Annotated in this window: 101 protein-coding genes and 4 pseudogenes (1 of these 105 running past the window's edge); 39 read left to right on the top strand and 66 right to left on the bottom strand. The window is 69.9% G+C overall.

Translation table 11 applies throughout. The features are described 5' to 3' along the window. A protein-coding gene (locus DMB42_RS42110; RefSeq protein WP_125644913.1) for an MFS transporter crosses the window boundary here: on the bottom strand, positions 1-675 show its 5' end (the start). It extends 858 nt beyond the left edge of the window; the window shows 675 of its 1,533 coding nt (coding positions 1-675); its start codon is at positions 673-675; its stop codon lies off the left edge, out of view. A 437-nt stretch (positions 676-1,112) separates the two neighbouring features. On the opposite strand from DMB42_RS42110, the gene DMB42_RS42105 reads away from it, so the two are divergent. Next, complete coding sequence (locus tag DMB42_RS42105) at positions 1,113-1,745, top strand: TetR/AcrR family transcriptional regulator (protein ID WP_260478258.1); 633 nt, start codon at positions 1,113-1,115, stop codon at positions 1,743-1,745. Between the two features lie 36 nt (positions 1,746-1,781). Here the strand turns inward: DMB42_RS42105 and DMB42_RS42100 are convergent, their stop codons facing one another. Further along, entirely contained in the window at positions 1,782-2,240 is a 459-nt protein-coding gene (locus DMB42_RS42100; RefSeq protein ID WP_185845146.1) for a cyclase family protein, read from the bottom strand. 158 nt (positions 2,241-2,398) lie between these two features. Here DMB42_RS42100 and DMB42_RS42095 point away from each other — a divergent pair, with 158 nt between their 5' ends. Next, the gene (locus DMB42_RS42095) at positions 2,399-2,878 is read left to right on the top strand and encodes a TetR/AcrR family transcriptional regulator (RefSeq protein WP_125644907.1); all 480 of its coding nucleotides are present in this window, start codon (positions 2,399-2,401) and stop codon (positions 2,876-2,878) included. Positions 2,879-3,094: 216 nt separating this feature from the next. On the opposite strand, the gene DMB42_RS42090 is transcribed toward DMB42_RS42095, so the two are convergent. The 10 genes from DMB42_RS42090 to DMB42_RS42045 all read right to left on the bottom strand — a co-directional run bounded on the left by DMB42_RS42090 (position 3,095) and on the right by DMB42_RS42045 (position 15,709). Then, positions 3,095-3,808: a GNAT family N-acetyltransferase gene (locus DMB42_RS42090; RefSeq protein ID WP_125645118.1), complete on the bottom strand. Its 714-nt coding sequence runs from the start codon at positions 3,806-3,808 to the stop codon at positions 3,095-3,097. Between the two features lie 478 nt (positions 3,809-4,286). Further along, positions 4,287-5,393 (bottom strand): o-succinylbenzoate synthase, encoded by a 1,107-nt coding sequence (gene menC, locus DMB42_RS42085; RefSeq protein WP_125644905.1) that lies wholly within the window; start codon positions 5,391-5,393, stop codon positions 4,287-4,289. Then, a complete protein-coding gene (locus DMB42_RS42080; protein WP_125644904.1) occupies positions 5,390-6,133 on the bottom strand; it encodes a GNAT family N-acetyltransferase in 744 nt (247 codons plus the stop codon). The genes menC and DMB42_RS42080 overlap by 4 nt, the downstream gene beginning before the upstream one ends. Next, entirely contained in the window at positions 6,117-7,670 is a 1,554-nt protein-coding gene (locus DMB42_RS42075; protein ID WP_125644902.1) for a CdaR family transcriptional regulator, read from the bottom strand. Before DMB42_RS42075 ends, DMB42_RS42080 begins: the two co-directional genes overlap by 17 nt. After that, positions 7,667-9,022: an amidohydrolase family protein gene (locus DMB42_RS42070; protein ID WP_260478257.1), complete on the bottom strand. Its 1,356-nt coding sequence runs from the start codon at positions 9,020-9,022 to the stop codon at positions 7,667-7,669. Before DMB42_RS42070 ends, DMB42_RS42075 begins: the two co-directional genes overlap by 4 nt. 128 nt (positions 9,023-9,150) lie before the next feature. Then, positions 9,151-10,827 (bottom strand): ABC transporter ATP-binding protein, encoded by a 1,677-nt coding sequence (locus tag DMB42_RS42065; RefSeq protein ID WP_260478256.1) that lies wholly within the window; start codon positions 10,825-10,827, stop codon positions 9,151-9,153. After that, on the bottom strand, positions 10,814-11,635 hold the full coding sequence (locus tag DMB42_RS42060) for an ABC transporter permease (protein WP_125644898.1): 822 nt from the start codon (positions 11,633-11,635) through the stop codon (positions 10,814-10,816). The genes DMB42_RS42065 and DMB42_RS42060 overlap by 14 nt, the downstream gene beginning before the upstream one ends. Beyond that, positions 11,632-12,573: an ABC transporter permease gene (locus tag DMB42_RS42055; protein ID WP_125644897.1), complete on the bottom strand. Its 942-nt coding sequence runs from the start codon at positions 12,571-12,573 to the stop codon at positions 11,632-11,634. The genes DMB42_RS42060 and DMB42_RS42055 overlap by 4 nt, the downstream gene beginning before the upstream one ends. A gap of 1 nt (position 12,574) precedes the next feature. Beyond that, on the bottom strand, positions 12,575-14,125 hold the full coding sequence (locus DMB42_RS42050; RefSeq protein WP_125644895.1) for an ABC transporter substrate-binding protein: 1,551 nt from the start codon (positions 14,123-14,125) through the stop codon (positions 12,575-12,577). A gap of 351 nt (positions 14,126-14,476) precedes the next feature. Next, on the bottom strand, positions 14,477-15,709 hold the full coding sequence (locus DMB42_RS42045; RefSeq protein WP_125644893.1) for a serine hydrolase: 1,233 nt from the start codon (positions 15,707-15,709) through the stop codon (positions 14,477-14,479). Positions 15,710-15,937: 228 nt separating this feature from the next. Between DMB42_RS42045 and DMB42_RS55515 the strand changes: the two are divergent. Next, positions 15,938-16,111 (top strand): annotated as a pseudogene (locus DMB42_RS55515) (LuxR C-terminal-related transcriptional regulator); the annotation flags it as partial. Between the two features lie 70 nt (positions 16,112-16,181). On the opposite strand, the gene DMB42_RS42035 reads toward DMB42_RS55515, so the two are convergent. Beyond that, positions 16,182-17,213 carry an Lrp/AsnC family transcriptional regulator gene (locus DMB42_RS42035; protein ID WP_125644891.1) on the bottom strand — a complete coding sequence of 344 codons (1,032 nt, stop codon included), beginning with the start codon at positions 17,211-17,213 and terminating at the stop codon, positions 16,182-16,184. Between the two features lie 111 nt (positions 17,214-17,324). Here DMB42_RS42035 and DMB42_RS42030 point away from each other — a divergent pair, with 111 nt between their 5' ends. From DMB42_RS42030 to DMB42_RS42020, 3 genes are read left to right on the top strand one after another with little or no spacing between them, the layout of a single operon-like run. Then, the gene (locus DMB42_RS42030) at positions 17,325-18,638 is read left to right on the top strand and encodes an MFS transporter (protein ID WP_221762589.1); all 1,314 of its coding nucleotides are present in this window, start codon (positions 17,325-17,327) and stop codon (positions 18,636-18,638) included. Between the two features lie 40 nt (positions 18,639-18,678). Next, positions 18,679-20,148, top strand: a complete 1,470-nt coding sequence (locus tag DMB42_RS42025) for a M81 family metallopeptidase (protein ID WP_221762601.1) — start codon at positions 18,679-18,681, stop codon at positions 20,146-20,148. Beyond that, positions 20,145-21,383, top strand: coding sequence for an amidohydrolase family protein (locus DMB42_RS42020; RefSeq protein ID WP_260478255.1), 1,239 nt, complete (start codon positions 20,145-20,147; stop codon positions 21,381-21,383). Before DMB42_RS42025 ends, DMB42_RS42020 begins: the two co-directional genes overlap by 4 nt. Before the next feature lie 107 nt (positions 21,384-21,490). Here DMB42_RS42020 and DMB42_RS42015 read toward each other — a convergent pair whose 3' ends face one another. From DMB42_RS42015 to DMB42_RS54465, 3 genes are read right to left on the bottom strand one after another with little or no spacing between them, the layout of a single operon-like run. After that, on the bottom strand, positions 21,491-22,849 hold the full coding sequence (locus DMB42_RS42015; protein ID WP_125644885.1) for a M1 family metallopeptidase: 1,359 nt from the start codon (positions 22,847-22,849) through the stop codon (positions 21,491-21,493). A 48-nt stretch (positions 22,850-22,897) separates the two neighbouring features. Continuing rightward, positions 22,898-23,206 (bottom strand): N-acetyltransferase, encoded by a 309-nt coding sequence (locus tag DMB42_RS54470; protein ID WP_260478274.1) that lies wholly within the window; start codon positions 23,204-23,206, stop codon positions 22,898-22,900. 14 nt (positions 23,207-23,220) lie between these two features. Continuing rightward, positions 23,221-24,630, bottom strand: a complete 1,410-nt coding sequence (locus DMB42_RS54465; protein WP_125644881.1) for a serine hydrolase — start codon at positions 24,628-24,630, stop codon at positions 23,221-23,223. A 208-nt stretch (positions 24,631-24,838) separates the two neighbouring features. Here DMB42_RS54465 and DMB42_RS42000 point away from each other — a divergent pair, with 208 nt between their 5' ends. Further along, complete coding sequence (locus DMB42_RS42000; protein WP_125645112.1) at positions 24,839-25,612, top strand: transposase family protein; 774 nt, start codon at positions 24,839-24,841, stop codon at positions 25,610-25,612. Positions 25,613-26,829: 1,217 nt separating this feature from the next. After that, positions 26,830-27,117, top strand: a complete 288-nt coding sequence (locus DMB42_RS41995; protein WP_125644879.1) for a hypothetical protein — start codon at positions 26,830-26,832, stop codon at positions 27,115-27,117. Positions 27,118-27,665: 548 nt separating this feature from the next. On the opposite strand, the gene DMB42_RS41990 is transcribed toward DMB42_RS41995, so the two are convergent. Beyond that, a complete protein-coding gene (locus tag DMB42_RS41990) occupies positions 27,666-28,859 on the bottom strand; it encodes an IS630 family transposase (RefSeq protein ID WP_221762587.1) in 1,194 nt (397 codons plus the stop codon). 100 nt (positions 28,860-28,959) lie between these two features. On the opposite strand from DMB42_RS41990, the gene DMB42_RS41985 reads away from it, so the two are divergent. Both DMB42_RS41985 and DMB42_RS41980 read left to right on the top strand, forming a co-directional pair. Then, complete coding sequence (locus DMB42_RS41985) at positions 28,960-29,277, top strand: hypothetical protein (RefSeq protein ID WP_125644877.1); 318 nt, start codon at positions 28,960-28,962, stop codon at positions 29,275-29,277. Positions 29,278-29,493: 216 nt separating this feature from the next. Beyond that, positions 29,494-29,823 carry a nuclear transport factor 2 family protein gene (locus DMB42_RS41980; RefSeq protein ID WP_125644875.1) on the top strand — a complete coding sequence of 110 codons (330 nt, stop codon included), beginning with the start codon at positions 29,494-29,496 and terminating at the stop codon, positions 29,821-29,823. Between the two features lie 301 nt (positions 29,824-30,124). Here the strand turns inward: DMB42_RS41980 and DMB42_RS41975 are convergent, their stop codons facing one another. Then, positions 30,125-31,582 carry an FAD-binding protein gene (locus tag DMB42_RS41975; RefSeq protein ID WP_125644873.1) on the bottom strand — a complete coding sequence of 486 codons (1,458 nt, stop codon included), beginning with the start codon at positions 31,580-31,582 and terminating at the stop codon, positions 30,125-30,127. 617 nt (positions 31,583-32,199) lie between these two features. Here DMB42_RS41975 and DMB42_RS41970 point away from each other — a divergent pair. The 3 genes from DMB42_RS41970 to DMB42_RS41960 are packed head-to-tail and all read left to right on the top strand — an operon-like array spanning position 32,200 to position 35,062. Further along, positions 32,200-33,093 (top strand): ABC transporter ATP-binding protein, encoded by an 894-nt coding sequence (locus DMB42_RS41970; protein WP_125644871.1) that lies wholly within the window; start codon positions 32,200-32,202, stop codon positions 33,091-33,093. Next, positions 33,090-33,923, top strand: coding sequence for an ABC transporter permease (locus DMB42_RS41965; protein WP_125644869.1), 834 nt, complete (start codon positions 33,090-33,092; stop codon positions 33,921-33,923). The genes DMB42_RS41970 and DMB42_RS41965 overlap by 4 nt, the downstream gene beginning before the upstream one ends. 5 nt (positions 33,924-33,928) lie before the next feature. Beyond that, on the top strand, positions 33,929-35,062 hold the full coding sequence (locus DMB42_RS41960; protein ID WP_260478254.1) for a DUF418 domain-containing protein: 1,134 nt from the start codon (positions 33,929-33,931) through the stop codon (positions 35,060-35,062). On the opposite strand, the pseudogene DMB42_RS55510 reads toward DMB42_RS41960, so the two are convergent. Further along, positions 35,040-35,263: pseudogene (locus DMB42_RS55510) on the bottom strand (IS5/IS1182 family transposase); the annotation flags it as partial. The gene DMB42_RS41960 and the pseudogene DMB42_RS55510 sit on opposite strands and share 23 nt — an antisense overlap. 76 nt (positions 35,264-35,339) lie before the next feature. Between DMB42_RS55510 and DMB42_RS41955 the strand changes: the two are divergent. After that, complete coding sequence (locus tag DMB42_RS41955; protein ID WP_125644867.1) at positions 35,340-37,322, top strand: hypothetical protein; 1,983 nt, start codon at positions 35,340-35,342, stop codon at positions 37,320-37,322. A 211-nt stretch (positions 37,323-37,533) separates the two neighbouring features. Here DMB42_RS41955 and DMB42_RS41950 read toward each other — a convergent pair whose 3' ends face one another. From DMB42_RS41950 to DMB42_RS41930, 5 genes are all read right to left on the bottom strand, one after another. Next, the gene (locus DMB42_RS41950; protein WP_125644865.1) at positions 37,534-38,115 is read right to left on the bottom strand and encodes a dihydrofolate reductase family protein; all 582 of its coding nucleotides are present in this window, start codon (positions 38,113-38,115) and stop codon (positions 37,534-37,536) included. A gap of 65 nt (positions 38,116-38,180) precedes the next feature. Then, on the bottom strand, positions 38,181-39,020 hold the full coding sequence (locus DMB42_RS41945; RefSeq protein WP_221762586.1) for a helix-turn-helix domain-containing protein: 840 nt from the start codon (positions 39,018-39,020) through the stop codon (positions 38,181-38,183). A gap of 363 nt (positions 39,021-39,383) precedes the next feature. After that, on the bottom strand, positions 39,384-40,760 hold the full coding sequence (locus tag DMB42_RS41940) for a nitrilase (RefSeq protein ID WP_125644863.1): 1,377 nt from the start codon (positions 40,758-40,760) through the stop codon (positions 39,384-39,386). A 36-nt stretch (positions 40,761-40,796) separates the two neighbouring features. Beyond that, positions 40,797-41,483, bottom strand: a complete 687-nt coding sequence (locus DMB42_RS41935) for a response regulator transcription factor (protein WP_125644861.1) — start codon at positions 41,481-41,483, stop codon at positions 40,797-40,799. 5 nt (positions 41,484-41,488) lie between these two features. After that, positions 41,489-42,619 carry a sensor histidine kinase gene (locus tag DMB42_RS41930; protein ID WP_185845145.1) on the bottom strand — a complete coding sequence of 377 codons (1,131 nt, stop codon included), beginning with the start codon at positions 42,617-42,619 and terminating at the stop codon, positions 41,489-41,491. A gap of 242 nt (positions 42,620-42,861) precedes the next feature. On the opposite strand from DMB42_RS41930, the gene DMB42_RS41925 reads away from it, so the two are divergent. The 10 genes from DMB42_RS41925 to DMB42_RS41880 all read left to right on the top strand — a co-directional run bounded on the left by DMB42_RS41925 (position 42,862) and on the right by DMB42_RS41880 (position 55,684). Further along, on the top strand, positions 42,862-43,536 hold the full coding sequence (locus tag DMB42_RS41925; RefSeq protein WP_125644857.1) for an alpha/beta fold hydrolase: 675 nt from the start codon (positions 42,862-42,864) through the stop codon (positions 43,534-43,536). Positions 43,537-43,693: 157 nt separating this feature from the next. Then, a complete protein-coding gene (locus tag DMB42_RS41920; RefSeq protein ID WP_125644855.1) occupies positions 43,694-45,541 on the top strand; it encodes a S9 family peptidase in 1,848 nt (615 codons plus the stop codon). Further along, positions 45,505-46,818, top strand: a complete 1,314-nt coding sequence (locus DMB42_RS41915; protein WP_260478253.1) for a serine hydrolase — start codon at positions 45,505-45,507, stop codon at positions 46,816-46,818. Before DMB42_RS41920 ends, DMB42_RS41915 begins: the two co-directional genes overlap by 37 nt. Positions 46,819-46,827: 9 nt before the next feature. Beyond that, positions 46,828-48,147 carry a serine hydrolase gene (locus DMB42_RS41910; RefSeq protein WP_125644853.1) on the top strand — a complete coding sequence of 440 codons (1,320 nt, stop codon included), beginning with the start codon at positions 46,828-46,830 and terminating at the stop codon, positions 48,145-48,147. Then, positions 48,140-48,994 (top strand): serine hydrolase, encoded by an 855-nt coding sequence (locus DMB42_RS41905; RefSeq protein ID WP_125644851.1) that lies wholly within the window; start codon positions 48,140-48,142, stop codon positions 48,992-48,994. Before DMB42_RS41910 ends, DMB42_RS41905 begins: the two co-directional genes overlap by 8 nt. Positions 48,995-49,023: 29 nt before the next feature. Next, positions 49,024-50,607 (top strand): CdaR family transcriptional regulator, encoded by a 1,584-nt coding sequence (locus DMB42_RS41900; protein WP_260478252.1) that lies wholly within the window; start codon positions 49,024-49,026, stop codon positions 50,605-50,607. A 96-nt stretch (positions 50,608-50,703) separates the two neighbouring features. Further along, entirely contained in the window at positions 50,704-52,281 is a 1,578-nt protein-coding gene (locus DMB42_RS41895; protein WP_260478251.1) for an ABC transporter substrate-binding protein, read from the top strand. Beyond that, positions 52,282-53,211 (top strand): ABC transporter permease, encoded by a 930-nt coding sequence (locus DMB42_RS41890; RefSeq protein WP_185845144.1) that lies wholly within the window; start codon positions 52,282-52,284, stop codon positions 53,209-53,211. It abuts the gene before it with no gap. After that, positions 53,211-55,010 carry a dipeptide/oligopeptide/nickel ABC transporter permease/ATP-binding protein gene (locus DMB42_RS41885; RefSeq protein WP_125644846.1) on the top strand — a complete coding sequence of 600 codons (1,800 nt, stop codon included), beginning with the start codon at positions 53,211-53,213 and terminating at the stop codon, positions 55,008-55,010. The genes DMB42_RS41890 and DMB42_RS41885 overlap by 1 nt, the downstream gene beginning before the upstream one ends. Then, positions 55,010-55,684 (top strand): ABC transporter ATP-binding protein, encoded by a 675-nt coding sequence (locus tag DMB42_RS41880; RefSeq protein WP_125644844.1) that lies wholly within the window; start codon positions 55,010-55,012, stop codon positions 55,682-55,684. The genes DMB42_RS41885 and DMB42_RS41880 overlap by 1 nt, the downstream gene beginning before the upstream one ends. On the opposite strand, the gene DMB42_RS41875 is transcribed toward DMB42_RS41880, so the two are convergent. The 3 genes from DMB42_RS41875 to DMB42_RS41865 all read right to left on the bottom strand — a co-directional run bounded on the left by DMB42_RS41875 (position 55,630) and on the right by DMB42_RS41865 (position 57,653). Then, on the bottom strand, positions 55,630-56,430 hold the full coding sequence (locus tag DMB42_RS41875) for a GNAT family N-acetyltransferase (RefSeq protein WP_125644842.1): 801 nt from the start codon (positions 56,428-56,430) through the stop codon (positions 55,630-55,632). The two genes, DMB42_RS41880 and DMB42_RS41875, sit on opposite strands and share 55 nt — an antisense overlap. A gap of 191 nt (positions 56,431-56,621) precedes the next feature. Further along, a complete protein-coding gene (locus DMB42_RS41870; protein WP_125644840.1) occupies positions 56,622-57,110 on the bottom strand; it encodes a GNAT family N-acetyltransferase in 489 nt (162 codons plus the stop codon). A 156-nt stretch (positions 57,111-57,266) separates the two neighbouring features. Then, entirely contained in the window at positions 57,267-57,653 is a 387-nt protein-coding gene (locus DMB42_RS41865; RefSeq protein ID WP_260478273.1) for an RNA-binding S4 domain-containing protein, read from the bottom strand. Positions 57,654-58,033: 380 nt separating this feature from the next. On the opposite strand from DMB42_RS41865, the pseudogene DMB42_RS41860 reads away from it, so the two are divergent. After that, positions 58,034-58,195: pseudogene (locus tag DMB42_RS41860) on the top strand (RICIN domain-containing protein); the annotation flags it as partial. A gap of 130 nt (positions 58,196-58,325) precedes the next feature. Here DMB42_RS41860 and DMB42_RS41855 read toward each other — a convergent pair. After that, the gene (locus DMB42_RS41855) at positions 58,326-59,252 is read right to left on the bottom strand and encodes an SDR family NAD(P)-dependent oxidoreductase (RefSeq protein WP_125644836.1); all 927 of its coding nucleotides are present in this window, start codon (positions 59,250-59,252) and stop codon (positions 58,326-58,328) included. Between the two features lie 148 nt (positions 59,253-59,400). Here DMB42_RS41855 and DMB42_RS41850 point away from each other — a divergent pair, with 148 nt between their 5' ends. Continuing rightward, on the top strand, positions 59,401-60,303 hold the full coding sequence (locus DMB42_RS41850) for a helix-turn-helix transcriptional regulator (RefSeq protein WP_125644834.1): 903 nt from the start codon (positions 59,401-59,403) through the stop codon (positions 60,301-60,303). 12 nt (positions 60,304-60,315) lie between these two features. Here the strand turns inward: DMB42_RS41850 and DMB42_RS41845 are convergent, their stop codons facing one another. After that, positions 60,316-61,644 (bottom strand): PLP-dependent aminotransferase family protein, encoded by a 1,329-nt coding sequence (locus DMB42_RS41845; RefSeq protein ID WP_125644832.1) that lies wholly within the window; start codon positions 61,642-61,644, stop codon positions 60,316-60,318. 106 nt (positions 61,645-61,750) lie between these two features. Here DMB42_RS41845 and DMB42_RS41840 point away from each other — a divergent pair, with 106 nt between their 5' ends. Continuing rightward, entirely contained in the window at positions 61,751-62,566 is an 816-nt protein-coding gene (locus DMB42_RS41840; protein WP_125644830.1) for an alpha/beta fold hydrolase, read from the top strand. A 107-nt stretch (positions 62,567-62,673) separates the two neighbouring features. On the opposite strand, the gene DMB42_RS41835 is transcribed toward DMB42_RS41840, so the two are convergent. After that, positions 62,674-63,816, bottom strand: coding sequence for a phosphatidylinositol-specific phospholipase C1-like protein (locus tag DMB42_RS41835; RefSeq protein WP_125644828.1), 1,143 nt, complete (start codon positions 63,814-63,816; stop codon positions 62,674-62,676). A 216-nt stretch (positions 63,817-64,032) separates the two neighbouring features. On the opposite strand from DMB42_RS41835, the gene DMB42_RS41830 reads away from it, so the two are divergent. After that, positions 64,033-65,436, top strand: coding sequence for a VCBS repeat-containing protein (locus tag DMB42_RS41830; RefSeq protein ID WP_125644826.1), 1,404 nt, complete (start codon positions 64,033-64,035; stop codon positions 65,434-65,436). A gap of 43 nt (positions 65,437-65,479) precedes the next feature. On the opposite strand, the gene DMB42_RS41825 is transcribed toward DMB42_RS41830, so the two are convergent. Further along, on the bottom strand, positions 65,480-65,800 hold the full coding sequence (locus tag DMB42_RS41825) for a helix-turn-helix transcriptional regulator (RefSeq protein ID WP_125644824.1): 321 nt from the start codon (positions 65,798-65,800) through the stop codon (positions 65,480-65,482). Between the two features lie 59 nt (positions 65,801-65,859). Between DMB42_RS41825 and DMB42_RS41820 the strand changes: the two genes are divergently transcribed. Beyond that, positions 65,860-66,186 carry a putative quinol monooxygenase gene (locus tag DMB42_RS41820; protein WP_125644822.1) on the top strand — a complete coding sequence of 109 codons (327 nt, stop codon included), beginning with the start codon at positions 65,860-65,862 and terminating at the stop codon, positions 66,184-66,186. 39 nt (positions 66,187-66,225) lie between these two features. On the opposite strand, the gene DMB42_RS41815 is transcribed toward DMB42_RS41820, so the two are convergent. Both DMB42_RS41815 and DMB42_RS41810 read right to left on the bottom strand, forming a co-directional pair. Beyond that, the gene (locus DMB42_RS41815; RefSeq protein ID WP_260478250.1) at positions 66,226-66,987 is read right to left on the bottom strand and encodes an SDR family NAD(P)-dependent oxidoreductase; all 762 of its coding nucleotides are present in this window, start codon (positions 66,985-66,987) and stop codon (positions 66,226-66,228) included. Beyond that, positions 66,984-68,432 carry an MFS transporter gene (locus tag DMB42_RS41810; RefSeq protein ID WP_125644820.1) on the bottom strand — a complete coding sequence of 483 codons (1,449 nt, stop codon included), beginning with the start codon at positions 68,430-68,432 and terminating at the stop codon, positions 66,984-66,986. The genes DMB42_RS41815 and DMB42_RS41810 overlap by 4 nt, the downstream gene beginning before the upstream one ends. Positions 68,433-68,516: 84 nt before the next feature. On the opposite strand from DMB42_RS41810, the gene DMB42_RS41805 reads away from it, so the two are divergent. Beyond that, positions 68,517-69,347, top strand: a complete 831-nt coding sequence (locus DMB42_RS41805) for a helix-turn-helix transcriptional regulator (RefSeq protein ID WP_125644818.1) — start codon at positions 68,517-68,519, stop codon at positions 69,345-69,347. Between the two features lie 22 nt (positions 69,348-69,369). On the opposite strand, the gene DMB42_RS41800 is transcribed toward DMB42_RS41805, so the two are convergent. Next, positions 69,370-70,242 carry a LysR family transcriptional regulator gene (locus DMB42_RS41800; protein WP_125644816.1) on the bottom strand — a complete coding sequence of 291 codons (873 nt, stop codon included), beginning with the start codon at positions 70,240-70,242 and terminating at the stop codon, positions 69,370-69,372. 168 nt (positions 70,243-70,410) lie between these two features. On the opposite strand from DMB42_RS41800, the gene DMB42_RS41795 reads away from it, so the two are divergent. The 5 genes from DMB42_RS41795 to DMB42_RS41775 are packed head-to-tail and all read left to right on the top strand — an operon-like array spanning position 70,411 to position 74,898. Next, positions 70,411-71,262 carry a sugar phosphate isomerase/epimerase gene (locus DMB42_RS41795; RefSeq protein WP_125644814.1) on the top strand — a complete coding sequence of 284 codons (852 nt, stop codon included), beginning with the start codon at positions 70,411-70,413 and terminating at the stop codon, positions 71,260-71,262. Positions 71,263-71,300: 38 nt separating this feature from the next. After that, positions 71,301-72,053, top strand: coding sequence for an SDR family NAD(P)-dependent oxidoreductase (locus tag DMB42_RS41790; RefSeq protein ID WP_260478249.1), 753 nt, complete (start codon positions 71,301-71,303; stop codon positions 72,051-72,053). A 15-nt stretch (positions 72,054-72,068) separates the two neighbouring features. Next, a complete protein-coding gene (locus DMB42_RS41785) occupies positions 72,069-72,887 on the top strand; it encodes an alpha/beta fold hydrolase (protein WP_125644810.1) in 819 nt (272 codons plus the stop codon). A 27-nt stretch (positions 72,888-72,914) separates the two neighbouring features. Further along, positions 72,915-74,234 (top strand): MFS transporter, encoded by a 1,320-nt coding sequence (locus DMB42_RS41780; protein WP_125644808.1) that lies wholly within the window; start codon positions 72,915-72,917, stop codon positions 74,232-74,234. Further along, a complete protein-coding gene (locus DMB42_RS41775) occupies positions 74,221-74,898 on the top strand; it encodes a nitroreductase family protein (RefSeq protein WP_125644806.1) in 678 nt (225 codons plus the stop codon). Before DMB42_RS41780 ends, DMB42_RS41775 begins: the two co-directional genes overlap by 14 nt. Positions 74,899-74,916: 18 nt before the next feature. On the opposite strand, the gene DMB42_RS41770 is transcribed toward DMB42_RS41775, so the two are convergent. The 22 genes from DMB42_RS41770 to DMB42_RS41665 all read right to left on the bottom strand — a co-directional run bounded on the left by DMB42_RS41770 (position 74,917) and on the right by DMB42_RS41665 (position 101,960). Next, positions 74,917-75,555, bottom strand: a complete 639-nt coding sequence (locus DMB42_RS41770; RefSeq protein ID WP_221762584.1) for a superoxide dismutase family protein — start codon at positions 75,553-75,555, stop codon at positions 74,917-74,919. Between the two features lie 272 nt (positions 75,556-75,827). Then, positions 75,828-76,553, bottom strand: coding sequence for a hypothetical protein (locus DMB42_RS41765; RefSeq protein ID WP_125644804.1), 726 nt, complete (start codon positions 76,551-76,553; stop codon positions 75,828-75,830). A 38-nt stretch (positions 76,554-76,591) separates the two neighbouring features. Beyond that, entirely contained in the window at positions 76,592-76,780 is a 189-nt protein-coding gene (locus tag DMB42_RS41760) for a hypothetical protein (RefSeq protein WP_125644802.1), read from the bottom strand. Continuing rightward, entirely contained in the window at positions 76,777-79,416 is a 2,640-nt protein-coding gene (locus DMB42_RS41755; RefSeq protein WP_125644800.1) for a hypothetical protein, read from the bottom strand. Before DMB42_RS41755 ends, DMB42_RS41760 begins: the two co-directional genes overlap by 4 nt. Positions 79,417-79,485: 69 nt before the next feature. After that, the gene (locus DMB42_RS41750; RefSeq protein WP_125644798.1) at positions 79,486-81,132 is read right to left on the bottom strand and encodes an SMP-30/gluconolactonase/LRE family protein; all 1,647 of its coding nucleotides are present in this window, start codon (positions 81,130-81,132) and stop codon (positions 79,486-79,488) included. A gap of 10 nt (positions 81,133-81,142) precedes the next feature. Next, positions 81,143-82,654 carry an IPT/TIG domain-containing protein gene (locus tag DMB42_RS41745; protein WP_125644796.1) on the bottom strand — a complete coding sequence of 504 codons (1,512 nt, stop codon included), beginning with the start codon at positions 82,652-82,654 and terminating at the stop codon, positions 81,143-81,145. Between the two features lie 179 nt (positions 82,655-82,833). Then, positions 82,834-84,168 (bottom strand): DUF4157 domain-containing protein, encoded by a 1,335-nt coding sequence (locus DMB42_RS54460; RefSeq protein ID WP_221762583.1) that lies wholly within the window; start codon positions 84,166-84,168, stop codon positions 82,834-82,836. Between the two features lie 4 nt (positions 84,169-84,172). Continuing rightward, positions 84,173-86,077 carry a phage tail protein gene (locus DMB42_RS41735; RefSeq protein ID WP_125644794.1) on the bottom strand — a complete coding sequence of 635 codons (1,905 nt, stop codon included), beginning with the start codon at positions 86,075-86,077 and terminating at the stop codon, positions 84,173-84,175. 2 nt (positions 86,078-86,079) lie between these two features. After that, complete coding sequence (locus tag DMB42_RS41730; RefSeq protein WP_125644792.1) at positions 86,080-87,645, bottom strand: baseplate J/gp47 family protein; 1,566 nt, start codon at positions 87,643-87,645, stop codon at positions 86,080-86,082. A gap of 23 nt (positions 87,646-87,668) precedes the next feature. Next, complete coding sequence (locus DMB42_RS41725) at positions 87,669-88,004, bottom strand: GPW/gp25 family protein (RefSeq protein WP_125644790.1); 336 nt, start codon at positions 88,002-88,004, stop codon at positions 87,669-87,671. 19 nt (positions 88,005-88,023) lie between these two features. Then, entirely contained in the window at positions 88,024-88,518 is a 495-nt protein-coding gene (locus tag DMB42_RS41720; RefSeq protein WP_125644788.1) for a hypothetical protein, read from the bottom strand. A 4-nt stretch (positions 88,519-88,522) separates the two neighbouring features. Further along, positions 88,523-89,110, bottom strand: coding sequence for a phage baseplate assembly protein V (locus DMB42_RS41715; RefSeq protein ID WP_125644785.1), 588 nt, complete (start codon positions 89,108-89,110; stop codon positions 88,523-88,525). A gap of 23 nt (positions 89,111-89,133) precedes the next feature. Further along, entirely contained in the window at positions 89,134-90,243 is a 1,110-nt protein-coding gene (locus DMB42_RS41710; RefSeq protein ID WP_125644783.1) for a phage late control D family protein, read from the bottom strand. A 38-nt stretch (positions 90,244-90,281) separates the two neighbouring features. Beyond that, on the bottom strand, positions 90,282-90,830 hold the full coding sequence (locus DMB42_RS41705) for a hypothetical protein (protein ID WP_125644781.1): 549 nt from the start codon (positions 90,828-90,830) through the stop codon (positions 90,282-90,284). A gap of 4 nt (positions 90,831-90,834) precedes the next feature. Then, positions 90,835-91,521: a hypothetical protein gene (locus DMB42_RS41700; protein WP_125644779.1), complete on the bottom strand. Its 687-nt coding sequence runs from the start codon at positions 91,519-91,521 to the stop codon at positions 90,835-90,837. Continuing rightward, complete coding sequence (locus tag DMB42_RS41695) at positions 91,518-93,557, bottom strand: ATP-binding protein (protein ID WP_125644777.1); 2,040 nt, start codon at positions 93,555-93,557, stop codon at positions 91,518-91,520. The genes DMB42_RS41700 and DMB42_RS41695 overlap by 4 nt, the downstream gene beginning before the upstream one ends. Next, a complete protein-coding gene (locus tag DMB42_RS41690; RefSeq protein ID WP_125644775.1) occupies positions 93,554-94,372 on the bottom strand; it encodes a DUF4255 domain-containing protein in 819 nt (272 codons plus the stop codon). The genes DMB42_RS41695 and DMB42_RS41690 overlap by 4 nt, the downstream gene beginning before the upstream one ends. 1,998 nt (positions 94,373-96,370) lie before the next feature. After that, a complete protein-coding gene (locus DMB42_RS41685) occupies positions 96,371-97,219 on the bottom strand; it encodes a hypothetical protein (RefSeq protein WP_125644773.1) in 849 nt (282 codons plus the stop codon). 1 nt (position 97,220) lies between these two features. Next, entirely contained in the window at positions 97,221-97,721 is a 501-nt protein-coding gene (locus DMB42_RS41680) for a phage tail protein (RefSeq protein ID WP_125644771.1), read from the bottom strand. 27 nt (positions 97,722-97,748) lie between these two features. Continuing rightward, positions 97,749-99,923 carry a phage tail sheath C-terminal domain-containing protein gene (locus tag DMB42_RS41675; protein WP_125644769.1) on the bottom strand — a complete coding sequence of 725 codons (2,175 nt, stop codon included), beginning with the start codon at positions 99,921-99,923 and terminating at the stop codon, positions 97,749-97,751. A gap of 230 nt (positions 99,924-100,153) precedes the next feature. Further along, the gene (locus DMB42_RS41670) at positions 100,154-101,056 is read right to left on the bottom strand and encodes a glycoside hydrolase family 16 protein (RefSeq protein ID WP_125644767.1); all 903 of its coding nucleotides are present in this window, start codon (positions 101,054-101,056) and stop codon (positions 100,154-100,156) included. 238 nt (positions 101,057-101,294) lie between these two features. Beyond that, entirely contained in the window at positions 101,295-101,960 is a 666-nt protein-coding gene (locus tag DMB42_RS41665; RefSeq protein WP_125644765.1) for a tyrosine-type recombinase/integrase, read from the bottom strand. A 125-nt stretch (positions 101,961-102,085) separates the two neighbouring features. Here DMB42_RS41665 and DMB42_RS41660 point away from each other — a divergent pair, with 125 nt between their 5' ends. Further along, the gene (locus tag DMB42_RS41660) at positions 102,086-103,024 is read left to right on the top strand and encodes a hypothetical protein (protein WP_125644764.1); all 939 of its coding nucleotides are present in this window, start codon (positions 102,086-102,088) and stop codon (positions 103,022-103,024) included. Positions 103,025-103,508: 484 nt separating this feature from the next. Here the strand turns inward: DMB42_RS41660 and DMB42_RS41655 are convergent, their stop codons facing one another. From DMB42_RS41655 to DMB42_RS41635, 7 genes are all read right to left on the bottom strand, one after another. Continuing rightward, the gene (locus DMB42_RS41655; protein WP_125644762.1) at positions 103,509-104,075 is read right to left on the bottom strand and encodes a DUF4291 domain-containing protein; all 567 of its coding nucleotides are present in this window, start codon (positions 104,073-104,075) and stop codon (positions 103,509-103,511) included. Between the two features lie 425 nt (positions 104,076-104,500). After that, entirely contained in the window at positions 104,501-105,169 is a 669-nt protein-coding gene (locus tag DMB42_RS41650) for an alpha/beta hydrolase-fold protein (RefSeq protein WP_260478248.1), read from the bottom strand. 146 nt (positions 105,170-105,315) lie between these two features. Next, positions 105,316-105,465 carry a hypothetical protein gene (locus DMB42_RS55500; RefSeq protein WP_260478247.1) on the bottom strand — a complete coding sequence of 50 codons (150 nt, stop codon included), beginning with the start codon at positions 105,463-105,465 and terminating at the stop codon, positions 105,316-105,318. A 133-nt stretch (positions 105,466-105,598) separates the two neighbouring features. Continuing rightward, entirely contained in the window at positions 105,599-106,009 is a 411-nt protein-coding gene (locus DMB42_RS41645; RefSeq protein ID WP_125644760.1) for a RidA family protein, read from the bottom strand. A 315-nt stretch (positions 106,010-106,324) separates the two neighbouring features. Continuing rightward, positions 106,325-106,468 carry a hypothetical protein gene (locus tag DMB42_RS56155; protein ID WP_185845143.1) on the bottom strand — a complete coding sequence of 48 codons (144 nt, stop codon included), beginning with the start codon at positions 106,466-106,468 and terminating at the stop codon, positions 106,325-106,327. Next, positions 106,465-107,889, bottom strand: a complete 1,425-nt coding sequence (locus tag DMB42_RS41640; protein WP_221762582.1) for an FAD-binding oxidoreductase — start codon at positions 107,887-107,889, stop codon at positions 106,465-106,467. The genes DMB42_RS56155 and DMB42_RS41640 overlap by 4 nt, the downstream gene beginning before the upstream one ends. 51 nt (positions 107,890-107,940) lie before the next feature. Then, on the bottom strand, positions 107,941-108,846 hold the full coding sequence (locus tag DMB42_RS41635; RefSeq protein ID WP_185845142.1) for an LLM class flavin-dependent oxidoreductase: 906 nt from the start codon (positions 108,844-108,846) through the stop codon (positions 107,941-107,943). A gap of 93 nt (positions 108,847-108,939) precedes the next feature. On the opposite strand from DMB42_RS41635, the gene DMB42_RS53745 reads away from it, so the two are divergent. Then, positions 108,940-109,080 (top strand): hypothetical protein, encoded by a 141-nt coding sequence (locus DMB42_RS53745; protein WP_185845141.1) that lies wholly within the window; start codon positions 108,940-108,942, stop codon positions 109,078-109,080. Between the two features lie 12 nt (positions 109,081-109,092). Here the strand turns inward: DMB42_RS53745 and DMB42_RS41630 are convergent, their stop codons facing one another. Then, the gene (locus tag DMB42_RS41630) at positions 109,093-112,185 is read right to left on the bottom strand and encodes a bifunctional cytochrome P450/NADPH--P450 reductase (RefSeq protein ID WP_125644756.1); all 3,093 of its coding nucleotides are present in this window, start codon (positions 112,183-112,185) and stop codon (positions 109,093-109,095) included. A 166-nt stretch (positions 112,186-112,351) separates the two neighbouring features. Here DMB42_RS41630 and DMB42_RS41625 point away from each other — a divergent pair, with 166 nt between their 5' ends. Next, complete coding sequence (locus tag DMB42_RS41625) at positions 112,352-112,939, top strand: TetR/AcrR family transcriptional regulator (protein WP_185845140.1); 588 nt, start codon at positions 112,352-112,354, stop codon at positions 112,937-112,939. 336 nt (positions 112,940-113,275) lie between these two features. Here the strand turns inward: DMB42_RS41625 and DMB42_RS41620 are convergent, their stop codons facing one another. Continuing rightward, positions 113,276-114,052, bottom strand: coding sequence for a class I SAM-dependent methyltransferase (locus tag DMB42_RS41620; protein ID WP_125644752.1), 777 nt, complete (start codon positions 114,050-114,052; stop codon positions 113,276-113,278). A gap of 103 nt (positions 114,053-114,155) precedes the next feature. On the opposite strand from DMB42_RS41620, the gene DMB42_RS41615 reads away from it, so the two are divergent. After that, on the top strand, positions 114,156-114,476 hold the full coding sequence (locus tag DMB42_RS41615; protein WP_125644750.1) for a GNAT family N-acetyltransferase: 321 nt from the start codon (positions 114,156-114,158) through the stop codon (positions 114,474-114,476). A gap of 758 nt (positions 114,477-115,234) precedes the next feature. On the opposite strand, the pseudogene DMB42_RS41610 reads toward DMB42_RS41615, so the two are convergent. After that, a pseudogene (locus tag DMB42_RS41610) lies at positions 115,235-115,343 on the bottom strand (IS5/IS1182 family transposase); the annotation flags it as partial.

The following is a 115,343-nucleotide window of genomic DNA, read 5'->3' as shown; positions in this document are numbered from 1 at the left end:
GATGCCGTAGATCACGCCCAGGACGGCAAGGAGCGAGAGGACGGCCCCGGCGAGGTCGAAGCGGCCGGGAGAGGGGTCGCGGAACTCGGGCAGCAATAGCGGGCCGAGGACGAGCAGCAGCGCCATCACGGGGGTGTTCACCAGGAATACCGAGCCCCACCAGAAGTGGTTCAGGAGGAGGCCGCCGATGATCGGGCCGAGTATCGCGCCGCCGGCGAAGCCGGCCGTCCACACGCCGACGGCGGTGCTGCGCTGCTTCTCGTCGGAGAACATGGCGCGGATCAGGGAGAGGGTGGACGGGGCCAGCGTGGCACCCGCGACGCCGAGCAGCATCCGGGCGGCGATGAGCGTCTGCGGGGTGGTGGAGAACGCAGCGAGGGCGGAGGCGAGACCGAAGGCCACTGCTCCGCCGAGCAGGACGCGGCGGCGACCGAAGCGGTCGCCGAGGGTGCCCATGGTGATCAGCAGGCCGGCCAGCATGAAGCCGTAGCCGTCCATGATCCAGAGCAGTTCGGAGCTGCTTGGCCGGAGGTCGGCGGTCAGGGTCGGAAGCGTGGTGAACATGATGGACATGTCCATCGACACCAGCACGCAGGGCAGGACGAGGACGGCCAGGCCCGCCCACTGTCTGCGTCCGGCCCGCGCGGGCACGCGGTCCCTCACTGTCCCGTTCATCAGTTCTGCCTCGTTCTCTCTGCTCATGGATCTGTGCGTCGGCCGTGATTCACCACACGCGAAGGGCTCGCTCCGAACCTGTGAGTACAGCATACGCATGAGTGTGGAAAATCAAAAAAGGCTTAAAGCCTCTAGGCAGGAGCTATGAATCCCGTTGCGCTAGAATTTCGTCACGGTCCGACGGCGTGACGAAAAGGGAGGTCGGGATGGCGGCGGAAGGAGGCGGCGGCAGCGGCACCGAGGGCGGTGCGCGGTGCGCTTGCTGCGGCACGTCGTTCGAACACGCGGGGCGGGGACGTCCGCGCAAGTACTGCTCACGTGCCTGCCAGGCCCGCGCGTACCGGGCCCGCCGCGCGGGACACGACGAACCGGACGGGCGCCCCGGCCTTCCAGGGCCGGACACTGGCCCGCCCCCTCATACCGAGTCCCCCCTCTCCGTGGACCGGATCGTGAGCGCCGGGATCGAGATCGCGGACACCGAGGGGCTGGACGCGCTGTCAATGCGCCGGGTGGCAGAGGCTCTGGGGGCAGCGACCATGTCCCTCTACCGGCACGTCCCGTCCAAGGACGAACTGCTCGCACGCATGGTGGAGGCCGCACAGAACGAGGCGCCTCCGCCGCAGACCCCGGCGGACGGCTGGCGGGAAGGGCTGAGGCGGGCAGCCCGGCGCGACTGGGAGCTCTACCTCCGCCACCCCTGGATCCTGCCGCAGGTCATGATCTCCACCCATGGGCGGCTCGGTCGGGCAGTGGCCGCCGAAAGCGAGAGCGCGCTCGCCTCCTTCGACGGACTCGGCCTGGAACCGGCGGAAGCGTTCCGCCACATGTTCACCTTCGCCTCGTACGTACAGGGGGTTGCCCTCACTCTGGTCGCGAGTGAAGCCCCCACCGGGCCCGCCACACCCCTTGGCCCTCCGGACGACTTCTCCGACTTCCCTCGCCTCGCCAGGGCCATGGCCGCGGGTGCCCAGCCCTGGGATCTGGAAGCCCAGTTCACCGCGGGCCTGGAAACCGTCCTGGACGGCATTGCCGCCGCCTTGGCGCGCGGAGGTGGGCACGCCGATTCCTGACCGGCTCCTGCCGTGACCCAAGCAGGCCGGCGCCCGTCACGCCAACGCTGGGGGCGCCTCCTGCTCGTAGAGCTCGGGGAGTGCGTGCCAGATTCCGCGACCCCGGCGAGATCCGGAAGAGAGGGCCTGGGCGAGGTGGCGGCCGATCTCGGTGCCGTCGGTGTCGCGCGCTTCCCACAGCGTCGGCGGCTTGGTCATTTGATCGCCACCGCCCCTTCGGGAGAGCCGACTGCACCGGTGATCGGCAGCGGTGTGGCGGCGAGCAGGAACTCGTGGCGTCCGTCCTCGGCGCAGTCCGGGTGCTGGACCGCCGGCGTAGTCGCCCCACTGGCCCCGGCGGACGGTCAGGTGGCCGGTGCGCACCAGCAGCGCGTCCCCGGGCCGCACGGTGCTGCCCTGGGCGGTCAGCACGCCGTCGAGGTCGGCGGCCGTGATCGCATGGCCGGGCTCCAGGCTGGTGACGCCGTGGTACGCGGGCAGGTTCCACCAGGACACCGCGCAGGACCAGACGGTCGCTCCAATGCTGGATGCCGTCGCGGACCGCGCCGTTGGAACTGTGCTCGGCGGCGCTGTAGCCGTTCCACATCCGGCCCTTGTGGAAGATATGCGAGAGGGCGTCCCACTGAGTGCCGCACTGCGTCCCCATCACGATCATGTCGATCGCACGACGCGCCGGGGTCCACGAAACGTCGATCTACCGCCGCTGGGGCTCCCCCGAGCAACTGTTCGTCGACGCCATGCTCAGCTACAGCAAGCAGGAGCTCCCGGTCCCCGACACCGGGACGCTGCGCGGCGACTTGATCGCCCTCGCCCGCTCGGTAACCGCCTACCTCACCACACCGCTCGGCACAGCGCTGGCGCGCTCGATGGCCGCCTCCGACGACGATCCGGCCCTGACCGCCAGTCGAGCACAGTTCTGGGACTCCCGTTTCGAACTCGCACGCGTCGTCATCGATCGCGCCGTAGTCCGTGGGGAACTACCCACAGGCACCGACGCGGCGCTGGCCCTCGAACTCCTCATCGCCCCCCTGCATTTCCGAACGCTGCTCTCCCGCCGACCGATCGACGACCACCTCGTCGAGCAGACGGTCGACACCCTCTTGCGCGGACTGAGCCAGGACCGGCCGACGTAGCAGCGCTGACGGCGGGTTCCCGGCGGCGGCTAGGCAAACGACGGGAGGCAGCACCCCTCGAACAGGTCCTGAAGGGCCCGACTCACGCGCCGTACGCCGCAAAGACCGCGACAGGTCCGCCCCGTCAGCGGTGTCGGTCCCAGTCAAGCCCGCGTCGTCCCGGCTCACAAGCCGCCCCGCGCCGAGACCGACACTCCTTCCGACGTCATGGAACGTTCAGTCCGGCGAGATGACGTCCCATGTACCGAATCGTGTCAGGCCGGCTGACTCGGCCACTGCCACCGAGGCGTAATTATCGAACTGGCAGCGGTACTGAGGTTCGTGGTTCCGCGCGAGGGCGTGCCGGGAGATCGCCCGTACGAGGCGCCGGGCGTGGCCCTGGCCTCGGTAGGACGGGAGAGTCAGGACGCCGAGGTCGGCCAGCGGAGCGCCGTTCCATGGGTATGTGCTTGCCACGGACACCAGCCGTTCGTCCTCGAACGCGCCGTAAACGGCCCAATGGTCCAGTTCTACGTAGGCGTCGTCGAGGTCCTGTTCCGATGCGGCTTCCTGGAACCGCTGGAATGCCTGGGCATCTGCCTTGGTGAGCGGGCGGATGGAGGGGACATCCGGTTCGCCGAGCAGTGTTTCCCGGTTCTTGTCGGTGAAGTAGAACAGGTTGTCAGCTCCGTGCAGCGCGATGCCGGACTCCTCCAAGCGTCGCCGGAAGCCCGCCTCGTCGACCGGCTGCCCTTCTTCCAGGGCCATGGTCGCGGCGATAGCCGGGATGAGCAGTACGCGCGTCCTTCCGTCGGTCGTGGTGAGAATGGTGAGCTGTTCGTCCTCCTCCAAGGCGGCATCAACGGTGACGCCGAAAACGTCGTCGCCGCAGAGGAGTCGGCTTGTCGGTGACGGGCTCAGCCAGAAGTCGGTGATGGCGGCAGGGAACACGGTCGTGGCTTTCTGTTTCGTCGCGGTCGTTTGGTGTCTGGATGATGCCATGAATGGTCGTACGGCCGGACGTGTCCCGGTTCAGAAGTATTTGATGGGCTGACCGGGCGGGCGGTGACGGTGAAACCACGGCTCTGATACGGACCGAGGGCGCCGGCGGGGTTCTCGGCGGCGCCCTCGGGCACGGCGTGGCTCAGGCCGTCGGCCCGTAAGGCCCGCAGCACGCGGGCCGGGATGGCGCGAGCCGGGTTGTGTTCTCGCGCCTCCCGTGCGTGGCCCTGCGCTACCCGGCCCGCACCGTCGTCGGGGTGCGGGCTAGTGTGATCGCCTTGGGCGGTGGCCACCTCCGCAGGTGACGGGGGGCGGCCATGGTGCAGCTTGGGAGCGGGGCGGCCGAGGAGGGGAGCCACAGGCGGGCGGCGCCTTGACGACTACGCGGGTGGATGCCGCGTCCAAGTCAAGGGGCCCGCGACGTGGCTCAGGGGGTGATCCACTCGGTGGAGGTGGTCAGCCGGGCCAGGGAGGCGGGGTCCGGCGTGATGCCGATGCCGGGAGCTGTCGGCACTTCGAGGTGGCCGTCGGCGAGGGAGAAGGGCTCCGTGATGTCTTGGGTGTAGTAGCGCGCGGTGGCGCTGATGTCGCCGGGCAGCTGGAATCCAGGCAAGGAGGCGAGGGCGAGGTTGGCGGCCCGGCCGAGGCCGGTCTCGAGCATGCCGCCGCACCAGACGGGCACACCGTGGGCCTGCGCGACATCGTGGACGCGCCGGGCTTCCAGGTAGCCGCCGACCCTGCCGGGCTTGATGTTGATGACCGAGCAGGCCCCCTGCCGCAGGGCGGTGGCGGCGTCGCGGGCGGAGGTGATGCTCTCATCCAGGCAGAGCGGCGTCTCCATCGCCGCGGCCAGCCGCGCGTGCGAGTGCAGATCCTCGGGCGGGAAGGGCTGCTCGACCAGCAGCAGCCCGAACTCGTCCAGCCCACGCAGATGCCGGATGTCACCCGGGCGGTAAGCTGTGTTCGCATCCACGGTCAATGGCACGGACGACCCGAACGTCTCCCGGACCGCCCGGACCGGCTCGATGTCCCAACCCGGCTCGATCTTCAGCTTTATCCGCAGATATCCGGCGGTGAGGTACCTGTCCACCAGGCCCAGCAGCTCGTCGATCGTATCGGTGATCCCCACGGACACGCCCACGGGCACCCGGCGCCGCACGCCGCCGAGGTAGGTGCTCAGGCACATCCCCGTGGCCCGCAACGACGCGTCCAGCACGGCCGTCTCCACGGCCGACTTGGCCATCGGATGGCCCCTGAACCCGTCGAGCGCCACCGCGACCCCGGCCGGATCGAGTTCCCCCATCGCGAACAACTTGGGCAGGAAGAGCCGTCTGATCACGTCGGCGGCCCCGGTGAGGTATTCGGGGCTGTAGCTGGGTTCGTCGTCGGCCACGCACTCCGCCCAGCCCTCCCCGAGGCTGGTCTCCAGCCGCAGGACGAGCGCGTTGCGCACCGCTTGGGTGCCCAGCGAGGTCCGGAACGGGGTCACCAGGGGCAGGGACACGAAACGCAGCTCGGCGGCGCTCAGCTTCACGAGATCTCCAGGGGGTCGAGGAGGTACCAGCCGTCACGGGTGAACCCCGTCACCCGGTAGCCGGCCGCAAGGGCCGTGCCGAGGGAGTCCCGCAGGGCCGCCCGCCACGCGCGGGCGAGGCCCGGGTCGGTCTTGCGCAGCCCCTCGATGTCGGCGGGCGTGGCACAGCGTGCCGGCTCACCGGTGGGCGACGACGAGATCAGGTCCTCCGTGAGCAGGTCGACTCGGCGCACCTCCTGCGGCGGCTCCGGCGGGTCCGAGATCCATCGCACGAACAATCTGTCGGACGCGTCGCCTTCGTTGATGCCGTCACTCATCGCCCCGTAGAAGTCGGGCAGGTATGCCTCGGCGACGGCTCCCAGCTTGGTCAGATTGAAGTAGGCGTTGCGCCGGATCAACGGGTCGAACGTCCAGGTGATGTCATCGAGTTCGTGGCAGGCCGCCCAGGTCCGCTGGTGTCGTTTGAGCGCCATGCCGATGCCCTGGCCGTGCCTGCCGGGAGCGACCCCGGTGATGTGGGAGTGCAGGCCGCCGTCGGCGGAGCGGAATCCGACGGCCACGCCGACCAGGGCGTCCCCGTTGTAGGCGCCCGCCACGTAGCCGCCGGTGTAGGCCAGCGCGCGCATCATGTCCAGGGCCATGGGCGGCGCGCCGCAGGGCGTGCCCCACACCTCACGCAGCAGTTCGTCGGCCGCCCGCAGGTCGGGCAGCCGCACGAGGGACTCAATCCGCAGTTCCATGTCGTTCCGCATCTCCATGCGCGCCGTCGGGGCGCGGCGTCGGGTTTCGGTCGGGAGTACGGCGCAGCCTCAGCTGGATCACCAAGGCCAGCCGGGTGTCGGGATCGTCGAGGTCGACCAGTTCGCTGATCCGCCGCAGCCGGTAGCGCAGCGTGTTGGGGTGCAGCGACAACATCTCGGCGGCCCGCGGTACGTCGAAGTAGGAGGCGAACCACGCCCGCAGGCTGAGCAGGTATTCGGTGCCGTGCGTGGCGTCGTGCTCGGCCACCAGCGACAGCGGCTCCCCGGTCAGCACCGGACGACTCCGCAACGCCGTGCCCAGTTCCGCCAGCAGCAGCGCGGGGGCCAGGTCCTCGTACCTGCCGACGGCGCCGCGGCCGAACGGACCGTCGAGCACGCTCAGGACCGCCTCGGCTTGGCGCGCGCTCTCCGGCGCTCCGGCCAGCGCGCGCGCCGTCCGGCCGATGCCCGCCCGCGCGTCCGGACCGAGCCGGGAGAGGACGTCCTCGACGATCCGGCGCAGCAGCGGAGCGCCGGAGCCGGTGGCGACGACCGCGTACGCACGTCCCTCCACGACCCCGGCGACCGCTCTGATCCGGTAGGCGGAGAAGGCCGTCCGCAGCAGGCCGCCGGCGTGGATGGCATCTACAGGCCCGTCGTGGCGGCTGATCACGATGACTGTGACCGGCTGGTCCAGCTCCAAGCCCAGCGCGGCCGCGAGGTCCTCCAGCGGTCCCTGCCCGTTCAGCAGCGCGCCTAGTTGCTCGGCGCTGCGGCGCCGCACCTGGTCGGCGGCCAGGTTGTAGCGGGCCAGGTGAGGAGCCGCGGCGACGGCGGCCTCGGCCAGGATCTCCGCCGCGTCCGGGGCGAGCGGCTGGTCTCCCTCCACCGCCCAGATGGTCCCTATCGCATCCCCCCTGGCCCGTACGGCGATCGCCAGCCGGGGAAGGTATTCGGCGGGCACGTAGCTCCAGATCGCGGAGTCGGTGCGCAGGACCGCCGCGTACTCCTCGGCGTTGGTGGGGTGCGCGGGCACCCGGAGGCCGAGGATGCCGTCCCGCCGCAGGTCGTCGATCCGCTGGTCCTCGATCGTGGAGTAGGCGAGCACCCGCATGGACAGGTCCTCGATTGTCACCGCTCCGCCGATCCTGGCCGCGATCTGGTTGGCCAGCGCGAACAGGTCGCCAGGCTCTCCGGGGGCCGCGTGGCCCACTACGGCGAGCGTGGTGTCGATCAGCATGTAGAGCCGGCCCCAGGAGACAGTGGGCGCGGCCAGCAGCAGCGCAATGTCCGGCTCGCCGGCGACCGGATGCCTGGTGACGACCGCCGCGGCTCCCGCCTTCACCGCCCGCGCCACCAGGTCGGGCTCCGGATGTCCGGCCACCAGGAGCACCGCGCCCTCGATGAGCGGCTCGGAGGGGTCATAGATCACCGGGACGCTGACAGGCACGTCGGCGCCCGCGGGCAGCGCGACAGGCCGCACCACCTCGGGCCCCAGGCTCTCCAGCAGCATCTCCAGGCTCACCCGGCCGGTCATGGACGGTTGTGACGAAGGATGCGCCCGTGCCTCCCCCCGGTGAACTCGCCGTCCTCGATCACCGGACGGCCGGCCAGGAGGACGTATCGGACGCCGGTGGGCCGGACATCCGGCTTCTCATAGGTCCCGGCGTGACTGATCGTCCCGGGGTCGAACACCGTGATGTCCGCGATCGCCCCCGCTGCCAGCCAGCCGCGGTCCGCCAGTGCGAACTGCGCCGCCGTCGCGGAGGTCATCTTGCGGATCGCCTCCTGCAAGGGCACGACCGCGCCTTCGCGGACATGGGTTCCGAGGAAGCGCGGAAAGGTCCCGAACGTACGCGGATGGTTGGGGCCGATGGGCGGGCCGGAGTCCGAGCCGATGCTGACCAGCGGGTCGGCCATGATCTGCGCCACATCGTCTTCGTGCATCGTGTGGAACACCCCCTCGGCTTCGGGGTCGCCCGTGATCAGGTCGCACAGAGCGTCCCAGGGGTCACCGCCCAGGCCGGCCAGCGTTCTGCCGGCGATCGCCGGATCGCGGTGCACCAGGATGGTCACGTCGTCCGGATGGAGTTCGCGCCAGAACCCGGATCCGGTGCCCCGGGAGGGGTCTTCGGCGGCTTTCCGCAGCGCCGCTCTCGTGGCGGGCTCGCGCAGTCTGGCCAGCAGGGCGTCCTGGCCGCCCTCGCTCGCCTCGGGCGGGAGCACGGCTGTGAAGGAGGTGCAGAAGGCCTGGTACGGATACTGGTCACCGCGTACGTCCACGCCACCGCGGCGTGCCCTGGTCAACTTGCCGAGCAGCATGACCGAGGAACCGTGCACCGCCCGGCCCGAGGACTTGCAGTGGGAGATCTGCAACCTGATCCCGGCTGACCGGGCTACGTTGATCGCCTCGTCCAGCGCGTCCGCCAGCCCCTCGCTCTCGCTGCGCATGTGGGTGGCATAGGTGCCGTTCCAGCGTCTGGCCACGTATCCGAGGGCGATCAGCTCATCGATTCCGGCGAAGGCGCCGGGCACGTACTCCAGCCCGGAGGAGAAGCCGAACGCGCCCGCCGCGAAGGCCTGGCCGGCCAGGTCGAGCATCCGGTCCAGACCGCCCTCCGGGAGGTTGCGGTCCTGGCCGGCCACGGCCTCGCGCAGCGTGTTGTGCCCGACGAGCAGGGCGAGATTGTTGGTTGTCCCCGCCGCCTCGGCCGCGTCGAGATAGTCGCTCAGCGGTCCGCCGGAGTACCCGCAGTTTCCCGCTATCTCGGTGGTCACCCCCTGATACAGCTTGAACGGCTGCGCCTCGTCCAGGAACGGCACCTCGTCCGAGTGGCTGTGCGGATCGACGAACCCGGGGGCGACGGCCAGGCCGGCCACGTCGATCACGCGCCGACCGGCCAGACCGGGACCCACTCGGGCGACCCGTCCGTCGCACACGGCTACATCGGCGGTTCGGCCCGGTGTCCCGAACCCGTCGAACACTGTGCCGCCCCGTAGCACCAAGTCGTACATTTCTACCTTTCCAAAGATATTTCGCTCGATGAGACGAGTCGGCGGGTGTAGGGGTGTTCGGGGGCGTCCAGCACCCGTCCGGTCAGTCCCGACTCCACGACCTGACCCTTCAGCATCACGACCAGCCGATCGGTGACCTGGCGCACCACCGCCAGGTCGTGCGTGATGAACAGCATGCTCGTGCCCAGCTCGCGGTTGACCCGCCGCAGCAGCTCCAGGATGTGCGCCTGCACCGACACGTCCAGCGACGCCACAGGCTCGTCGCAGACCAGCAGCGCGGCCCGTACGGCCAGCGCCCTGGCGATCGCGACCCGCTGCCGCTCGCCTCCGGACAGCCCCGCAGGTTTCCGCCGGGCGTAGGCGGGCGGCAGGCCCACGAGCTCCAGCAGTTCCTGCGGGGTCATCCGCCCCTCGGGCGCGCCCTGGCGGGCCGCCTCGGCCAGCGTCGCGCCGATCGAGCGGGCCGGGTTCAGCGAGGTGTAGGGATCCTGGAAGACGCACTGCACGAGGCGGTGCCGCGGCCCGGCCCCCAGGTCGATCCGCCCACTGGACGGCGTGACCAGGCCGAGGACGCACCTGGCCACCGTGGTCTTCCCGGAACCCGACTCGCCGACCACGCCGACGCTCTCACCCTCCGCCACCTCGAAGCTCACCTCACGTACGGCCCTGACCTGGCGGTAGTCCTTGCGCAGGCCGGCGACGCGGAGCAGCGGCGGCCCGAACGTGGGCGTACGGCCCGCGTCCTCGGTACGGTGTTGCTGCCGCTCGACCGGGAACAGGCACGCCGTCTGCCGATCCGCGCCCGCCTCCCGCAGTGGCGGCCGGGCGCCGGCGCATTCGTCCCTGGCCTGGTCGCAGCGGGAGACGAAGGCGCAAGACTCCTGTACCTCGGAGGCGGCCGGGACGCTGCCGGGGATCCCGGTCAGCCGGTCCACGGTCCGCTCGATGGACGGCAGCGCGCGCAGCAGCCCAGCGGTGTAGGGATGGCCGGGATCGTCGGCCATCGCACGGGCCGGGCCTCGCTCGACGATCCGTCCCGCGTACATCACCGCGATCCGATCGCACAGGGCGAAGGCCACGCGCAGGTCGTGGGTGATCAGCAGGACCGACATGCCGCGCTCGCGCTGGATCCGGGCGAGCAACCGCATGATCTCGTCCTGGATCGTGGCGTCGAGCGCGGTCGTCGGCTCGTCGGCGATCAGCAATTCGGGGTCGCGGGCCAGCGCCGCCGCCAGGGCGACCCGCTGGCGCATCCCGCCGGAGAGCTGGAACGGATACCGCTTGAGCACCGAGGGGTCGTCGATGCCGACCTCGGCGAGCCGGTCGGCGACCTCGCCGCGCCGGGCACCGGGCAGCGACTCGGCGATGTGCTGCCCGGCGGTCCGCAGCGGGTTCAGCATGGCGAACGGGTCCTGCATGAGCAGCCCGACCCTGCCGCCGCGCAGGCCGCGCAGCACTCCCTCGCCCGCGCCGATGAGCTGCGTGCCGCCCACGGTGATCGAGCCCGTGGCGGTGACGCCGTGCGGGAGCAGGCCCACGACCGCGCGTGCCGTCAGCGACTTGCCGCTTCCCGACTCCCCCACCAGGCCGAACGTCTCACCGGCCCGGACCCGCAGGTCCACGCCGTCGACGATCAGCCGGGAGCCGTACCTGACTTGGAGCGCGTCAATCGCCAGCACGCCCGGCTCCCTTCCTGTTGAACTGCTCGAACAGCCCGTCACCGAGCAGGGTCGCCGCGATCGCCGCCAGCGCGATGAGCACGGCGGGCGCCAGCGCGGCCCACGGGTTGAGGTCCAGGAGTGCGCGGTTCTCCTCGATCATGAGCCCCCAGTCGGGCGTCCCCACGGGCAGCCCGATGCCGAGGAACGACAGACCCGCCAGTGAGACCAGCGCGACCACGAAGGTCATCAGCACGTTGGCCAGCACCGTCGGGGCGAGGTTGGGCAGGATGTGCCGGAACATGATTGTCCGTGACCGCAGGCCCAGCGTGCGCGCGGCCTCCACGTAAGCCAGCTCCCGCTGGGCGAGCGCCAGGCTGCGGATCACGCGCGTGTCGAACGGGGCGTACAGCACGATCAGGGCGGCGATCGACCAGCCGTACCCGCCGCCCATGATGCCGACCAGCACGATCAGCACCAGCAGTCCGGGCAGCGCGATCATCAGGTCGGCCACCCGCATGAGCACGGCGTCGATCCAGCCCTTGTGGTAGCCGGCGACCAGGCCGAGCGTGGTCCCGAGCACCGTGGTGCCCACGGCGACGACGGCCGGCCCCCACAGCGCGGTGCCGGCCCCGGCCAGCAGCCGCGAGAACACGTCCCGGCCCAGGTCGTCGGTGCCCAGCCAGTGCCCGGCGCCGGGTCCTGTCGGCCCCAGCGCGATGTCCTGCCCACCCGGTTCGTACGGCGCCAGCCAGGGCCCCGCGACCGCGGCCACCACCAGAACCGCCAGTACGACCGCCGAGGCCCACAGGATGATCCGATCCCTCATGGCTCCATCACCCCGTGCCGGACCCGGGCGTCCACCGCGAGGTAGGCCAGGTCGATCAGGAGGTTCACGGCCACCACGATCGAGCCGCCGAGCAGCACCAAAGCCTGGACGAGCGGGACGTCCTTCTGCCCGACGGCCTGGATCAGCAGGGAGCCGAGTCCCGGCAGGCTGAAGATCCGCTCGACGAAGACCGCCCCGGTCAGGTAGGCGGCCAGCGTGAGTCCGCCCACGGTCAGGATCGGAAGCGAGGCGTTGCGCAGCGCGTAACTGATCCAGATCCGCGACCGGCCGAGCCCGCGCGCCCTGGCGAAGGTCAGATAGTCCTGTCCCGCCAGGTCGAGCGCGGCCGCGCGGGTCTGCCGGATGATGATGGCCGCCTCCCCCGCGGCCAGTGCGATGGCGGGCAGCGTGAGGTGCGCGAGGCCGCCGGTGCCGTAGACCGGGAACCAGCCCAGGGCCACGGCGAAGCCGTACAGCAGGATCAGGCCCAGCACGAACGACGGGATCGACGTGGCGACCAGCGCGGCGGTGCTGATGCCCTGGTCCACCGCGCTGCCCCGGCGCAGGCCCGCGATCAGGCCGGCCGGGACCGCGACGATCAGCGTGAGCGCCATCCCGTAGACGGCCAGCGCGGCGGTGACCGGCAGACGCTGGCCGATCACGGAGGTCACAGGCTCCCGGGAGTAGGAGGAGGTGCCGAAGTCGCCCTCCACGGCTTTGCCGAGCCAGTGGACGTACCGGACGGCGACGGGCTCGTCGAGCAGGTACTCCGCCCGGATCGCCGCCCGGGTCTCCGGGGTGGAGGGACGGTTGCCGAGCAGGACCTGCTCGGGGCTGCCCGGCGCGGCGGCGAGCAACGCGAAGGTGAGGACGGACAGGACACAGAGCAGGAGTCCCGCCGCCGCCGCCCGTTTGCCGATGAAGGACAGGATGGCCACCTCAAGCCACCGCCGGACGGATGGCGCTGTACACGTCGACGGTCCAGGCGCTCAGTTCGGCGGTGAACTTCTTGTTCAGCGTGTAGGGCTGGTCGATGCAGTACAGGGGAATGTAGGGGACCTGCTCGGCGACCTCGGCCAGCACCTCTGTGACCAGCTCGGCCTTTGCCGGGCCGGTGGCGGCCAGCGTCTTGCCGAGCCGCTCGTCCAGTTCGGCCGAAGCGTACATGGAGAAGTTCCAGCCGCCCTCCTTGACCGAGGCGCGGCTGAGCAGATCGGGCAGGACCTCGCCCGGGTCGGGCGTGGAGTAGCCCAGGTCGGCGAAGTGGATGCCGACACGGTCGTGGGACATCAGCCGCGCCCGGAAGGCGTCTTCCGGCTGGTTGTCCAGGGTGAGCTTGATCCCGATCTTGGCGAGGTCGGCGATGACGGCCTGGATGACCAGCGGATTCTCGACCGGGGCGTAGGGCACGGTGATCGAGAACCCGTCGGGGTAGGCCGACTGGGCCAGTTCCGCCTTCGCGGCGGCCAGGTCGTGCTTGTAGGTTCTCAGCCGGCCGGTGACCTGCTCCACCTGGTCGCCGAAGAGCGACGTGAGCTGGGGGGTCGTCAGCAGTGCCGGGATGAGCTTGCCGTGCCCGGCGGTGCCCACTCTGGCCAGCGCCTCCCTGTCCAGGGCATGCGCGACGGCGCGCCGTACGTGCACGTCCTTCAGCGGCCCCGCCGTGACGTCCAGGGACAGGAAGGCCAGGTTGTTGGAGGGATAGAAACCGGTGGTGACGCCGGCCATGCTGGTCCACTTGCGGATGTCCGGGATCGGGACGTCCATGGTCCCTTCCACGTCGCCCGAGGCGATGGCCAGGCGAAGCGACTCGGGGTCTTCCATCGCCTTGACCTCGATCTTGGACAGGGCGGGCTGCTTGCCCCAGTAACGTTCGTTGCGAACCAGGGTGAGACCGTCGGTGATGGAATACCGGGCGACCTTGTAGGGGCCGGTGCCGAGGGTGCCGACGTCAGGGCTGCCCAGGTCCTTGGGGTGGGCCTCGGCCACCTTGCGCGGCACGACCTGCCAGCCGATCGCGGCGGTGGACAGGAAGGTCCCGTTCGGCTGGCGCAGCACCACGCGCACCGCGCCGGGCCCGGTGGCCTCGACGCTCTTGACCGTGGTGAAGTAACTCGCTGCCTCCGAGGCGACCTTGGGGTCGAGATGGCGGCGCAAGGAGAAGGCCACGTCGTCGGCGGTCAGCGGCGTGCCGTCGGAGAACGTCACGCCGGAGCGAAGTTGGAAGTCGTAGACCCCGGGCTTGGTCTCCTTCCACGACTCGGCCAGCGAGGGGACGACCGTGCCGGCCTTGTCCAAGGTGACCGGGGTGTCGAGCATCGCGAACTGGGCCAGGGTCGAGGCGGTGTCGAAGCCGTGCGCGATGTCGAGACTACGGACCGGGGAGGTGTTCGCCCAGACCAGGGTGTCCTTGGCGGTGGTGGGCGCGGGGGCTTGCGCGCATCCGGCCAGGAGGAGGGCGGCGGCGCACAGCGCCTGATGGATCTTCACGTGCGGCCCTTCGGAGACGTTGGGGGTGTTCCGCACCGGCTCGCACGCGAACAGCGTGGCGAGCCGATTCTCAGAGCAGATGATGGGTGGCACCGGCGTCGGCGCGACCAGCGTGGCCGGCGTACCTCGTGGGTGCCGTGCCGGTCAGCATCACAGCTCAGGCATGGTTTGCCGTTGGCCGGGACGCAGAAGTCGCCGCGGGCGTTTTGTCCATTCGCGAAAAACGGCCGCGGGATCGGCCCGCCGTGGTTGAGCACCGCACGGTGAGCGGCGGCCTTCAGGACGGGAGGAGTTCGTGGCACGTGGGAGGACCGGCTGGAAGAGGACTGCCCTCCATGCGGGCGGGTGACTTCAGCTCGTGGCCGAGGCGTACGTCCTGGCCAGGCGTGCGAAGATTTTGTCGGCCGCGTCCTTGCCCAGGTTGTTGGCCACCACCATCATCGTCACGCCGCGGGTCAGGTCGGTCCCGCCCAGCGTGTTGAAGCCGCCGTACGCGCCCGCGTGTCCCTGCCAGACACGGTCCCCGGCCTCGAAGCGGTAGCTGGCCATCCCGTAAGGATCCTTGGCAGCGATGGACTGCGGGGTGGGCGTGATCATCGCCCGCAGAGTGGCCGGCTTCAGGAGCCCCTTTCTGGCATACAGCGCGTCGATGAACTGCGCGCCGCCGAGCGCGGTCAAGGCGAACAGGCCGTCGCCCCATGGGAGGCCGAACATGTCGGTCGGGATGCCGGTGTCGCCGAAGTGGGTGAACATGTCGATCCTGCCCTGCTTGGGGAAGTACTCGTAGCCGTGGGCGAAACGGGGGTAGTCCCGCTGCTTTCGCTCCATCGTCAGCACCTTGCCGTCCTCGGGCACGACGGAGCCGGCGCGGGCGGTGAAGGCGTTCACGGCGGCGGTGAGCTCTCGGTCCCCGCCCGCGCGCACGCTCAGCATGTGGGTCAGGATGAGGAATCCGGTGTTGGAGTAGCTGAAGTTCTTGCCGGGATCGACGGGAGGGCGCAGGGCGCGGGCGATCATCTGCCAGGTGAAGGGCCTCCCCGGCTCGTACTGCTCGCCGCCGGGAAGCAGCGCGGCGAGCTTGGGCGACTCGTACACGTCGGGGTAGCCCCCGGTGTGGGTGAGCAGCATCCGGAGCGTGACCACGTCGGAGCCAGGTACGTCGTCGCCGATGTAGGCCGAGATCGGGGTGTCCAGGGCGAGTTTGCCCGCCTCGACCTGGTTGAGCGCGTACGTGCCCAGGAGTAGCTTGCTGAAGCTCGCGAAGCCGAACAGCGTGTCGTCGGCGACGGGCGTGGGCGGGTCGTCGACGGCCTTGCCGTGCTTCCCCGACCAGACGAGCCGGCCGTCGCGCAGGATGACCGCCTGGACGCCCGGGTCTCCCACCTTGGCCGCGCTCTCGGCCAGGGCGGTGTCCAGCAGTTGGGCCAGGTCGATGGCCGGGACGACGGTGGCCGAGGTGTCCGGGGCGGCAGGGGTGGCGGCGGTGGCAGCGGTGGCGACAGTCGGGGTGGCGGTGAACAGGCTGGCGAGTAATCCGGCGAGGCCGGTCAACGCCAGGAACCCTCGTGCTGTGGTGGTAGGCATGGGGGGATCGTTCCTTTCGGGAGGGAGGTGCAGCAGCAAGAGAGCGGGACGATGACCACCTGCTGCACCTGGCTGAACACGCCATTAGTGTGGGAGCGGGTTCGTCACCCGGCGTTGGATCGAGCGCCAAACTCCGCAGGACCAGAATTATCCGATCGGCCAATGCGGGGTCCCGGAAACAACTGACCTGCGACGAGGTTCCATGGGTCATGCGCGAGGTGATCGCCGGTGCGCACGCGTGAGGATCTATCGACAGGTGGACGACCGACGGCGGTCCCCTCGGCGACCCGAGGACTGAGCAACGGCGAGATCGCCGCCACGTGCACCATCGAGGAAGGCACCGTAAAGACACACGTCAACCGAATCCTCACCGAACTCGGCCACCGGAGCCGCGTGCACGCCGCGATCTACGCCCACGAACACGGCCTCGTCGCCTGCGCGCCCACGAGGCGCCCGGGCGTCCCACGACGCCTCACGTCCGCAGGTCTGCCGCAGCCCATGGGTCGGCGGGGATCACCTGGAGGCATCGCCCGTCCTCGTCCACCACGCGGCCGTAGATCTTCACCTGCCGCAGGATCAGCCGTCGTTCAGCGACGGCAACGCCGGGAGACAACCTCGCGGCCCGGATCAGCAACTCCTCCAGATGCTCGAAGGAGCGCAGGTTGACGATCAAGGCGAGGTTGGTTGAAGTGGTCACAGCCGCGCACATGCGGGTTTCCGGCCAGGTCGCCAGGCGGTTCCCCACGGCACGCAGGTCGGTGTCCGGGACGGTCAGCCAGAGCAGCGCGAGCAAGTGCCAGCCGGCCAGCCGCCGCGCGACGTCGACGCGGAAGACGATGTCATCGTTGCGCAGGAGCCGGTCGAGCCGGCGTCGTATCGCGTGCGGCGTGGTGCCGAGTTCTTCGGCGAGTTCGGTGTGGGGTCGGCGCCCGTCATGGCTGAGGGCGAGGAACAACGCCCGGTCGAGCGGGCCAAACGGGCGGACCTCCTGAGGCGGCGGGCCGACGGTCTCGCGGATCCGCTCAGTCTGCGCGGGGTTCATCACGCCCAGGCGCCAGACCATCCCGCCGAAGAGGCCGCCGAACACGTGGCTGCGCATCCGCGTCACGTGTGGCCGTAGCGGAAGGCCGTTCAGCAGGACGTCGGTCGTGGCGGACAGCGTCGGCGCGACGATGTTGGCGAAGACGTGGTACTCGCCGCTCGTGACGCCGACGGTGCTGACGTAGGGCAATCGCGCGAGGCGGGTCGCGACCTCCATCTCGGTGCCGGGCTCGCAGGTCAGCTCGATGATCGCGCCATGGGCCCGCGCGTTGCTGTGGGCGACACTCACCCATGCGGCGCCGGTCTCCTGGAGCCGCTGCCACCTGCGGGCCAGGGTGATCGGCGCAAGCCCGAGCACCTGGGCGAGCTTCGTCCAGCTCGCCCGCGGGCTGATCTGCAGAGCGTCCACCAGAGCCAGGTCGGTCTCGTCCAGGAGATCGGGCTCGCTGTCATTTCTCAACATTCAGCGCCTGGATCCTGTCAGTATCCATCGTTTTAGGCACCATATCCGGCATCACGTGCAGGCTGTGACGACACCACCCCCCTCAGCAGCAGCACCAAGATGGAGCGCACTATGGCCCATACCACCAGCGACGACCGGCAGGACAGCTGGCAGGAAGCGCTGCACCGCAAGATCAGCAGGCGTCTGCTGCCCCTCCTGCTGATCTGCTACATGTTCGCCGCGCTGGATCGCGTCAACCTCGGCTTCGCGAAACTGCAGATGAGCCAGGACATCGGGATCAGCGAGGCCGTCTACGGCCTCGGCGCCGGGATCTTCTTTCTCGGTTACGTGTTGTTCGAGATCCCCAGCAACCTGATGCTGACCAGGATCGGCACCCGCAAGACCATCATGCGGATCATGATCCTCTGGGGTCTGACCTCCGCCGGGATGATGTTCGTGCAGGACGTGACCAGCTTCCTGGTCCTGCGGTTCCTGCTCGGCGTCTTCGAGGCCGGCTTCGCGCCGGGCATCATCTTCTACCTCGGCTATTGGTACCCGGCCGCACGGCTGGCCGCGCCCACGGCGCTGTTCATGCTCGCCGGCCCCATCAGCTCCGTCCTCGGCGGACCCGTGTCCACCTGGATCATGACCTACCTCGACGGCGCGTGGAGCCTGGCCGGATGGCAATGGATGTTCGTCCTCGAAGGGCTGCCCACAGTGCTGCTGGGGTTCGTCGTGTGGCGCACTCTCGCCGACTCGCCCGTCCAGGCCCGATGGCTCAGCGATGCGGAGAAGGCGCAGGTGACGCGGGACGTCGACGCCGGCCGAAACCCGCAAGGCAAGCACGAGTTCCGTCAGGTGCTGCGCGACCGCCGCGTCTACGGTCTCGCGCTGAGCTACTTCTTCCTGATCGGCGGCATGTATGCGGTGATCTTCTGGTTGCCGACGATCCTCGCCGACAACGGCATCAAGAGCATCACGGCGGTCGGCCTGTATTCGGCGCTGCCGTACGCCGCCTCGATCGTCGTGATGATCGTGCTGAGCAGGCGCTCCGACCGGCGCGGTGAACGTCGCCTGCACAGCGCGGTCCCGGCGATCGTGGCCGCGGTGGCGATGGCCGTCGCCGCGTTCACCACCGACAATCTGCCCATCGCGCTCACGGCGATCGTCATCTCGACCGCGTGCAGCTGGGGCTCCTACGCGGTGTTCTGGTCGATGCCCTCGTCGCATCTGTCCGGGACGGCCGCCGCCGGCGGCATCGCGCTGATCAACAGCATCGGGCTGGTGGGCGGGTTCATCAGCCCGATGCTCTTCGGCTGGCTCAAGGAGGCCACCGGCGGCACCCTCGTGGGCCTGCTTGTCCTGGTCGGGATGTTGCTGGCCAGCGGCATCGGCATCGCGGCCACCCGCATTCCCGCCGCATCCGCTGACGGCGTCCACCACTGACGGCGTCCACCACACAAGGAGAGGATCGATCGTGCGCATCATGGTCGCGGGATTCCAGCACGAGACGAACACCTTCGCCACGACACCGGCGACCTACGAGAGCTTTGTCAACGGAGAAGGGTTCCCCGCGCTACGCAGAGGCGAGGCGCTGTACGAGCTGGAAGAGGTCAACATCGCGATGGGCGGGTTCCTGACCGCGATGCGCGGGCACCCGTGCCAGATCGTGCCCGTGATCTGGGCGGCGGCCTGCCCGTCCGGGCGGGTCACCCGCGACGCCTACGAGCGCATCGCGGGTGAGATCCTCGACGCGGCACGAACCACCCGCCCCGATGCGATCTACCTGGACCTGCACGGTGCGATGGCGGCCGAGCATCTCGATGATGGTGAAGGCGAACTGCTCACCCGGCTGCGCGCGGTCGTGGGCGACGACGTCCCGATCGTGGTGAGCCTGGATCTGCACGCCAATCTCACCGAACACATGATGGCCATGGCGGACGCCACTGTTGGGCTGCGTACCTATCCGCACGTCGACATGGCGGAGACAGGCGGCCGGGCGGCCGAGGCGCTGCTCCGGTTGTGCGCCGGCGAACGGCTCCACCAGGAGTGGCGCAAGATCCCCTTCCTCATCCCGATCAACAGCGGCTGCACCGAGATGGAACCCGCTCGCAGCGTCTACGGCAGCCTCGAGGCGCTGAGCGGGGACGGCGCCTGCCTGTCCTTCGCAGCGGGATTCCCCGCCACGGACTTCCCCGAATGCGGCCCTGCGGTGTGGGGGTACGGCCCCGACGCCGAGGCGTTGCGCAGCGCGCTCGACACGCTGTACGAGGACATCGTGAAGCGGGAGGCGGATTGGCGGGTCAGCCTGCTGGCGCCCGTGGAGGCCGTCGACCTGGCGACCCGACTCTCCGCAGGCGTCGGCCGTCCTGTGGTGATCGCCGATACCCAGGACAACCCAGGGGCCGGCGGCGACGCGCGGACGACCGGCCTGCTCCGCGCGCTGGTGGACGCCGGGGTGTCCGCCGCCCTGGCCGCGATCTGGGATCCCGCCGCCGCGGCTGCCGCACACGCGACAGGGCCGGGCGAGACCGTCAGCCTGGCACTCGGCGGGCATCCGGGCCTGGCCGGCGCGGAGCCTTACCAGGGAGCCTTCGTGATCGAGCACCTTTCCGACGGCCGGTGCCGTATCGAGGGCCCGATGATGCACGGCACCGAGATCGACTCCGGCCCGAGCGCCTGCCTGCGCGCCGGGGCTGTGCGCGTGGGTGTGACCAGCAGGAAGGTGCAGCTCCTCGACCGCGCGCAGCTCCGCATGCTCGGGATCAGTCCGGAACGGGAGCGGATCGTGGTGCTCAAGAGTTCTGTCCATTTCCGCGCTGACTTCGCTCCGGGGGCGGAGGCCGTACTCGTCGCCGCGGCGCCGGGGCCGGTCGCCGCCGACCCGGCCGACCTGCCGTGGCGACATCTGCGACCGGGCATGCGGGTGAGCCCCCTCGGCAAGGAGGCGTCGTGACCGGCGGAACCGAACAGACCAGCGTTCTGATCACCAACGCGCGAGTGCTCGACGTGGAAGGCGCCGCGTACCTGGAGGACCGGAATCTCCTCATCGTCGACGACACCATCGCGGAGATCGGCGGCCACGAGGTCGGGGCACTGCGCGACAGCGACGTCATCGACGCCGGAGGGCGCACCGTCCTTCCTGGACTCATCGACGCTCATGTGCACGTGACCGCCTCCACGGCCGACCTGTCCACGTTGGGCGAATGGTCACCGAGCTACGTGGCCGCCCGCGCGAGTCACATCCTGCGGGACATGCTGCACCGAGGTTTCACCACTGTCCGGGACGTGGGCGGCGCCGATCACGGCCTGGCCGACGCCGTCCACGAAGGCTACTTTCCCGGCCCGCGGCTGCTGTTCGGCGGCAAGGCGATCTCGCAGACCGGCGGCCACGGAGACATGCGCCCCATGGACCGGGTCGTGACCGACGCGCACCCCTGCCGCGCCACGATCAGCGTGGTGTGCGACGGCGCGGACGAGATGCGCAAGGCCGCCCGCGAACAACTGCGCACCGGCGCGCACCACGTCAAGCTCATGCTCTCAGGAGGTGTCGCCTCTCCCACCGACCGCGTGGACTCCACGCAGCTGTCCCTGGAGGAGATCCGGGCGGTCGTCGAGGAAGCGGAGGCGGCCAACCGGTACGTCGCCGGCCACGCCTACACCGCTCGCGCGGTCAATCGTGCGCTGCGCTGCGGCGTGCGCAGCATCGAGCACGGCAACCTGCTCGACGAGACCAGCGTCGAGCTGTTCAGGAAGCACGGCGCCTTCTACGTGCCGACGCTGATCACCTACCGGGCGCTGGCGGAGGAGGGCCTGCGGTACGGCCTGCCGCCCGGCAGTCATCGCAAGGTTTCCGAGGTGCTCGACCACGGGCTGCGCGCCCTGGAACTGGCTCACCGGGGCGGCATCGACATCGTCTTCGGCACAGACTTGCTCGGCGGCATGCACCCGCACCAGGCGCGGGAGTTCGACCTCCGCGCCGAGGTGCAGCCCGCTCTCGATGTCATCCGCTCCGCCACCAGCGTCGCCGCGCGCCTCGTGGGGCTGCCGGGCCGCATCGGCGAGATCACGCCCGGCGCGCACGCCGACATCCTGATGGTGGAGGGCGATCCGCTGCAGGACATCACCGTGCTGTCCCGGCCGGACAAGCACCTGAAGCTGGTGTTGAAGGCCGGCCGGGTCATGCGCTGACGGCAGGCGCCCCCGGGTCGCGACGTGATCGAGCCGTAGCTGCCGGGGGCGTTGGAGTCCTGTACGGCTTGCGTGGGAAACGGGAGGCGCAAGCCGTACACCTAGGATCACAAAGCCGGTTTGCCGGGCTTGAACAGCCAGTCTGCGAAGAAGTCGGACAAGTCATGGCCGGAGATCCGCTCCGATAGAGCGATGAAGGCGCGAGTATCGGCGTTGCCGTACTTGTGCTCCGCCGTCCACGTGCGGAGGATCTGGAAGAACGCCGTGTCACCCACTTTGCTCCGCAGGACGTGGAGGGTCATCGCGCCGCGGTTGTAGACGCGGTCGTGGAAGAGCGCCGCCGGGCCGCCGGGGTCGGCGGTCGGCGTCTTCCAGAACGCGTCCTTGGCGGGAATGGCGTAGGCCGTGTCGAAGGACGTCTGGAGGCCCCGCTCGCCGATCTTGTCCTGCCAGAGCCAGTCGGCGTAGGTGGCAAAGCCCTCGTTGAGCCAGATGTGCTGCCAGCGGCTGGGCGTCACCGAATCGCCGAACCATTGGTGCGCCAGTTCGTGGGCGAGAAGCCACTCGCTGGGCACCTCGTCGTAGATGGGTCTGCTCTGGGTCTCCAGGGCGTAGCCCACGTTCGGCGCGTGGTCGACGATCGCGCCGGTGGAGGAGAACGGATAGGGGCCGAAGAGCGACGCGAAGTAGTCGAGTACGGGGGCATGGCGCTCGGCGAGGTTCACGGCTTCGTCGGCCAGCTTGGGGTCGACGGCGACGATGGTCCGGTACTTTCCGATCCTGGTGTCGGTCAGCTTGAACTTCCCGACGGTGACGGTCGCGAGGTAGCCGGCCATCGGCTCCTTGACGTCCCAGACGTACGTGGTGCGGTCGCCGGTGGTTTTACGTGAGGTCAGGTCGCCGTTGGCGACCGCCATCCGGGTGCTCGGCACCGTCACCGTGAAGCGGTAGGTGGCCTTGTCGGTCATGTGGTGGTTGCCGGGGTACCAGGTCATGGCGCCCTGCGGCTCGTTGGCGTTGAACACGCCGTCACTGGTGCGGATCCAGCCGCCGCGCGAGCCGTCGGGGTCCACGACGTGCTTGGGCCTGCCCTGGTACTCGACCACAATCGTGAAGGCACGACCCGAGGCGAGCGCCGCGGTCGGCGTGACGACGAGTTCGGTCCTACCCTGGCTGAAGGCGGCGGGCGCGTCGTTCACCGTCACCTTGCTGACGTCGAGGTCGGCGGTCAGATCCAGATTGAACCTGCTCAGCTCCTGCGTGGTGCGCGCCTTGATGGTCGCGATGCCGTTGAGGACGTTGGAGCTCGGGCTGTAGTCGAGTACGAGATCGTAGTGGCCCGCGTCGTAACCGCCGTTGCCCTGCCCGGGAAAGTACGGATCTCCCCCACTGGGATCGCCGGGTGCGCCCGAGGAGGCGGAGACCGTCAGGAGGGCTGCTGCGGCAAGCGCCAGAGATCGCTTCATAGTGAACATTCGACAGCCAGGTCGCTCTTGTTACACATTTTTTCCTGTTTATCTGTAGAAGTCCCGTAAAATCTCCCGGCATGCTGGCCTGCCGGGGCCGGAAGGTCGGAAGCGTTTGACGAGGCTGACCGCACGGTCGGTGACGGTGAAGCCGAGACTCTGGTACAGGCCCACGGCGCCGACGTCGAGTACGACATGGTCCAACCCCTCGGCCCGTAGCACGTGGGCCAGCAGCGTGCGAGCCAGCCCCTGCCCTCGCGCGTCCCGCCGTACGCCGGCGGCCGTGATGTAACCGAACGGCCCGCCGCGCAGCGGCCACTCCTCCTGCGGCACGTCGACTAGGACGAACCCGACGATGGATATGAACTGCGTCAGGGAGCGACGGAGGCGTACGCCTCGGCCAGTTCCTTCCAGATATCGACGGCGGTATCGGCGTTCATGCGGTTGGCCACGACCATCAGGGTCACGCCACGCGTCAGGTCGGTCGCTCCCATCGAGCTGAATCCGCCGTACCCGCCCGGGTGGCCCTGCCAGACGCGCCCGCTGACCTCGGCCCGCTCGGTGGCCATCCCGTACGTGTCGCGCTGCGCGGCCGCCTGCGGAGACGCCCTGATCATCTCTTCGATCGTGTCGGGCCGAAGGAGCCGCTTTCCGACGAACAACGCGTCGAGGAACTTGGCCCCGCCGAGCGCGGTGCCGGCGAACAGCCCGTCCCCAAACGGCAGGCCGTACAGGTCGGTGGGGATGCCCGTGGCGCCGAAAGCGGTGAAGAAGTCGACCAGCACGCCCTCCTTCTCGATGGAGTAACCGTGGGCCAGGCGGCGAAAGGCTTCCTGGGACCGTTCGGCGGTCAGCGACTCGTTCGTCGCCCCTGCCGGCCGAAGGAAGTGCCGGAGGTCGCGCTCGAGCGCCTCGTCTCCGCCGGACATCCTGGTCAGCACGTATGTCAGGACGAGGAATCCGGCGTTGGAGTACTCAAACCGCTCGCCGGGGTTGACCGGCTGGAAAATGCCCTTCGCTAGCATGGCGAAGGTGTAGGGCTCGTTCGGATCGTAGTGGTCGCCGCCCTCGAAGAGCGGAGCGGTCTCGGGGAGCTCGTACAGGTCCGGGTAGCCGGCGGTGTGCGTGAGCAGCATCCGGAGCGTGACCACGTCGGAGCCCGGCACGTCCTGCCCGACATAGGACGATATCGGGTTGTCTAGGGCCAGGACCCCGCTTTCGACCTGGCGCAGGGTGTACGCGCACAGAATCAGCTTGCCGAAGCTGGCGAAGTTGAACATCGTCGAGCCGGTGACCGGCGCGGGCTGGTCGTTGATCGCCTTACCGGAGTTCGCCGACCAGATCAGTTCGCCGTTGCACATCGCGACCGCCTGGACACCCGGATCACCGAACTCCGCGGCCGCCCTGGTGAACGCCTTGTCCAGGGCAGCCTGAACCGGCCCCCCGCCGACCCGGGCCGCCACCGCACCCTCTGGGGGAACGCCCATCTCGCCCGCGGGGAGGCTGCCTTCCGACGCCTTGACCATTGCTGTCCTTCCGTGAGGTCTGCGGTTCTCTTCTTGGATGAGTTCGCACCAGTGTGAATCCGGTCCGATGACTGAGCTTTGGCGGGAGCGCCAAGAGTCCAGCCGTACGAGTGACGCAACCGCCAAAGTCCGCAGATTTCGCAGTGTCCGGCTGAAGAAGCCGCCGCTGTCGGGGTTGACGGCCAGCGCGGTCGCTCTCGCCTCGGCCGCCTCGGCGAGCCGATCGGCGCGGGCGAGCACGATGGCGGACCACATGAGGGGCTCCGCGCGCCTGGGCAGACGCCCGGCCGCGCGGGACAGAGCGGCGAGAGCCGCTGCCCGTCGCCGTCCTCCGGCACCCAGTTACCGCTGACCACGCCAGGTGCGAAGATGGCGCGAGCTCGGTGTTCGCCTGACGACACAAGAAACCCCTGGTAGATGGATTGATCACCACAACCAGATCCGTCACAACCAGGGGCCTCGGATGCATTTCTGTCGTGCTGCCGTCGATTTGTCGCCTCAGACCCTGAACTACGTCACCGGGATGATCCGGCGGCCCCCTCAGGCGATCGGCTCGGCCTGGCGGCTGCTCAACCCCGGTCGACAGGCCCTGCTGGTACTGGTCTACCTGCGCAAGGGCGAGACGTTCACCGGGCTCGGGGCCGGGTTCGGGGTGTCGACGGCGACCGCGTGGCGGTATGTGAAGGAGACCGTGGCGTTACTGTCGGCGCGCTCACCCAAGCTCGGCCAGGCGCTGCGCAAGGCGAAGCGGGACGGGCTGAACTACCTGGTGCTGGACGGCACGCTGATCCACACCGACCGGGTCGCCGCCGACCGGCCGTACTCCTCCGGCAAGCATCGCGTGCACGGGATGAACATTCAGGTCATCGCCTCACCGGACGGAACCATCGTGTGGACCTCCGGAGCGTTACCGGGCAAGGCCCACGACCTGAGCGCCGCCCGCATCTGGGGCATCCTGCGCGCCCTCGAAGGCGCGGGCATCATCACCCTGGCCGACAAGGCATATCAGGGAGCCGAAGGCCCGATCCGCACCCCGTACAAGGGCAAGAACAAATCGGAATCCCAGAAGCAGGCCAACGGCGCCCACGCCCGCCTTCGCGGACCCGGCGAACGAGCGAACGCCCAGCTGAAGAGCTGGAAGATCCTCCGCAAGCTACGCTGCAGCCCCAGCAAGGCCGGCCACCTCTGCAAGGCTATCGCCGTCCTTCAAAACCACCGCGTTGCTCAGGCCGCCTGAGGATGAAAAAGGGTCACTGATCCAAATACCGGCCAGAAAGTCCGAGCTAGGACAGGGCGATAGACCAATTCTTGGTCAAACCGGCATCGGATTCCGAGCCGAACACCGCGAGTAACCAACAGCGGCACAGGGTTTTAGACTCATGACATACACGGACGAATCGCCGCAGTCGCTACGTGCATGCATGTCCGAAATCGATGCATTCGCGTTGACATCTTCTAACGCGTCCGACAGAATGCGGCACGCTCTGACACGCACAAACAGAACTCCCCTTTATCCGTAGGTTCCGGGGTCGAGCCCCGGGCGCCCCACCACTCCACACCCCATCCGACCTGGGCTTTCTCGATCCTCGGCCTTCTTCAGCGAGGCAAGATGGCCGAGTTCATGCTCGTCACATGCTCTTCGGCACGGGACCGGCACATGAACGGCCAGCCAGCAAGGGCGGGACTCCGGCGGGTAGCCCCGTCGTCCCATGCCACTTTCCTCACCTCAAGTGGCACAAGAATCCAGAAATCCACCTCCGCTCAACCCGGGGCACGCCAAATCGCATCTCCTGGTTGACTCCTTCCGGAGGAGAAGGTGACCGATCACGCGGGTCGCTTGTGCGTCGCCACTGGAGGTCGTCAGCGAGCCAGCCGTCCCAGCATGGCCGAAGCGGCAGCGATCCCGACGGTGGAGGCCACGACCAGCACCGCGAAGTCCAGCGGTAAGGGGGAGGAGATCCCGAGCAGCAAGCCGCGCAGCGCGTCGACCTCGTAGGTGAGCGGGTTGATCGTGCTGATGATCCATCACACCTGAATGATCACAGCGGTGGCCGTTGCCTCTTCCTTAGACCCAAGGCGCTTAAGCGCTGAAGCGGTGCAGCTCACGCCTGCCCAGACCATCACCACCGATGTGCGGCTGGAGTACTAATAGCCGTTCCGGTGGTTGAGAGCTGATCTCAGTGCTGGTCTTTCAGTAGCGGGAGCTGGTGTCTTCCCCGGTGCGGCAGGCTCCGGCGTCGGTTCGGGACGGATACCGAACGGACCGGCCTGTCCGGGCAACGTGACCCCGAGCTGGGCGGCGCCTTTGGCCCGGAAAGGAGTGCGGATCACCGGTTGCCTGCTTCCACCGCTCAGCGGTAACTAATAGTGCGTTCTGTGCCAAAGACAGGCTGATCACGGAATGCCACCCTCGTTGAGTAGGCCCAACTAGCGACTCGAATGAATGGAGAGCGCGTGCCCAGGATCAAGCGCGGCCTCGCCTTCGCGGCGGTGGCCCTCACCCTCACAGCCGGCCCCGCCCTACTCGCATCTGCACCGGCCACCGCTGCGACGGCCACCACCACGGCCACCGCAGAGGCGGCACTAGGCCGCTACGAATTCGCGGGGAGATACGCGTCCTACGACAATGGTTATGAAAGATGCCACCTAGATGGCCAGCGCTCTGCCCGTGCCTACCAGTGCCTGAGCAAGTATTATGAGAATGAAGGTTTTTTCTGGACCCTGTGGCTCTGGACAGCATGAGCAACGTGTGAGCAGGCCGTTACCGGGCTCTCGCATCCGGCTAAAAAGCCCGGCGCTCGGGTCGGCGTCACCAGACGCAAAGTAGCTCAGCGGGAGATCGGACCAGACAGAATTTCAATTCTGTCTGGTCCGATCTCCTAGCGGCGTCATCCCAGGCCAACGCCCCTACCTTGGTTCTCCCGCCGATTCGGTCCCGTGGGCCTCGACAGCAGAGCGCCGAATCCCGCCCTCTCCGAACGGCGCAACGGGCCGCATTACACCCTCATGGATCCCGGGGAGACCCAGCAGTAGGACGCTTACGGAAACCCAGGTCATAGCCATATCCGCCCGATTTTCCGCGAGCACTACCGAACCCCCCAACGTAACCATTCGTTACTTTCCGCTATCGCTCGGCCGTGCCGGATCCGGCCGGAACTCACCCATAAGGCGTCCTCCTCCCGAGCGTGGCCCCAACCGCCAGGTAGTCCCGACCACTCAGCTCAGAAGCCCTGAATCCTGTCCGGTTCCTGAAATGACTTAGTGGTCCGGCTCGTAAGTCATTCGAGGGTTCACGCGGTCGCTTGTAGGGCGGCAGGCTGATAGTCGCAGCCAGCGGGCTGTTGGAAGTGGAGCTCCTTCTGTTCGTGTCGCTCGATCCGGGCCACCAGGTCCTCGAGGTCGGCCAGGGTGAACTTCCATCTGAAGGGCCGGGCAGTCTCGTTGTAACGACGCTCGAAAGCGATCAGCCGGTCTTCGACCTGGTCAAGACTGGTGAAGTCGTTGGGTGTGACCACCAGCTGCACGATGGAGAAGAAGATCTCGATCTGGTTGAGCCAGGACGCGTGCACGGGAGTGTGGACCATCACCGCGTTGGGGAACCGGGCGGTGAGCCGGTCGGCGGCCGCCTTGCCACGATGGGAGGAACCGTTGTCCACGACCCAGAACACCCGCCGGGCCGAGGCGTATGGCTCTTGCGCCATGACCTGCTCGGCCAGGTCCATGAACGGGATGATGCCCGTCTTGGGCGAGCAGCGGCCGAACACGCGGGCCTGGTGGACGTCGTAGGCGGCCAGGTAGGCCAATGCGCCGCCGCGTTCGTAGTCGTGGTTGACGCGCATCATCCGGGCGGTGCCGGGCGGCAGGCTGGGATGGCAGCGGCAGCGGGCCTGGATCGAGGTCTTCTCCTCGGCGGAGATCACATACTCGTCGCCGGTCAAGGGCTGCCCGTCCCAGAGGCGCTGGTAGAGGCCGAGCACGCGGGCGGCCTTGGTGGCGAAGCCGGGGTCGCGGACGAATATCCAGGAGGCGTGCTGCCACGGTTTGAGCACGTCGGCGGCCAGGATCCGGCGGACGGTGGAGGCGGACATCGCCTCGGCGATGCCCCGCCCGACGGCTTCGCGGGCCAGGTCGGTGCTGCTCCAGCGGGACAGCGGCGTCCCGGTCTCGGTCGGTAGCTGGCAGGCCAGCGCCGTGACCTCGGCTCGCTGGACGGAGGTGAAGCGGGGTGGCCGGCCGCTGCGGGGCCGGTCCTTGAGCCCGTCGATGCCCTGGTCGGCGTAGCGGCCACGCCACCGGCGGACGGTATCGAGGTGGACCCGCTGCCGCAGGGCGATGCGGGCGTTGGAGTAGCCGTGCGCGGCGTCCAGCACGATCCGGACGCGCACGACCTGCTGGTAGGGGGCGGTGTGGGAATGGGCCAGTTGCTTGAACCGCCGTCGCTCGCAGGCGGTCAAGACGATCTGGCGAGCGCGGGGGACGGGCACGCGGAACGCTTTCGGTGATCTGATGAGGGGCGCTGCCACTTTGCCCCGATATCCACCGCCCGGGACGGGACCGACACGCCGGACCGGCAAGATTGGGCTCATGCCCGCCATCCCGGAGTCGACCAAGACCTCCCTGGCTCAGCGACTGCGCCAGCACGCCCATGATCGCTGGCCGCAGCTGGCAGGCCTGCACGTCCGCTACCACGGCCAGTTCGCCTACGTCGAAGGCGAACTGGCCGAAGGCCACCGGCTGCCCCTCATCCGGCTTCGTTACGGCGGATCGGCCTCCATCTGGGGATTCGGGCTCTACCGCGCCAGCAGCGGCAAGTACGTGAACCAGATCCTGCCCACCGGCATGTCCGCCGGCACACCCCAAGAAGCCCTCGACTGCGCCTGCGATCTCTACCTCAGCCACTGACCCCGAAGGACTTACGGGCAGAACCACTTAGCCACAGGTCAGCGCGTCAGAGATGTTCTCCATGCGGATTCGGGCGCATCCCAGCGCTACCCTCCGGAGCCGAGACCTCGGTCTCCGCGCTGTCCGCGCGGACCCTGCCGCCACGACCGCCGCCACCCGGCGACGGCGTCCTGACCTCCTCCTCCCTGTACCCCATCCTCATCCACTAGGAGAATCATGACCTTCCCTGCCATGCCCGCCGCCGTCCTGCAGTTCTTCACCGCCTCCCAGAACGCCGACGCCGACACCTGGGCGGCAGCGTTCGCCGACGACGGCGTCTTCCACGACCCGGTCGGCCCGCCACCCATCACCGGCCGCGCCGCCATCCACCGGTTCATTGCCTCGGTCCTGCCCGGCTTCCACCCATTCCTCGGACTGACCCCGCTGCAAGCCCACACCGTGGGCAACCAGGTCGCGGTGTCCTGGCGCGGGCCGCCGTCGCCCTGGACGGCACACCGGCCAACTGGTCGGGCATCAACGTCTACGAACTCGACGACACCGGCCTGATCAAGGAAGCCAAGGCCTACTTCAACAGCGCCATCTTCCAGGCCCAGCTCACCCACTGAACCCGACCAGCGAGGCGGGCCGTCATGGGGAGTCAGTGGCAGCGGCTCCGGTGACCGCTCGTGACGGTGTTGCGGACTGCCGGGCTGAGGCAGCGTCCACAGGCGGCGCCGTTCGTGTCTGCCGCGACCTTGCTGACGGCCTCTGGGATGGTCACCGCCGGCCGCTCGGCCCAGGTGCGCAAGACCCAGGCCCCGGGAATTGGCGTCAGGCTTCGATCACGACCCGGATCCGGCTGCGGGCTTCACGGTCCCGGAGGGAAGACGCCCTGGCCCGGAGCGAGGATTCCGTCGGGGTCGTAGCGTTCACGGGCCGCCTCGAAGGCCGCCCATTCGGGGCCGTAATGGGTGCGCCACTCCTCGGGCGTGGTGGGTATGGAGCCGACCGGGTACTGGTATCCCCCGACGGATTGGGCGCTCAGGTAGAGGGAACGGTTGGCCTCCACCATGTCCTGCGGGCTCCCGGCTCCCAGCGAGGCGGTTCTGAGCAGTGTGAAGAGGAAGACCGTCTCCTCGTCGGGCAGGCGCAGCAAGGGCAGGTTCAGGCGGGCGCGGGGGAAGGGATAGAGCAGGACCACGCCGCTGGCGCCGACCTCGGTCTCGGTCAGTTCCTTGATGGCGGCCTCCACGAAGGCATCGGTACGGCTCGCGGGCAGGAACATGTTCCACCAGGGGTGCGGGCGGTACCACTCGCCTGTGGACTTCAGGTAGGCGACGCCCTCGGCGAGCCGGTTGAGGAAGTCGAAGTAGGACATGTCCTGGATCTCCCGGTCGACGGGCTGGTCGCTCAGCCCGTCGAGCAGCCTGGCGTCGTCCGGCGGGGTCGTGCCGTCGAAGAAGGCGACCGCTTCAAGCTGGTAACTCCAGCCGGCGGAGCCGGTCGGCAGCCCGAGCTCTCCCTCCACGTAGGCGAAGCGGCCGTCGTTGACCACGCGCCGCTGGTCGGCGGTCAGCGCGGCGACGCTCGGGTAGGAGAGCAGGTAGTGGCGGACCGTCGCGGGGGCGGGCAGCAGGCGTACGGTGGCCTTGGTGATGATGCCGCACTGTCCTCTGCCGGCCAGCGCCGCGTGGAAGAGGTCGGGACGCAGCTGCGCGGAACATCTCCTCAGGCTGGCCTCCCCCGTGACGATTTCCAGCTCCACGACGCTGTCCGCCTGGGATCCGTGGTGATGGGTCTGGCCGCCGAGACCGCCCACGGAGAGCGTGCCACCGACCGAGAGCTCCAGGTAGTCGGTGAAGACCGGAGGGGTCAGGCCGCGGGCCAGGGTCGCCTGCGCCAAGCTGCTCCAGAGCGCGCCCGCCTCCACGACGGCCGTGTCCTCCCGCACCTCAATCGCGTTGAGCGGGGTCATGTCGATGATCAGACCGCCCTCGACCTGGCCCTGACCGAAGGTGGCGTGTCCCTGGCCGCGCGCGGCCACCTGCAGGCCGTGCGTCCGGCAGTACTTCATCATCAGCATGATGTCCGACACGGCGCCGGGCTCCAGTACGGCCCCGGGGATCCGGTGGACCAGGTGCCCGAAGTCGTCGGCCGCCTGGCCGCGCGAGGCGGGATCGGTCACCACCTTGCCCTTCAGCGGCGGCAGGTCGTCCATCCCCTGAGACCGGGCGGCGTCGGTGACCCACGTCCGCGTGGACGGGTCGAAGCCGATCACGGCCGCCGCCGCCGTGGGTAACGGCCGTCTCCACGAATGCCACGTCATACCCGATCCTTTCGCAGCCCGTCACGTCGCGTTGATAATCGCCGACGGCATCCGGTCACGCCACCCGAACGAAACCGGATGACAGCCACAAAAGGGTTACCGCGGCGCTTCGGGCCTCCACGGGCGAGCGGCGGCAGGTTGGAGCGATGAGTTTCACGTGTCTGGCCGACCTGCAATCAGCCTGAGCGGGGTGCGGTTGCTCCATTCCGCTGACGACGGAAGAGCTTCTCCCGCTGGGCGCCCAAGGACCACCACGATCCCGACCGCCGCCGTGATCGCCTACGACAGCGCGCTCAACGATCCTCGGTCATGCAAGCAACCAAAGTTGACTATGCCGGATTAGGCAACTAGGGTTGCTTACATGCCGGCAGAAGACGTACCCACACCCCAGGGCCCAGCCGACACGGTTCCCCGCACCCTCATCCCGGCCGGCGTCGACCGGGCCGGCCTGATGGATCGCGTCGAGGAGACGCTCACGCGCGAAAGCCGGTAACCAGCACCTCCTAGCCCCCACGCTCCGGCCCCGGTCCGGGCCGCGATGCGCCATGCCCTCGCGCCGGGCTTCGCCGGCATGTGCTCCGGCACGAGGTCATCCGAACACGAAGAGAGGTCATCTCATGACGAAGAGCAACGACATCGTGCTCGACGTCGACGGGCTGCGCATGCGCTACGGCTCGCTCGACGTCCTGCACGACGTCACGTTCCAGGTCCGCCACGGCGAGATCCTGGCTCTGCTGGGGCCGAACGGCGCGGGCAAGACCACCACGATCGAGATCCTTGAAGGCTTCCGCATCCGGTCGCAAGGCCGGGTCTCGGTGCTCGGCGCCGATCCCGCGCACGGCGACGAGCTGTGGCGGGCCAGGCTCGGGATCGTGCTGCAGTCCTGGCGCGACCACGGCAAATGGCGGGTACGCGAGTTCCTCGCCCACCTCGGCACCTACTACGCCCCCTACGCCACCCCGGGGATCCCGCGCCCCTGGGACCCCGACGAGCTGATCGAGAGGGTCGGCCTGACCGAGCACGCCGGCAAGAAGCTCAAGACACTGTCGGGCGGCCAGCGGCGCAGGCTCGACGTGGCGATCGGCCTCGTGGGACGCCCGGAGCTGTTGTTCCTCGACGAGCCGACCACCGGTTTCGACCCGCAGGCCAGGTCCGACTTCCACGATCTCGTACGCGACCTGGCCGACGCCCGCGAGACCACCGTCCTGCTAACCACCCACGACCTGGACGAGGCCGAGAAGCTGGCCGACCGCATCCTCGTGCTGAACGGCGGCCGGATCGTCGCCGACGGCACCGCCGCCGAGCTGGCACGGCGGATCACCGGCGACGACGAGGTGCGCTGGGTGCGCGACGGGCGGCGGTACGTCGAGAGGACGTCCGACTCGACCACGTTCGTCCGCGAGCTGTTCGCCCGCCACGGCGACGACGTCCGGGAGCTGGAGGTCCATCGGGCCTCGCTGGAGCAGACGTACCTGGCGCTGGTGCGCGAGGCGGAGGGAGAGGCCCGATGAACTCGGCCGTACTGCGCGCGGGCTGGTCCCGGGGCCTGATCGAGCTGCGGCAGTCGTTCACCAACGGCGCCGAGCTGTTCTCCCACTTCCTGTGGCCGGCCCTGATGGTGGCCACGCTGTTCTTCATCCGGGACCTGCCGGTCGGCGCCCTCCTTCTCGGTGCCCTGGCCTTACCCGGCATCCTCGGCATGAACGTCGCGACCGGCCTGATCGGCATGAGCCAGCAGCTCACCGCCGACCGCGAGGACGGCACGTTGCTGCGCGCCAAGGCGACCCCGAACGGGATGCCCGCCTACCTGATCGGCAAGGTGATCTCGGTGTCCGGCGGCCTGCTGGCCGATCTGGTGATCTTCCTCGTGCCCGCCGTGCTCCTCGTCGAGGGCCTGCGGATCGGCCCGGATTCCTGGCCCGGCCTGGCCTGGGTGCTGGCGCTCGGCCTGGTCGCGACCCTGCCCATCGGCGCGGTCCTGGGTTCGGTGTTCACCACCGCACGCGCCCAAGGGCTGGTCCAGCTGCCGTTCCTCGCCCTGATCGGAATCTCCGGCATCTTCTACCCGATCACCTCGCTGCCCGAGTGGCTGCAGTGGACCGCCCAGATCTTCCCCATCTACTGGATGGGGCTCGGCATGCGCTCAGCCCTGCTGCCGGACTCGGCGGTCGCCGTCGAGATCGGCGAGTCCTGGCGGCACCTGGAGACCGCCGGAGTGCTGGGCGCCTGGGCGGTGCTCGGCCTGCTCGTGGCGCCGGTCGTGCTGCGGCGGATGGCACGTGGGGAGTCCGGCTCGACGGTGGCGGCACGCCGTGAGCGTGCCCTGCGGCGGGTCGGGTGAAGGCCGTGACCGCCACGACGGTGACCGGCCGATCCCTGGCGCCGGACCTGGCCCGGGGCGTGATGTTGCTGGCGATCGCGGTGGCGCACGCGCCGGTGTTCGTCACCGGCACGGCCTTCGGGATGCTCGACGGCGTGGCCGCGTTCCTCGATCATCTGCTCGCCCACAACCAGGCCCGGCCGATGTTCGTGTTGATGTTCGGCTACGCGCTGGGCCAGTTCGCGTACCGGCATCAGGTGAGGGGCGGGGACTGGGGCTCGCTCAAGAAGCTCCTGCGGCGCCGGAGCCGATGGCTGATCGTCATCGGCTTCGTGCACGGCGTGCTCCTGCCGGTGGACATCATCGCGGTGTACGGACTGACGCTGCTGATGCTCGTCCCGCTCGTACGGGCCCGGGACTCGGTGTTGTGCTGGACGGCCGCCCTGACCCTCCTCCCGGCGGTGCTCGTGACCTCCGGGCCGGTCCTGCTGGCCCTGACCGGCGCCGTGGACGTCGCGGGTGCCGGGATCATGCCGGCCGACCTCGGCTCCCATCTGCTGTCCGGCCTCCAGATGTGGCCGGTGAAGACGGTCCTGGGCACGATCGACATCGTTCCGGGCATGATGCTGGGCCTCTGGGCGGCTCGCCGCCGCGTCCTGGACGAGCCCGAGCGGCACCGGACGCTACTGCGTCGTGTCACCGTGATCTGCCTCGGCGTCGCGCTCGCCGGCCGGCTCCCCGGAGCCCTGCTGCTGTCCGGCATGTGGACGCCTCCCGTACCTTGGGCCGCCGTGCTCGCGCACACCCTCACCGGCTATGCCGGCGGCATCGGCCTGGCGGCCCTCATGGGGCTCGTCGCGACACGGTCCCGCCCCGGCCCCCTCACCGCCGCCCTCGCCGCCCTCGGCCGGCGCTCGCTGACCTTCTACCTGTTCCAGTCAGCGGTGTTCCTCGCCCTGTTCTACCCGTTCACGCTGGACCTGTCCGACGACGTGGGCTTCGCCGCCGCCTTCGGCATCGCCCTCGCGATCGGCGCCGTCTCGATCGTCCTCGCAACCTGGCTGCACCGCACAGGCCACCGAGGCCCGATGGAGGTCCTCCTACGGCGCCTGACCTACGGCCGCCGCAACACGACGGCCTGGAGTTCTTCAGCCGGTTGATCGTCCGTTCGACGACGTTGCGTGCCTTGTAGCGCTCGGCATCGAAGCCGGTAGGCCAGCCCCGGGCGGAGCCGCGCCCGCGGCGGGTGGCACGCTGGTCGCGCGGTTCGGGGATGGCGTGGCCGATCTTGGGGCGGCGTGGGTTGGCGCGGGAGCCACGGCCACGCTGTCGGGTCGGGTACGCGGGCGTCGGCCTCCGGGGCATGAAGGTTGCCAAGACGGGTGATGACCTTGGAGGCTCTCCTTGCCGACGCGTGCGACCTTCCGGGAGTGCCCTGTGATCATCGAGGATCTGTCCGAGCCGGAACTCGCCCTCTGGGAGGCGTTTCCCACAGCGCGTCCTGTGGATCTTCCTGGCACTCCCGTCCGGGCTGCGATCATCGCAAGGATGTTGCTCGGCGCCCGGGAACGCCTTGCAGGGCAGACGCCCGGCATGCACCTGTCCGGCGCCCGGATCACGGGCCGATTGGACCTGTCGTACGCCGAGGTACAGCACCCTCTGATCTTGACCGGGTGCGAGTTCGAGGAAGCGCCGGTCTTCACCGGAGCCCGCACCGGCCTGGTGGACCTCGCGGCCTCCCGGGCGCCCGGACTGCAGGCTGTGGACGCTGTGATCGGCGGGGCATTGCGCCTGGAAGGCTGCGAGATGGCCGGCCCGATCCAGCTTGCCGGGGCCCATGTGTCCGGGACGCTGAATCTCAGCGGCGCAGCGATCCACGCACCTCAGGCTGTCCATGCCGACGGCCTGATCGTCGACCGCGATCTTCTTGGCGCGAACGCCGTCATCGACGGTGAGTTACGCGTTGTCGGCGCCAGGATAGGCGGGACGATGACCCTCGATGGTGCCCGGGTCGGGCGGTCAGGCGGCTTCAGCCTCACCGCCGAGGGGGTCGTCATCGACGGCGGGTTGTCGTGTGCCCGCGGTTTCCGCTCCTGGGGGGAGCTGAGCGTGCAGGACGCCCGGATAGGGCGCCGGTGCGTCTTCAGCGGAGCCCAGCTGTCCAACCCGGACGGCATCGCCCTGAACGCGGAGAGACTCGGTGTCGAGGGCGGGCTGCGTATCGATGACGGCTTCTCGGCCGAAGGTGAAATCCTTCTGCGTGGAGCCCGTGTGGCCGGTTCGCTCCGTTTCGCGCAGGCGCGCCTCGCCAATCCGGGAGGACGCGCGCTGAACGCGCCGCTGATGGAGATCGGCAGCGGACTGCGGCTCACACCAGGTTTTGTGGCGAACGGAGAGCTCTTTCTGGACTCCACCCAGGTCCGCGGATCGGTCAACCTCGACGGCGGGACGGTGTCCAACCCGGGTGCGACGGCGCTCTCCCTGCGTCGGCTGGGGGTCACCGGCAGGCTCAGCTGCGGCGAAGGCTTCCGTGCCGACGGGGAGATCGTGCTCATCGACGCCCGGATCGAGGGCAGCCTGGAGTTTCACGGTGCCGCCCTCAGTAATCCCGGCGGGCGGGTTCTGTCCTTATGGGAGGTGACTGCGGGCGGCGGCATCGACTGCTGCGAAGGATTCGCGGCCACGGGAGACGTCTCGATCAGGAATTCCCGGATCGCCGCCACACTGTGCCTTGCGGAGACCACCATCGACGGTGACCTTCACCTTCGTGGTGTAGAGGCGGCTTCGCTGAAGATCGGGCCCCAGACGGAACTGCTGCGGGCCGTCGACCTTCGCCACAGCCGGGTCGGCGTGCTCGATGACGCTCCCAGCCGGTGGCCTGCTCACGTACTGATGAACGGCTTCACCTATGACGGCCTGGAGGCTCCCCTGCCTGTCCGGGAGCGACTTGACTGGCTGGCCAGAGAGGCCTACCAACCTCAACCCTATGAGCAGTTGGCCGCCGTCTACCGCCGGCAGGGTCACGATGAGGCTGCTCGCGACGTGCTGCTGGCCAAACAGCGTCGCCGCCGCTCGGGGCAGCGGCTCGGGGCGCGGCTGTGGGGACATGTGCAGGACTGGACCGTCGGGTACGGCTACCGGCCCTTCCGCGCCGCGCTCTGGCTCGCCGCCCTTCTCCTTGTCGGCACGGTCGTTTTCACCGCCCACCAGCCACCGGCCTTCAAGCCAGGCGAGGCTCCCCCCTTCAACGCCTTCCTCTACACCCTGGACCTGCTCCTCCCGATCATCAGCTTCGGACAGGAGAGCTCCTTCGGCCCGCGCGGCGCACAACAGTGGCTCGCCGCGGCGATGATCACGGCAGGGTGGATCCTCGCAACGACCATCCTGGCAGGCCTCACTCGCGCACTCTCGCGCCAATGACGCGACCAGAAGCGGCCACCTCGACTCGTCGTCAAGATCGACCCTCTAGCACCAGAATCCGGTCCGATCCACCGCCTGGAGTTGCCGCACCACATCGCCCTCGCAATGTCAGAAGCTCTGACGGGGAGGGCGGCGTCGGCGCGTCGATCGGACCCGAAGGCCACGCTCAGGCTCAGTCCGTTCGCGGTGGACTTCTACCCGCTCAGGTCGGTCAACGGCGCACCCGGTAGCGCAGGTGAAGCACCCGGTTGCCCTGAATCGCCACGTCCGGATCCTCCAACAGGTGCTGCGCGTGGACCGACCCGAAGTAGCGCTTGCCGGACCCGAACACGACGGGGACGACGTCCATGCGCACCTCGTCGATCAGGCCCGCGGCAAGCACCTGGCCACCGACGTCGCCGGCGGCGACCTCGACCACGCGGTCCCCCGCGAGCTCCTGCGCCTTGGCCATGGCCGCCTCGACGCCGTCGACGAAGTGGAACGGCGCCTCGGGGTCCCAGCCCTCGGGCGTCGGCCGGTGCGACACGACGACCACGTGGTCGATGCCGCCCGGCGGCTTCCCGTCCCAGCCGTCCGTCAGGTCGAACACGTGGCGGCCGACGATCGTGACTCCGATCTGGTCCCAGTACGGCCGGGTGTGGTCGTAGGACGTCTGCGACACCTTCAGCTCGCCGCTCTCGTCCAATGGGACGTCACCGCTGGACAGCCAGTCGAACAGCGGTCCGGGCTGGTCATTCTCGTCCGCGATGAAGCCGTCCACCGACACCGAGCTGTACATGACCACCTTGCCCACGGGGCTCTCCTCTGCTTTGGGGTGCCCCAAATTAGCGTGTCGTGAGCTGTCGTTCTTGTAAGAAATCAATCGGCCGGCAGCGGCCAGCCGTCCAGCGCGTGGCCGGGATGTTCGCGTAGGAACCGCCGCCGGACTTCGACGTACCGGGTCGGCGTGAGCCCCGTGAACGCCCGGAACTCGTGGCCGAAGTGGGCCTGGTCGAAGTAGCCTGCGCCACCGGCGAGGTCGCCCCAGTCGATCGGCCCGGCGGGATCGATCGAGAACACGGTGGCGGCGAAGCGGTAGGTACGGGCCAGCCGCTTCGGCGTGACGCCGATGAGCTTCTTGAACCGTTGTGCCAGATGAGTGCTGCTGACACCGGCTGCCACGCTCAGGTCGCCGATCGCCACCGCCCCTCTGGCCGCCGCGATGACGCTGCTCGTATGGCGGACCAGCCCCAGGCCGTCGGTCTCGCACAGCCGTCGCATCAGCTCCTCCTCGAGCAGCGTCAGCATCTCGTGCGGTCCGTCCGCCGTGGCCAGCCGGTCTCGCAGCTCAGCGATGGCGGGCCGACCCCAAACCTGCTCTATCGTCACCGGCCGGTCACACAGCTCGCCCGCGGGCATCGGCAGGAACGGCGCCGGCCCCCACGGCTTGAAGTGCACGCCGACGGACCGGGTCCGGAGTGGGTAGCCGAACTCCAGCGCGCGGGTGGGCGTGGTGACCACGCAGCCGTCGGCGTACTCGGCCGTTTCGATGTCGGTGCCGGCGCGGATGCGGAACGGCGCCCCGAGGTTGACGATGAGCAACGCCGACGGCATCGGCGGCAGGGTCAGCCGGGCGTACGGCGACGCGCCCTCCAGGTAGTAAAGGTCGTCGATCAGCCTGTCCAGCGGCGGACGCGGCACTCTGGACACGTACTCCACGCCCACAGTATCGCGGACATCCCGCTGGCCCGACAGCTGACCCCGACCAGCACACGCCATCGCGAGCTGGAAACCCCCAACCGCCGCGGCGCTCGCCTGACCACCCGGCCTGTCGACCAGCTCAGGAACGAACCGCCTCGCCGGGCGTACATCTCGTCGGTGAGCGGCCCGCCCGCAACGGCTACGCGACCACGGCGGACGTTGGCCAGGCTCGCGCGCCCCCATACCCAAGTACCCGATCTGGACCTGAACATGGTCACCGACTTCCGCGTCGTCGGCTGATCGAGAGCTGATGGATGTCTCGACGCTCCGGCCTACCCCCACGCGCCTGACAAGATCACATCGCTCTGAGTTGCGGGCGTCCTATGCGGAGCGGCGGGTGCCGAGCCTGGCGAGTCCGACGAGCAGCATCGCGACCGAGGACCAGGCGGCCCAGTCGCCCAGGCCGGTGTAGACGGTCGAGGCGCCCTGCTGCGGCAGCGCCGCGAACACTGTGTTCATGCCGGGCTTGCCGCTGCGGCCTTCGGCCAGCACCCGTCCCCGGGTGTCGCTCACCGTGAGAAAGCCCTGGCGGGCCGCGCGCGCCACCGACAACCCGCTCTCCACCCCGCGGACCATCGCCATGCGGCTGTGCAGCCAGGCGTCGTCGTCGAAGTCCCAGGCGGGGGCGAGCAGCGCGGTCGCGCCGGCCTGGCGGTACTGCCGTACCAGCCAGGGGAAGTCGAGGTCCTTGCAGACGATCAGGCCCGTCGTGGTCGGGCCGAGCAGGGTCAGCGTGCTTCCGGGCGTGAACTCCGACTCCAGCCCGGGAATCATGTGGTGTTTGTCGTAGCGGGCGCCGGACGGGTAGACCAGCGCGCTGTTGGTCCGCGTCGCGCCGGTGCCGAGCGCGACGCCGGCGACGACCGCCACTCCCGGCCTGGCCAGCGGCAGGCGGGCGGTCGCCGCGTCGAACGTCTTCTCCGGCAGCACCGCGATGTCGGCACCGCGGGCGGCGGCCGCGTCGACGGCCCGGCCGTAGCGCCGTAGCAGGTCGCGCCCCTGCGGGGAGTCCAGTTCCGCGGTGTCGCGCGGGTTGTCGGTGGAGATCAGCGCGACCTCGCGGTGCTGCCCGCCGTCCTGGCCGGTGCCGAGCCGCGCGAAACCGTACGCCAGGGCGAGCGCCACCATCGCGCCCGCGGTCACCGCGACAGAGGGCCGGCCGGTCGCGCCTGGTGCGAGAAGCGCGGCCACGGCGGCGGGCACGAGCAGGAGCAGGAAGGTGATCCCCCAGACGCCGGTGACGGAGGCCGTCTGCAGGACGGGCAGCACGTCGGCCTGCGTATAGGCCAGGCTCCACCAGGCGCCGTGCGGTCCGGCCAGCGCCATCAGGTATTCGACGCCGACCCACGACGCCGGTACGGCGAGCACGGCCGACAGCGTCCGCCGCCTGGCCAGCAGCGAACGGTGAAGCAGCACGCCGAGGCCGTACAGCAGCGCCGGCCCGGCGAGAAGGCCGGCCGCCACCGGGACGGGCGTCTCGAGCGTCCCGGTGAAGTACGGCCACCACTGCAGCTGCCCGCCGAACCAGGTGAGGGCGCCGGCGGCGAAGGCCGAGCCTCCGCTCACCCGGGGGGCGGTGAGCAGCACGGGCAAGGGAGCGAGCCACGTCAGCCAGGCCACGGGGTGCAGACCGGTGCCGAAGTGCAGCAGGACAGCCGAGGCAAGGGCCGCGGCGAGCGCGATCAGGGCACGTTTCATGGCGACGATGCTGCTCGCGGCCACCCTGGTGGCGCGTCACTCGTGAGTGTGATCTTCGATGTCACTCTCACCGGCGACCACGAGGCCGCATTCGTAGGCGAACACCGCCGCCTGCACCCGATCCCGCAGGTCCAGCTTGGTCAGGATGCGGCTGACGTGCGTCTTGACCGTGTGCTCGGTGACCACGAGCGCGGCGGCGATCTCGGCGTTGGACAGTCCGCGGGCGACCAGCCTGAGCGTTTCGCGCTCCCGCTCGGTGAGCGCCTCCAGCCGTCCCGCCAGCCGTGGCATCGGGCCGTGAGCCGGCCGTCTGACCAGGTTCTCCAGCAGCCTGCGGGTGGCGGCGGGCGCCAGCAACGCCTCACCGGCGGCCACGGTGCGCACCGCATGCGCCAGCTCGTCGCGGCGGATGTCCTTGAGCAGGAAGCCGCCGGCGCCCGCGCGGACGGCGTCGTAGACGTACTCGTCCAGGTCGAACATGGTCAGGACGAGCACCTTGGCGGAGGTGGTCGCGCAGATCTCCTTTGTGGCCTCGATGCCGTTCTTGCCCGGCATCCGCACGTCCATCCGGACCACGTCCGGACGCAGCCGCGCTGCCAGCGCGATCGCCTCGTCGCCGTCCGCCGCCTCGCCCACCACCAGCATGTCCGGCTGGGCACCGAGGATCAGGCCGAACCCGGCGCGGAAGAGATCCTGGTCGTCGGCGATGAGCACGCGCAGCATGCGCGCTATTCAAGCGGAAAGACGGCTCTGACCATGAATCCGCCGTCCTGCCCCGGTCTCGCGGTGAGCGTCCCGCCGTACGCGGTCGCCCGTTCCCGCATGCCTATCAGGCCGTAGCCGCCGCTGTCCCGACGTGACCCGCCGCCCTCGTCGGCGATCTCGACGAGCAGTTCCCGCGCGGTCCAGCGCAGCTGCAGCCGTACGTCGCGCACCCCGGCGTGTTTGCGCACGTTGGTGAGGGCTTCCTGGACGATCCGGTAGACGGCGGCTTCCAGGCTGCCGGAGATCCGCCGCCGTTCGCCTTCCACGGTCATGACCACGTCCAGGCCGCTGCGTTCGGCCAGTGAGGCGAGTCCGTCCAGGCTCGGCTGGGCGGGCCCGAGGTGCTCCCCAGCCGGAACGGCCGACGCGCGCAGCGCCGTGAGCAGGCCGCGCAGCTCGGTGAGCGCTCCCCTGCCGGTGTCGGCGATCGCGTCGAAGACGGCCTCGGCCCTGGGCGCGTCGCTCCGTACGACAACGGGCCCGGCCTCGGCCTGCACGACCATCAGCCCGACGGCGTGCGTGATGATGTCGTGCATGTCACGAGCGATCCGCGCTCGTTCCTCCGCCACCGCGGCGATGTGCTCCTGTTCACGGCGACGGGCCCGTTCGGCCAGTTCCGCGGTACGCGACCGGTTCGCCCGGGCGCTGGTGCCCAGCGCGTAGGCGGCCACGAAGGCGGTGCCGATCAGCCGGAAGATCTCGCTGTCCTCCCCCGGCAGTGCCAGGGAGACGCCGACGATCACGGCGATCGCCGGAATCGCGGCCAGGCGCTTCCACGTGGGACTGACGTCGGCGATGGTGTAGACGGCGACCAGGGGGCCGAACGGGAGGAACGGCTTCTCCCAGAAGACCATGACGGTCATCGCGGCGCCGACGAACAGCGCCACGGCCATGGGCGCGCGCCTGCGCCAGTAGACGGGCGCGGAGGCGAGCGCGCCCAGGGCGACGATCCACCACGCCCTCGGACCGGGCACCAGCAACGGACCGAGGGTGGCCGCGGTGGTGACGGCCGCGATCGCGACGTCGCCCCTCAGACCGGAGAACCTGGCGGCCCAGAGCATCAGAACCCCGCCGGCGCGCCCCACGCTGATCATTCGCTCATTATCGGCTCCGCCCGCAATGGGACAAGTCCAGTCGAACGGGCGCGTGCCCGGCGAGGGTTTCCAACTGGGCTCGCCCATCGGACTCGACCTCGGCGCGCGCACGTCGGAGGATACGGCCGTGGCCATCTGCGCCGAGGTGATCCGACTCCGCCGGGGCGGGGCCGGCCGCACGTTGACCACAGCCGAAGGACGCATCCGCCTATGTCACCATCGATCACATAGGAGTCCCTTCCATGACCACCGTCATGCTGATCCACGGCGCCTGGCACCGGCCGAGCACCTGGACGAGGTTCGAGCCCGAACTGCACACACTCGGCTACGCCACGCGCGCGCCCGCGCTTCCGAGCGCCGGTGAACATCCCACCGCGGGCATGCACGACGACGCCGCCGTACTTGCCGGGGAACTGGCCGCGGTCGAAGGCCCGATCGTGCTGCTCGCCCACTCCTACGGGGGCATCCCGGCGACCGAGGCCGCCGCCGGGGCGGGCAACGTCGAGCGGCTGATCTACCTGGCCGCGTACATGCCGGACCGGGGAGAGTCGTTGTGCACCCTCCACGGCCTGCCGGACCCCGACGACACGAGCGGCCTGTTCCCCCTCGTCGACCAGCCACGCACCTCGCTCTACGGCGACCTGCCGGACGCCGAGGCCGAGCAGGCGATGAGCCGCCTGGTCAACCAGACCACGCGGTCCTTCACGGAGAAGGCCGACACGGCCGGCTGGCACGACATCCCCTCCACCTACATCATCGCCGAGCGGGACCAGGCTCTCCCGCCCGCCCTGCAAGAGCGGATGGCAGCCCGAGCCGCCGAGATCCGCAGGCTGACCAGCGGCCACTCGCCGTTCCTGTCCCAGCCGCACCGTCTGGCCGCCCTCGTCGACGACATCGTGCGGTCCGCGGCCGGCTGAACCCTGCCCGGCGCGGCCGGCCACCTCATCCGCCGTAGGGGCCGACGGCGGGATCTCGGCGACCATGCCAGGCGCTTTGGCGGCGGGCACAAGGTTTCAGGCGCCATTCGTCGTCCACGATGAAGAGGACCGCGGCAGCCTGGCCTAGCGTTCGGTCATGCGCCGCCTCTCCCTCGACGACCTGTACGGCCTGGCCCTACCCGGCGATCCGCAGCTGCGCCCTGACGGCTCCGCGGTCGCCTACACCCTGACGACCACGGACCGAGAGTCCGACGCCAACGTGACCGAGATCTGGTTGGCCACTCCCGGCGCCACCCCACGCAGGCTGGCGACCGGCGCGGCCCCCCGCTGGTCACCCGACGGCCGCACCCTCGCCTTCCTGCGCCCGGCCGGCGGGCCGCCGCAGATCCACCTGCTGCCCATGGACGGCGGCGAGCCGCGCGTCCTCACCTCGGCGCCGCTCGGCGCCGGCGTGCCCGTCTGGTCGCCCGACGGCACCCGCATCGCCTACGCCGGACCGACCGGCGAGGTGGACCAGAACGCGCCGATCGTCATCGACACGCTGGAGTACAAGGCCGACGGCGCCGGGCTGTTGCGCGGCCTGACCACGCACCTGTTCGTCGTCGACGTCGAGGACGGCGCCTCGGCGCAGGTGACCTCGGGCGACTTCCACGCCGGCCCGCCCGCCTGGGCCCCGGACGGCGACCTGCTGGCCTTCACCGCCGGCCTGGACCCTGACCGCGACCTGGACATCTGCGGCGGCCTCTACCTGGTCGAGCCCAAGCAGGACGGCGCGCTCGAACGCGCGGGCGGCGCCGACGTGATCTGCGCGGGCGTCTGGTGGCTGGGCGGACGCTGGGTCGTGGCCGGTTACCGGGAGGTGCCCGAGGGGCATACCCGGCTGTTCGCCCTGGAAGGGGATGACTTCGCCGAGATCCAGACCGGCCTCGACCGCAACGTGATGATCGGCGCGCCCGCCTACCCGGGGGCGACGCCCACGCTCAACGGCGACGACCTGCTGTTCTGCGTCCGCGACCGCGGGCTCACCCACCTGTACCGGCTGGCGCCCGGCGGCGTCGCCGAGCGGATCGTCGACGGCGAGCACAACGTGGCCGGCGTCAGCGTCGCCGCCGGCCGGGTGGCCTACGTCGCCTCCACCCCGTGCAGCGCCGGCGACGTCTACCTCGACGGCGAGGCCCTCACCGACCACGCCCCCGAGGGTGTCGAGCTGTTCCGGCCGCGCAGCCGTACCTTCACCGCCCCCGACGGGACGCCGGTCGAGGCGTTCGTGCTGCGCGACGAGAGGCTGACCGAGCCGGGCCCGCTGCTGCTGGACATCCACGGCGGCCCGCACAACGCCTGGGCGCCCGTCTTCGACGGCGTCCACCTCTACCACCAGGCGCTCGCCGCCCAGGGCTGGACCGTGCTGCTGGTGAACCCCCGGGCCAGCGACGGGTACGGTGAGGCGTTCTACACCGCCACGGCCGGCGCCTGGGGCATCTCGGACGAGGACGACTTCCTGACCCCGCTCGACGTCCTGGTCGAGGAGGGCGTCGCCGACCCCGCCCGGCTGGCGGTCACCGGCTACAGCTACGGCGGCTACATGACCTGCTGGCTCACCAGCCGGACCGGGCGCTTCGCCGCGGCCGTGCCCGGCGGGGTCGTGGTCGACCTGCGCAGCATGGCAGGCACCGCCGACCTCGGCTACTTCCTGGCCAAGCACGAGGTCAGAGGGGAGTTCGTCGAGCAGTCGCCGATCACCAACGTCGGCGACGTCGTCACCCCGACCCTGATCCTGCACGGCGGTGCGGACGACCGCTGCCCCGTCGGCCAGGCCGAGCAGTGGTTCGAGGCGCTGCGCGAACGCCGGGTGCCGGTCCGCCTGGTCCGCTATCCCGGCGGCTCGCACCTGTTCATCGTCAACGGACGGCCTTCGCACCGCTTCGACTACAACGAAAGGATCCTCACGTGGCTGGAACAATGGGTCAGCGGCTCGCCGAACTGATCGAGAAGTACGAGGTCCCGGGCGCGGCACTCGCCTACCTGCACAACGGGGAACTCCACGAGTTCGCCGCGGGCGTGCTCAACGTCGACACCGGCGTCGAGGCGACCCCCGACTCGCTGTTCCAGATCGGCTCGGTCTCCAAGGTCTGGACCGCCACCCTGCTCATGCAGCAGGTCGAGCGCGGCCGGCTGACCCTGGACACCCCGGTCGCCGAGCTGCTGCCCGGCTTCCGGGTCGCCGACGCCGAGGTGACCAAGACCGTCACGGTCCGTCACCTGCTGTCGCACACCAGTGGCATCGACGGCGACCTGTTCCTCGACACCGGCCGCGGCGACGACTGCATCGAGAAGTACGTCGAGGCCTGCGCCGACCTGGCCCAGAACCACCCGCTCGGCGCCACCCAGTCGTACTGCAACTCCGGCTTCGTCATCGCCGGGCGCATCCTGGAGGCGCTGGAGGGCAAGACCTGGGACGCGGTGCTGCGCGAGAACATCTGCGAGCCGCTCGGCCTGACCCACACCTGGACGCTGCCGGAGGACGTGCTGCGCTTCCGCGCCGCGCACGGCCACGTCGAGAACGGCAAGGCGGCCCCGGTGTGGGGCCTCATGCGGTCGTGCGGCCCGGCCGGCCTCATCTGCGCCCGTCCGCGCGACGTGGTCGCCTTCGGCCGCGCCCACCTTGAGGGCGGCCTGCTGGACGACCCGCGGGCGATGTGGGAGCCGCAGGTCGACATCCCCAACCCGCACACCCTGGGCAGGCAGTGGGGCATCGGCTGGATCCTGGACGAGTGGTCGGGCCACCGCGTCATCTCGCACGGCGGCAACACCATCGGCCAGCACGCCATGCTCTGGGCCGTGCCCGACACCGGCACCGTCGTGTGCGTGACCACCAACGGCGGCCACAGCGGCGCCCTCACCCACGCGGTGGCCACCGAGCTGTTCGCCGAGCTCGACGGCCTGGTCGTGCCGCCGGTGCTCGGCCCGCCGGAGACCCCCGTGCAGGTGGACGTCGAGGGTTACGCCGGTGTCTACGAGCGGGTCGGCGCCCGCATGACCGCCAGTGTGCACGACGGCGCGCTCAGGATGCGCGTCGAGGCGACGGGCGCGCTCGCCGCCCTTCAGGAGCCGTTCGACCTCGACCTCGTCGCGGTCGACGACGTCACCTTCGTCGGCCGCCGCGAGGGCGACCCCGACTGGGTCTCCGGCGTGTTCTACCAGCTCGACGACGGCTCGCCCTACTTCCACCTCGGTGTCCGCGCCACCCCCAAGATTGCCTGAGGAGACCACATGGATCTGCAGAAACGCCTCGACGAAGCGGCCGCGGCCCACGACGTGCCCGGCGCCGCCATCGCGGTATGGACCGATGGCCGGCTGCACGAGGCGGCCACGGGCGTGGTCAACCGGGACACCGGCGTGGAGACCACCCCCGACAGCGTCTTCCAGGTCGGCTCCACCACCAAGGTGTGGACGGCCGCGCTGATCATGCAGCTGGCCGAGGAGGGCCTGCTCGACCTGGACGAGGAGATCGGGGCGTACCTGCCCGAGTTCGCCCTGTCCTACGACGCCGTGATCAGCGTCAGGCAGCTGCTGACGCACACCGGCGGCTTCGACGGCGACCTGTTCGAGGACACCGGGCGCGGCGACGACAGCCTCGACAGGTTCGTGGCCTACCTGCACGGCGCGGGCAAGGTGCACGAGCCGGGCGAGCTGTTCTCGTACTGCAACGCCGGCTACTGCGTGCTCGGCGCCATCGTGGCCAGGCTGCGCGGCACGACCTGGGAACAGGCCATGCGGGAGCACCTGCTGGCGCCGCTCGGCGCCACCCACGCGGCGCTGCTGGCCGAGGAGGCCGTGCTGTTCCGCGCGGCGGCCGGGCACATCGGGCCGGGCAACGACGTCTACGCCCAGTGGCAGATGCCCCGCTCCAACGCGCCCGCCGGGGCCACCCTGTGCCTGGCCCCGCGCGAGCTGGTGCGCTTCGGCCGCATGTTCGCCGCGGGCGGCCTGGCCGAGGACGGCACCAGGGTGTTGTCGGCGGAGAGCGTCGCCGCGATGCGCACCCCGCAGACCGCGGTGCCGGGCGTGCCCGGCCTGATGGCCGCCAACTGGGGGCTCGGCTTCGAGCTGTTCACCTGGGGCGCCTACGGGCACGACGGCGGGACCCCGGGCCAGAGCACGTTCTGGCGGGTGGCCGACGACGGCTCGTACGCGATCGCGATGAGCGTGAACGGCGGCAACTTCATCGGCGTCATGAACGACCTGCTCCTGCCGCTGCTCAGGGAGGGCGGGCTGGCGGCCCCCGACCTGCCCGCCCCGCCGGAGCAGCCGCGGGCCGTGGACCCCGCGCCGTACACCGGCCGGTACGAGGGGCCCCAGCTGGCCTACGAGGTCTCGCCGGCGGGCGGCGGCGTCGAGGTCACCCTGATCCCCGGCGCGTTCATGGCCAGCATGGGCCAGCAGGGCACCACCGCCAGGTACGTCCACCTCGCCGAGGACACCTTCATCGCCGAGCAGCCCGAGGAGGGCAGGCACGACACCGTCACGTTCGTCGTGCGGGACGGGATCGCCACGCACCTGCACAACGGCCGCGCGGTCCCACGTGTTTGAGCGGGACGCGCAAAAGGTCTTCGCGGCGGCGGGCGTGCGCGGCTTCGTGCACGCCCGCGACGTGGACGGCGAGGCCGAGACCGGGCTCGACCCGGACGCCCCGGTCGTCCTGGCCTCGGTGTTCAAGCTGCCGATCCTGCTGGAGTACGCCAGGCAGGCCGCGGCGGGCGAGGTGGACCGCACCGAACGGCTCACCGTCACCGAGGCGGACAAGGACGGCGGCATCGGCACCTCGGGCTGCGCCGACGACGTGTCGCTGACGCTGCGCGACCTGGCCCACTTCATGATGTCGATGAGCGACAACGCGGCCACCGACGTGCTGCTGCGCCGGGTGGGGCTCGACCGCGTCAACGCCACGCTGGAGCACCTCGGGCTCAGGCGCACCCGCCTGATCGGCGGCTGCGCGACGCTGTTCGAGTCCGTGATCGAGGAGCTGGGCACCATCGACGTGGCCGGCATCCCCGAGGAGCGGATCAGGGCGCTGGCCGTACGCGATCCGCAACGGACCACCGCGGGCACGCCCCGCGAGATCACCACCCTGCTCGGCCTCGTCTGGCGCGACGAGGCGGGCCCCGCCGAGGCGTGCGCGGAGGTGCGCGACATCATGAGCAGGCAGATCTGGCCCCACCGCCTCTCCTCGGGCTTCCCGGACGAGGTGCGGGTGTCGGCCAAGACCGGCACCCTGTGGGGCGTGCGCAACGAGGCGGGCGTCGTGGAGTACCCCGACGGCGGGCGGTACGCCGTCGCGGTGTTCCTGCACGGCGACAACCTGGCCTTCCGCATGCCCGCCGCGGACGCCGCCATCGGTGAGGCCGCCCGTCTCGCCGTCGAACACCTACGCGACTGATGACGGTCTACGTCGACTATCGTGAGCGGATGAACAGCCGTCCGCGCACCAGCCTGGAGCGGATCCTGTTCGACCTGGGCAGCACGGTCCTCGACGTGGCCGCCTCGCCCGGTGCCCTCGACATGGAGGTCACCGGGGTGCACATCTACGACCCGCTCGACGAGCTCCACGTGCCGCCGGGCGGGCTGCTGCTGGCCGCCGGCGTGCAGGGCGCCACCGCGATCTGCGACCTGCTCGACGCAGCCCGCGAGGCCAGCGGCATCGTCGTCAAGCTACCCGTCGACGTCGACGAGCAGGTGCGCAGCAAGGTCCTGGAGACCGGAGTCGCCGTACTCGGGCTGACCAGGGCCGCCTCCTGGTCGCAGGTCGCCGCGCTGCTGCGCTCCCTCCTCGCCGAGGGCGACCTGACCATGCCGGAGAAGGGGCCGCAGGGCGATCTGTTCGCGCTGGCCAACGCCGTCTGCGCGTTGCTCGACGCGCCCGTCACCATCGAGGACAGATCGACCCGGGTCCTGGCCTTCTCCGGCAGGCAGGACGAAGCCGACCCCGGCCGGGTCGAGACCGTGCTCGGCCGCCAGGTGCCCGAGCGTTTCCAGCGCATGCTCGACGAGCGCGGCTTCTTCAAGAAGCTCTACCAGAGCCGCGACCCGATCTACATCGAGCTCGACGGCGACAGCATCAACCGGGCGGCCGTGGCCGTCCGGATCGGGGACGAGATCCTCGGCTCCATCTGGGTCGCCGTGCGCGAGCCGCTCACCCCGCAGCGCGAGCGCGCCCTGGCCGACGCGGCCAAGATCGTCGCGCTGCAGCTGCTACGCGAGCGCGCCGGCGCCGACACCCAGCGGCGGCTGCGCGCCGACCTGCTGTCCACGGTCCTGGCCGGCGGTTCCGACGCGGCCGACGCCGCGGGCCGGCTGGGCATCGCCACCGAGCGCCTGTGCGTGCTCGCCGCCCAGCTCGCCGACGGCGACGCGGCCGACCCGGCGCGCTCCGAGAGCGACCGGCAACGTTTCTGCGACGCCCTGGCGCTGCACGTCGGCGCCATCCATCCCAAGGCGGCCGCCGCGATGATCGGCTCGGTCGCCTACGCCGTCCTGCCGCTGAGCTCGGGCGGCGACGAGGAGAGGCGTGCCGTGCGCGTCGCCGAGTCCTTCCTGGCCAGGGTCGGGCCGCGGCACGCGGCCAACATCGGGGTCGGCCGGCTGGCCGCCAACCTCTCCCAGGTCGCGCGGGCCCGCGCCGACGCCGACCGGGCGCTGCGCGTGCTGCGCGCCCGCGGCCTGGCCGGCCAGGTCGCCGGGTACACGGCCGTGCACTTCGAGTCGCTGCTGCTCCAGGTCTCCGACGTGGTCGCCGCCGAGGAGCAGGTGCCCACCGGCCCGTACGAGCGGCTGCTCGCGCACGACGCCGAGGACGGCAGCGAGCTGGTGGCCACCCTGCGGGCCTACCTCGACGCGTTCGGCGACGTCAACGCCGCCTGCGCGAAGGTCCACGTGCACGCCAACACCTTCCGCTACCGGCTCAAACGGCTCACCGAGATCAGCGGGCTCGACCTGTCCGATCCCGACGCGCGACTCACGGTGATGTTGCAGATGCGGATCTTCGGACGCTAGCACGAGGTCGTCCGCGCTTTTTGTGAAGGGCGACGAAGAAGGTCGGGCCGAGAGGGACGAATGTGGGTCACCACCCCACGCTCTCCTGGAGTCGCCATGAAGAAGACAGCGGTGCTCACCGCCTTGGCCCTGCTAGCGGCCGCCTGCGGCAGCGGCGGAGGTACGGCGGGCAGCACGGGCAAGCCTGTCACGGGCGGCACGTTCACCGCCGCCGTCACCGCCGACCCCGGGTTGCTCGACCCCGCCATGGGCGTGCTCTCGGTCACCAACAAGGTCCTGTCGGTGGCCTACGACACCCTGGTCTCCACCTCGGCGGACGGCAAGACCGTCCCCGCCCTGGCCGAGAAGTGGGACGTCAAGCCCGACAGCGTGACCTTCACCCTGCGCAAGGACGTCACCTGCTCGGACGGCTCCAAGCTCACCCCGTCCGACGTCGCCGAGAACGTCAACCACATCGCCGACCCCGCCACCAAGTCGCCCATCTACGGGGTGCTCGTACCGGCGGGCATGAAGGCCGAGGCCGACGAGGCCGCCGGCACCGTGACCCTGTCGACGCCCGAGCCGTTCAGCTTCATCCTGGAGAGCTCACGGGTGCTGTTCATCGTCTGCGGCAAGGCCGTCAAGGACCGCTCGCTCCTCGCGCGCGGCACCTCCGGGACCGGCCCGTACCAGCTCACCGAGGCCGTTCCCGGCGACCACTACACCTTCAAGGTGCGCCGGGAGTACACCTGGGGCCCCGAGGGTGGCACCGCCAAGGACATCCCCGAGACCTTCGTGCTCAAGGTGGTGCCGAACGAGCAGACCGCGGCCAACCTGCTGCTCGCCGGCTCGCTCAACGCCGCCACCTTCTTCGGCCCGGACCGCACCCGCCTGGAGGCCAACCCCGCCCTCGGCAAGATCATCGAGTCGGAGGGCAACGGCCAGTTCTTCTACCACCAGGGCGACGACAGACCCGGCCACGATCCCGCCGTGCGCAAGGCGCTGACCCAGGCGCTCGACATGAAGGAGCTGGGCGGCATCGCCTCGGGCGGCACCGGCAAGCCGGCCACCGGGCTCGTGGCGCAGCCCCGCCCGTGCCAGGGCGACACCGTCACCGGTCACGTGCCGGCCTTCGACACGGCGGCCGCCACCGCCGCCCTGGACGCGGCCGGCTGGAAGATCGGCGCCGAGGGCGTCAGGGAGAAGGACGGCAAGAAACTCTCCCTGCGCCTCATGTACGGCACCACCAGGGGCCCCGGCATCGTGGCCGCCGCCGAGTACATGGCGGCGGCGTGGAAGAAGATCGGTGTCGACGTGAAGCTCAACGGCGTCATCGACACCAAGCTGTCGGAGTCGCTCAACGCCACCCAGGACTGGGACGTCGTCTGGCTGCCCATCGGCGTCACCCTGCCCTCGCAGCTGGTCGGCTTCCTGTCCGGCCCCGCCGCCCCCAAGGGCGCCAACTTCGCCCACCTGAAGAACGCCGAGTACGAGGGACTGGTCGCCGAGGCCGCCAAGCTGACCGGCGCCGAGAGCTGCGCCAAGTGGGAGAAGTCGGAGTCGGCCCTGTTCGACGCCGCCGACCTGGTGCCCGTGGTGGAGGTCAACACGCTGACCGCCACCAAGGGCGCCACCTTCCGGACGATTGCCGGCCTCTTCCTGCCCTCGACGATCCGCCTCACCCAGGGAGGCTGAGTGAGCGTACGGCGCCTCGTGCGCTTCGTCGTGTCGCTGGCGGTGCTGCTCGTGGCCTCGTTCGCGATGATCCATCTCATCCCCGGCGACCCGGTGCGGGCCTCGCTCGGCCCGGCCGCGCCGATCGAGCTGGTCAACGCCCGCAAGCAGTTGCTCGGGCTGGACAAGTCGCTGCCCGAGCAGTTCGCCGCCTACGTCGGGCACATCTTCACCGGCGACTTCGGCACCTCGTTCCTGACGGGCGAGCCGGTCGGCGAGGTCATCGCCGCCCGGCTGCCCAACACGCTGAGCCTGGCGCTGCTGGCCACCGTGGTGGCGCTGCTGCTGGCCGTACCGCTCGGCATGTGGGCGGCCATCCGCACGGAGAACGGCCGGAACCGGGGCACCGAGATCACCTTCAGCTCGGTCACCGGCACCGCCGTCGCCGTCCCGGAGTTCCTCTACTCCATCGCGCTGGTGGCGACCCTCTCGATCGGGCTCGGCCTGTTCCCGCCGGCCGGCAAGGAGGGGGCGATGTCGTACGTCCTGCCGGTGGCCGCGCTGGCGATCGGCCCGGTCGCGATGATCGCCCGCATCTCCCGGGTGGAGACCCTGCGCGAGCTCGCCACCGACTATGTGCGGCTGGCCCGGTCGAAACGGCTGCCCGCCGCCCGCCTGCACCTGCGGCACGTACTGCCCAACACGCTGACCGCGACGCTGACCGCGGGCGGGCTGCTGCTCACCTCGCTGATCGCCGGCAGCGTGCTCGTGGAGTACGTCTTCGCCTGGCCGGGGCTCGGCCTGAAGATCGTCGAGTCGATCACGCAGAAGGACTATCCCGTCGCCCAGGGCGTCATCCTCGTCTACGGCGCGATCGTGCTCGTCGTGAACCTCGCCGTCGATCTGATCCTGGGCGCGCTCGACCCCACCTCCAAGATCAAGGAAAACTGATGCGTTTGCGCACCCCGGCCGCCGTCGCCGGAGCCGTGCTGGTCACGCTCATGGTGGTCCTGGCCGTCGTCGGCCCGCCGATCTGGGGCGCGGCGGCGGAGAAGATCGACGCGGGCGCCATCCTGCAAGGCGCCTCGGCCGCCCATCCGCTCGGCACCGACAACCTGGGACGCGACCTGCTGGCCAGGGTCCTGGTCGCGGGCCGTTTCTCTCTCCTGCTCGCGCTGGCGGCCACGCTCTTCGGCGCGGCCGTCGGCGCCGTGCTCGGCGCGCTGCCCTCGGTGCTGCCGGTACGCGGCGCCCGCTTCGTCACCGGCGCCGTCAACGCGCTCGTCGCCTTCCCCGGCCTGCTGCTGGCCATGTTCACCGCAGTGGTCACCGGGCTCGGGGCCAAGGGCGCGGTGCTCGGCATCGGCGTGGCCATCGCCCCGGGCTTCGCCCGGTTCACCCAGACGCTGGCCGCGACCGTCGCGGGCGCCGACTACGTCGCGGCCGCCCGGATGCTCGGCGTGCCGCGCATGCGCATCCTGACCAGACACGTGCTGCCCAACATCGCCGAGCCGCTCATCCTCAACCTCAGCCAGGCGCTCGGCGGCGCGTTGCTGGGCCTGGCCGGGATGTCGTTCCTGGGGCTCGGCGTGCAGCCGCCCGCCTTCGACTGGGGGCGGCTGCTGTTCGACGGGTTCGGCCGCATCTACGTCACGCCCGAGGTGGCGCTGGGGCCCGCCCTGGCGGTCGCGCTGGCCGGCATCGGCTTCAACCTGCTGGGGGACGCGCTGGCCAAGGCCGCCTCCCGCACCGCCGTGCACGCGCGCGAGGCCAGGCCCGCCGCGCCGCCCGCCCCCGGCGAGCCGGCCCCGGAGGCGGTTCTGGAGGTCAAGGACCTGACGGTGACCTTCCCCGGCGGCGTCACGCCGGTGCGCGGGGTGTCGCTGACCGTCGGGCCCGGGCAGATCGCCGGGCTGGTCGGGGAGTCGGGCAGCGGCAAGAGCCTCACCGCCGCCGCGATCGGCGGGCTGGTGCCCTACCCGGGCGTGGTGACGGCGGGCAGGCTGGCGCTGGCCGGCCAGGAGATCTCCGAGATGTCGCCCAAGGAGCTCGGAACCGCGCTCGCCATGGTCTTCCAGGACCCGATGGCCTCGCTCAATCCCGCGCTGAAGGTCGGCGGCCAACTGGCCGAGGTCGCGATCGTGCACCAGGGCGCCGGCAAGGCGGAGGCCCACCAGCGCGCCGTCGACCGGCTCGGCCACGTACGCCTGCCCGCGCCCGAACGAGTGGCGCGCCGGCACCCGCACGAGCTGTCCGGCGGTATGCGGCAGCGCGCCGTCATCGCCATGGGCCTGATGGGCACCCCCAGGCTGCTCATCGCCGACGAGCCCACCACCGCGCTCGACGTGACGGTGCAGCGGCAGATACTCAAGCTGCTGCGCGAGGTCACCGACGAGACCGGTGCGGCAGCCCTGTTCATCTCCCACGACATCGCCGTCGTCGGCGAGCTGTGTGACGTGGTCGTCGTCATGTACGCCGGCCGCGTCGTCGAGCACCTGCCGGTTGAACGGCTGGCCACCGGAGCCGCGCACCCCTACACGCGGGCGCTCATCGACTCGCTGCCCGACATGGAGACCGACAGGTCGCTGCCGTTGGCCAGCATCCCCGGACGCCAGCCCGCCCCCTCCGACGTGGGCGACGGCTGCGCCTTCGCCGCCCGCTGCGAGCTCGCCACGGCCCGCTGCGCCGGCGAGCGTCCCCCATTGACGTCGTACGGCAAGGCGCACCAGGTCGCCTGCTGGGAGGTCTGATGATCATCGAGAACCTGACGGTGCGGTTCGGCTCGTTCACCGCCGTCGACGACATCACCCTCGAAGTGCCGAGCGGCTCCATCGTCGGGCTGGTCGGCGAGTCGGGGTCGGGCAAGTCGTCGGTGGCCAGGGCGGTGAGCGGCCTGGTGCCGCACACCGGCACCATCACCGGCGCCAGCCGCGTCCAGATGGTCTTCCAGGACCCCTATGCCTCGCTCGATCCCCGGATGCGGGTCGGGGCGTCCATCGCCGAGGGCAGCGGCAAGGAGGCGGTCGAACATCTGCTGTCGCTCGTCTCCCTGCCGCCCGAGGTGGCCCAGCGCTACCCGCGCGAGCTGTCGGGCGGCATGCGGCAGCGCGTGGCCATCGCCAGGGCGCTGGTCGCCCAGCCGGACCTGCTGGTCGCCGACGAGATCACCAGCGCGCTGGACGTGTCCGTCCAGGGCTCGGTGCTGAACCTCGTACGCAGGCTCCGCGACGAGCTGGGGCTGTCGATGTTGTTCATCTCGCACAACCTGGCCGTGGTGCGCTACGTCTCCGACGTGGTGGCGGTGCTGCACCACGGGCGCATCGTCGAGCTGGGGCCGACGGAGGAAGTGGTCGGCGCCCCCGCCCACGACTACACCCGGTCGCTGCTGGAGGCCGTGCCCAGGCTGGGCCGCTCCACCACGTAGAACGCCTTGTCGTGGAAGGCGGTCACCGCGCCGCCTTCCACGAGCAGGCCGCCCAGGACCTCGCGTACGGCCAGCCGCCACGCCTTGGCGGCTCCGGGATCCGTGACGCGCATCGTCTCGATGTCCTCCGGCAGCGCCACGAGCAGGGTGGGGGCGTCACTGTGGAACACCACCGGACGTCCGTCCTCGTCGGCCAGGCCGACCTCGGCGTCCGCCGGGAGGGGCCGCCGGCAGGGCTCACCCTGTACGAGAGCCGCCACGTGCGGCGCCGACAGCGGCCAGGAGGCCAGCACCCGGTCGGAGTCTCCGCCCTGGTTGATGGCGTCGGCCATGACGCCGTAGAAGCTCGGCAGGTACTCCACGGGCCGGGCGCCCAGCTTGGCCAGGTTGAAGTGGGCGTTCCGGCGCACCAGCGGATCGTAGGTCCAGGTGATGCGGCCGACGCCGCGCTCCAGCGCCCAGCGGCGCTGGTGCAGTTTCAGCTGCAAGCCGGTGCCGTGGCCGCTCACCGCGCCGGTGATGTGGGAGTGCAGCGTGTTGCCCGCCCCGAAGAAGCCGACGGAGGCGCCCACCAGGCGGCCCGCGTCGTCGAACGCGCCGCCCACATAGTTACCCGCGTGCGACATCGCCCGCATCAGCTCGACCGAGATCGGCCGGCTCTCCGGGTCGAAGTGCCAGATCTCGTCGAACAGGCCACTGGCCTGCTCGAACTCCGCGATCTCGTGGAGTTCCCTGATCGCGATCAACGTGCCAGCCCTCCGAACGCTCAAGTGTCACGGCGACGCTACGACACGGCGCGGCGCCCCCGAATCGTGCTGGACACCAAAGAGCATCCGGGGCTTCGTGGGATCAGACAGCGATCGGCTCAAGCTCGTTGAGCGGTGTGCGGTGCCCGCAGTGCGTCCGGGCGCGGTTCCGGGCGCGTTCCGGGAACCCGTCAAAGAGCGCGGTGCATGATGTGCAGTCCGACATAGCCCTTCACCGGGCTCCGGAAGCCCTCCGGCACGGTGCCGAGCACCTCGAATCCGAGTCTCCGGTACAACCGGACCGCCGTCTCGTTGGTCTCCACGACCGCGTTGAACTGCATCGAGCGGAAACCCGCCGCGCGGGCCCACTCGACCGTGTATTCGCACAGCGCGCGGCCCACACCGCGTCCGGAATGGGCTGGATCGACCATGTAGCTGGCGCTCGCGACGTGCGAGCCGTTGCCCATCTGGTTGTTGTTCATCTTCGCGGTGCCGAGGATCACACCACCGTCGTCAACCGCCACGACCGTACGGTTCGGGGCGGGCAGCAACCACCAGCCGCGACCCTCTTCCTTACCGAGATCGAGCGGATAGGTGAAGGTCTCACCGGCGGTGACGATCTCGCGGAAGAACGGCCAGATGGCCGACCAGTCGTCCACGGTGGCTTCCCTGATCAGCATCCGCCTAATATACCGGCGGCACCGAACATCCACCGGTGGCCGTTCTCCCCTGTGCCGGTCCCGTGTGCCTTCGTGCGACCAAGCCCAGGCGAAGCGCCTCCGCCCACTGCGCCTTCCGCCGCCGGAGGTGGCCGACGTTCGGTGTGGCGCGCCCGGCTACTCCGGGCGCGGCCGGCGCCTGTCCCCCTCCGCCTCAGGACGTCCGAGCAGCCTGTCGATGCTGCGGCGTTCGCGCTTGGTGGGACGGCCCGCGCCACGAGCCCGGACGGCCACCGTCACCGTCTCCTCCCGAGGAGGGGGCGGAGGGCTCTTGTCGACGTAGCACTCGGCGGCCACGGCGGCCCCGACACGCTTGGTGATGGCGCGGGAGACGACCACGACGCGTTCGCGCCCCTCATGCCGCAGCCGGATCTCGTCTCCGACCCGTACGGCGTGCGCCGGCTTGACCCGCACCCCGTTGACCCGTACATGACCGCCCCGGCAGGCATCGGACGCGATCGAACGCGTCTTGGTGAGGCGTACCGACCAGATCCAGCTGTCCACTCGCACACTCGGCTGCTCACCTGCCACCCCGACACTGTACTGAGAACGCCGCGCCCAGCAGAAGCCGATCATGGTCATCGCGCCCGAGTACCCCCTCACGAGTACCGGCGCGAAGTCTCCATTGGCGCACAACCAGCCGCGGACTCCCTGCTCGGGATGCCGCCCACCAAGATCAAAATTCAGCGGCACCCCCTGCCGGGCGGCCTTCGCCAAACGGTTCCTCAACGCATGCTCAACATCTCCTGCCGCATGCTCGACCTCCATCCCCGCACCAAGGGAGCAGGTCATGCGAAGAGCGATCAAATGTCTCGTCTTCGCGGCCGGGCTGGTGTCGTTCCTGGTGGTGAACGGCGGCGCCGCGAACCTGGAACGGAGGCGCGAACCAGCGATGGGACCTCGAACACCCTTGGGGACCGGGATGGGTGAGGTTCCGCCTGCACGGCACGAGCAAGTGCCTCAACGTCAACGGCGGCATCGCCCGGGGCCACAACGTGATCCTCTGGACCTGCAACGACCAGGTCAATGAACGCTGGACGAACTAGGACAGACCACAGCACCCGGTGCCGGGCACCGCCTCGACATAGGCCGCGCCCGGCGCCTCGAAGTCGATCACCCCGCCCTGTCCGTAGCCGGGCCACGGCTCCGGCCGCGAGCATGGTCGAAAGGCTCCGGCTACGACCCGGACGCGCCCGCGGTCAACCGTTCAACGGTCTTCCAGAGGTCGGCTTCGCGCCGCGGGTCGTAGGACTCGTCCGACGAGCGGCTCACACGGTCGCGGTCGACGTAGGAACCGGTCGGCGCCCGGAGCGTGCCGAGGACGACGTCGGCGAGGTAGCGGCCGGCGGCGTCGGGGCTCGTGGCGAACGGAGTGAGACTCATCAGGGGCATGATGCGCCGCATCGCGAACCGGGAGAAAGCATCGGCGTTGCGGGCCAGGCCGGTGCCGGGGACGAACCCCGGGTTGTAGGCCACGACGTCGATCCCCGACGGCAGGCGGCGCGCGTACTCGTGAACCAGGTAGATCGCGGCCAGCTTGCTCGTCGAGTACGCGGTGCGCCCGCCGGCCGCGGTGTGCGGCTCGGCGAAGGCGCCCGTACGGGCGAGAGCGTCCGGTGACTTCCAGACCGGCCCCGGCACCATGCCCAGGTTGTGCCTGAGGTCGCCGAAGTGGGTGTCACTCGAAGTGATCACGATCCGGGCGGGCGCGGCGAAACGGTCCTGGAGCAGGCGTACGAACAGATGGTTGGCGAGCACGTTGACCGTGAAGGTGGACTCCAGCCCCTCCGGTCCCTCGGTCAGCGCGTTGGTGTACTGGATGCCGGCGTTCCCCACGAAGCCGCGCAGTGGCGGCAGGTCACCGCGGTCGAGCCGGTCGCGGATCTCGATGGCGGCCGCGCGGACGCTGTCCAGCGAGCCGAGGTCCGCCTGGACGTACGAGACCGGATGCCCGCCCGATGCGAGCTCCGCGGCGAGCCGCGCGCCGGAGGACGGGCGGGCGACGACGAGGAGATGCGTCTCCGGCGACCGGCGCAGGATGTGCCGGGCGGCGACATGGCCGATTCCGCGGCTCGCGCCCGTCATCACAAGGGTGTGCTTCATGCCAGGTTCCTTCGCTGTTCCACCGGTGGCGCCCGCCTCGGGCGCAGGTCCACGTTCGTCTCAGGCGCCGCGACCAGCCAGTGCACCGTCCGTCACCAGGACCGGCAGTACCCAGGCTCGTTCGTCGCCGTACGGCGAGAATGGGTCCATGGCTGCCTCCCGCTCTGATTTCGCGGCGCTCTTGCGCACCTGGCGTGACCGCCTCTCCCCTGCCGACGCCGGCTTCACGGCGACGGGCGGCCGTCGCGCACCGGGACTGCGCCGCGAGGAGCTGGCCCAGCTGGCGGGGCTGTCCGTCGACTACGTTCTGCGCCTGGAACAGTCCCGCGCCAAGAACCCCTCGGCCCAGGTCGTCGGCGCTCTCTCGCGCGCCCTTCAGCTCGCCCGCGCCGAGCGCGACCAGCTCTACCGCAGCGCCGGGCTCCTGCCGCCGCAGGACGGTACCGTCGACACCCACGTGCCCCCAGGCATCCAACGGCTCGTCTCGCGTCTCGGCGACGTCCCGATCGGCGTGTTCGCCGCAGACTGGACCCTGGTGTGGTGGAACAGCATGTGGAGCGCCCTGCACGGCGACCCCGCCGCCCTCCCGGCCGCCGAGCGCAACCTTGCCCGTGCGCTCTTCGGCAACGGCGCCGCAAGCGCCTCGATGCTCCCCGTCCGGTCCGAACGCGGACCGGACGCCTTCGCCGCCTCGATCGTCGCCGACCTCAAGGACGCCGTCTCCCGCTATCCCACCGACGCCCGGCTTGATCGTCTCGTACGAGAACTACGCGAGACCTCCGGCGCCTTCGCTCATCACTGGGCCGCGCGGACGACCGCCGCCCCGCATACGACCGACGCGAAGACCGTCCGGCACCCTCAGGTCGGCGACATCCTGCTCGACTGCGACGTCCTCATCGTTCCCGGCGCCGACCTGCGCATGGTCACCTACACGGCGGCGGCCGGAAGCACCGAGGCGGGAAAGCTCGACCTTCTCCGCGTCACGGGAGGCCACGTCGCCACTGTCGCCACTGTCGCCACTGTCGCCACTGTCGCCACCAAGCATCCCTGACCGGCTGCCGCGTTACTCGACCTCGGTGTCCTCGGGGCCGCTCCCGGCCAGTGCGGCGAGGGTCGCCAGCGCCGTGGCGAGGGTGCCGGGCGGTGGCGCCGACAGGGCGAGACGCACGGCGTTGGGCGCGTGGGCCATGACGACGGTGAAGGCCGCGCCGGGGGTGACCGCGATGCCACGACGGGCGGCGGCCGCGACGAAGGTGTCGGCCCGCCACGGGCCGGGCAGACGCCACCAACAGTGGAAGGCCTGCGGATCGGACTCGACGGCGAAGTCGGCGAGATGCTCGCGCACGAGCCCCTGGCGGGCCGCCGCGTCACGGCGTTTGAGCTCTTGGACAGCGGCGACGGTGCCGTCGTTCAGCCATCGCGTCGCGGCCTCGACAGCGAATCGCGGAGCGGTCCAGCCGCCTGAGCGCAGCGCCGAGGCCACCCGGTCGCCGATCGCCTCCGGTGTCACCGCGAAGCCGACGGTCAGACCCGGCGCCACGCGCTTCGACAGGCTGTCGGCGACGACGACGCGTTCCGGCGCGAACGCGGCCAGCGGCGGCAGATCATCGCGCAGGAAGGCGTAGATGGCGTCCTCGACCGCGTAGATGCCGAGCTCTCGGAGAGTGGCGGCGATCTCGGCGCGCCGCCGTTCGGGCATGGTGACGCCGAGCGGGTTGTGGAGCGTCGGCTGGAGGTAGACGGCACGCAGTGGCCCGGCCGATCGTACGGCTTCCGGGAGCACTCCGCAGCCGTCCATGGCGAGCGGGACCAGGGTGATGCCGAGGCGGGTGGCGATGCCCTTGACCAGCGGATACGTCAACTCCTCGACACCGAGGCGGTCACCGGCCGGGACGAGTGCCGCGAGTGCGGCGGCGATCGCCTGCCGCCCGTTGCCCGCGATGAGCAAGTGTCCGGGGTCGGGAGTCCAGCCCGGACGGGACAGCACCGCGGCCGCCGCCTCCCGCACCGCCGGCGTGCCTGCCGCGCCCATGGGGGCGAGCGCGTCCGCCAGCACGTCGGGACGCAGCATTCCGCCCAGGCTCGCGGCGAGGAGCGCGGGCTGCTCGGGAGGCATGGAGAAATTCAGCTCCAGGTCCACTCGGGCGCGGGCCGGCTCGGAGAGTGCGGGCTCGCTCGGCGACGCGGCGGCGCGGACGAAGGTGCCGCGCCCAACCTCGCCAACCGCGAGACCGCGGCGGATCAACTCGCCGTACGCCCTCGCCACGGTGGATGCGGCGATGCCGTGCCTGCGAGCGAACTGCCGCTGCGGCGGCAGCCGATCCCCGGGCCTGAGCCGACCGGCGGCGATCTCCGCCGCGAGATGGTTCGCGATCCGCCGGAAGTCGTCCAACCTCAGCTCCGCAGGACTTTGCTCCGAGTGCAATTTAGCTATTGCACCGAGATATTGCTCCGAATAGCCTCAAGCTGTCAAGACCGGCCGGACTGGAGCGATTCCCATGAAGACGTTCAGCACCGGACAGATCGCTATCGCCTATGACGACCACAACCCCGAAGGCGTCGAGCCGCCGTTGGTGCTCGTCCACGGGCACCCTTTCGACCGTTCGATGTGGGCGCCCCAGGCCGAGCACGTCGGCCGGAGCGGGCGCCGGCTGATCGTCCCGGACCTGCGCGGGTACGGCGGCAGCACCGTCGTCACGGGCACGACGCCGCTCCAGACCTTCGCCCAGGACATCGCCGGCCTGCTCGACCACCTCGGCGTCACGGAGATCGTCCTCGGCGGCCTGTCCATGGGCGGGCAGATCGTCATGGAGTTCCACCGCCTGTTCCCGGACCGGCTGCGCGGGCTGGTCTTCGCCGACACCGCCCCGCAGGCGGAGACCGAGGAAGGCAGGCGAGCCCGCAACGCCTTGGCCGACCGGCTGCTCCGGGAGGGCATGGGCGGATACACGGAGGAGGTCCTGCCCAAGATGGTGGCGCCGGCCAACATCCGGCGGTTCCCCGCGCTGGCCGAGCACGTCCTCGGCATGATGCGGACAACGTCCCCGCAGAGCGCGGCGGCCGAGCTGGGCGGCCGCGCCGAGCGTCCCGACTACCGGCCGTCACTGTCGCGCGTACGTGTGCCCGCCCTCATCGTCGTCGGTGGCGACGACGAGTTCACCCCGATCGGTGACGCCCGGCTCATGCACGAGATCATCCCAGGCTCCGAGCTCGTCGTCATCGAGGACACCGCGCATCTGCCCAACCTCGAACGGCCGGCCGAGTTCAACGAGGTGCTGAGCAAGTTCCTCGACTCGATCCCCCAGGAGCGATGAGCCCATGACCGCGTTTGTCACCGGCGTCGAGCAGGTCGGACTCCCAGCCGTCCACGCCCAGGCACCGGTCCCCGGCGACGCACCGGCTCACAACCCGCCCCTGCAGGTCACCTGGTCCTGATCCGCTCCAGGGAGTTGTCCCGGCAGCCGGCGGGCGCGCTCACCGGGTTGCAGCGGACCGTCGCCCCGCCCGGCAGCTCGGCCGTGTAGTCGCTGCCGTTCCTGGCCGACAGGCCGATCACCGGGAAGTCGGTGCTGACCATCTGCGCGCCGCTGTCCAGCGCCGCCTTCAGCCGGCCGGTGCTGCCCGACCTGGCCTCGGTGAACGGCACGTCGGACCGGGTCCGCACGTAGTAGCCCTTGCGTACGAGGTCCTGGATCTGCGCGGTGTTGGCGCCCTCCGGCTCGTTCCAGCCGACGAAGGCGGCGTCGGGCCGGCCCGGCCGGGAATTCGTGAACAGCACCCGCCCTTCCAGGCTCGGCCGGCCCGCCAGGTAGGGCTCCTGGATGGCGCTCCCTTGGTTGTCCATGAAGAACATGACCTTGCCACGGGACGACTTCAGCTCCGGCCAGCCGTACTTGAGCACCGACTGTTCCAGGGTGAGCCCCGGCTTGCGGACGTCGTCGGGGGTGATGAGCCGGTCGCCGGGGAAGACCGAGCGGATCTCGGCGTCCAGGGCGTCCATGAGCGCCGTGTCCCAGGCCGGGCTCTTGGCTCCGCCCATGGCCTCCTTCGCCGGGTCGGTGCTCTTGAACTCGGTCAGGATCGTCAGCGGAACGTGGCCGGGGTTCTTGTCGGACCACTCGCGTACCTGGCGCAGGCAGGTGAGGAGCGCGGAGCAGTTGGTGCCGTAGTCGTGGTCGGCCCAGTGCAGCACCTTGAAGCCGGGCCGGGCGAGCGCGGGGTCGTTGAGCGCGGGCAGTCCGGCGTCGCGGCGTACCAGCGGGTTGCTGTAGAGGCCGCCCTGGGGGTCGGGGAAGACGTCCAGCTCGATGCCGCGCACGTGCTGGGCGCCGAACTGGTTGGGCAGGGCGGTGTGCGAGTACTGCAGGTTCCACCAGTTGGCGTCGGTCCTGCGCTGCACGTCTTTCTCGGCGTCGGTCAGCTCGCGGTGGTAGCTGTTGTGGGTCGCGATGGTCTGGACGTGGTTGATCCGCAGGGTGCCGTGGCCGTTCGTGGCGGCGTCGGCGGCGGGGACGGCCGCGAGCGCGGTGACGGCGGTGGCGGCGATGAGGGCGAGACGGCGCATGGGATCCGACACTCCAAGGCAGCGGTAAACGGATGATCACTAAATGTCCGAACGTGTCGGTAAAAATGCGCGAACGTCAAAGGATGGACAGCGAAGTGACCCCATCGAGGAGGTGGCAGGCGCGGCTCATGGGCAGCTCGCGCACGTCCCAACCCTCGGCGGGCGTCGCCAGTCAGCCTCAACCCGGCCACAAGTCGCACGCGCGATTCTCGCCCCATGCGCGTGCACAAGATCGCCTGGTCGGCCGCGATACTCGCGGTGACCGTAGGGCTCACCACACCCGCCGTACCCGCCGCGGCGGCACCTGTCATCACCGTCAAGAGCGACTTCAACGGGGACGGCTACAACGACGTCGCCGTCGGCATGCCCACGTACCCTGGCTACCTCGGCACGGACAACAGCGGCATGATCGCCGTCCTGTACGGCGGCCCGAACGGCCTCAGCGGCGCCAAACAGCTCATCCGGCCCACGACCGGCTGCTCGGGTGAATCAGCCGGTTTCTGCCGAGGGTGGGGCAAAGGGCTGACCTCCGGCGACGTCGACGGCGACGGCAGGACCGACCTGGTCACCGTGGGGCTCAGCGAGCGGCAGGTCTTCTCCTGGACACCGGCCGACATCACCCGGCAGGGCAGCTCCAGCTCGGCGTACTTCCAGGGGCTGACCGTGGGCAACGCCGACAACGACTCGCGAACCGACGTCGTGGGGCTGTTCGCGTCCGGCTGGTTCGCCTCCTTCGGCGGCTGGTACAACGGCGGCGCCTTCGAGAAGACGTCGCTCAACGCCCCGAGCGGCCCCTTGCTGCAGTCGACGGCGATCGGCACCGTGAACGGCGACGACATCATGGAAGCGATGGTTCTGCTCGCCCCCACCTACGGCTCGACCAGCCATGAGCTGTGGTACATCGACAGTCTGCGCGATCCGGCCCACACCCCCATGCTCATGGGCAACACGGCGGCCTGCGACACCCCCGACGCGACCAAGCCCGCCTGCACCAAGAAGGACTCCCAGCTCGGCCTAGGCGACGTGAACGGCGACGGCTACCGCGACGTCGTCATGGTGACGCCCAGCACCGGCACAGTGCACGTCTGGTACGGCTCCTACTACGGCGCCGGCATGTACCAGCCCGGTTTCACGGCCCGCAACCTGTCCTGGCTGACCACGCTCGGATCCACCGACATCACCGTCACCGTGGGCGACATCAACGGCGACGGCCGCGGCGAGATCGCCGTCGGCCTGCCCAGAGCGACCGTCGCGGGCAAGTCGGCCGCGGGGGCCGTCGCGCTGATCCCCGGGACCGCCTCTGGCCCGGACGTCTCCGCCGCCCGGATCCTCACTCAGGACGGCATCGCCTCACCCGGCACGGCGCCTTCGGCGGATCCGATCGCCGAGGAGTCCGTGGCCGACGACCGCATGGGTGAGGCCGTCTCGATCATCGACGTCACGGCTGACGGCAAGGGCGAGCTGATCGTCGGCGTGCCCGGCAAGAACGACGGCAAGGGCATGCTCGCGGTGCTTGCCGGCAACGCCACCGGGATCCCGTCCTCGGCGCAGTCCGTGCACGCGATTCCCGCCGGGGTGAACGCCGCGGATGCCCGCTTCGGCGCCATCATGCTGAGATAGCGCCACTACGGAGGAGCAGCGGGACGGCCAGTGCTGCTGGTGGCTAATCCGCCGCGGTGTTCCCGGTTCCGTCCGTCGCGCCGCCGGACTTCAGGTCCTCGGACAGGAGCCGCAACAGGCCGGGCAGATGACGCTCGATGTCCTGCCTGGGCAGTGAGACGGCGCTGCCGTTGCCGTGGTCACGCTGCATGATCAGCCCCGCCTCGCGCAGCACCCGGAAGTGATGTGTGCGTGCGGCCTTCTTCACCGGCAGGTCGAACGAGCCGCAGGCGCGCTCCCGGTCCTCGGGATCGGCCGCGAGTTCGGCCACGACCTGGCGGCGGGAGTCGTCGGCCAGCGCGCGGAACACCTTGCCCAGATCCATGACTCACCTCCAAGGTACGATTTGCATCATACCTTGCCTAATGGCTAGCGTTGGCAGGTATGAAGATTGTCGTACCTGAAGGAGGCGGGGCGGTCGGCATCTACGGCTTCGCCCGGCCGAAGCCCGAGCGCGCCGATGAACTGGAGCGGCTGCTGCTGTCCTTCGTGGAGCCGACCAGGGCCGAGCCTGGCTCGATGCAGTACCAGGTCCACCGCGACGTGGCCGACCCCAGCACGTTCGTGTTCTACGAACTGTGGCGGTCGGCCGACGACCTGCGCGCCCATCTCGCGCGTCCCGAACTCGCGCACTTCCAGCAGCACCGCATGGACTACCTGCGAGAAGACCTGGAGATCCACTGGCTGACACCCCTCAGCGTGACCCCCTGATCCCTCGGCTCATGCAGGCGACCGTGCTGCCCGGCAGGGTCAATGGGCGCTCCAGCCGCCGTCCACCGGCAGGATCGCGCCCGTCAGGTAGGACGCGTCCGGCCCGGCCAGCAACAAGGCCGCGGCGGTGAGTTCGTCCGGCTCGGCCCAGCGTCGGAGTGGCACTTCATGGTGCAGGAACTGCCGCACCTGCGGGTCGTCGTCGGCGTTCGTGTTGAGCGGCGTACGGAAGGGACCGGGGGCGAGGGCGTTGACGTTGATCCCGTACGGGGCGAGTTCCACGGCCAGGCTGCGGGTGAGCTGGACGACCGCCCCCTTGCTGGCCGCATAGGCGGACCGAGCGGCCGCGCCGACGAGCCCGAGCGCGCTGGCCAGGGTCACGATGCGGCCGTACCCCGCGGCGCGCATCACCGGCACGACCGCCTGGCAGGCCAGGAAGGTGCCGACGACGTTCGTCTCCAGACAGCCGCGCAGGACGGACACGTCCAGGTCCGTGATCTCGCCGCGGGCCTGGACACCGGCGCTGGTCACCAGCACGTCCAGACGTCCATGACCGGACACGATCTCCTCCACGAGCCGCCGGGTGGCGTGCTCGTCGGTCACGTCACAGGCCAGCCCCGACGCGGGACGGCGGGTCGCCCGGGTGATCCCCGCGGCCGCCTCCTCGCACGCCTCGCGGCGCCTGCCGGACACCACGACGTGGGCGCCGGCGCCGGCCAGCGCCTGCGCGATGGCCAGCCCGAGGCCGGACGAGCCGCCGGTGACCAGGGCGACCTGACCGGCCAGGTTTGAGTCGTTCACGCGGATGTCCTTCGAAGTCGGCGAGAGGTGGTACGAAGCAGGGCGTACCCGATCACGAGCGAGACCACCAGCACCACGGCCGCGTCCACGGCGGCGGCCAGCCGCACACCGCTCAGCAAAGCCGGGGCCGCGGCCTGACCGGCATCCCGGAGCGCGGACACGCGGGCCACGCAGACGGCGCTGAGGATCGGGACGCCGACGGTGATGCCGATCTGCTGGGCGCTCGTCACCAACCCGGTCGCCAGCCCTTGAACCGTGTCCGGCAGCCCGGACGTCACGGTGACGCCGTAGGAGACCACGACCGACATGTGGCCCACGGAGGCCAGGCACACCACGGCCAGGGCCGGCCAGGCACCCTCGGTCACGGTCATCGCGGCGGTGCAGAGGCCTTGCAGGGCCAGCCCCGCCACCAGCGTCCGCCTTGCACCCAGCGCGCGGATCACCCGGGAGGAGACCATGCCCGTCACGGCCAGAACGACGCCCTGACCGCCGAAGAACAGACCTGTCCACAGTGGTGACAGCGCCTCGACATCCTGCAGGTAGAGAGTCAGCAGGAAGATGAACGCGCTCATCATGGAGAAGGTGATCAGGCCGCCCAGGCTGCCGAAGGCGACCGTGGGCCTGCGCAGCATGGTCAACGAGACCAGCGGCTGCGCGGCTCGCGACTCGATGACCACGAACACGCCCAGCAACAACACGGCCGCCACCATGGCCACCACTCTCACCGCTCCCGCGGCCGACAGGGCGTAGATGAGGCAGACCAGGCCCCCGCTGACGGTGGCCGCGCCGGGCAGGTCCAGCCGGGGAGCGTGGGCGCCCCGGCTCTCGGTCAGCAGCCCTGGCGCCGCCATGGCCAGGACGACGCCCGCGACGGCCAGCAACGCCATCGTCGAACGCCAGCCCAGTGTGTCGGTCATCGCGCCGCCGACCAGCATGCCGACGGTGAACCCGAGGGAGAGCACCGACCCGCTGACGCCGAGCGCCCGGTTGCGCCGCGGCCCCTCGGGGAAGGTCGTCGTCAGCAGCGACATACCGGTGGGAATGATGGCGGCTGCCCCCAGCCCCTGAAGGGCGCGTCCCGCGACGAACACCCCCGGGTTCCACGCGAAGGTGGCCAGCACGGAGGCCGCGGTGAACAGCAGGACGCCGCCGAGGAAGAGCCTGCGCCGGCCGTACAGGTCCGCCATGCGGCCGAACAGCAACAGGCATCCCCCCGACGGCAGTGCGAAGGCGGTGACCGCCCACTGCAGGTCGGCCTGTTCCATCCCCAGTTCCCGGCCGAGATCAGGCAAGGCCACATTTAAGATTGAAAAATCCAAAGAAATGATGAATTGTGCGGCACACAGGATGGCAAGGATGAGTTTCGCACGCGTGGTGAAGCGAGCGTCGTGCTCCCCGGCCGAGCTCCCGGCGTCGGCGTCCCTCGACAAGGGGTCGATCGTCATGGCGTCCACGCTCGGCCATGACCGGTCTTCGCGGGGAGAGCGTGGTGACACTGGTGGTGGCACCACCAGCCGAAGCGGTGCGCGGTGACGCCGGGCGAGGGACGCCGCCGCGACCTGCGTGACTTCCTGGTGAGCAGACGTGCCCGCGTGAGCCCGGCCTCAGCCGGTCTCCCGGCCGGGGGACGCCGCCGTACGCCCGGGCTGCGCCGTGAGGAAGTCGCGGTGCTGGCCGGGGTGAGCCCGGGGTGGTACCAGTGGCTGGAGCAGGGGCGCGAGATCAACGTCTCCGCGCAGGTGCTGGACGCGGTGGCCCGGGTACTGCGACTCGACGAGGCCGAACGGCGGCACCTGTACACGCTGGCCGGGCTCAATCCACCGCCGCCGACCGGACACCCGCACGCCTACTGCGACGGACTGCAACGACTGATCGAGGCCTGGGACCCCAAGCCGGCCACCATGCTGGACGCCTCCTGGAACCACGTGGCCTGGAACGAGTCGGCCAGGCTCGCGCTGGACATGGCTCAGGCCGAGCGCAACTGTCTGGTGGGCTTCTTCCACGACCCTCGGTTCCGCTGCCGGGAGCGGGCCTGGCAGGATTTGGCGCCGACCGTGGTGGCGGCCTTCCGGGCCGCGGCGGCCGAGCAGCCCCGCGATCACGACATCCACGACGTGGTCAGCACGCTGGGCCTGACCAGCCCCGAATTCGCCCGGTTGTGGGCACGACAGGACGTACAGGCGGCCGGAATCTGGATCAACGAGGTCGACCATCCCGTCGTGGGCACGCTGACCTTCGAGAGCAGCCACATGAGACTGCCCGCCAGACCCGACCTGATCATGGTGCTGTACAACCCGCTGCCCGGTACCGACACCGCCGACAAGATCGCGTGGCTGCGGACCACCGCCGCGCCCCTCTGACACCGGGCACGACCACGTACGGTCAGGCCGGTACGGACCGCAGGACGCCGGCCACCTCGTCCACCACGGCCCGCGTGGGCCGCTGGCACACCAGCCATGTCGTCATCACGGCTTCGGGCAGCTCCTGGACGGGCCCCCAGCGCCAGCCGGGCAGCTTCAGCGCGGCGACGTGCGAGGCGACCAGCGCGGCATCGGCCCGCGTGGCCTGCGCGCAGGCCAGGACGTGCTCGGTGAACCGGGCGAACTGCCAGTACGGCCGGACGCCGGCGGCCAGCACGGCCGCGGTGACGCTCTCACGGGCGGGCTCGCGTTCACGGGCGTGGACGAGCACCCGCAGCGCGTGCAGATCACCGATCCGGTGGTCCGGCTCGCCGGCCAGCGGATGACCGGGCCGCACCGCCAGCCCGAGGATCTCCCGGCGCAACAGCCAGGAGGCGTAGTGGCCGGGCGGCTGCTGATGGACCAGGCACAGGTCGAGCCTGCCCTCGTGGAGCAGGCGTAGCTGGTCGAAGCTCGTGGCCTCCACGTAGTCCAGCTCGGCGTGGGGCAGCGCCGCGTCCACCGCCTCGACGACCGAGGACAGCCAGGAGCCGGGCGTGGCGGGCGGCACGCCGACGGAGACGACCTGCCGCGCCCGGGCGGCCTCCGAGACGATCTCCTGCGTGGTCGCGGCGAGGCCGAGGATCTGCCGGGCGTGCTGCAGCAGCGCCTCGCCGCTCGGCGTCAGCCGCACCCCCCGGGAGGTGCGCTCGAACAGGCGCTGGCCGAGCCGCCGTTCCAGATCCATGATCTGCCTGCTCAGCGACGGTTGTGAGACCAGCAGCCGCTGAGCGGCCTGGTAGAACGAGCCCTCCTCCGCGACCGCGGCGAAGTAGCGCAGGTGCCGAAGTTCCACGGTCTCCCTCGCCTGGTCGGCCGGGTTATGCCTGCAGAACATAGTAGACGTGCCTGAAAGGACTTGGACTGCGAGGCGTGTTCGGCTCTGTACTGATGTCGGCGGCCATCACCGATGGTGACGCCGAACGGTGAGCAGCTCTCCATGCTGCGTTCTTCGAGGAGCAAGATGAGGCTTGGCGTATGTTCGGCCTGCCTGCCGGAGCTGACGCCGCACCAGGCGGTCGAGGCGGCGGCCGCGGCCGGCTATGCCGGAATCGAATGGCGGGTCTCGGCGGCGGCCGGCTCGCCAGGACCGGCGCACTTCCTGCGCAACAACCGCTGCACCCTGCGCCCGCGGCGGGACGACCTCCGCCGCGCACGCGGGCTCTGTGACCGCGCGGGCCTGGCCGTCGTCGGGCTGAGCGGGTACGTCCAGACCGGCGACCTGCCGGGGGTCGAGCGGCTGATGAGCCTGGCGGCCGAGGCGGGCGCGCCGCGGATCCGCCTGTGGGCGCCACCCACGACGGACGGCGGGTTCCACCGCTCACTCGGCCAGGCCGTCGCGTTCTTCGGCGAGGTCGCGGCGCTGGCCGGCCGCTTCGGCGTGCAGGCGCTGCTGGAGATGCACCAGCGGACGATCTGTCCGAGTGCCGCGCTGGCCGAGCAGGTCGTACGGGGTCTGCCTCCGCACCTGGTCGGAGTGATCTACGACCCCGGCAACACGGTGGTGGAGGGGTCGGAGGATCCCCGGCTGGCCCTGCAGATCCTTGGCGAGCACCTGGCTCACGTGCACATCAAGAACGCCGTCTTCGAACGCGCCGAGGGCGGCGGCCCGTGGCGGCACCGCTGGTCGCCGATGGACGACGGGGTGCTCGACGTGCCCGCGATCCTGCGGCTGCTCGAAGACTCCGGCTACCGGGGATGGGTGTCGGTGGAGGACTTCAGCACCGACCGGCCACCGCGCGAGGCCCTCGCCTTCAACGCTGCCTACCTGCGCGGCCACGCCACCTTCGAACCGGCGACAGCGGTGCGGGCATGAGCGGGAAAAGGGTGGGCTTGAGCGGGAAAGGCGCGGGCTTGAGCGGAAAGGGGGCGGTCGTCACCGGCGGGGCGGGCGTCCTCGGCCAGGCCATCGCCGCGCAGCTGGCCGCCGACGGTTTCCAGGTGACGCTGTTCGACCTCGACGAAGCCGCCGTGACCCGCGCGGCGAACCGTCTGTCCGGATCCGGCGACGTCGCCGGATATCCGGTGGATGTGAGCGACCCCGACGCGGTCCGCGAGCAGATCGCCCGGCTGGAACACGCCGGACGGCGCCTGGACTGCCTGGTGAACAACGCCGCCGTCAACCCCCGCCTGCCGCTGTCCGATCAGACCCCCGACGCCTGGGACACGACGATGGCGGTCAACGTACGCGGGCCGATGCTGCTCTGCCAGGCGATGCGGCCCTGGTGGCGGCGTCATGGCGGCGGCCGGGTGGTCAACGTGGGCTCCCGTACCTGGCTCGGGGGCGGTCCCACGGCGTACGTCACGTCCAAGGCGGCCGTCGTGGGCCTGACCCGGTCCCTCGCCGTCGAACTGGGCCCCCTCGGCGTCACCGTCAACGCGGTGGCGCCCAGCGTGGTGGAGACCCCTCTGACCAGGGCGGGCCGTACGGAGGAGGAGTTCGACCGGTTCGCGGCCCGCCACCTGGCGATGACCCCGCTCGGCCGGCTGGCCCGCCCGCAGGACGTGGCCGACGCCGTCGCCTTCCTGGCCGGCGAGCGGGCCGCGTTCATCACCGGCGAGATCCTGCACGTGTGCGGCGGAGCCCAGCTCGCGCCGTCGCCCTGACCGAAAGAACCTGTCGTGCCCTATTTCGAACACTCCGGCGTGCGCCTGTTCTACGCCGACTACCCGCCCGCCACCGGCCCTCGGCCAGGACGGCTCACCCTGCTCCTCGTGCACGGCCTGTGGGGCGCGGCCGAAGGCTGGATCCACCAGATCCCCGCCTTGCGGACCCGCTACCGCACCATGGCCGTGGACCTGCGCGGACACGGACGCTCCGGGGCCCCGCCGGCGGGCTACGACCTCGGCGACCACGCCGAGGACCTGGCGGCGCTGATCCGGCACGCCGAGCTGGCCCCGGTGGTCGTGCTCGCCCATTCGATGGGCTGCTCGGTGTCCACCGTGCTGGCCGCCCGCCACCCCACCCTGGTCCACGCCCTGGCGCTGATCGACCCCGACTACGCCGGCGACCCCGGTGAGCGGGAGTGGATGAGCCGCCTGGCCGACGACCTGGAGGGACCCGACGCCGACCGGATCGCCCAGGACCTCATCAGCGACCGGTTCCACACCCCCGCCACCCCCGAGCATCTGCGTACCTGGCACCTGCTGGACGTCCTGGCACGACCGGCATGGCTGCGCGCCCGGACCTTCCGCCACAGCGCCTTCGGCCCCAGCAGCCTGCGCTTCCGTCCCGAGGCGGAACCCATGCTGCGCCGGCGCCGCCAACCGGTGCTGGCCTTCCACCGCCATCCGGCGCGCGCCGAGGTGGAGCGGTCGTGCCTGACCCGCGGCCACAGCCGGATCGTGCGACTCCCCCACGCGGGCCATTACCTCCACCAGGAACGCCCCGACGAGATCAACCGCACCCTCATGCAGTGGCTGGCCGCCCTTCCCCGATAGCCCCCCGCAGAAAGGCACGCCAAAGCCGTGACAGTCAACGAAAGCCTTGCGCCGCACGGCGCGGCACTTCCTCCGTCATCACCCCGCCACAACGCCCGCGCCTGGGGCGTCACCGCCGTACTGGTGCTCTCCTCGGTCGTGGTGTTCCTCGACAAGGCCCTGCTGGGCCTGGTCGCCAAGCCGATGAGCGCCGAACTCGGCATGTCGGCCGCCGGTTTCGGCACGCTGGGCAGCGCGTCGTACGTGCTGTTCGGCCTTACCTGCGTCGCCGTCAGTTTCGCCGCACAACGCATCTCCCCGCGGTGGGTCCTGCTGGTCTGCGGCCTGCTGTGGGCGGTCGGCCAGGTGCCCGCCGTCGTCGCCGCCACCGGCGGCATGCTGTACGCCAGCCGGATCCTGGTCGGAGCCGCGGAAGGACCAGCCAACCCGCTGTCCATGACCGTGCTGTACTCATGGTTCCCGAACGAGCGGCGCGGCCTGCCGCAGGCCCTCTACACCGCGGGCGCCGCCGTCGCCAAGATCGCCCTCGCGCCCGTGCTGACCCTGATCATCATCGGATTCGGCTGGCGTGCCGGCTTCCTCACGGTCGGAGCGCTCGCGCTGGGCTGGTCGCTGCTGTGGCTGGCCACCGGCCGGCAGGGCCCCTACGGCGCCGCCGGGAACGACCGGACGCGGCCCGCCCCCACGACTCGCGTCCCCTGGCGCCGCGCGCTGCTCAATCGCACCTTCATCGGCTGTTTCATCGCCTACTTCGCCCAGAACGCGCTCGCCGCCATCGTCTTCACCTGGCTGCCCTCGTACTTCGAGAACGCGCTCGGCTTCTCGGCGAAGACGGCCGGATCACTGTTCGGGCTGCCCAGCGCGCTCGGCATCGTGGCGCTGGTCACCACCGGAGCCGTCACCGACCGGCTGCTCCGCTCCGGCGTCACCTCCAGGCGGGCCCGGGGCCTGCTCGGCGGCGTCTGCCTCACCGGCGCCGGCGTTCTGCTGACCTGTCTGCCGCTGATCCACACGCCGCTCCCGGCCATCGCCCTGCTGATGCTCGGCTACGGCATCTCCGTCACCGTCAACACCTTCGCCAACCCCGCCGTGGCCGAGCTCGTGCCGCCCGCTCAGCGGGCCGGAATCCTGGGCGTCTTCGCGGGGCTCAGCGTCACCGCCGGTATAGCCAGCCCGGTGATCACCGGATGGCTGCTCGACAGGGCCGCCACTCCCGAGGCGGGCTACACCACCGCCTTCCTGCTCAGCGGCGTCCTGCTCGCCGTCGCCGGTGTGCTGTTCGCCCTGCTCGTCCACCCCGAACGCGACCGCCACGATGCCCTCAGGAGCGACCATGTCCCTGCCTGAACCGCACCACCCGCCGCTGGCCCTCACCCCGGACGAACTGCTCAGCACCACCCGCGCGGTCCGGCGCAGGCTGGACGTGAGCAGGCCGGTCCCGCGCGAGGTGCTCCTCGACTGCACCCGCCTGGCCCAGCAGGCGCCCAGCGGCCGCAACCGGCAACGCTGGGACTTCCTCTTCGTCACCGACCCCGACCGGCGACGCGCCCTGGCCGACCTGTGGCGGCGCGGCCTGACCAGTCCGGCCGCCCCTCGGTCTCACGACGGCCCCAGCCGCCACGACTACACCGCCGAGGCCGGCTGGCCCGCCATCGCCGACAGCCTGCGCCACCTCGTCGACATCCTCGACCAGGTACCCGTCCTGCTGGTGCCGTGCATTCAGGTCGGATCGCGGGCCGAGCTCGACGACCCGGCGACCCAGGCCGGGACCTGGGGCTCGGTGCTGCCCGCCACGTGGAGCTTCATGCTGGCCGCACGCAGCCGAGGGCTCGGCACCGTCTGGACCACCCCGCACCTCAGCCACGAACGCGAGGCCGCCGCGCTCCTCGGCCTGCCGTACGACAGGACCGTGCAATGCGCGCTGATCCCCATCGCCTGGACGATCGGCACGCACTTCAGGCCCGCCCGCCGCGTCCCCGTCACCGAGGTCGTGCACTGGGACCACTGGTAGGCGACGTGGACGCCGGCGCTAGCTTCTGGTGATCACGCCGCACGCGATGCGCCTGCCGGAGTCGCCCGCTTTCAAGGTTTCGGCGTCGGGCCCCGGCGCGCCCTCGGCGTTCCGGTAGCGGTCCGGGATGTTGGCGTGGTTGTCGGCCACCGCGTGGATCATGATGGCGCTGCCGTCGTCGTCGAAGAGCTGCGTCCCGCCGAAACGATCGGTCACCGTCGAGGCGGTGCCGGTGCCGTCCGCGCCGACCAGCAGGCCGGGCAGGTCTCCGCTGTGGTGGTCGTGGGGATGTGAGCCGAGGTCGTAGTGTCCGCCGGCGCTGAAGAAGGGGCTGCCCGTGGCCGGGTCCTCCGACCGCGGATCACAGACCCCTTTGGCGTGCACGTGGAAGCCGTGGAACCCGGCGGGCAGGTCCTTCACCCCAACCGTGATCTTGGTCCTGCCGTTCCCGGCGTCCTCCACCTGGAGCGAGCCGACCGTCCGGCCGGCGGCGTCCTTGATCACCGCGCCGGCGCGGGCGCCGTCCCGCGCCGGCATCATCGCGTCGGCGGGCCCGCCGTCCGGCGCCGGCACCATTCTTCCCAGCGCGGCGGCGCCCAGCGCCACGGCGCCCACGCCCAGCACGGCGACCAGAGTCAGGCGTACCTTGCCTGCCATCAGCGCTCTCCCTCATGTGGCGCCTTCCACCCAGGGAAGACATCGACGGTCTCACGAGTCGGCGGAGGCCGCCTTGGCCGGCCACGGCGCACCGCTCCCCAAGGGGCCTCGCCCCCCACAGATCCCCCGAAGTCCACCCGCTTCCCCGGCGCGGGAGGCAAAGATTCGGCCTCTCCGCCACCATCACGTTCGCCGGTCCGGCTCCTGCCGGCCCGAGTCGCCGTTCCCGGCGACGCCGCCGCGCAGGAGGCCAGGGCCGCATTCGCACCCGCTCAGCTCTCCAGCGCGGCCACCCGTGCGGTGAGGGCGGCGCCCGCCTCGGTCAGCCGCTGGACCTCCGCGGCGTGTTGATTCCTCAGATCAGCCACCTGTTGCTGGACCGCTTTCGTGAGGTCCTGTTCCACGGCGGTGATTCGGCCCAGGACGTCGACGTTCTGTACGTTCAGGACCCCGTTGACTCGGACGTCCCCCTGGAACAAGCCGGCCGGGGACCCCTGAGCGTAGATGCCGACGCCTTGACTGCTTATCGCCTCGACGCCGCGCCCGCTCGGCTCGTTCGAGACGGCGAGCACGCCGGCCTCGCCGCCGATTCCGAACACCCCGAAACCGCGCTCATTGAGGCTCTGTCCCCAGACGCCGATATGTCCCTGGCCGAGCACCCCGAGGGCGCTGGGATTCTCGTTGATGCCCTTGACCCCCGCGGCGCCGCCTTTCCCCATCCCGAGGACGCCGTGTCCACTTTCGCCGACACCGAGCACTCCGGAGCCCGTCACACCGGAGCTGTGCCCCATCAGTCCCGCGCCATCGTCGGCCTGGCTGCTGCCCTTCACCCCGTTGTGGCCCTGGCCGTACACGCCGTCGCCACCGTTGTCGTTGACCCCGGCGACGCCCGAGCCCCCGGATTGCCCGCACATTCCGATGACACCGTGGAACTGTACGCTGTCGCCGCGGACTCCGGCCTCGCCCGCGGCGGTGGTGCTTCCGTGAAGCGCTGTCATTCTTCTTTCCTTCCGGTATACGTTTCCGAGCACCTGGGCTAAGCCTGCTGCGCCTCCCGCGCCTCCTCCGCCTGGCACAGTTCTTCCAGCACCTGCATGGCTCCGCTGATACGCAGGAGCGTCTCCCGGAGAAGCGCGTCCTGCCGCACCACGTCGCGCAGTTGCGCCTCGCCGAGCTGGTATTCCCGGGTCAGGTCCGCGAGCCGTTCCCGCAATTGATCCATCATGACTTTTTCCTTTCTCTCTCGACTTCCCCGCGACTCCTGATTCCCATGGTCGCCGGAAATCCGTGTTCCTCGGGATAAAGGAGCATCCCGCGCTCTTCCGCCGGCTTTTCTTTCTCCACCTCGACGGGATGAGCCAGGGCCCACGGATCCTGGCGTACGCCGGTGACCTGCCACGACACCGTGACGTTCGGCTGGTCGGTGCATATGATGAAGGCGTTGTCCCGTACTCCGCCGTCCACGGCGGCCATGGCGAGCCGGCCGATCGGCGTCACCTGGAACCGGTGGTCGCGGTTGAGCGCCTCGAAGTAGTCCGGGAGGGCGACGGTGACCTTGCCCTGGTCGTCGGTGACGGCGACGCCGGAGTACACGTTCAGCATCTCCGGCGATTCGACGAAGGAGTGCGACAAATATTTGCCGGCCGGGTCGAGCGGGTGGTCGATGAGGAAGGTGCCTCCAGGTTTGGTGAAATTGCCACGGATCGCGCAGCCGCCCTCAAGGCTGGAAAACTGTATCACCCGGAAATTGTTCTGGACGTAGACCTGGCTGCCATGGAGGCTGACGTCACCGGCGACATACATCTTGCCGAAGACATCGAAAGTGTCGCATTCGTAGTATGCCCTCGGCACGCGGATGTCCAGCTCCGTGCGTACGTCCAGTCCCGCGCCGGCCCTGACGTTGCTCTGCGCGCTGAGGGGGCCCACCACATTCAACGCGCCCAGCGCGTTCAGGGTGCTGCGGGCGTTGAGCACGCCTTGAGCTTCGATGGTGTTCTGAGTGGTGAGAACGCCCATGACGATGAGGCCGGCGCCGGCCGTGACGTTGCTCTGCGCGCTGAGGGGGCCCACCACGTTCAACGCGCCGAACGCGTTCAGGGTGCTGCGGGCGTTGAGCACGCCTTGGGCTTCGATGGTGTTCTGGGTGGTGAGAACACCCTTGACGATGAGGCCGGCGCCGGCGGTGACGGCGCCGTTCGCGGTGAGAGGGCCCTGGACGTTCAACGCACCCGACGCGTTCAACACGCCCAGCGCGTTCAGGGCGCCGTGGGCGTTGAGCACGCCTTGAGCTTCGATGGTGTTCTGAGTGGTGAGAACACCCTTGACGATGAGGCCGGCGCCGGCGGTGACGGCGCCGTTCGCGGTGAGAGGGCCCTGGACGTTCAACGCACCCGACGCGTTCAACACGCCCAGCGCGTTCAGGGCGCCGTGGGCGTTGAGCACGCCTTGAGCTTCGATGGTGTTCTGAGTGGTGAGAACACCCTTGACGATGAGGCCGGCGCCGGCGGTGACGGCGCCGTTCGCGGTGAGAGGGCCCTGGACGTTCAACGCACCCGACGCGTTCAACACGCCCAGCGCGTTCAGGGCGCCGTGGGCATTGAGCACGCCTTGGGCCTCGATGGTGTTCTGGGCGTTGAGAACACCCTTGACGTCGAGTCTCCCCGCGACCGACACCAGGGTGCCGGTGAAGCTCGCCTCGCCTGTGGTGGTGTCGATGCGCAGCGCCCAGTTCGCGCCGGTGTTGCCCCAGATGCCGACGGTGGTGTCATCGGCCATGCCGATCAAGGCGCGATCGGCGTTGGGCACCCGTTGGTAGAACCAGATTCCGGCACTGGGGTCCTCGCCCTGCCGTACGCGCATCCGGCGGCCGACGTCCAGGACACCACCGCTCACGTTCAGGCCGGCGCCGGCGGTGACGGCACCTTTCGCGGTGAGCGGGCCCTGGACGTTCAACGCGCCCAGCGCGTTCAGGGCACCGTGGGCGTTCAACGTGTCGAGCGCGTTCAGGGGGCCGTGGACGTTCATGCCCCCGGCGGCCTCGACGGTGGCGCGGGCGGTCAGCTTGCCGGTGACGTCCGCGTCGCCACGGGCGAACAGCGTCGAGTGGACCGACACGTTGCCTGTCGCGCCTTCGACGCTGAGCGGTCGGCGGGGGTTGTCGTCCGAGGTCAGAGTGAGGACGACGTCACCTTCCGGGTCGGCCGCGAACTCGGCCATCACGCGTTGCCCGACCCGAAGGTCGGCTCCGCCGGTTTCGGTGGCGGCCCGTAGCTCCAGACGTCCGGTGGGCACGCCCACAAGGCGACGTGTGCCGGCGGACAAGGTCGTGACCCTGCCGCCGTCCAGGGTGAGCCGCGCCAGCACCACCTGCCGGCCGTCGTCGTCACCGGCCGGGATCAGGCGCAGCCACGGCGCGTGCACGAGGACAGGCGGGTCTTCGGGGCTTTCCTGTTGCAGCACCTCCAGCCAGGTGACGGTCAGGAGGCGGTCGCCGCTCACCTTGGCCGTCCCGAACACCACTCCGTCGTCCGCGACGCCCGCGGTCAGGATGTCGTCGAGCTGATCCGGGTCCGCGGCCGGGTCGACGACGGCCGCGCCCCCCGGCCTCAGGACGATCAAGCGGCCTTCCGCGTCGATGGCCGTACCCGGGCTGATCCTCAACCCGACCGGCTCTCCGGTCACCTGTACGGCCAGCCCCGCGGCCACGCCCCAGGTGAGGCAGGCGGCGTTGCGGGCCTGATCCATGGGCAGCAGATAGTCCTGCACGTCCGTATGACTCTGAACGTTGCCCGTGGCGCCGATGCGCGGGATGTACAGGTCGTGGTCCCAGTACTCGCTCCGCTTCAATGTGTTGTTGCCCATGGAGTTCCCCCGTGGCGTAGAGATGGACGGGACACCGACCGAACCGATGTCAGCGTGCGACCATGCCGCTCATGGCCGGTGAGGGGGTACGAGCCTGCGTTCGTCGTGCGGAACGAGTGTGATCATGAGTGGACTGGTCAGCAGGCCCCCGGCACTCACCGTCGTCTGCTCACCGGTCTGCGGATGGACACGGATCACTCCGCCCTTGTGGCCGAAGGCCTCGTGGTCGGACACCAGGATCGAACCCGCGGGTTCGACGGCGATCCCCCAGGGGGAGCGGAAGAACTGGCCGGTGGACACCACCGTCTTGTTCCCGGTCGTCGGGTTGAACCGGAGCAACCTGCCCGTACCGTCGGTGGAGACGGCGTCGGTGACCAGGATCTGGCCGTCGGGCTCCACGGCCAGCCCGACCGGTCTGCAGGGCGGATCGAAGGTGGTCAGGACGGTCGGCTGTCCGGTGTGCCGGTCGACCCGGAGGAGGGCGCGCGGCTTGTCAGGTGACATGCCCTGTTCCACGACGAGGATCGTGCCGTCGGCCTCCAGTGCCACGCCGGCGAAATCACACTCGCTGTCGGTCAGCACGGTTTTCTCGCCGGTGTCCGGATTGACCCTGATGAGCTGGCCCCTGCCGTGACCTTTGCGTCCGGTGTGGGTGAGCAGAACCTGGCCGTCGTCCTCGATCACCAGCCCCACGTGGAATCTCCCCAGCGGGTCGCCGGAGGCCACGACCGAGTGTTGCCCCGTCATCAGATCCAGCCGGACGAGTGCGTCCTCGCGGACGATCAGAATCGTCCCGTCCGCCTGGATGGCCACTCCGGAGGGCGCCGCGATGTGATCGCCGGCGAGCAGTCTCACCTGCTTCCCCGTCGTCGGATCCACCCTGATGACGCCGCCGGCGGAATCCCCGTCCGCTCCGGCGGCGTCCCGGTCGGCGAGCAGGATGGTGCCGGGGGCCAGCCGGGCGACGGCCGTGAGCGTGACCCGGTGATTGTGCCCGGGCGTCGTCTTCGCCTTCGTGTCGTTGCTGGTGGCGTCGTAGACGGCGTGAACGGTGGCGGGCCCCGGCACACCGGTGAACGTCACGTCCAAGTTGGCGCACGCGTTGGGTCCGATGCTCTTCGGCACGGCGCTGAGGACGAAACCCGGGCCCGGCTGGAACCCTTCGCCGTCCCCCATCGTGAGTGTCCCGGTGCCACGGTTGGCGACCTGGAGGCTGCGCCGGGCCTCCTGCCCGACGTCGACCTCGAAGTCGAGCGTGGGCGGCAGGTCGATCCACGGCTGCCGGCTTTCGGCGTTGTGGTCGGCGACCACCCAGACGAAGTCACGTGCCGCCGCGTCGTTGTTCACCAACTGCAGCCGCCATTTGAGAATCTGACGAAGAACGGTGACCCGGACCAGATAGACGTCATCGGCCTCCGCGGCCATGTTCGCGTTCGCCGCCGGAGGCGACCCCTGGGGCCCGTTGAGGAGCACGACCGGCGTGGGCGAGATCGGCACCTCCACGACATCCCCGGTGTCGGCCTTCAGCCGGACCGCCGGGTGCGGGGGTCCTGAGGGGCCACAACCGGCGCCCACCTTGACGATCCTGATCCACATGTCCCTGCGCCCGGTCGCCGTATCGAGCGCGGACAGTTCGGTGAACTCCAGCAGCGAGGTCGCCGCCCCCGCCTCCAGGTGCTCCGGGGCCGCCTGTCCAATCGGATAGACCTCGAACACGTCATCCTCCTCAGTGGGACACGACGGTGAAACTGTCGTCACTCACCGCGGAACCGACGCAGGTCATGACGCGGATCCGTTGTGGTCCCACTGCCTGGAGCGGAACCGTGACGACGATGAGCTCGTCGTCGACGCTGACCACCTCTGCGGACAACGTGCCGAAGAAGACCGATACGGGCGGTGCGTCGAAGTGCCTTCCCGACAGACGCACGCGGTCGCCCGCCCTGCCCGTGTCGGGAGTGAACTGGGCGCCGGATGCGGCGAACTCCGGGTCCGCGCCCACGATGAAGGGCTCTCTCGTGGTGGTGACACCACCAGCCGTGGCGATGTTGATGGGCACCTGTCCGAGCAGGCCGCCGGGGACCTTCACCACCAGGCCCTCCGGTACGAGCCTGACGATTTCCGCCATGGCGTTCGTTCCGAACCACACCGCTGAGGTGATGTCGAAGTTCGTGCCGTACAGGGTGACGTCGACGTCCTTGCCGCCCGATCGCGGGGTGAACTCGATCGCACCGCTCCGGAAGGCCGGGCGTTCGCCGCCTTGGTCGAGGCCGAAGACGGTGTCGCTGGTCACCGAACCGCCGGCGGTCTCGATGGTCACCCTCGTCACTCGTGGGAGGCCTTTCGGCACAAGGGTCCTGATGGTGGTCGCCGTGGTCTCTACGACCTCTGCGGGGACCGAGCCGAAGAACACCTTGACCATGTCCTCCGCGTACACGTTGAAGTTGCGTCCGCTCAACGTCACGGGTGTCGAGGCGGGGCCGTGCACGGGCGACACCTGCCTGAGCGGGTCGGGGTCGAAATACGGCCGCAGCAGCAGTCGTGACATCAGGTCGAGCTGGCGTTCGATCTCGGTGAGAGGCAGGATGGTCCGCCGGAGATCGGTGATCATCTGGGATTCGATCGCGGGGTTGCCCGCCTTGCGCCGCAGCAGCGCCAGCGGCAGGTACGTGTGCCCGGGCGGAGCCTGTGCGGGCGGCTCCGTCTTTCCCTCGGCGACCTGCACCACCCACGAAGGGCGAAGCCGTACGGACGTCTGCATGCCGATGTCGCCGCGGTTCAGCAGATCCTTGTCCGTCGAACCGTCCACCGTGCTCATCGACACGTCCAGGTAGACGACGTCCTCGCGGAACGGGCCCTGCCCGGGATCCGGTGTCGTCAGCTCGGGAAGCTTCTGGGAGCTGTATCTGAGCTTGGTGAAGTTCCTCACCTCGACGCCGCCGACGAGGCACACGTCCGACACCGAATTGCCGGCGAGAATCCAGAAGTCGTTGTCCGACTCCGCTGCCGGCTGGTCGGGGTTCGCCGGGATCGATCGGATCTCGAAAACCTTGGATCCGGCCGAGATGCCGTCGCCGACACAGCTCGAGACGATCGAACTCAAGGTGGACGAGACGAGGTCGTGCTGCAGGTTCAGATCACGATCGAGAACGGGCACGCCCTGTTCGATGTGCACCCCGACATAGCCCTTGCTGAGGCACTGCTCCAGAACTTCGGACGGTGGCCGGGAAAAATCCGCCATCGCTCACCTCGGTGGATCCTCACTCGCATGGACAGTCGATTCCCGAGGTGAAGGCCCATCTTCTCGCCGAACCGCTCCTCTATCTCTATACGCTTTTCCGGCGCGAACTAACGACCCCGGGATGCTGATTCAGCAGGGTCACGCCAAGAGCGGGTAAATCGTGCTCCGCGCCGTGCGGGTCACGCGCCCTCCTGTGCGGCGAGCTGGTCGGCCTTCAGCCACAACTCGTTCCACTCGATGGCGATCTGCACGGCCGTGACTGCGGCGAGCCCCAGGTCGAGCAGTTCGCCGAAGGGCAGCGGCCCGTCGGCCAGCGCGAGCGCCGCCGCCGCGGCCGCGCGCACCGCGAAACGCTCGATCACCACGGCCCAGAAGTGCCGCCACGCCGCCTTGCCCACGATCACCCGTGCTGCCGCGGCGCCCGCCACGACGACCCCCGCCGCCATTGCCTTCCGTCTGCGGGCCTCGGCCCGGATCCGCTCTTGCTCGCGACGCCGCTCCTCCTCGGTGACCCGCCTGGAGCGGGGTGGGGTGAGAACGTGGTAGGCGAGCAGCCCGGGCGCGCACCACTGCGTTCTGATGATGAAAGGGCCGGCCACGATGGGGCCTTGCGGTGGGTAGGTCTCCGGGGGCATGGGCACGACCCCCCGGATATCCTTTCTCGTGCGCCACGCCTTTTGGCCGGCATCAAGGCTGTTGCCCTCGCCCACATATTTGGCGAGTTGAATCTCCCCGTCGACCAGGCAGACGAGCGCGGCCGGCTTGATCTCCGCCACCTCAAGTTTTTTGTTCGAGGTGATTCTGGCCAGGTCGGGCACGCCCATCCCGGCCATTGGACCGGACGAGCCGAACTCCTCCGGCGGGATGTCCTCCTTGAAGCCGCCGCAGATGCCCTCGGTGCGAATGGGGCCGGCCGAGGCGCCCGGGATGCCGATGGACACGGCGCCTGGCACCCTGCCCCCGAAGTCCCGCTTGATGAGGTGATGAACCACGGTCCCCGCCAGCACGACCTGGAAGTCGGGGAAATCCACCGTCGAGCAGGACAGGCCCTGCCGCCTCACCCGGCGGCTCGGAGCATGGTCGTGCTGGACGACGTGTGCCAGTTCGTGCGCCAGCAGCCGCCGGCCTCCGGGTGTGTGCGGCTGGTAGGCGCCCTCCCGGAAGAAGATCTGCCGTCCGACCGTGACGGCCTGGGCGCGCATCGTCCTGGCGAAGCCGGCGGCGGCGCTGTCGGTGTGCAGACGGACGCCGGCGAAGTCATGGCCGAAGGCCCGGCCGAATCCCACCAGGTCGTTGGCACGCTGCCCGCTCGGGCCGGCCATCACCCGCTCGGCCGCCGCGTCGGCCGCCACCTCGTCGGCGTCGTACGGTTTGCTGACGGTCCACGTCTCGCGTCCGGCGAGCTGCCCGCCGTCCGCGTACCTGCGTACGTCGAAGCCGCCGCAGCCGCACTTCTGCTCCGCGGGTTCCGGCTTGTCGGCACCGCGCCTGTCTCTGGTGATGTGCGTGAACATGCGGCTACTCCATCCAGATGAAGACCGGGCGGGTGGTCACGGGCACGAAGTCGGCCAGCGCTCCCCTCAGCCTGGCGACGGTCTCAGCGGCCTGGTGAGCGTCGACGGCGGGAGGCGGTGTGAGGTACACGCCGATGGTGTCGTCGGCGATGTGGTCGGCGTTGGTCCGCCCGTTGTCGTACAGGTAGGTCTGGAAGTCGGCGAAGCTGCCGCCCAGGGCGAGTTTGGCCTTCGCCGTGGTGTCGACGGTGGTCGTGCCGGCGTAGCGGTGGTCCAGGGTGCGGGTCGCGGCGTAGACGGAGCTGGAACGCTCCACGCTCTGGTTGGAACGGTAGAGCAGCAGCGTGCCGTCGGCGCCGAGGTCCACCGGCAGGGGGGCGCGCCGCGTCGCCGGGCTCGACCCGACCTGCTCGGCCTCGCCCCAGCCGGTCGTCAGGGTGTTGTGGCTGATCGACCAGCCGCCGTAACGGGTCGTGCTCCAGAAGAGCTCGACGCCTCCCTCGATCGCCCGCGCGGCAGGTTGACGATCATGGTAGTGGCCGCTCTTGGGCAGGTCGTACACCGGTGACCAGTCGCCGGTGGACAGGGCGAGGCTGCGGTACGCCACGCTCGACCAGGTCTGCTCGGCCGCGCCGGTGTCCCGGATCGTCCAGAACAACCACAGCCGATCGTCCGTCATGAGCGCGAAGAGATCGTCCAGACCGTGCCCGGCGGGCAGGGAGCCCGGCTCGGGCAGCTCCCATTCCGCGCCGTCGTGCCTGTTGAACCGGATGGCGTCCTGCTCCAGCCAGAACAGCCACACGCCGCCGGCCGCGTCGCTCACCGCCGCCGGGCGGCAGCGGTCCGTCTCCTGGTCCATGAACGCCTGCGGCGGCGACCATTCGTCATCCTCACGCGTGCTGAACGACAGGTACCGGAGGCGGTGGACCGGGTCGTAACCCTCCCAGAACAACCACAACCTCGCACCCTGCCGGGCGACGGCCGGGTGCTGATCCAGGCCGTTCCGGTCCACGACCGGCGCGCTCGCCTCCCACTGGCCGTCGCGCAGGCGCTTGGCCCACAGGTCCCAGCCCCGCCGGCGGTACGTGTGGTAGATGATCAGCAACGAGCCGTCGGGCTCGCGCACCGCCGCCGGGCGGCCGTCGTAGACGAAGTTGACCGACGTCAGCGCGGGCTCCAGCCACTGGCCCGCGCCGTCCCGGCGCAGCGACCACAGGTTCAACCGCTCCGGCTGGTTGGTACGGGCCACGTTGTGGGTGAACTCCTTGGTACGCCCCGTCCACGTGCTCACCCGGGCCACCGTGGCGTCGAGCGCCGCGATGGTGCCGATCGTCCGGTAGAGGTGGGCGGCCTGGCGGACCTCGTTGCGCTGGGTGGCCACTGGCGCGCTGCGGTCGGTCGGCCACCCGATCCACTGCGCCAGCAGCGGGAGCAGGACTCCGTCCACCCTTCGCAGGTCCTTCGACGACAGCAGGGAGGTGGTGAGGCTGTAGAGCCGGTCCAGCTCGCTGCCCGGCAGGTCGAGGAAGCGTCGAAGGTAACCATGCTCGGCGTCGTAGCGGTGGTAGAGGGCGGGCAGCAGGTCGTACATCTGCTGGGCGAGGCCGTACCGGGACAGGGCCATCGCGGAGATCCGGTTGCCCGGGTCCGCCTCGTACGCGCCGGGGTCTCCGTCGAAGGGGAACAACGTGTAGTAGTAGACGGTCTCGCCGTGCAGGCCGGTGTCGGTGACGGCGGTGAGGCCGAGCCCCTCGGCCACGAGTTTCCCGTCGGAAGGGCTCGTCGGATGGGTGTCGCGGCGGCGTACGACCCGTACTCCCGTCAGGCGGTCCGGTTCCGGTGTGCGCCAGGCCAGATCGATGCGGTTGCCGCTGGAGTGCGGGGTGGCGGTGAGGTCGAGCAGCCGCATCGTCAGGGCCTTTCCCGCTCGGCGATCTCGACGTTGATCCCGGTGGCGTAGGCAGGATCGGAGGGGATGACCGGAATCTCGTTGGGGCCCAGTTCGATCTTGCCGAAGGACTCGATCGTGTCGGTCTCCTTGCCGCCCGGCGCCCGCGGGTCGCCGCGCCTGAACTTGGTGATGCTGACGAAGAGCACCCCGGCGGTGTTCTGGATCTCCTCGTAGAACCTGCTGAGGTAGAGCGGCTGGGCGAAGTCGACGTGCTCGAAGGCCAGCAGATCGGCGGCGGCCCGGCGTACCCGTTCGAGCACCTCCGCATCGGCGTACGAGCTCTCGACGCCGATCTTCGCGCTCACGTAGATGGGGACGTAGTCGACGTCGACCACCTCGACGATCTGGTTGATCATGCGCTTGTCCTCGAGGTACCCGAGCAGCCCTTCCTCCAGCACGTCACTGACCTTGCCGCCGCCCTCGGGCGCCACGCACAGCGTGACCCGGTTCCAGCCGGTCGGCACGGCTCGTACCTTGGCCACGCCCTTGAACCGCAGCGCGAGCGCCTTGTAGTCGCCGACGGTCACGGCGCGCTCCAGCGAACGGAAGACGGCGGGGGCGTGACGGACCGCGTGCTCGATGTCCTCGCGTTCCGCGCCTCCCCCGGCGGGCTCCGGATTGCTGACCTTCGCTCCCAGTCCGTCCAGCTGTGGCGCCGCGACGATGGTGTCGATCTCGCCGGCGGCCACGTTGCCCACGAGGCCGCCCCCGACGCGATAGGTGGCCAGCACGACCGCTCCGGCGGGCGGGACCCGGCCGAGCAGGCCGTCACCGAACAGCACGGTGGCCCGGTCCTCGGCGTCGATCTCCACGACGTAGTCATGTTGGTCGGCCTGGCTGAAGGCCAGGGTCTCGCGCGCGGTCCACTGCTCCGTGCTGCCGCCCAGCCTCGTCTGGATCAGCAGGTCCCCCGCCGCCTGCGGGCGCCTGATCAGCCTCGGGTGGGTCAGGGGAAAGTGCTGGTTCGCCGTGCCGTCGGAGGTGCCGAGGTACTCCTCCGAGATGAGCCGGCCCTCTTCGACCGGGACACCGACGAACACCTTGCGCAGGGTGCGCCGGTCCGGCCGGATGGCCCCGAAGTCGATGGTCAGCGGCGCTTGGCGGGTGTACTCGAAGCGCAGGCTGGGCCGGTCGCCGCGGCTACGGGTGGCGAAGGCGTCGCCCCTGGAGAGCGTGACCGTGTCCTCGACCGTCGCCGGCACGCTGACGCTGAGCACCGCCGCCGCCGGAGCGCCGGTGCCCAGTTCGTAGCCGATCAGGCGCAGGTGGTCGATGACGCTGCGCCTGGTACGCGCGGTGCTCAGGAAACTCTCGTTGGCCACCCGGTCCTGGTAGTAGCTGAGGATGTCGCCCATGTGGGCGAACAGTTCCAGCAGCACGTTGCCGAGATCGGCCTCGTCGGCGAAGTCCTTCCACTGCTGCAGCCGGTCCGGGATGAGGGCGCGCATGGACAGCAGGAGGGACTCGTAGTCCCGTGCCAGATAATCGACGGCGGGCCTGCCGCCCACCTGCCTGATGGTGGCCATGTGTGCCTACCCGTCCCTCCAGATCAGCTGAAGTGGACCTGGACGGCTCGCCGGCTCAGATCTTTGCGGCGAACGTAGTCGATTTCCACACGCAGCATCTCCTCCTGCCCCTGCACGTCCACCGCCGACACCACCAGCTCGTCACCCAGCCAGCGGGTGAGGGCCTGGCCGATGGTGAACTCCACAGCGGCCGCCGTGATCGGGTTGTTGTGATCGAAGACGAGGTTGAACAGACCACAGCCGAACTCCGGCTGATTTACCCGCTCCCCCGGCGCGGTGAACAGCACTTGTACGATCTTTGTCCGCAGGTCGGCATCGTCATCGAACCTTGGCGCGAGGCTGCCGAGCGGTAGGCTCACGTCCTCCTCCCGCCGGCCGTCAGTCCGTACACGTGAGGTAGGCCTGGCCGCGGGCGCTCACCTTCGACCCCGCTGGAGCGCCGATCCCGCTGCACGTGTCGATCAGGTCGCCGTCCAGCAGGACCTTGACACCGTCGACGGTCAGCAGGGCACTGCCGGCAGCCGCGTTGGGCACCCCGATGCCCAGCGGGGCGTCGCTGATGGTGAGCGAGGCCGGGACGGGCTGCGGCGCCGGCGGCACGAACCCGGTGCCCTGCGGTCCCGCGTGCTTGCCCGCCGGGGTGGTTTGCCCCGGGTCCAGCGTGCTGCGGCTGGTGACCAGGGCTATGGGCACGTCGTTGACGGTGACGAAGTCGCTGACCTGGTCGGTGATCGCGCCGACGTAGTCGAAGGCGCCGACGCCGACGTACGGGACGGTGGGCGGCGGCGGGGCCGGATTGGTCGCCTGCCCTTGCACGTTGTGCTGGTCGGTGCCGCGCACCGGATCGCCCTTGACGACGACGAGCCTGGCCATCGGCTCAACCCCGCACCAGGGCGAGGGCGGAACAGATGATCTTCACCGGCATGCCCGCGGCGTTGATGGTGAGGGGGGTCTTCGCGATGAGATTCATCTCGGTGCGGGTCAGTTCGACCGCGTTGCCCGTCGCGTCGATGATCTTTATGCCGTCGCTGTCCATAGTGACCGTGTGGCCCTGGCCGCCCTCGCGCAGGGTGACCGACTCCTTGCCGTCGGCGTCCTCGAACTCGAGCGTGTGTCCTTTGACCGTACTGACGATCTTCTTGGTCGGTCGCGGCCCCACCGTGGCCGGTTCGGGCATGTCGCCCTTGTTCCAGTAGACGCCGACCCAGATGGGGAACTCGAGGTCGCCTTCCTCGAACTCCACCCACACGTGGGCCTGCCGCTCCGGCACGAAGACCAGGCCCTGGCCGGCCGCTCCACCGTAGGGCAGGCAGGGCGTGGCCCAGCCGGTGACGACGTCCGGGCCGAGCACGCTGGGCACCTTGACTCTCAGGCGGCCGAGCCCTGCCGGGTCCTCGTTGTCCGCCACAATGCCCCGATATTTGCCGTAGAAACGACGCTCGGCCTGTTCCACCAGGCCCGCCACGACGTTCTCGATTTCCGTTTCCGTCATGTTGTCCCCCCGATCAGGGCGGCCATGGCGCCACCCGTCGTGAACTGTTCTCTGCCGGTGAGTTTCAGGCCGTTGCGCCTGACCTTGAATGCCTGCACGTAGCCGTCACCCGTGAAGCTGTGCGTGACGTGCGAGACGTAATAGACACCGCTGTTGGCCTCACCGATGCCCTTGATCGTCACGGTCCCCCGCGGGAGGAGTACGGTGCCGTAGCGGTTGGCCATGACCTCGCCCTCTCCCGTGATGAACCATTCCGCCTTGTCCTGCAGGCTCTGGCACAGTGCCGTCATCTCCTGCAGGCCGGTGGTCACCACGTGCCCGACGCGGAGCACGCCGGGCCGGTCGGTGACGCGTCTGGCGCCCAGCGCCGGCAGCCGGCCGGGCTGGGCCTTGGCCTCCAGGATGTCGCCGTTGAAACGGTCGAGCTGGGTCATGCTCACCCCGGTGGGAGCGAGCGCCTGGGCCTGGAGTCTCAAGGTGCTGAGGTTGGTCTCCGGTCCGAAGTGCGCGGCGAGCACCGGCTGCGGGGACGCGTCGGTCGCCGGCGGGCCGAAGTGGCCCACGTCACCGTCCACGTAGCAGTCGAACCCGTTGCGCGACGCCAGTCGCCGCAGCAGGCGGATGTCGCTCTCGCGCTGGACGATGGTCGAGACCTCTTCCTCATGGACCACGTCGGTGCCGGTGACCCGGGGAGTGAGCCCGTACTGGCCGAACACCTCGGTGGCGATGTCGCTGTCGCGCTTGTTGGGCCAGGCTCGGAGCCGGTCGTCGCGGTCCATGAGCACGCTCGCGTCCATCCCCCACACCTCCAGGCGGCATTCGTTCAGCTGGGCCCCGAACGAGGGACGCAGGTGAGTGATGTAGCCGGAGATCAGCCGCCGCGCGTCGTCCTCCAGGCCGGCGGTGATGACGACCTTGCGCCACAGCGCGAGGCGGTCGTCGTCCAGATGGGGCCAGGTGCCGTCCGGACGTGGCGGCAGCGCCACCGTCAGGCGGAACATGGCCGCCAGCCGGTCGTCCAGCTCGACCTCCAGGCTGATCAGGTCCTGGTAGAGCTCCTCGATCTCCGCGCCGTCGAATTCGACGCGCAGGCTGTCGTGTTTCATCGGCCCCCGCAGGAGGACGCCGGGCGGCGGCTCATGGGCTACCGCCCGCCCGCTGCCGGATCGGCCGCCGCCGGGATCAGGATGGACGCGCCGATCCTGGTCCGTTCGGCTGGGATCCCGACGGTGAACCCGGCCGAACAGATGACCTCGGCGATCCTTTCGGCGCCGACATCCAGCCGGTTGTGCCTGACGAGCAGGGCCATGTTCCGGGGAGGTCCGAGCTCGTCGATCACGTTGACGTCCACCACGCCCACGGTGTCCGCGAGCAGCCGCAGCGTCCGCCCCCAGGGCGGGCCGGTACACGGCTCGGAGACCGGGAAGCAGGTCGTGACCAGTGGTTCCCCGCCCAGCAGGGCGAGCGGGGACAGGTAGTCGGGGTTGGCGTCGCAGATGCGCCAGTAGTGCAGCGACTGACCGTAGTAGGTGAAGGCGAGCCGGTCGAGCCGATCGCCCGCCTTGATCACGTGGGTGAGCACGGCGGGAGCCTCGGGCAGCGGCCGCAGTCCTGCCGCGACCGCTGTCTCTCCCCGCGCGTCCGCCACCACCTCGTCGGGCACCGCGCGATAGCGCGACATGTTGCTGAACATCGGCTCACCCCGGGATGACGACGTGCTGGAGGTCGGTGAGGTTGGCCAGGTTGAGCACGGACATCGCCTCCGTCATGGCCTTCGTGTACATGTAGGGCACGTTCTTGCCCTCGATCACGGTCATGCTGATGGCCACCGTGGCTCTGATCGGGTTGAGGTCGGTGCTGAACTCGGTCTCGGTGATGTTCATGGAGTTGATGTTCACCGGCAGGATCCGTTTGCGCCCGAAGATGAACAGGAGCAGCGGCGGATTGGCCGACCGGGTGAAGCTGAACCCCTGTGCCGCCTTGCCGAGCAGCAACTCGGCGGCGCCCGCGAGCAGGCTCTCCTCCTTCGGCTGCACCATCAGCTCCAACGTCGCCAGCTGCGGCGCGATGCCGAACTGCTCTGTGATGGCGTCGCGCTCGTCGAGCCTGTCCGTGGCGTCCAGCCGCAGGTCGAAGCCGATCGTCTGCTCCTCCACCGTGACCACCTGCTCCTTCTGCAGGGCCAGGAGGTCGGAGTTCTGCCGGTGGAACTCCCGCTGGGTGTCCGCGGTCGTCCCCTTCGGCAGGGTGTAGCCGAGCGACCTGTTGCGGGTGAGCTGCTCCGGGTTGAACTGGAACGCCACGAAAAGCGGCGGGAGGCTCAGCCCGAACTCCACGAGAGCGCCGCGCAGGATCTTCGGCTTGCCAGGAAATCCGTCACTCATCGCTCGTCCCCCGGCCAGAGTTTTCCGATCTTCTCGAACTCGCTGCGGGCGCCCAGGAGGATGTGCCGCCGTTCGATGCCGCCGCCGTCGACGGCGGCCAGGAAAGCGGCGTTGAGCACCACGTTGGCGATGTTCCCGCCGCTCAGCGGGAACCGCCGGGCCAGCTCGTCGAAATCGACGTCCGGCGCCACAGGGGCATGCGGCGGGAACGACGTGCGCCAGATCCGCGACCTGGAGTCGACCTCGGGAAACGGGAATTCCACGATGAACCGCAGGCGCCGGGTGAACGCCTCGTCGAGATTCTGCCGCAGGTTGGTGGCCAGGATGACCATTCCCTCGTGGTCGTCCAGCTTCTGCAGCAGGTAGCCGGTCTCGATGTTGGCGTACCTGTCATGGGCGTCCGACACCTGCGTACGCTTGCCGAACAGGGCGTCCGCCTCGTCGAAGAAGAGGATCGCGTGGGCCGCCCAGGCTTCGTGGAACACCCGTGCCAGGTTCTTCTCGGTCTCGCCGACGTACTTGCTGACCACGCCTGACAGGTCCACCTTGTACAGGTCCAGGTCGAGGTCGTGCGCGAGGACCTCGGCGGCCATCGTCTTACCGGTGCCGGGTGGTCCGCTGAACAGCACGGTCAGCCCTCCGCCCCGGCGGAACCCCCACTCGCGATGCACCCGGAAGTGGTGTCTGACCTGGTCGCCGATGGCACGCAGCTGATTCGCCCGATCCTCCGGAAGCACCAGGTCCCGCCAGCCGCGCGCGGGGTCGATCCGTACGGCCAGACCGTCGAGCCTGCCCCCCAGGTGACCCCGGCAGGCGGCGGACACGTCGGCGAGGGCGAGCGGCCGGTCGTCCGGCTCCATGAGCCGGTGGTTGTCGGCCAGGGCGAGCGCGGCCCCGATGCGTCGCGGCGGCAGCCGGAATCTGGAGACCAGTTGCTCCGCCCACTCCTGCGCCTCCTCGGTGTGCGCCCCCAGGTGTTCCCGCCACGCGACCACGGCTCGCCGCGGGTCGGGCGCCGGCATGGCGAGCGAGTGGAACAGCGCACCGGGGAAGTCACCGCCGTCCCACGGATGTTCGCCGGTGAGGAAGGTCAGCCGGCCGAAGTCGGCCACGGCCTCCCTGAGCTCGGCCAGGAGAGCGGGCGGCAACGTATCGGCGGCCGGAAGGCGGATCGCCGCCTGATGCAGAACCCCTTCCCGCAGGCAGGTCCGCAGCAGCCCGCCGGTGTCCAGCGCACCGGCGTCCGCGCTGAGCAGCGGGATCTCCAGATGCCGGCACACCTGGGCGGCCAGGTCGAGCTTGCCCGAGCCCGCCGGCCCATGCAGGTGGAAGACGATGGGACGGCCCTCGCCCGACCAGTGGTGCTTGATCAGGCGCAGGACGCCGTCCGCGAGCTCGTGGCCGACGTCCTGTCCGTCGTGCTGCCGCAGCTTGCCCACCAAGGAGGCGTCGAGCTCGTTCAGGCCCATGAGGAAGTGGCAGATCCTCGGGTCCACCTTCAGGAACTGGGCCAGCCCCGAGGATCCCGACGGGCTGGCGGGGTCGGCCACCGCGTGCAGGATGCCGGTGCGCAGCAGCGGCGCGTTCTCGGAGAAGCAGCTTCGGGCGGCCCACCTGCGATGTTCGGACGGGCACAGCAGATGCAGGATCAGGTCCACGCTCGGCCGTCGGCGGGTGATGTCGTCCTGCAGGTAGGCGTACAGGCGGTCGTACTTGCGGCGCAGCTCGGGCGCCAGGCAGATCACCACGATCCGCGTCTCCAGGGCCGACAACCCGAACAGGCTGCTCAGGGTGGGCAGCGCCAGCCACACTCCCTCGGCGAGGCTGCGTTCCACCCTGGCCACGATGTGCCCGTCCAGCGGTCCGTCGCCGGCCGATGCCTCCGCGTCCGGCCGGCTCAGCAGCGCGTCGATCTCGCTGCGGGCGGCGTCGTCCGGCTCCGGGCGCCCGGCCTCCAGCCGGGCGTGGATGAGCCGGTCCAGGTGATCGAGCTCGTCGGCCAGGTGCTCGAAGTTGTCGGCGTACGGGCGTGTCATGGTGCCGCCTCGTACAGGAACGTGCGGCGGAACATGCCCGAGATCTCGACACGGACCTCGTACAGGCCGGGAGCGAGACCCGGCGGCAGCGGGCAGGTGAAGGTGTCGCCGGTCAACGGCCCTCCCGCCGCCAGGGGGATCCCCCCGAACCAGATGCTGACCTGCCACCCGCCCAGGTGCGTGCCCGTGAAGGCCAGCTCCGTGCCGGCGCCGGTCATCTCCGTGATCACAGGCGGCTTGAACGAGACCCTGGGCTCAGGGACCCCGACCCGGCGGACCCGCTTCGGCACGGGATGCGAGCCATCCGGCGAACGATCGATCTGCACGGTGGAGACCCGGTACGGCACCGACAGGCGGAACGGCTGGGAGAAGGCACTCCACAGGTTGGTCAGCTCTTCCCAGCCGGATTCGTCGCTGACGATGTTCAGGCGCTCCCGCGCGGCATGCAGTCCGGATTCCAGATAGCGGGTGGGAATCGTCGCGTGCTCGGAGAAGATGCGCATGGCTTCGCCGAGCAGCTGCTGCGCGGTGACGTTGCCCATCTGATCGTCGTTGGGGGCGTAGGAGGTCAACACGTAGAACAGGGTCAGCGAGAGCGGCGGCGGTACGATGCCGTCTCCCTGCGCGGTCCAGTCCTGGTTCTTGAGGAACGGGTTCTCGACGAGCTTGTACAGGAACAGGTTCAGGCGCCGGTCGAGGCCCTGCTCGTCGGGGGCGAGGATGGTGACCTTGGGGGCCGGACAGAGACGGAACTCCTCCAGCAGCAGCTTGCGGAGGGAGGCGCTGACCATGCCGATGGCCGTGGAGTCGCTCATCGAAGGATCCCCACGTGAAGCCGGCCCACGTACCTCCGCTCCCAGAACGCGATCGTGCCCCTTGCCGACGCCGACCCGGCTCCCCGGCCGGGGAGCGTACGAGGTGGGCCGGCCGGTCTGGCGTCGGCGCGCTGCTGCGGGTCGGGAGACGGGTTGTGGGTCGGAACGGACACGGTGGCGGCGGGCATCCTCACGGCGGCAGGTTCGGACCTGTTCGGCGGGGCGGGCGGCGCTTCCGTTGTCGCTCCTAGGGACGTCCTTATGCCTTCCCGCGGGACCCTGCCGATGATCGCGACCCGCTCCCCGGGCGTCGGCGTCGGGTCGGCGGTCTCATCTGCACGTGTCGGCCGGCGACGGCCGGGGACCACCAGGACGGTCCGCCCCGCTGCGGCAGAGCCGGCCGACGCCGGCGGCCCTCCCGCCCCGGGTCCGGAACGGTCCGGCACGGCGTCGCTCGCGAGCCTGCCCGGCCTGTCGTGGGAAACCCGCCCGGCCGCTGACACCGACTCGCCCGATCGGCTCGCTTGTCTCCCGCTTTCGTACGTCAGGACAGGCCCGCCGGGGACGACCTCCGGCACCACCCCAGCAGAACCGGCCGCCTGCGAACCCGGCGAACGAGAGCCCGAATGATCCCCAGCGGCACCGGCAGCCGACGACGCCCCTACACCGGGGCCGGAACGGTCCGGCACGGCGTCGCTCGCGAGCCTGCCCGGCCTGTCGTGGGAAACCCGCCCGGCCGCTGACACCGACTCGCCCGATCGGCTCGCTTGTCTCCCGCTTTCGTACATCAGGACAGGCCCGCCGGGGACGACCTCCGGCACCACCCCAGCAGAACCGGCCGCCTGCGAACCCGGCGAACGAGAGCCCGAATGATCCCCAGCGGCCGGAGCCGGCGGCACCCCCACGCCGGGTCCGGAACGGTCCGGCACGGCATCACTCGCGAGCCCGCCCGGCCTGTCATGGGAAACCCGCCCGTCCGCGACGTCGGACACCCCGACCGGCCCGGCCGGTGACACCGACTCGCCCGAGCGGCCCGCCTGCCTCCCGCCTTCGTACGTCAGGACAACGGCCACGGGTGGTGAGGCATCCTCCGGCACTGTCCCGCCAGGGCCACCCACCTGCTGCTGCCCCGACGAACCGGCGGTCGATCCCGGGCGATCCGCAGCCACACCGCCGACCGGCGCCGATGGCATGCCCTCCTCGGCGACGTCGGACACCCCGACCGGCCCGGCCGGTCCCGTCCGCCCGTCAAACCTGGGGATAGCAGCGTGCGGTGAGGCGACCTCCGGCGCCGACCCGGTGGTGCCGGCCGGCAGGTGTGCCGGCCGCTGACCCGACGAACCGGCGGTCGATCCCGGGCGATCCCCGGCGGCACCCGCCATCAGCGCCGACGGAGACCCCGCACAAGTCCCAGAAGCGTCCGGCACGACATGACTCACCGGCCCAGCCGGCGCGATGCTGAGAACCGGTTCGTCCCGGGCTTCGGAAGCCGAGGCGTCCGTGAGCGCGGGCGTCGAAACCTGCTCGTACGATCCGCTTGTCCGGCCTTCCCGCATGGTGGGGGTGCTGGTTGACGGGGGTTCCGGAGCAGGCGCGGCCGGGTGTGGTCCGGCGGAGATCGCCGGGACGGGGAGGGGGCGTTCCGCAGGTCTGCCGGCGTGCTCATCGGCGAGTCTTGGCAGCGGCGCTTCACCGGTGATCGCGAGCCCAGCGGAGGAAGGCTCGATCGCTCCCGCGCCAGAGGGCAGGGGGCGAGGAAGGGCGGCTTGCCAGGACAGCGTGGGACGTCCCACGGGCACGGAGAGAAGGGGGCGCTGAGGAGCGGCGGCGAGATGGCGCCCCGGCAGCGGCCGTAGATAGGTGAAGGTGAGGCCGGGAGTGGCGCGCGCGAAGGTGACCCGCACCCCGGCGTGCTCGGGCTGACCGAGCAGCAGGCGGACGGTGGCACGATGCGGGAAACGCCGTGCCCCACCGGTCAGCGTGTCCCGCAGGTATCTCTCAGGCGCCACCGTTCAGCACCTCGATCGTCTCGGAGAGCACGTCGATGTAGGTGCGCCTTCGCTCACGCGTCATCTCCATGATCTCCCGCTCGCTCCAGTGGTAGTGGTAGGCGAGGTAGTGCACCTCGTGATAGAGCTGCTCCCCCTCGATACGCAGGTCGCCGAGGAAGAAGCGCTGGACGTCGAACGGCGCGAGGAAGGTCCGCCGGCACTCCGCGCACTCGGCCTGCATGGTCTGCTCCACCCGGGGCGCCAGTTCGGCCATCCGTGCCTCGATCGCGGCCCGGTCCGCCGCGGGGAGCGCCGACACCCGCGCCCGGTCCGGCGGTCCGTCGGTGCCCAGTCGCAGCAGGCAGCGGGTGAGAAGCCGGGTCGTCGCCTCGGCCTCGTCGTGCGCCAGCAACTCGGCCAGCTCCTCCTGGTCCCCGCCGTTCGGCAGCCGGAACGTCACCTCCGTTCCGCCGAGCCACAGGGTGTACGTCGCGGCCCGCTCCCGAGCCTCCTCCACCGGCACCTGATCCAGGGAGAACGTGAGGGACACCCGCTGGCCACAGTCGGGCCACGGGCAGACGAGGTCCGCTCTGACCAGGTCGCCGAAGGTGCGGCGGCGCAGCTGGAGCAGCAGGTAGTGCCGGTCGGCCACCAGCAGTTCCCGGGCGATCGCCGGTGTCACCGGGCCGAGGCCGCCCAGCCGCCGCACGCAACGGCTGAGCACCTCGGTCACCAGCCTGGCGCTCTGCCCCGGCCCGGAGAGCAGCTCCTCCTCGTGCCCGGTCAGCGCCGTCAGCTCGAAGTCGCGGTGCAGGCGTCCGCCGGCGCCCCAGTAACCTCCCGGAAGGAGGTCCACGTCAGGTCTCCTTGGGCTCGGCCACGGCGGTGTCCCGCACCCAGCCTTCGTTCTCCAGCTTGATGGTGGAGATCATCACGGCGCTTGTGCTCGCGTCCAGCTGCGGCAGCGCCTGGTACTCCGAGACCCAGCAGCGGAACACGTTGTAGGCGAGGACCTTCGCCCCCTGATGGTTGTAGATCTCGATGGTGATGTCCTTGCGGAAGCTCGCCAGCGACATCGCCGGATCACCCTGGAAATTGTTGACCTTGTTCGCCCAGTCCTCGAAGGCCGTGTCGTGCGTGACCCCGGATTCCAGGGTGATCGCGTCGTACTTGGACTTGCCCGGGATCTGCCGCGGCCCGCTGGCGTCGCCCGCCTCGTGCCAAGTGGTGACCTCTGTCGTACGTTTCAGCGCGCTGCATTTGTTGAGCGCGGCCACGTACTGACCGTCCCATTTGATTTTGAATTTGTAACCGAGGTAAGGATCGAACCGCGTGGAGTTGACGGTAAACCTAGCCATGTGCCCACCTTCTACCGGCGCCGGGTCCTATGCCGACGCCATTCCCGCCTTCTGGCTGATCTTCACGATGACGAATTCCGCCGGCTTCAGCGGCGCGAAACCGACCAGCACGTTGACCACGCCGGCGTCGATGTCGGCCTGCGTGGTCGTCTCCCCGTCACACTTGACGAAGAAGCCCTCGGAGAGGGTGGCGCCCTGAAAGGCGCCCTGCCGGAAGAGAGTGGTCATGAAGGAGCCGATGCTGAGCCGGAGTTGCGACCACAACGGCTCGTCGTTGGGCTCGAACACCGCCCATTGGATGCCGTTGTAGATGCTGACCCGCAGCATGATCGCGGTGCGCCGCACCGGCACGTAGCGCCAGGAGGAGTCCGAGGTGACCGTACGCGCGCCGAAGGCGACCACGCCGGTGCCGGGGAATCGGCGGATGACGTTCACTCCGATGGGGTTCAGGGTGCCGTGCTGGACGTCGTTGAGCTCGACGCCGAGGCCGACGACCCCGTTGAGCCCGGCATCGGTCCCGGCGGGGGCCCGCCACACCCCGCGTGCGGCGTCGATGCGGGCGTAGAGCCCCGCGACGTAACCGGTGGGCGGCAGCAGGATCGGCTCGCGTGACCTTCCGGCCGGGTCCAGCGCCTTGACCCACGGGAAGTACAGCGCTCCGTAGGAATTGACGCCGGTCAGGCTGTTGCGGAAGTCAGCGGCCTTATCCGCGTCGAGAGTCGCCTGGTCGGTCTCGCCGAGGAAGAAGACGTCCTGCAGCGGCCGGTTGGCGCAGTAGCCCATTCCCGCGCTGACCATCGTGGTACTGGCCTCGCCCGGCACGGCGAGCAGGCTGAAATCCGTGACGGAGTCGAGCTGACCGAACGCGGTGATGAAACTCTGCTCGGCGGGCTTCGTACCGTCAAAGCCCGGTGTCGCCGCCAGAACCGTGTCGTCCTCTGCCGCGTCGCCCACCTGTACCACAGCCGCTGTGACCGGCCTGCGTATCGCAATGCCGTTCTCGGACCTGCCTTTGTTGCCTGGGCCGAGTTTGAGGTTGGTGGTGGCCGACGACTCCTTGGCGGGCTGAACACGTACCGACGAAGTGGCCGAGGTCGTGCCTGAGATGAGGACGAGCTCCCCGTCCTCGCCGACCTTGCACTCGAAATCGGTGAAGGCTTCGACCGGCGTGCTGTTCCTTCGCCTGGTGCGGTACAGGAAACCCACGGCCTGCTGGAGCTTCTCGGCCACGGCGGCCGCGTCGGTGAGCTCGGCGACGTCGTCGGGGAGCTGCACCAGCTGGAAACCGTCGTTGTCGATGTCGATCTCGAAGTTGCGGTCGGTCTTCAGCGGGAGCTTCGGCTTGCCGCCACCGCGGTGCCTTCCCCGCTGCACGTCCGCCTCGCCCGCTGTCACCTTGGCGCCGATGAGTGCCGAGTCCCTGTTCAGCACAGTGGTCACGTAGTTGGGGGCGTCGGGGTCGACGCTGAGGTTGTCGAACGTCTCCAACGGCGCCTGGTCGTTGGCGTCCTCGAGAATCAGGGCGGGGTCGGCCTGGCGGCGGACGGTCACCTTGAACTCGTTGCCCGGGTCCAGGTTGCCGTCCTCGATCTGCAGGAGCAGCGAGTTGCCCCAGACGCCCTTGCTCTTGGCCCAGAACCGCACACCCGACGTGCCGGTGTCCTGCTGGATCGAAGACGTGCCCTTGTGGGCGGCGGACTCGTCGTGCTGGTCGGTGGACGCGGTCTGGGCTGTGAGGCGCGAGCCGGAGTTCGGAGCAGCCCTGTTGCGCAGGGTGACGTCGGCTGCGACGGCGTCGCCGGGGACGACTCGCACGATGTAACACTGGCGGCCACCGTTGTTGAAGTACTGGAGCACGCTGTGCGCCAGAAATCCGTCGCTGAGAAAAGTGCCGTAGCGACGCTGGAACTCCATCCAGCTGGTGACACGGGTGGCCTCGGCCGGGCCCATCTCGGCCAGCCCGACGAAGGCCGCGGTCGAGGTGCCGGCGACCTCGAGAGGCCGGACTCCGCTGGGTGTCTCCTGCAGATATACACCGGGATAGGACGGGGTCGGCATCATCGCCTCCTGTCGTCGCCGCATGGCACGGCTTGGAATCGTCTCGACGCCGAGAAGCCTCGACCGCCGAGCCTGTCGATGCCTGTCGATCCGGATGCTGTCGGTGACTGCGACGATCAGTGGCCGACCGGCGTCTGGCACCACAGCGCTCCATTGATGACGGGCATCACACGCCAGCTTGGCCTGAGGGGACCACCGCGTCGCCGCGAGGAAGAAGTTGCCTGGTCGCAGTGTCGAGCATGCTCATTCGGGCGCGCGATCGTCAACAAACGCGCCGGAGATGAAGTGCCCCGTTTTCGTCATCATCTGACCAGGTCATGATGTATGTCGGTGTCTTCAGGCCGCAGGCTTCGACCCCCCGGCGCGAGACCTGCCTACTCGGACGGAGAGGGAACGGTGTCACGGAAATCGATCCCCGCAGCACGGAAGCCGGCAACTCTGTTCCGTACGTCGGCGGGGGAGACCGTCTCGCCCTTGCTGTGATAGATCCAGTCCACCTGCAGCCGGTAGGTCCGCGGGCTCGAGCCGCCGTCCAGATCCGCGAACCACTGATTGAACTGGATGCGCATGAGCTGCTCCGGATAGTAGATGCCGCCGTGGTCGGCGAAGAGGCGGCCATCCACGTAGTACTTCATGCGTCCGTCGGAGACCTGGATCATCAAGTCGTGCCAACCGGCGAAGCTTGCCCGTTCTGTGGTTTGGGTTCTCACCGCGTCCCACGGTTCGGCCTGGTAGGTCTCCCAGCTCGTGGCGTACAGTCTCGTGTCCCGCGCCCCCCATCCGCCGTTCGGCAGGTACTCGAAGTCCAGTTCGCTGTAGTCGGGATCCTTGTCCTTCCGCAGCGGGGTGATGGTGAAGAAGGCCTGCACCACGTGCCCGCCGTCAGGGCCGCTCACGGGCGTGTCGCTGAAGCGCACCCTGGAGGCGTACGTGCCCTCGCGAAAGCGTTGACGCGTGGTGAAGAGGGCAGCCTGCACGGTGCCGGCGGCGGTCCCGTTCGTGACGGAGTCGAGCGTCAGGAGGCCGTCGGGGAAGCTGACGGCCGACGGCGACCAGCTCACGCCTGGCATGCCGGGTCCGCCGCGGCCGGAGCGGACGGTCCAGCCGCGCATGGCGAGCAGCGGATCCGATGCGCCGGAGTAGGTGAAGTCGTCGAAGAGAACCCCGGTCGAGTCCGCTGCCATGGGGCCTGGTCCGGCGTTGGTGTGGAGGCACCAGGCGGGGCTGACGGCGGCGGCGACGAGCAACCCGAAGCGGAGCATCTGACCGACACCCATCAATCCCCCGATTGTCGCCGGACGTAGTCAGCACACTCCGTAATGTTATCAATTGTCCGTGGAGCCGCCGAGGCCTCCAACGCGTACGTCAGAACAGCCGGTCACGGCGGATCCTCAAGGTCGAGGACGGACGCCGCTGCTGATCCTTCTCACGTCGTGGCGTCAGGTCGCTGCTGCGCGGGCGTGGTGGCGGCCTGCTCGATGCGTTTGGCGAGGATGTCGCGCACCGCCTGGGGGTTCATCTGCCAGGGGCGACCGTCGGGGGCGGTGCGTACCGTCCCGCCGCGCGTGAGACGAGGGAACAGCGGGCCACGGCGGCTGCCGCGGCAGGCGAGCCACGCCTCCAGGCGGCGGGCGGCGGGCGGCGGGCGGCGAAGGAATTGACGGGGATGCGGCGCTGGTTGTCGCCCTTGCCGATGACGATGAGCATGCGCCGGGCCCGGTCGTAGTCGGCGTACTGCAGGGCGACCAGTTCGGCGCGGCGCAGGCCGCAGGAATCCAGGACGGCGATGATGGCCGCGTCGCGGAGCCCGGAGCCGGCGACGGCACCGGACGGGGAACGGTCGGCGTCGCAGGCGGCGATGAGGGCGCCGATGACGGTGTCCGGGACGTGCTGGCCGGCCGGCTCCCGGTAACCGCCGAACGGGGCCAGGGCCACGGCGCGCTGGTGGTCGTCCGTGCTGAGCAGGCCGAGCTTCCAGGCTTCCTTGAGCACGCCGCGTAGTGCGGCCAAGTGTTTGTTCCGGTAGGCCGGTGACCAGTCCATCTGGTCGATCTGCTCGCGGATCCAGGCGGTGTGCTCGTAGCGCAGATGGTGCCAGGGCTGCCCCTGGCCGGAGACCGTGGCGTTGTCGAGTCGGTCGCCGGTGAGCATGCGGGCGACGTGGTCCAGGCAGATCCGCATGGCGCGCCGGGAGTCGGCACTGCCCAGGCGTCCCAGATAGAGCAGGTACGGGTCCCGTGCGGGAGCGACCGCGACGGCCGCCGGCGCGAGTCCGGCGACGGGGGCAGCCGGGCACCGACGAGCCCATGCGGGGCGGGCGCGGCCACACCCGCGACTGCCCGGCCCTGGCCACCGACGATGTGCTGCGGCAGTGCGCCCGGCCCGGCTGCGGCCGAGCCAAGCCCGACCGTGAACCTGGCAAGGGCGGCCGCCCCAGCAAGTACTGCTGCAAGCTGTGCGGCAACGAGGCCAGCCGAGCCGCCGACAGCGCCCACGCCGACCGCCAGACGGCCGTGCAGGAACGCGACGCGGCCCTGCACGCCCAGCGGGAAGCCCTCAACGCCCAGCACACCGCCGAGGAGCACCGCGACCGCATCCACGCCGAAGCCCGCGCCGACGCCGAACGCCTCGGCGTCCAGATCGGCAACCTCACCACCCGGCTGAACGACGAGCAGCTCGTGACCACCCGCCAGGCCGAGCAGCTCAGCGGCCTGGCCGCAGACCTGTCGCGCGCCCAGGCTTTGGCCGAGGAACGCGCCGCAGCCCTGGCCGAACGCGCCCTGGCCCTGGTCGAACGCGACCGTCAGCTGGACCAGGCCGACGCCGCGGCCGAGCAGGCACGAGCCGAAACCCGCGCGGCTCGCGACACCCTGTCCGACAGCCGCCGCCGCTTCGAGGAGGAACGCGACCAGCTACGAACCCAGCACGACCAGGCCCGCCTGGGCCAGGCCACGGCCGAAACCCGCCTGGAGATGGCCGAACGCGAACTGCGGATCCTGCGCCACCAGCTCGCCGCAGCTCAGGCGGCCACCGGACTGGTCGTGCCACCGCTGGCCGACGTCGAGGGACGGCCCGGCGTGCGGCTGCCTGGTGGCGCCTTCGACGCTGTCACCCTCCGGGATGGCGTGGTGGTGCTGCACCACGCCGAGGGCGCCATTCCCCTCGGCGACGCCTCCCAGTCCCCTGCGCAGGCCCGAGCGCTGAGCGCCGCCCTCCAGGCCGCCCTCGCCCCACCACCGGCCTGACGCGCACAGCCCGCCCGGCTCCGCTGATGCCTCTCGATCACGTTCATGAGCTCGGTCCCCTCCGGGGCCGGCGAATCCAACGGGCGGCGCCTTCAGTCCGGACAAGGCCGAGCAGATGATCGGCGACCGTCGGACGGCCCGCCATCTGGACCAGCCGCGCTGGAGCACCGCCCGGCCCGGCGGGCCGAGCCCGATGCCGAAGCCGCACACGGCCCGGCCATGACGCCAGAACGGGCGGACCCGCCGGACGACGTGCTCGCCCCCACCACGGTGCGGGGTGCCGGCGCGAGCACCGGCACCCCGCCGCCGGCGGCGCCGCTGGTGGGGCTACCAGCGCCTCCGTCGTTGCACTCGGCTTTGCTGCCGCGCCGACATCGGCGGCCTCGGGGGTTCGCTCCACTCCCCCATGGTCGTACGCCATGGTCACCGTGAAAGGACTCGTAGTGTCTCAGGCGCGGGCGACTTGTCCCTCGCCAGTCGGCCGTCATCTGCCCGGGGAAAGGAGGCTTTCCAGCGCCCGCGGCAGTGGATACACCCGCTCAGCGGGAAATAGCCGCTGAGCTTTGGAAGCGTGCCCGGCCTGGGTCAATACGGTGACCTTGCGGACCTGGGGGGTGAGGTCGGTGAGGCTGACGATCCAGTCGTCGGTGAATGTGCGGATCAGATTGCGGCCGATGCCGACCTGGATGCTGTAGTGGTTCAGTGCCGCTCCGCGCAACGAGCGTTCCGGGTCCCACTGGACATGGACGGCTGCCTGGGTGACAGCTGACGGATCCGCGGTCGTGAGCACGGCCTGGGACAGAGCTTCCTCCCAGCCCTGCCGGGTCATCCGCACCGCGAGAACACGCTCTTGACCGGATTTGCGGGCCCAGTTGCTGCGATGCATGAGCCACAGGAATGAGGGCTTGATCCATGTCATCCTGTGAAATGAGAACGGCGCAACGAAGCGGCCCGCTCGCAGCGCCGCGTCGGCTATGGCCGGCGCGTATGCCTGGTAGACCACGATCGTGTCAGCATCGTAGTCTGCGCGGATCTGGTACTGAGGTGCCATGCGTTGCACCCTGCCATCCGGCGCACTCGCATCGCGAAACCTTTTCCTCCGCCCTCGGCCGAGGCGAATGTGCTGATCAAAGTGTCATGAGCCCCGAACGGCGTGGCTCGCCGTCCCGAGGGCCTTCCTGACGCAACTTTCTCTCGTGCGAAATCGATCATTTCTGAGACACCCCGCAGCCATAGTCCTGCTCCCAGACGGCAAGCGCCGCTACACCGTCCAGCAGATCGCCGACCGGCTCGGCGTCGAATGCCACCGCCACCTCGATGCCGACAAGCCGGTCTCGGCGTAGGAGGGCCACGGTGCTGCCCCCGATCACCTACTACGGCGGCCAGGCCAGGCCGGCCGACGAGATCGCCGTCATGCTCCCCGCGCACAGCCAACGACCTGGACCGCGTCCCACGAGCTGGCGCGGTCGCCTCCTGTCAGGTGGCGGCGGTCGGGGCGAGCATTCTGCTCAGCCAGGTGATCGCGAGGGGGTAGCGGTGCTCGATTCCGCCGTGTGCGCCGTCGAACAGTTCGAAGTGGATCCGCTCGTCCGGCACTCCGGCCGCGGCTGCGGCCCGCCGGAATGCCATCGCTCCGGCGTCGAGGTGGTACTCGTCCCGGTCGCCGGCGTCGATCCACAGGGCGCGCATCGAGCCCAGCGCCTCGGCGTACTCGGGCTGCACGGCCATGACCACCGGGTCCCAGGCGAGCCAGCGCCGCCAGACGTCGGGGACGATCGCCCCGAACTCGTCGAACGGCAGGTATACGGTGCCGTCCTCGTCGGCCGAGTAGGCCGCGGCGTAGGCGTACACCTCGATGAGTTCCAGGTCACTTGGCTTGAGACCGCCGACGCGGCCGCGGAAGTCGGCGAGGAAGTTCCCGTACGATCCGCCGTATTCGTTGCGCAGCGCCCGGAACCGTTCGGGCAGTTCGGGCAGTTCGGCCCGGTAGCCGGTCTCGAAGTGCGCGTCACCGGTGTGGGTGGCGAGGGCGCCGAACACGTCGGGCCTCAGCATGGGGGTGACCATGGCGGCGTACCCGCCGGAGGACTTGCCGGCGATCGCCCGGTGGTCGCGGTCGGGGACGGTCCGGTAGTTCGCGTCCACCCACGGCACCACTTCCTCGCACAGGAAGGTGTGGTACCGGCCGGTGGCCGGGGAGTCGAGGTACTGGCTGCCGCCGAGTGAGGTCCAGGTGTCGAAGTAGACGACGATGGCCGGCTGCGCCTCCTCCGTGGCGAACGCCGCGTCGATCAGTTGAGGACCATCCCGACGTGGCCGCTGTAGCCGGGTGACCAGGAGATCGTCGGGTAGCGGCGGCCCGGCTCGTCGTCGTAGCCGGGCGGCACGTACACCAGCAGCGGCCGTTCGACCGGGTCACCGAGCGGGTTGCCGCGCAGCACCGTGCTGCCGACCAGTGCTCGATCCGACCGGCGAGATCGGCCGACCAGGGCGACATCAACATCCTCCAGACGGGTTGGAGATCACGCGGTCGGCCGGACATCCTTCGCGAAGCCGTATGGAGGTGTCGTCACCTCAGGAGTCGAGCACAGCGGCGATGGCTTCGATCTCCACGAGTTGATCTTCATAGCCCAGCACTGTGACGCCCATCAATGTGCTGGGAACGTCGTGATCACCGAAGAAGGTTCGGACCACCTCCCAGGCGGCCCCCAGGTCCTGCTGCCTGCTGGACGCCACGAGAACCCTGGTGCTGATGACGTCATGCAGGGACGCACCGGAGTCCGTCAGGGCGGTCTGCATGTTTTCGAGGGCTTTCGCTGCCTGACCTGCGTAGTCTCCAACCGCCGCCGTGGATCCGTCCTTGTTCAGCGGGCAGGCTCCGGCAAGGAAGATCAGGCGAGATCCGGCGGGTGCCGTGGCCGCGTAGGCGTACTCGGCGACGTCGGACAAGGAGGACGAGCGGATCAACGTAACTGCATGGCCCATGGTGGTTTCCCTTCGGATCAGGCAAGAACGTGGCCACCATGTCAAAGGATCTTTCGTTACGCCACAGGTTTATCTGGCCTGGGAGCCTTGCCGCTGCGCTTGTTGTTCAGCCGGTTCGGCGGGGTTTGACGCCTCCTTGTGGTGGGTGAGGCGGGCGTATGCCTCGCCGGTGGCCAGGACGCGTCCCACGTCTGCTCGACCAGCCGGAGCCGCCCGTCTCCTCGGTGCACACCCGGTGGTGTACGCCGTCGGCAACCTCCTGGAGGGAGTCGGTGACGGGCCCGTGAGACGGCGCGCGATGGCGCTGCGGTGGGCCTATGGGTACGAGCGATTGACGACGAGGCGGTAGCGGCCGGACTCGGTGCGACGGCTGAAGCGGCCGCCGGCGGTGACCCGGTCGGTGAAGGCTGCCGGGGTCCGCTTCAGCTCCTCGGTGGGCGTGTCGACCGCGTTCATCATCGGCTCCCTCCGCCCGCCGGTGGAATGTTGTGGTTGAAGCGGAACATGTTGCCGGGGTCGTGGGCCGTCTTGACGGCGACCAGCCGCTCGTACGCCTGCGGGGTGAACGCCTGGCGCACGTCCTCCGGGTCGGTGTGGGCGACGCCCGCCATGAAGTTGAGCATGCGCGTCCCGCTGTTCCATGGGGCGAGGGTCTTGATGACCCGGTCGTGCCCGGCGTGTACGGCCTGGTCCTCGCCGATGCCGAGGACACCGGCGGAGTACAGCTGGAACTGGGCGGTGGTGTGCGCGACCGCGTTGGGCAGGCGCGGCGGACGGGCGAGGGCGCCACCGAGATGACGGATCTCGATGCCGACCGCGCTGTCCGACCCGGGGCCCACCAGCGCCAGGATCGCCTCGACGGCGTCATGGTCGAGGTGGGTGAGCTGGAAGGAGTTGATGTGGTACGAGCCGGGCGTCGGCGGATCGTTGTGGATGGTGCCGACCTCGGTGTACGGGATGTCGGTGACCGTGTCGAGCAGCGGCGTGGCGATCTCGCGCAGCGGCTTGACCAGCGGGGCGCCGTCCTGCGGCGAGCCGAGGTAGCTCAGGCGCAGGTGCATGGCGAAACGCCCGCGCAACTCCTCGGGGGCCTCGGGCACATCGGGCCAGGGCATCATGAAGAAGGAGGAGCTGAGCTCGTCGGGCACCTCGGTGACCCAGGTGCGGTAGAAGTGCAGCACGTCACGGATCGACTCGGCCGGGAAGTACAGGCCGCCGCCGTAGATCCGCGACACCTCCACCAGTTCCACCTCAAGTGAGGTGACCACGCCGAAGTTGCCCTTGCCGCCGCGCAGCGCCCAGAACAGGTCGGTGTTCTCCTCCTCCGAGGCTGTGCGCAGTTCGCCGTCGGCGGTGACGACCTCGATGGTGCGGACGTGGTCGGCGGCGTAACCGTAGCGGCGGGCCAGGACGCCGATGCCGCCGCCCAGCGTGTAGGAGACGGCGCCGACGAACGGCGCCGAGCCGTTCAGCGGGGCCAGGCCGTGGCGGGCGGCGGACGGGATGACCTCCCGCCACAGCGCGCCCGCCTCCAGTCGCACGGTGCGGCGTTCGGGGTCGATCCGGTGGCCGTCCATACGCCGTGTGGAGATGAGCAGGGCCCCGTCGGCGGGCAAGCCCACGCCGTGGCCGGTGGCCTGTACGCCGACGCCCAGGCCGTGGTCGCGGGCGAAGCGCACCGCGGCCACCACGTCATCGGCGCCCGCCGCGGCGACGATGACGGCCGGGTGGTGTACGACGGAGCGGTCGAAGCCGTCCGCCTCCTCGGCGTACCCCGGGTCGCCGGGAAGGAAGACCGGGCCCTTGACGCTGTCGGCGAGTGCCATCACCGCCCCGGCGGTCAGGGCGGGGCCACCCGTCGGCTGGGTCTGCTCGATCACTGGCGTGTCCTCACGTGTCGTCGTTCAGGTGGTCGCTTCGGCCGGTCCAGGTCAGCCCGTGGTGAACTCGAAGGTCGGGTTCCGCCGGGCCCCCACCCGCTCCAGCGCCTCGGCCAGCAGGTGGACCTGGTCCAGAGAGCTGCTGGCCGGGTAGAGCACCAGATCGTCGACGCCCGCGTCCGACAACGCGATCAGCTCCTTGAGCAGGCGCTCGTCGGAGTCGAGCGAGTCGGCGCGGACCGACTCGTAGTACGGCGACTCCTTGGAGCCGTAGTAGTGGGCCACGTACTCGTCGGTGAGCTGGACGGCCTCGGGACCGCAGCAGAAGTAGCGGCCGGTGAGGATGTGCGGCTTGCCTGGCCGGCCGGCCTTGGCCCATGCCTCGGTGGCGCCTTGGACGCCGTTCACCAGCAGGTCCAGGCTCAGCGTGGGCGCCACCCAGCCGTCGCCGAAGCGGGCGGCGCGGGCATGGCCCGCGGGGATCAGGCCCCCGATGAGCAGCTTGGGACGGCCCTTGCCGGGCAGCGGGGTGGGGCCGGAGATGCTGGTGACCTCCCCGTCCCAGACGCGCCGCATTTCGGTCAGGGTGTCGTCGAAGATCTTGCCGTGGCCCTTGTCGGGGGCACCGCTGAGGGTGAAGTCGTCCGGCCAGCCCCCGATGCCCAGGCCCGCCGTGAGCCGGCCCTGCGAGATCAGGTCGATGGTGGCGAGCTGCTTGGCGAACAGGATCGGGTTGCCCCGCCAGCCGACGTTCAGCACGCTGGTGAACAGCTGGACGCGCTCGGTCACCGCCGCGGCGATGCCGAGGGAGACCAGCGGGTCAAGGATGTCGTAGACCAGGCGGTCGATGGATCCCAGGGAGTGGAAGCCGAGGCGCTCGCTGTCCTGCGCCCACTGCTTGACCTCCCGCGCAGGACGTCCGGGCACGGCGTTCGGCAGACCAATTCCAATATTCACAAGCACTCCGTCTCAACCAGATCTCACTACGGGCACAACGATTCGGACAGTCCGTTTCCGGCCGTCCTCGTGCGCCCGCCGAGGCGCACAGCCGTGACGATATTCAGCGAGATCGGCATCGGTCTTGTACGGATCGGACACGCTCCGGGGACCTCCCACCTGACCACCACCGGACAGGCGCCCGCCGATCGGGACCGCGACCTGGCGGGCCGCTCGACCATCTCCGCGCTGTGATCACCGTCCAGGTCAGGCGAAGACGTCCTGCTGGTAGCGCCCCTCGGCCTCCAGCCCGTGCAGCCATGCCTCGCCATCGCCGCCGGTCCGCTCGGCGTAGATCGTCGCCAGCGTCTGCCGTACCGCAGGAGCCATGCGCAGCCCGTCACCGCAGACATAGACGTGCGCCCCGCGTCCCAGCAGCTCCCAGACGCGGTCCGCCTCGGCCGCCACCGCGTCCTGCACGAAGCGGTGCCCGGCGAGTGCGGAGAAGGCGGTGTGCACCCGTACTATCCCGGCCGCCTCCCACGCCTGGACCTCGTCCCGGTAGAGCCAGTCGTGGGAGGGATGGCGGCAGCCGTAGAAGAGCTCGGCACCGCCTCCGGTCAGCGCCCGTTCCTCCAGGAAGCCGCGGAGCGGGGCGAAGCCCGTGCCCGGCCCGATCAGGATCACCGGCGTCTCGGGGTCGTCGGGCAGGCGGAAGGGCGGACCGGGCACCCGGATGTAGCCGTAGAAGACGTCGCCGGGCTGGAGCGAGGCGAGGTAGGCCGAGCACATGCCACGGTAGTCGCCGCTACCCGACCAGGCCTCGCCCTCGACCAGCCCGACCGTGATCCGCACCTGGCCGGGCGAGGCCAGCGGCGAGGAGGAGATCGAGTAGTAGCGCGGCCGGATGGGCCCGGCCAGCTCCAGGAAGACCGGCAGCGGGAGCGTGAGCGCGGGGAAGCGTTCCAGCAGCGCGAGCACCGAGACTCGCTTGGCCAGGATCTCCTCGGCGTAGTCCACCGCGTCGAGCTGCCCGCGAGTCCAGGGGCACTCGGTGTGCTCGGCCAGCCTCGCCAGGTCGGCGCGGGTGGCGACCTGCTGCAGCTCGGCGAACTCCGACAACAGCAGCCCGGCCGTCACGGGGGTGCCGACCGGCAGGTGGGTGTTGCCGCGGGCGTGCAGCCGTACGACCTGCTCGCGCGGCACCCGCAGGGTCCGCAGCGCCCACTCCACCAGCCCGGGATCGTTCTTGGCGAAGATGGCCACATGGTCGCCCGCGGTGTAGGTGACCCCTTCGGGCAGCGTGGCCACGATCGAGCGCACTCCCGGTCTGGGCGCCTCCAGCGAGAAGTCCCACAATCCGGTCGGATCGCCGGTCAGCTCCTCGTTGGCCACCACGGTCAGCGGCACGGCTTGCGCGGAGACGATGGCGGGCCGGACGTCGGCCTCGGTCAGGACCTCCATGTCGTAGCGCGGGCCGGCGTCGGCGGAGGTCGCGCCGTACTCCTTGGCCAGAGCCGCCCACAGCTTGGCCGTCCACGCCGAGACGTCCCCGTCGAAGTCGCCGTCGGCGTCGGCCTCGCCGCGCTCGACCAGCGGTACGGCTCCCGCCCCGACCAGCTTGCCGAAGGCCCGCCGGGGGAAGCCCTGGTACGTCGGCCATGTGGTGTTGCCGACGCCGAGCAGCGCCAGCCGTACCCCCTCGAAGCCGCTGATCCCGGCGGCGTCGAAGGCCTGCGCGTTGTCGGGGGCCTTGCCGTTGTAGGTGGAGGTGACCACGACCAGCGCGCCGCCCGACGGTGCCTGAAGCTCGTCCAGGCTGGTGAGGGTCACGGTGAATCCGGACCGCCCGGCCCGCTCCGCCAGCCGCTCGGCGATGTCGGCCGAGGTGCCGAGGTTCGAGCCGTACGCCACGGTGAGCGCCACGCCGGAGACGGCGACCGTGGACTCCTCGACCTGCTCGGTGACCTCCGGGGTGAAATGCCCTCTTTCATGATGCTTGCGGGCCCGAACCTGGATGGTGAAGGCCTCCGGCTTGAGCGTGAGCGTCTGCTTGACCTTCATGCGGTAGGCGTCGCGGTCGGAGATCGCGAAGCGCCGCAGGAGCATGGCCAGGGCCAGCCGAGCCTCGGCCAGGGCGAACTGCCGCCCGATGCAGGCGCGCTCGCCGTTGCCGAACGGCTTGTAGGCGCTCGGATGGTGCTCCTTCTTGCGCTCGGGCAGCCAGCGGTCGATGTCGAACTCCTCGGGCCGCTCCCAGGCCTTGGGGTGGCGATGCAGTGGCTCCAGCAGGATCACCACGTTGCGGCCGGCGGGCACGTCGAAGGGGCCGAGTGTGGTGTCGTGGCGGGCCTTGACGGCGAAGGCGGGGATCGGGGACCAGATTCGCAGGGTCTCGTCCAGGACGCGCGGGATCACGTCCAGCTTCATGATCGTCTCGTAGGTCGGCGCGGTGTCGCCCGGCAGCAGGCGGTCGACCTCGGCGTAGGCCTGGGCCAGCGCATGCGGGTTGCGCAGCAGGTTGTACAGCGCGAAGGAGAGCAGCCCGCTGGTGGTCTCGTGCCCGGCGATGAGGAAGGTCAGCACCTGGTTGCGGATGTTCTCGTCCGACAGCCGCTCACCGGTCCTGGGATCGGCGGCCTCCAGCATCAGGCCGAGCAGGTCACCGGTCCCCTTGCCGCCCGATTCGCGGCGGCGGCGGATGACGTCGTCGACCAGCTCCTGCATGAGCGCGATGTCGGCCCGGTACGCCGCTTCCTGTTTCCTCTTCAGGCTGGTGACCAACGGCAGCCGGCCGTTGCGCAGCATCGCCTCGGTCAGCGAGCGTCCCATCGCCTGCAGAAAGGGGTGGAGCTCGGATGACTGGAAGGAGTTGAACCGGTAGTCGAACCCGGTCAGGGAGATCACGTCCAGGGTCAGCCGGGTCATGTCGTCGGCGACGCTGAGGTCCTCGCCCTGCCGGCGCTCCCAAGAGGCGATCAGCTCCTCGCAGATCTCCAGCATCTGCGGAAAGTACGCCTTCATCGAGCGCCGGCTGAAGGCGGGCATCAGGATGCGGTGCGCGTGTCCCCAGACCGGCTCGTCCTCACGGGCGGTGAACAGGCCATCGCCGGCGAAGTCGCGCACGACCGCCAGCGCCCGTTCGATCGGCTTGTAGAAGCGGCTCTCGTCGCACGCCTCGGCGACCAGATCGGGGTCGGAGACGAACAACACGGTACGGCCCAGCAGGTCGAGCTGGAAGACGCCCTCCTTGTAGTGCCGGGCCAGCTCGGACAGGTAGGCGTTGGGCGCGTCCTTGGGGATCTGTAGCGCGTTGCCGAACACGGGCAGGCCCTTGGGGCCATCGATGGTCGCTGACATGCGTCCCTCCTCAGGGCGTTATATTGACCTCGGGTCAGTAATAGTGACCCGAGGTCAATATGTCAAGGGCCGCCGGTGCCGGACGCCGGGCGGCTTGTCAGCCCCGCTCCCCCTGAGATCCGGAGTGGTATCGGATGCGGCTCTGAAGGCCGGTTACCCTGGTGCGATGGTTAGCTCTAGGAGCCGGCGCCGCCTCTCCCCCGAGGCCAGGCGCGGCGAACTGATCGATGCCGCCATCCGGCTCCTGGACTCCGGACAGGACGTGACCAACTGGGTTCAGGCCGTCACCGCCGAAGCTGACGCCGCCAAGGGCACGTTCTACGTCTACTTCTCCTCATGGGAGGAGATGCTCGTCGCGGTACGCAACCGCGTGCTGCGTGACTACGTGGACCGGTTCCAACGGCTCACCGAATCCACCGAGCCGATCGACTGGTGGGCTACCCTCGACGCCGAATGCGCCGCGGCCATCGAGGCCATCGCCAGGCAGGGCGGGCTCCACGCCGCGGTCTTCCACTCCAACTCCGCGCTCGGGACCATGAACGAAGGGCAGCAGGACACCGTCGCCGCCATCGCCAAGGCATTGCACCGAGGCATGGACGAGGGCGCGTTCCGCCCGGTGGACCCGCATATCGCGGCCACGATCCTGTTCAGCGTCCTGCACAGCGCCGCGGACGCGATCGCCACCGGAGAGCAATCACAACGCTGGCTGGCGGTCGTCCACGACCTCACCCGCCACTGGCTCGCACCACCATGAGACAGCAGTGACACGGGCACTCCACCTGCCTCGTGGATCCGTCTCGATCGTTGCGGCCCTCCGGTCGGATTCGGGCGACCGTGCCGTTCCACGCCGCGGGTCAGCAGGTTCTCGGCCCGTGACCGACTGAGACCGGCGGTGGACGCGGCACCTGCCGGCGCACCAGCAGGCGAACGTACGGTGAGATCGGGAATGCCGCGATGTCACCCGCATGATTGGGCAAGGTGATCAGCATGAGCTGCGCCGCTCGGGGCTCATGACACGGTTCTTACCGGCGCCCTTTCTAGTGCTGTATCAGGCAACGTTTGCCCCGGGGCTGAACGGTGGGGCAGTGCGCTATGTGCGGGTGGCCTCGAAGGTCCAGATGTCGTCTGCCGCGGTTGGTGCGCTGCCTGCCCGGTACCCGCCATGGACGACGACGTTGGTGAAGCCCGCCTGGTGCAGCATGGCTGTGAACTCGGACAGTCCGAACCACAGCAGGGAGAAGATCTGGAGCTCGGTGCGCGTCAGGGCGCCGTCCTTCCAGGCTTCGTAGCGCATCCAGCGAGTGACGCGCTGGGCCACCGGGTCCACGTGTGTGCGCCAGGTGGTGAGGGTGAGGAGATCGCTGCCGTTCCATTGGTGGGGGACGGGTCCGGTATCCGGGGCTGTGTCGGTAGAGGGCGGTTCAATGTCGACGATCAGCCGGCCCGCCGGCGCCAGGTTGTCGTGCATGGCGGTGAGCGCGGTCTGCGCGCTGTCACGGTCGGCAAGCAGGGCGAAGGAGCCGGTGGGGATCACGATCGCTTCGAAGGCTCCGGGGTTGTGGTGCGTGGTCATGTCGCCCTCGAACACGTCGGCCTTCAGGCCTCGCCGGGCACAGTTGGCGCGGCACTGCTCCAGCATGGAGGCCGAGGTGTCGTAGCCGCGCACGGTCAGTCCCTGTTCGAGCAGGGGGATCAGGATTCTGCCGGTGCCCACGGCCGGCTCCAGGACGGTGCCGGTCACGTGCCGCAGACGGTCGGCGTAGAACTCGACGTCTCCGAAGGAGGTGCCGACAGGCTTGTCGAGTTCGTAGAACAGGGTTGCCAGCGGTCCGTAATGCCAGGCGGTGTTGTCGAAGCCGGTGTTCATGCGTTCCTTCGGTGGCGCTCAGGTCTGATGAGAGTGCTCTGTCCAGGTATTCCGCGCACATACTGCTACGCCGCCGCCGGGAAAGACCAGCGAGTATGCGGCCATGGCCGCCCCGGTGCCTTACGTGAGATCGATGATGACGAGGGGCAAAGGCTCGGCGACGGACTGCCGCTTCGGCCCCACCCTGGCCGACGACTACCAGGGGAGGGGGGTGGGAACGCAGATCTTCCCGCTCCTCGCGGACGTCGCACAGCATTTCGGCAGAAAGAGAATCATCCTGTTCGGCGGCGTTCTCGCCGACAACCCACGTGCCCTTCGCTACTACAAGAAGCACGGCTTCCAACTGGTCGGCTCCTTCACCAGGAGGGACGGCGCACAGTCGTTCGACATGATCCTGGACCTCCATCCGCCATCAGGCCAGTGACGCCTTCGCCCAAGCTTCGATGGCACACGCTCAACCTTCGCCGGCGCAGGCCATGGGCGTTTCCCGTGGTATGCGAAGGACCTGGCACAAACAAGCGCTGCTCCGAAGGTCTCAAGCCCACGGCAGCGGGCGGTACTGCTGCCATCGAGACCAGCTCCACGACAGGAAGACCCAGGAGGATTCGCAAGGGAGCGCCTTGATCGAACTGGGCGCTGGAGACGTCGCGCCGGCCGGTGTTCTCCAAGCAGAGGCTCATCAGTCGCGGATTGTGCAGCTCACGCTTGCCAAGGCGGATATGCAGCACGTTGCTTGAGACGTTGCGCTGATGACGCTGGACCGGCGAGGAGGAGCTGAAGGAGTACACCAGGCGGCGCTTGGGGAAGGCAGCGCGGCGCGTTGCATAGACCCCTGCAACCCCGACGCCAGCACCGACGACGACTCCCGCAGCTGCCCAGAACGTCTCAGAGGACCAGAAGGGACCGGTGTCGGCCGCAATGTCCATCGTGATGGCCAGAGTGGGGGTCATACGAGTGATCTGAGCAGGCCCGCAACATCAACATCTTCTACTTCAGAGAGGGCACCAACGTAGCCACCCACCGCCAAAGGAGGGCCACGCCCTGAGCCATCGTCGCGTCATCGGCTGTCACCGCGGCCAGGAGAAGGCGTCAACGCCAGGGCCGTCATGTAGCAAAAGCTCACCGCACACGCCAGGTGCTTGCCTACGAGTCTCGAGGCGCCGCTAGGAGCTGTTTCTTGGATCAGGTCCGGAGCCAGATGACCAGGGCGGCCAGGGTGACGGTGCCGAGGAAGATGTAGGCGCGCTTGTCATAGCGCGTGGCCACGGCCCGGAAGTTCTTCAGCCGGTTG

The sequence above is a fragment of the Nonomuraea sp. WAC 01424 genome (genome assembly GCF_003947315.1).
GTDB lineage: Bacteria > Actinomycetota > Actinomycetes > Streptosporangiales > Streptosporangiaceae > Nonomuraea > Nonomuraea spiralis.
Note: the sequence above shows the minus strand (reverse complement) of the source record. Positions and strands in the feature narration are given on the sequence as shown.

Coding starts and splice junctions, on each gene's coding strand:
- DMB42_RS41970 (WP_125644871.1), top strand. CDS start 32,200: ATGACGAAGAGCAACGACATCGTGCTCGACGTCGACGGGCTGCGCATG.
- DMB42_RS41700 (WP_125644779.1), bottom strand. CDS start 91,521: ATGAGTGACGGATTTCCTGGCAAGCCGAAGATCCTGCGCGGCGCTCTC.
- DMB42_RS41755 (WP_125644800.1), bottom strand. CDS start 79,416: ATGGGCAACAACACATTGAAGCGGAGCGAGTACTGGGACCACGACCTG.
- DMB42_RS41655 (WP_125644762.1), bottom strand. CDS start 104,075: ATGGCACCTCAGTACCAGATCCGCGCAGACTACGATGCTGACACGATC.
- DMB42_RS41760 (WP_125644802.1), bottom strand. CDS start 76,780: ATGATGGATCAATTGCGGGAACGGCTCGCGGACCTGACCCGGGAATAC.
- DMB42_RS41695 (WP_125644777.1), bottom strand. CDS start 93,557: ATGACACGCCCGTACGCCGACAACTTCGAGCACCTGGCCGACGAGCTC.
- DMB42_RS42015 (WP_125644885.1), bottom strand. CDS start 22,849: ATGAAGCGATCTCTGGCGCTTGCCGCAGCAGCCCTCCTGACGGTCTCC.
- DMB42_RS41830 (WP_125644826.1), top strand. CDS start 64,033: ATGCGCGTGCACAAGATCGCCTGGTCGGCCGCGATACTCGCGGTGACC.
- DMB42_RS42000 (WP_125645112.1), top strand. CDS start 24,839: ATGCATTTCTGTCGTGCTGCCGTCGATTTGTCGCCTCAGACCCTGAAC.
- DMB42_RS41855 (WP_125644836.1), bottom strand. CDS start 59,252: ATGAAGCACACCCTTGTGATGACGGGCGCGAGCCGCGGAATCGGCCAT.
- DMB42_RS41665 (WP_125644765.1), bottom strand. CDS start 101,960: ATGCGGATCTGCCTGGACCACGTCGCCCGCATGCTCACCGGCGACCGA.
- DMB42_RS41630 (WP_125644756.1), bottom strand. CDS start 112,185: ATGTCAGCGACCATCGATGGCCCCAAGGGCCTGCCCGTGTTCGGCAAC.
- DMB42_RS41735 (WP_125644794.1), bottom strand. CDS start 86,077: ATGCGGCTGCTCGACCTCACCGCCACCCCGCACTCCAGCGGCAACCGC.
- DMB42_RS41895 (WP_260478251.1), top strand. CDS start 50,704: ATGAAGAAGACAGCGGTGCTCACCGCCTTGGCCCTGCTAGCGGCCGCC.
- DMB42_RS41835 (WP_125644828.1), bottom strand. CDS start 63,816: ATGCGCCGTCTCGCCCTCATCGCCGCCACCGCCGTCACCGCGCTCGCG.
- DMB42_RS41980 (WP_125644875.1), top strand. CDS start 29,494: ATGACCTTCCCTGCCATGCCCGCCGCCGTCCTGCAGTTCTTCACCGCC.
- DMB42_RS41720 (WP_125644788.1), bottom strand. CDS start 88,518: ATGGCCAGGCTCGTCGTCGTCAAGGGCGATCCGGTGCGCGGCACCGAC.
- DMB42_RS41615 (WP_125644750.1), top strand. CDS start 114,156: ATGGCCGCCCCGGTGCCTTACGTGAGATCGATGATGACGAGGGGCAAA.
- DMB42_RS41820 (WP_125644822.1), top strand. CDS start 65,860: ATGAAGATTGTCGTACCTGAAGGAGGCGGGGCGGTCGGCATCTACGGC.
- DMB42_RS42075 (WP_125644902.1), bottom strand. CDS start 7,670: ATGACCGGCCGGGTGAGCCTGGAGATGCTGCTGGAGAGCCTGGGGCCC.
- DMB42_RS41940 (WP_125644863.1), bottom strand. CDS start 40,760: ATGAAACGTGCCCTGATCGCGCTCGCCGCGGCCCTTGCCTCGGCTGTC.
- DMB42_RS41880 (WP_125644844.1), top strand. CDS start 55,010: ATGATCATCGAGAACCTGACGGTGCGGTTCGGCTCGTTCACCGCCGTC.
- DMB42_RS41825 (WP_125644824.1), bottom strand. CDS start 65,800: ATGGATCTGGGCAAGGTGTTCCGCGCGCTGGCCGACGACTCCCGCCGC.
- DMB42_RS41910 (WP_125644853.1), top strand. CDS start 46,828: ATGGATCTGCAGAAACGCCTCGACGAAGCGGCCGCGGCCCACGACGTG.
- DMB42_RS41885 (WP_125644846.1), top strand. CDS start 53,211: ATGCGTTTGCGCACCCCGGCCGCCGTCGCCGGAGCCGTGCTGGTCACG.
- DMB42_RS41690 (WP_125644775.1), bottom strand. CDS start 94,372: ATGAGCGACTCCACGGCCATCGGCATGGTCAGCGCCTCCCTCCGCAAG.
- DMB42_RS41680 (WP_125644771.1), bottom strand. CDS start 97,721: ATGGCTAGGTTTACCGTCAACTCCACGCGGTTCGATCCTTACCTCGGT.
- DMB42_RS42035 (WP_125644891.1), bottom strand. CDS start 17,213: ATGTTGAGAAATGACAGCGAGCCCGATCTCCTGGACGAGACCGACCTG.
- DMB42_RS41935 (WP_125644861.1), bottom strand. CDS start 41,483: ATGCTGCGCGTGCTCATCGCCGACGACCAGGATCTCTTCCGCGCCGGG.
- DMB42_RS42030 (WP_221762589.1), top strand. CDS start 17,325: ATGGCCCATACCACCAGCGACGACCGGCAGGACAGCTGGCAGGAAGCG.
- DMB42_RS54465 (WP_125644881.1), bottom strand. CDS start 24,630: ATGTGGTCCGCCATCGTGCTCGCCCGCGCCGATCGGCTCGCCGAGGCG.
- DMB42_RS41730 (WP_125644792.1), bottom strand. CDS start 87,645: ATGGCCACCATCAGGCAGGTGGGCGGCAGGCCCGCCGTCGATTATCTG.
- DMB42_RS41660 (WP_125644764.1), top strand. CDS start 102,086: ATGCGGGGCGGGCGCGGCCACACCCGCGACTGCCCGGCCCTGGCCACC.
- DMB42_RS41900 (WP_260478252.1), top strand. CDS start 49,024: ATGAACAGCCGTCCGCGCACCAGCCTGGAGCGGATCCTGTTCGACCTG.
- DMB42_RS41930 (WP_185845145.1), bottom strand. CDS start 42,619: ATGATCAGCGTGGGGCGCGCCGGCGGGGTTCTGATGCTCTGGGCCGCC.
- DMB42_RS42045 (WP_125644893.1), bottom strand. CDS start 15,709: ATGCCTACCACCACAGCACGAGGGTTCCTGGCGTTGACCGGCCTCGCC.
- DMB42_RS41670 (WP_125644767.1), bottom strand. CDS start 101,056: ATGGGTGTCGGTCAGATGCTCCGCTTCGGGTTGCTCGTCGCCGCCGCC.
- DMB42_RS41765 (WP_125644804.1), bottom strand. CDS start 76,553: ATGACAGCGCTTCACGGAAGCACCACCGCCGCGGGCGAGGCCGGAGTC.
- DMB42_RS41870 (WP_125644840.1), bottom strand. CDS start 57,110: ATGCTGATCAGGGAAGCCACCGTGGACGACTGGTCGGCCATCTGGCCG.
- DMB42_RS56155 (WP_185845143.1), bottom strand. CDS start 106,468: ATGATGAACGCGGTCGACACGCCCACCGAGGAGCTGAAGCGGACCCCG.
- DMB42_RS41775 (WP_125644806.1), top strand. CDS start 74,221: ATGTCCCTGCCTGAACCGCACCACCCGCCGCTGGCCCTCACCCCGGAC.
- DMB42_RS41850 (WP_125644834.1), top strand. CDS start 59,401: ATGGCTGCCTCCCGCTCTGATTTCGCGGCGCTCTTGCGCACCTGGCGT.
- DMB42_RS41745 (WP_125644796.1), bottom strand. CDS start 82,654: ATGGCGGATTTTTCCCGGCCACCGTCCGAAGTTCTGGAGCAGTGCCTC.
- DMB42_RS41710 (WP_125644783.1), bottom strand. CDS start 90,243: ATGAAACACGACAGCCTGCGCGTCGAATTCGACGGCGCGGAGATCGAG.
- DMB42_RS41620 (WP_125644752.1), bottom strand. CDS start 114,052: ATGAACACCGGCTTCGACAACACCGCCTGGCATTACGGACCGCTGGCA.
- DMB42_RS41920 (WP_125644855.1), top strand. CDS start 43,694: ATGCGCCGCCTCTCCCTCGACGACCTGTACGGCCTGGCCCTACCCGGC.
- DMB42_RS42095 (WP_125644907.1), top strand. CDS start 2,399: ATGTCGATCGCACGACGCGCCGGGGTCCACGAAACGTCGATCTACCGC.
- DMB42_RS41840 (WP_125644830.1), top strand. CDS start 61,751: ATGAAGACGTTCAGCACCGGACAGATCGCTATCGCCTATGACGACCAC.
- DMB42_RS54460 (WP_221762583.1), bottom strand. CDS start 84,168: ATGTTCACGCACATCACCAGAGACAGGCGCGGTGCCGACAAGCCGGAA.
- DMB42_RS42060 (WP_125644898.1), bottom strand. CDS start 11,635: ATGAGGGATCGGATCATCCTGTGGGCCTCGGCGGTCGTACTGGCGGTT.
- DMB42_RS41795 (WP_125644814.1), top strand. CDS start 70,411: ATGAGGCTTGGCGTATGTTCGGCCTGCCTGCCGGAGCTGACGCCGCAC.
- DMB42_RS42025 (WP_221762601.1), top strand. CDS start 18,679: ATGGTCGCGGGATTCCAGCACGAGACGAACACCTTCGCCACGACACCG.
- DMB42_RS41925 (WP_125644857.1), top strand. CDS start 42,862: ATGACCACCGTCATGCTGATCCACGGCGCCTGGCACCGGCCGAGCACC.
- DMB42_RS41985 (WP_125644877.1), top strand. CDS start 28,960: ATGCCCGCCATCCCGGAGTCGACCAAGACCTCCCTGGCTCAGCGACTG.
- DMB42_RS42080 (WP_125644904.1), bottom strand. CDS start 6,133: ATGGAACTGCGGATTGAGTCCCTCGTGCGGCTGCCCGACCTGCGGGCG.
- DMB42_RS41645 (WP_125644760.1), bottom strand. CDS start 106,009: ATGGGCCATGCAGTTACGTTGATCCGCTCGTCCTCCTTGTCCGACGTC.
- DMB42_RS41705 (WP_125644781.1), bottom strand. CDS start 90,830: ATGTTCAGCAACATGTCGCGCTATCGCGCGGTGCCCGACGAGGTGGTG.
- DMB42_RS41770 (WP_221762584.1), bottom strand. CDS start 75,555: ATGGCAGGCAAGGTACGCCTGACTCTGGTCGCCGTGCTGGGCGTGGGC.
- DMB42_RS41965 (WP_125644869.1), top strand. CDS start 33,090: ATGAACTCGGCCGTACTGCGCGCGGGCTGGTCCCGGGGCCTGATCGAG.
- DMB42_RS41810 (WP_125644820.1), bottom strand. CDS start 68,432: ATGACGATCGACCCCTTGTCGAGGGACGCCGACGCCGGGAGCTCGGCC.
- DMB42_RS41975 (WP_125644873.1), bottom strand. CDS start 31,582: ATGACGTGGCATTCGTGGAGACGGCCGTTACCCACGGCGGCGGCGGCC.
- DMB42_RS41625 (WP_185845140.1), top strand. CDS start 112,352: ATGGTTAGCTCTAGGAGCCGGCGCCGCCTCTCCCCCGAGGCCAGGCGC.